Raw genomic sequence first — 114713 nt, forward strand, 5'->3', positions numbered from 1 at the left:
GGCATGATGCCCGTCTCCCAGATCCAGTCCATCGCCGGCACGCTCACCCGGACACAGCCGTGTGACGCCGGGTAGTCGGGCACGTGGTTGGACCCGTGGACGGCGATCCCGCCGGTGAAGTACTTCGGCCGGTAGATCTCACCGAGGTCGCCTTCCCACCAGCCTTCGGCACGCTCGCGGTACACGTCGTGGAGCCCGTTGCGGGTGACCGAGTCGCCCCGCTGGATCTCGCCGGGCGTGTTCTGGTCGGGCTCCTCGTACGGGATCTCGCTGCCGCTCGACGCGTTGAGGATCCACTCGGTCTTGCCGTCGATCACGAACATCAGCAGCTGCAAGCCCTTGTCGATCTCGACCAGGGTGCCGGCGTCGGCACGACCGTGCGGACGCTCGGTGACCGCGGTCAGCGCGGCCGCGGTCTCGTCGCCGAGCACGCCGTCGGTGGCGAGACCGTAGAACTTCTGGAATGCCATGACCGCTTGCGAGGTCGTGAGGTTGTAGTCGCCGTCGGCGGCGTCGAGCCAGAAGCCGAGTTCGAGGAGTCGTTCCTCGGCGCGGCGGGTCTCGTCGCCGTCGCTCTGGCCGACACCCACGATCGGCGGGTCGGCCGGCGGCACCGCGATCTTGTTGACCGGGATCGTCGTGGTGGTCTCGACCGGCACGGTCGTGGTCGGAGCGGGCCGGGTGGTGGCGGGTTCGGTCGTCTCCGGCGCCGGGAGTGTGACCACCGCGGTCGTGGTGGTCGCCGGTTCGGTGGTGGCCGGCACGACACGGACCGGAGCCGGTGCGGTGCTCGCGATCGACGTGGACGCGCACGCAGGGAGCAGGACGACGGCCGCAACAGCGGCGAGGTACCCCGATCTCACCTGCATGATGTGACCCAAACTTAGCGAGCCTCGGGGAACTCCCGCGGGCGGTTCCGCCGGTTTCTCCGCGAAATCGCTCAGAAATTCTGTCATAACAGTGTTCCTCAACCCGCCTCGACCGGGCGCTGTTCCCCCCGGGCGGCACCGCTGTCACCCGGTCAGGTCACGAGCGTGGCCAGCATGGTCGGTCCGCGCTCCAGCGCCGAGGGGTCGTAGCGGTCGAGCAGCTCGCCGACGGTCACCCGCTCGTCCGACGCCGCCAGGCCCAGCGAACGCCCGAGTGTGCCGAGCACCGCCTCGGCCGACCACCCCTCGGCGGCGAGATCAGCGAGCGTGACCGCGCCATGACGCTTGGCGAGCCGCCGGCCATCGGCGCCGAGCACCAGGGGGACGTGGAGATACTCGGGCACCTCTCCGCCGAGCAGTCGGTACAGCAGCACCTGGCGAGGGGTCGACGACAGCAGATCGTCGCCGCGCACGACCTGGGTGACCCCCTGGGCGATGTCGTCGACCACGACCGCGAGGTTGTAGGCGGGCACACCGTCGGCACGGGCGAGCACCACGTCGTCGACCGCACCGACGAACTCGCCCGCCAGCACGTCGTGCACCGTGATCGACTCGCCCTCGGTCCGCAACCGAAGCGCCGGCGTCCGCCCCGAGGCCCGACGAGCCCGACGTTCGTCGTCGGTCAGGTCACGACAGGTACCGGGATACGCGCCGTCGGGCAGATGGGTGTGCGGGGCACTCGCCGCCGCCTCGATCTCCGCCCGGATCTCTCGCCGCGTGCAGAAGCATTCGTACACGCGCCCGTCGGCACGAAGTCGCCCGATCTCGGCGCGGTACCGGTCGAACCGGTCGCTCTGCCGCACGACCTCGCCGTCCCAGTCGAGGCCGAGCGCGGCGAGGTCGGCGAGCTGACGATGTTCGTGTTCGACCGACGACGTGACCCGGTCGAGATCCTCCATCCGCACGAGGAACGCGAGACCGGCCGAGCGTGCCGCGAGCCACGCCACCAGCGCGGTGCGCAGGTTGCCCAGGTGGAGATCGCCGGTGGGCGAGGGTGCGAAACGGCCGGCCACCGCGCCATTCTGGTGGCTGTGGTCGGTCGTCGCGATCCCGAGCGTCAGTCGAACCGCCGCGAGCGGATGGAACGCATCCTCGAGCGCGACGGTGACGAGTGCGTCTGGTGTCGACGTCCGCTCGACGTCGGCCTGGTCGCCGCGACGACCGAGCACCTGATCCCGCGCATCAAGGGCGGACCGAGCTGGATCGAGAACGAGCTCGCTGCCTGCCGTCGCTGCAACGGCGAACGCGGCCATCGCACGCCGGGCGACTGGTTCGACGAGTGCGAACGACGCGGCTGGCAACCGAACCTCGCCACCATCGTGCGCGCGCTCCATGCCCTCGACGAGGCGATCGCACGTCGCGGCGGTCAACGGCGGGCGCGCCCGTACCTGGCCGCGCAACTCCGCCGCCTCGACCCCGGTGCCCGACGGGCGTCCGGTTCGTGACGTCTGGATGTCGACTCGACGAAACGCCCGGACGTCGGCGCGCCCGGCCCCTAACATGCGTCGCCATGGAGTGCCCCACCTGCGGACGCAGCGTCGAATCGGGTGACCGGTTCTGCAATGGATGCGGCACATCGCTCGAGGGCGTCACCGACACGACCCAGATCGTCGCCATCGTCGATGACGTCGATGAGGGTGGCACCACGGCCGACGTCGATGCCGACACCCCGCCCGCCGGGCTGCCGCCGGTCATCGTCGACGCGTCCGACGACGTCGACCTCGCCCCGACCGAACTCGTCACCATCGACACCGGCGACGATGAACTCGTCGACGAACCGGCGTGGGCCGCGACCGGCTCGCTCCCGGTGACGACCCCCGACGAGGCGGCGACCGTCACCGGTGACCTGCCGGCAACCGAGCCGATCACCGAGGTCTGGATGGAGCAGGTCGCCGACGAGCCTGCCGCCACCACCCCGTACGACTTCACCGAACGAGAACCGGTCGCGATCACCGGTGAGATCGAGAGCCAGGTCGATGCCACCGCGACGATGCCGGTCGTCCCGGCCGCTGCACCGGCGCCGCCACCACGATTCGGTTTCAACCTGATCCTGCTGATCTCGCTCGCGACCGGCATCGTGGCACTCGTCGCGCTGTTCGGGAACATCCTCACCATCACGAGCGACACCCGCCTCGTGCAGACCGACGACACCCCCGCCGGTTTCCGCACCGGCACGTGGATCCTCGACGACCTCGCCGACAACCTGTCGATCGCCGGATTGATCGCCGTCGTCGCGATGGTCGCCGGCGGTGTCGCCTCCGGCTTCCGATGGCGATGGGGTTCCGGTCTCGCCGGCGGTGCCGGACTGGCGATGGCCGGCCTCGCTGCAGTCGCCGTCGGGCTCGCCCAGTTCCCGATCGACACGGCCCACGCGTTCGCCCGGGTGCCGGCCGACGACCCGTTCGTCCTCACGATCACCCGAGATCTCGGCTACTGGCTCCTGCTCGCCGTCGGCGCCCTCGGGATCGTGCTGTTCTTCGCCTCGGTCAACGACGCGTTCGGCGATCGCCGCGCCGGACTCAATCCGTGGATCGCCGCGCTCGGCGCACTGGCGATCGTCGTCGCAGCCGCCGGCCCCCTGCTCCCCGAGAACCAGGCGATCTTCAGCGACAACTGGTACCTGATCGAAGGCGTCGGCGAAGCGTCCGCCCTCCTGCTCGTGGGCCGCCTCGTCCAACTCGGACTCTTCGTGATCGGCGGTGTCGTCGGCTTCCTGTCCGTGCGCCGATGGGGGCTGGGACTCGCGGTCGGCGCATCGCTCCCGGGTCTGTGGCTCGTGATCAGCACGCTGCTCGACGTCGGCGACCGCCCCGTCGGGCTCGGGTTCCGGAACCCTGGCGCGGTCGACATGCACGTCCACGGCGTCACGATCATCGGCACGAGCGCCGTCATCGCCATGATCGTCCTGGCCCTGATCGGCGCCTACGATCAGGGCGTCCGCGAGCGTCGCTGACCCGGCGCCGCCCCTCGGGGCCGCCACCTCGTGCGCGAGACTGCGACGGTGACACAGATCGAGTTCCGGAGTGACAACGCGGCCGGGGTCGCCCCCGAGATCGTGCAGGCCGTCGCCGACGCCAACGTCGGTTCCGCGATCGCCTACGGCGACGACGACGTCACCGCTCGTCTCCACGACGTCGTCCGCGAGGTGTTCGAACACGACACCGCACGCGTGTTCCCGGTCACCAGCGGCACGGCCGCCAACGCGCTCGCGCTGACGGCGATGTGCCCACCATGGGGCGCCGTGCTGTGTCACGAGACCGCCCACATCCTCAACAGCGAGGGCGGTGCGACGTCGATGCTCGGCGGGGGCGCCGTCATGCGTGCCGTCGGTGGCGGCGACTATCGCGTCCGGCCCGACGAACTGCGGGCGACGCTCGCCGGCGTCCGCTGGGGAGACCCGCACCATTCCCAGCCGGCGGTGCTGTCGCTGACCTCGCCGACCGACATGGGCACGATCTACGCGGTCGACGAGATCGCCGAACTCGCCGAGATCGCCGGGGGCCATGGGCTCAAGATGCACCTCGACGGTGCTCGGATCGCCAACGCCCTCGTCGCGCTCGGGTGCACACCGGCCGAACTGACCTGGAAGGCCGGCATCGACGCGGTGTCGCTCGGATGCACCAAGAACGGGGCGCTCTCGTCCGAGGCGATCGTCGTGTTCGACGACGCGATCGCCGACGAACTCGTCTATCGGACCAAACGATCCGGCCACGTCACGTCGAAGATGCGGTTCCAGTCGGCGCAGGTGATCGCCTACCTCACCGACGACCTGTGGCTCCGCCTCGCCGGCAACTCCAACGCCCGGATGAAGCGATTGGCCGCCGGCCTCGAGCCGCTGGGGGTCCGGTTCGTCAACCGACCCGACGTCAACATGCTGTTCGCCGACGTCGGCGACGAAGCCGCTCGGGCGATGGCTGACGCCGGGATGCTCTTCTACGAGGCGAGCGGTGGCGTGATCCGGCTCGTGACGAGTTGGCAGACCACCGACGACGACATCGACCGGGCGCTCGACATCGCCGCGACCGCGTTGTCGGGCTGACCGTCACGATGCGCAGTCGCGGTGGGCGTCGTCTCCGCCGACGAGCTGCCCACCACGACGATCCCGCATTCCCTGGTTCCCATGCGGGATCGTCGCGCGATCTCCGCCGCCCGTCCACCGATTTTCTCCGGAGGACGCCACGGAGCCATCGGAAGGTCCGGCGACCTACGGTGGCGGCCATGACCATCGGCCCGCTCTACGGCGCAGGCGCTCGCGCGATCCAGGACCAGTTCGACTCGCGGCGGCTCGCCGACCGACTGCACGACCTGACGGTCCACACCGAACTGACCGACGACGACACGGCGCTGATCGGCGCGCAGTCGACGGCGTGGGTGTCGACCGTCGACTCCGACGGGTGGCCCGACGTGTCGTACAAGGGCGGCGACGTCGGCTTCGTGCGGGTCGTGTCGCCGACCGAGTTGCGGATCCCCGCCTACGACGGCAACGGGATGATGCGCACCCTGGGCAACATCGTCGACACCGGTCGGGTCGCCCTGCTGTTCGTCGACCATGACCGGCCGTGGCGACTCCGCCTCCACGGCGAGGCGACCGTGTCGACGACGGAGGTCGACGTCGGCGCATTCCACGGCGCCTTCGCGGTGATCACCGTGAGCGTCGCACGCGTCTTCCCCAACTGCGGGCGCTACATCCATCGCGACGAGGTGTCGGCGAACGTGCCGCGGGTCGGCCACGAACCTCCGGTGCCCGACTGGAAGACCTACGACGTCATCAACGACGCACTCCCGGCGCACGACCCGGCGCGCCGCGCCGCCGGCGACCGCTGATGCGTCGACGTTTGCGAACCCCGATCCGGGGCACCATCGGCGCATGGGAACGCTTTTCGTCATCCTGCTGGTCGTCGTCGGCATCGTGCTGCTGTTCGCGCTGATCGAGCTGATCTTCTGGCTCGCCGTGATCGCGATCGTCGCGATCGCCGCGCTGGTGGCATGGCGCCGCTGGGGCCGACCGTTCGTCGACCGCGCCGCCACCTGACCGGACCGATCACCGATCGGACGCTCCTGCGTGGGTAGTCTCCAGCAGATGAAGTCGCTCGGCGTGCACCACGTGTCGATCAACGTGTCGAACCCCGATCGGAGTATCGCGTTCTACACCGACGTACTCGGCGGGACGGTCCGCACCGACCGGCCGGACTTCGAGATCGGAGGCGCATGGATCGACTTCGGCGCCGCTCAGGTCCACCTCATCGAAACCGACGTTCCCCCGAACATGGGTCAACACTTCGCGATCCTGGTCGACGATGTCGATGCCGTCGTTCGCGAGCTGCGGGCGAAGGGGTACCAGGTCGAGGATGCACGGGTGGTCGGACCCGACCGCCAGACCTTCATCGACGACCCGGACGGCAACCTGATCGAACTCCACCAGATCGGAACAGCGACGTCGTGACCTCTCGGTTCGCGAGCGCCGAGCCCTGGACCGCGACGTCCGATGTCGCGGCAGCCGAGAACGCCGGCTGCTGACCGCTGATCACTTCCAGGGTGACCTGCTGTGGGCAGGTGTGCTCACGGCGGTCCCGACACGCCGAGCGCGATCGCGACCTGGAACGGGAGAGCGACGCTGACACCGACCGCGACCAGCCCGAGCATCGCCCAGCGCGGCGGCGACACCCCCCGCCGGGTGGAGTTGTCGATCAGTGCAACGGCCGGCAGCACGAACAGCGTCGCCGCGTGCAGGATCCCGAGCGCCAGCAGCAGACCGGCGATCCGGAACGACGCCTCGGCGAGCTGACCCGACAATCGTTCCGCGATCAGTTCGGGCCCGAACTCGAACTGAGCAGTGAGCAGGACGTATCCGGTGCCGACGAGATAGAACGCGAGGTCCATCAAACGGAGCAACGCTCGCGGGACGGCTGAACCACGCGGCCACAGATCGTCGACGTAGCCGCGTCCGAATCGACGGATCGCCGGGCCCAGCGCCAGCAGCAGCACGACGAGCACCACCCACTCCAGGAGTTCCATCGTCGCCCGGTGGACGTAACCCTGACGCGGTCCCGGACTGTCCTGCATCGCCACGACCCCGGCGACGACGACCGCGGCGAAGGTGACCACGGCGGCGACGGCGGACGCCACGACCCGGCGCCGATGGCGTCGATCCTCCTCGATCGAGTGCACCACTCGGGTGAAGAGGTCGGGGGTGGGTTCGGGGCGAGCCGACGTCTGGAACACCTCGATCAGGCGCTGTTCGACGTTCATCGATCGTCCTCCAAGACGCGCTCGAGCGCAGCGAGCGCCCGGCGACAGTGGGTCTTCACGGAGCTCTTCGAGATGCCGAGCGTGTCGGCCGTCTCGGATTCGGAGTACTGCAGGTAGTAGCGAAGGACGACGCACGCCCGTTGCCGTTCGGGCAGGAGGCGAACCGACGTGAGCACCGCCCGACCTGCCGCCACGTCGAGCGCCTCGTCTTCGAGACCTGTCTCGACGCCGGACCGATGCGTCGTCGCTCGGTGGCGCAGCGACATCAGACCCCGTCGGTTGTGATCGCGAGCCAAATTGATCACGATCGACCGGAGGAAGGCGGGGGCCCGACCGAGGTCGCGGATCGATCCGGCCGAACGATGGAGCCGGATGAACGCCTCCTGCACGAGGTCCTCGGCGGCCGCCTGATCGTCGCAGAACATTCGTGCGAGGTGGACGAGTGACCGGGCTTCGGTGGCGAACAGGTCGGCGACGAGCGCATCGGCGTCGACCTGCGTGACGGTGGAGGTCGCCACCGTCAGTTCGGCGTTCACGACCCGCCACCGGGGTCGCTGCAGGGGGAGGCGATCGCTCGCCACCCCCTGCCGCTCGCCACCGTGTTCATGACAGGTCGACGCATGCCAATCGGATCGACGTGTTCGCCGGGTGGTGGATCACGACCGACTGCGCTTCGGGGCGAGCCCGGAACGCGTGGAACGCCCTGCCCGAGCCGCGACCTCTGTCGTCGGTGGTGACGGTCGGCCACATTTCGTTGGTCGCGTCGACCGGCCCGGACACCGTGTTCTGGTAGTGCCCGCCTCCCGGCGGCGTCGACGAACACGGCTGATTGTGGACATGGGTCGGGTAGGTCGTGTCCGGTGCGAGCCCCTTGACCTCGACGTACACGGCGGTGGCATCGGCGAAGCGGAACATGATCGCCCCGCCCTTCACCTCGTCGTGGACGCCGTCGGCGTCATGGGGCAGGGTCTGGAAGCGGCCGTTGGTGACCTCGAGCGACCTCCCGTTGTGAGCGTCGACCGGCGCAGCGGAGGCTGCGAGGCCGGTCGCCGTCAGGATGATGAGCGTGAGCACCTTCTTCACGGGCGACTCCTTTCGTGTGGGTGGCTCCGAGGAGCCGGATCCCGGTGTCGGACCGGTGCCGTGGCGAGCGTGCGACCGATTCGTGCGCGGCGGACGCCGCGCGGGGTGTGTCAGGCGGCGCGCGGGCCGGCGACCTCGTCGTCGAGACGTTTGTTGAGCGTGAACACCCGACCGATGATCGGCAGGCTGAGGACGTTGAGGCCGTGGAGCAGTCCCATCAGGAGGACCATGCCGCCGAGGCGGGCGACGGAGCCCTGGATCTGCTGAGCATTGACGGTGTCGGCCCAACCCGTATCCGGCTCCCACTTGATGACGAACAGGATGTAGGCGCCGAAGATCATGTAGTAGGCGAAGTCCATGAGCACGAGGTAGCTCTTACCCGTGCGCGGGTTCGCCTGGAACACGTCGGCCGCGTACGCCTTGCCGAACCGCTTGATCAGCGGACCGAGCACCCCGATCACCACGAACATCGCGGCCACGAAGACCAGTTCCAGAATCCACCAGTCCATGTCGTCTCCTCTCGATCCGCCACGCATGGCGCAGCACGGACACTTGGACAGACGAGCGCCGAGCCGATTCGGGTGACAGGAACCGTTCGACGCCGAAGCGCGCCCCACCCATCAGGTTCCTCCGACACGCCGGCCGGGTCAACGTCGGCTCAGCGTTCGAGGACGCGCAGGGCCTCGCGCGCCAACACCACACCGATTCGCGTTCCGGGGGTCGGTACCGACGACGCACCGTCGTTCGACAGCACCACCTCGAGCTCCTGACCGTCGACCGCGACACGAACGTGCGTGGTCGAACCGACGAACGCCACGTCGTCCACCACCCCGAGGACACGATCCGCGGACGGGTCGGCGATGGGGTCGGTCAACGCCAGTCGCTCCGGGCGGGCGAACACGGTGCAGACGCCACGAACGCTTCCGGTACTCGCCGGCAACGTGCGGCCGAGCACCTCGACCTCGCCGTTGCTCGTCACGACACCGGGCAGCAGATTCGCGAGACCGAGGAAGTCGGCCACGTAGGTGGAGTTGGGTACGTCGTAGACCTCCTGCGGTGGACCGACCTGTTCGATCGTGCCCTCGCGCATCACCGCGAGGCGATCGCTCATGGTGAGCGCCTCCTCCTGATCGTGCGTCACGTACACGAACGTGATGCCGACCTCGCGATGCAACTCTTTCAACTCGAACTGCAGGGCACGACGCAGCTTGGCGTCGAGTGCGCCCAGCGGCTCGTCGAGCAGGAGTACCCGCGGTCGTAACACGAGGGCGCGGGCGAGCGCCACGCGCTGCTGCTGGCCGCCGGAGAGTTGATGCGGTCGACGACCACCGAAGTCGGAGAGCCGGACGAGTTCGAGCGCCTCGCCGACCCGGCGGCGACGCTCGTCCTTCGAGCAGTTCTGGAACCGGAGCCCGAAGCCGACGTTGTCGGCGACCGTCATGTGCGGGAACAGTGCGTAGTTCTGGAACACCGTGTTGACGGGCCGCCGCTCTGGAGCGACGCCGGCGATGTCGACCCCGTCGATCAGCACCGCGCCCGCCTCGTTCTCCTCGAACCCGCCGATCAGTCGCAGCGTGGTGGTCTTGCCGCACCCCGAGGGTCCGAGCAACGAGAAGAACTCACCAGCCTCGACCGTGAGGTCGATGCCTTTGAGCACCCGCTGCGAGCCGTAGGACTTCATCAGCGAGACGAGTTCGACCCGCCCACCGACCCGTGCCCGGGGTTCGGTCACATCGTGCGTCATCGGCATCGCGTGTGTTCTAGCGCATCCACCGAAGGCCTCGATCACCGACCGCCCCTCGGCCGCTCGGGTGCGTCACGTGACGGCACCGACGTCGAACAGCTCCGACGCTCGCTCCGACGTCGCGCCGAGGAGCTCGCCGAGCCTCCGGGTGTTCTCGACCAGGCGGGCGCCGTCGTCGGGCGTGTGCGCGACCGACAACGTCCACGACTCGCTCTTCGCCCACGGCGCCAGGAACACGCCGCCGTTGTGCTGGACGAGATAGTTGAGGTGACTGACCGCCGTGTCGATCGCCAGGAACTCGCGGTAGTTCGTGGCCGGGCGGTCGTGGACGACGACCGAGCCCTTGAAGCCGTGCACGATGCCGTACGAGGGCAACCCGTGCGCGGCCAGTACCTCGGTGCAACCGTCGAACATCTCGCGCCCGAGCGTCTCGGCCCGCTCGTACGTGTCGGGCGTCAGCACCTCGGTGAGCACCGCCCGTGCCGCAGCCATCGTGAGCGGGTTGCCGTTGAACGTGCCCACTTGGGCGTACCGGCCGTCTCCGATCGCGCTCATCACGTCGTCGGTCCCTCCGACCGCTCCGCACGGCACACCACCGCCGAGCGCCTTCGCCAGACAGATGATGTCGGGGGTGACGCCGAACAGTTCGGTCGCTCCGCCGTAGGCGACGACCATGCCGGTCTTGACTTCGTCGAACGTCAGCAGCGCGCCGTGCCGGTGGACGAGATCGCGAAGCCCCTCGAGGTATCCGGCCACCGGTGGGATGATCCCGGCGTTCATCATCATCGGCTCGATGATCATGCCGGCGACCCGATCGGGATGGTCGGCGAACACGCGCTCGACCGCGGCGAGGTCGTTGAAGGGCACGATGCGCACGAGGTCGGCGATCACCTTCGGGATGCCGGGTCCCGGCTCGCGGAGCGGATCGTCGAGGGGGCCCAGTTCGCCCAGCGATCCCCACAGCGACACGTTCACGAGGTCGTGGTGTCCGTGGTACGAACCCTCGACCTTGATGATCAGGTCGCGTCCGGTGATCGCCCGCATGAGGTGGATCGCGTCCATCGTCGATTCGGTGCCGGAGTTGTTGAAGCGCCACTGCGGCAACCCGAACCGATCGGCGAGCGCCTCGGCGACCACGATCGCGTCCTCGACCGGCTGTGCGAAGTGGGTCCCCATCGTGACCCGCCGCTGGACCGCTTCGACCACGGCCGGGTTGGCGTGGCCCACCACGTTGACGCCGTAGCCCGCGTGGTAGTCGACGTACTCGTTGCCGTCGACGTCCCACACATGGCTGCCCTCGCCGCGTTCGACCCACATGGGGATCGGGCGAGTGCTCGACCAACTCGACGTCACACCGCCCGGCATCGAGTGGAGCGCCCGGTCGTACAGCTCGGCTGACCGTCGGTTGCGGTCGACGAACCGAGCCTCTTCTTCGCGGATTCGGTCGTCGATCGTCGTCGTCTCGGTACTCATGGCGATGCGGACCTCGGGGCCGCTCTTGTCCTGACTGACCAGTCAGTCTAGAATCTGATCACTCAGGCGACAAGGGCGACGCATGCACACCACCCACCACCTCCACGACGACGTCCCGCCGCAGCAGGGCCTCGCCCCCACCCTGACGTCTGCCGACTACTGCGACCCGGCGATCTTCGAACTCGAGCGGCGGAACATCTTCCACGCCGGGTGGATGTTCGTGTGCCACGCCGACGGACTCCCGGCCGGCACGCGGCGTGTGTTCGATCTCGCCGGCGAGTCCGTGATCGTCACCCGCGACCGCGACGGAGCGATCCACGCCTTCGCCAACGTCTGCCGTCATCGGGGATCCGAACTCTGCGCCGCCGGCAACGTGCCGGCCACCGGCAACATCCGCTGCGGGTACCACGCGTGGACCTACTCGCTCGACGGAACACTCGTCGCGACCCCTCGCGTCGACGACGAGTTCGACCGCGCCGAGTACGGGCTGTGGACCCATCACGCCGACGTCTGGAACGGGTTGGTCTTCGTGTCGGTCGCCGAACATCCGCCGTCGCTCGCCTCGTGGCTCGATCGATGGTCGCCCGGCATCGACGACTTCGCCCACGTCCCGGTCGCCGACTACCGGATCGGGCACCGCACCGAGGCCGTCGTCGCCGCGAACTGGAAGATCTTGATCGAGAACTACAACGAGTGTCTCCACTGCGCGGTCGTCCACCCCGAACTGGTCGACGTCATCCCGCTCTACCGCTCCGGCCACGTCGTCGACCCGGCGCGCGACGACGACATCGTCGACCTCCGGCCGGGCGCACGGGCGCTGACCGCCGACGGCCAGACGACGTTGTCGCCACTCCCCGGGATCGCACCCAACGCCGAGTACAGCGGTCTCGTGTTCTTCCCGAACCTCGAGTTCGACCTCACGCCGACCAACCTCGCGGTGACGGCGCTCTTCCCGGTCTCCGCCGAGCGGACCGTGGTGGTCGCCGAGTACCTGTTCGCCGCCGACGACGTCGACCGCGACGACTTCGATCCCTCGCCCGAGGTCGATCTGAACGAACTCGTCGGCGCCCAGGACTTCGCGGTCTGCGAGATGGTCCAGCGCGGCGTGTCGTCGCGCTCGTTCGCCGGCGGGGGCCTGACCGCAAAGGACTCGTACGTCACCGAGTTCGTGCACCGGTACCTCGACATCCGGAGCCAGGGCGCACACGATTGAATCGAGACCTGGCACCGCCGGGTCACAACTGAAAATTGGGGGAACGGATGGTTACGACCCGACGGGAGTTCATCGGCCACGCGGCCGGGTTCGGCGTCATGCTCGGAGCCGGCGTCCCGCTGCTCCAGGCATGCGGTGGTGACGACGACACGGGTGGCGGCGCTGTCACCGACGCCATCGACGACGGGCTCGAACCCGAGGCCGGTCCACTGCGCGTGTACAACTACGCCGACTACGTCAACCCCGACACGGTCGCCGCCTTCGAAGCGCAGTACGGCGTCACGGTCGAGATCACGACCTTCGACGTCGACGCCGAGGCGATCACCAAACTCGCCAACGGTTCGGTCGACGTCGACGTGCACAACTCGGCGGCACCGAACACGCTCGACCGCCTCATCGCGGGCGGTCTGCTGCAGCCGCTCAACAAGTCGTACCTCACGAACTTCTCCAACGTGCTGCCGTCGTTCACCAGCCCGTGGTACGACGAGGGTTCGACCTACACCGTGCCGTACACCGTGTTCTCGTCGGGGATCGCCTACCGGAGCGACCGCATCGACCCGGCGAAGGTCGAGGAGATGGGGTGGGACATCCTCTGGGACCCGGCCCACCAGGGCGTCACGTCGATCCTCGACGACTACCGCGAGGGCATCTCCATGGCGCTCCTGCGTCGGGGCATCACCGACGTGAACACCACCGACACCGCGCAGATCGAGCAGGCCGGAGCCGACCTCGCCGAACTCGTCGACCTGATGAACATCAAGGTCAACATCGAGGCGTACAAGGACATCCCCGAAGGCGCGACCGACCTGGCGCACACCTGGAGCGGCGACATGCTGGCAGGGGTCTGGTACATGCCGGAGGGCACCGATGCGTCGGTGCTCGGCTGGTGGTACCCGCCCGACGGTGTCGGCGTCGTCAACAACGACTGCATGGCCGTCACCGCCTCCGCCAAGAACCCGGTGCTCGCGCACCTGTGGATCAACTTCCTGCTCGACGCCGCCAACGCCGAGGAGAACTTCGGCTGGAACGGCTACCTGCCGCCGATCCAAGGCCTCGACGCCGACTACCTGATCGAGAACGAGTACGCGCCGGAGAATCTCCGGTCGGCGGTGCTCACCGACGACATCATCGGCAAGGGGCTCCGATTCGAGCCGCTCGACACCGACACCGACCGCGTCTGGGAAGAGACCTGGTCGAGGTTCACCGCCGGCTGATCGGTGGGTGGCGCACTCGACTACCCGCCGAGGACCGGGCCGCCATCCGCGCGCGTCCGCGCTGGGTTCTGGGCCGCGCTGGCGACGCCGGGCACGCTCTGGTTGGTCGCGCTGTTCGTGATCCCGTCGTATGCGATCTTGGCGGTCGCGTTCGGGGGGATCGACCCGATCCTGCGCACCACCGACCCCGAGTGGAACCCATTGGCGTGGGAGTTCGACACGATGCGCCACGTCCTCGACCGGGTGTTCACCGACGACCTCCGTCGCGTGTTCGCCCGCACCGGGCTGTTCGTCCTGGCGTCGCTGGCCGGCTGCTGTCTGATCGGCTACCCCGTCGCGTACTACGTCGCCAGGTCAGCGCACCGCTCACGCGGACTCCTGCTCGCGCTGCTGGTGCTGCCGTTCTGGATCAGCTACCTGATGCGGATGCTGGCCTGGGTCAACCTGCTCCAGACCGACGGCTACATCAACCGTGTGCTCGGCTGGCTCCAACTCGGATCGTCGCGAAACTGGCTCGACGGTGACTGGCCGACCGTCGTGTTCGGCCTGATCTACGGCTACATCCCGTTCTTCATCCTGCCGCTGTACGCCGCGCTCGAACGGCTCGACGGCAAGCTGATCGAGGCGTCGCGCGACCTCGGCGCATCGGCATCCTGGACGTTCCTGCGGGTCACGCTGCCGCTCTCGATTCCCGGGCTGATGGCGGCATCGGTGATCGTCGTGCTGCCGATGTGCGGTGACTACTACACCAACACCTACCTCACCGGCGGGTCGCCGCGCACCGAGATGGTCGGCAACCAGATCGAGTTCTTCCTGCGGGGATCGAGCCAGCCGCAGACCGGTGCATCACTCGTGATCGTGCTGATGGTGCTGCTGATGGTGTTGATGGCGTACTACCTCGTGACGATCGCCCGCTCGCAGCGCGAGGCGGCAGCCGCATGAAGCGCCGTCGGTTCGGGGCCCTCGCCGCAATCACGTGGCTCTACGTGCTGTGGTCGCTCGTGCCGGTGTTGATCGCCGTGCGGATCTCGTTCAACTCGGGCAAGAGCCGGTCCACGTTCCAGGCGATGTCTATGCGGTGGTACACCGACGACCCGGCCTCGGTCTGGCAGAGCAACGAGCTCCAGACCGCTTTGCTCAACACGCTGAAACTGGCCGGCCTGACGATGCTGATCGCGACCCCGCTCGGCGTCGCGATGGCGATCGGCCTGCAACGGTGGCGCGGCAAGATCTCACGCGGCGCGAACAATCTGATGCTGCTGCCGCTCGTGACGCCCGAGATCGTCGTCGGTGTCTCCCTGTTCCTCGTGTTCACCCAGATCTACACCGGCGTGCCGCGTGGGTTCACCACGCAGTTGCTCGGCCACGTCACGTTCACGATGTCGTACGTCGTGATCATCGTCCGCGGCCGACTGCTGTCGATCGGCATCCAGTTCGAGGAGGCCGCGCGCGACCTGGGCGCATCGCGCACGCAGGCGCTCCGGATGGTGCTCCTGCCGCAACTCGGGCCGGCGATCTTCGCCAGCCTGATGGTCGTGTTCGCCACGTCGGTCGACGACTTCGTGATCTCGTCGTTCCTGTCGACGGGAGCATCGACCGAGACGGTGCCGATCAAGATCTACTCGTCGGCGCGGGCCGCGGCGACCCCGAACGTGAACGCGCTCGCGACCGTGATGCTCGTGATCACGCTCCTCGCCGTCGTCATCGCCTGGCTGGTGATGCGTCTGTTCCGCCGAGGCGGCGTCGACGGTGACGCCAGCCTCACCAGCATGAGCATCTGAGGTGGGCTCGGCGTTGCGGTCAGATGGCCGCCGTCCCCGGTGATTCCACCGAGACCACATGGGCGGGGGCGTCGAACACCATCGTTCCGTCGGCAGTCACGAACCTGGCCAGGAGTTCCTCGGCCTCGGCCAGGATCTGCTCGATTCCCGATTCGTCGAGCTGCACGCCCATCACGGGCAGCCACCCGCGCAGATCGGCTTCGACCATCGACCTCACGCTCGGGAATCGGGCCGTCCCGTGCTGCGTGTCGATCGCGACGCGAGCGACGCCCGCCTCCTCGAACAACGACCGGAGTTCGTCGGTGTCGCCGAGCACGAACGGAGCCCGGAGCGCGTCGGCGGCCGCGTCGCCCGCTCGGCGACGAAGCAGGTCGACGGTGAGCGGGTACACCTCGGAACGATCGAGCGTCTCCCATACCGCCACCGCGACCCGGCCTCCCGGCCGCACACACCTCAGCATCTCGCGGATGGCCTGGACCCGGTCGGGGAAGAACATCAGTCCGAACTGGCAGACGACCGCGTCGAATTCGTCGTCGTCGAACGGGAGCGCGCCGGCATCGCCTTCGACCCATCGGACGCGGGGTTCGAGCTCCTCGGCGACCGCGAGCATCCCGGGTCCGATGTCGAGACCGTTCACCGCCCCGTCGGGGCCGACCGCTGACACGGCGGCTCGGGCCAGCACACCGGTGCCGCAGGCGACGTCGAGGACGCGGTCACCGGTCGAGACGGCCGCGGCGTCGAGCACCGGGGTGGTCCACTGACGGAAGAGCGCCTCGACGTGCAGGCCTTCGTAGGCCCACGCTGCCTCGACCGCTGCCGATTCGTCCGGTGCATCGTCTGCGCTCATCACGCCTCCTCGGATCCTGGTGGTTCACGGTACCGAACGCTGCCGGGCGCGTACAGCGAGTTTCTCCTTCACCCCGAGAGCTCAACCCCGAGGGCTCAGCCACCAGCCGGCAGTCCGGGCGGCGACATGACGAGCGTCAGCCGTGACGGCCGGCGGCGGCGATCTCTGCTGCCGCGCGGCGACCCGACATGTACGCGCCGTGCACCGTGCCGAAGTGACGCGGCACGGTGTGCTCACCGGCGAAGAACAGGCGGTCGGACCCGGGCCGGGCGAGCTGCGCCATGTCGGCGGGGCCGCCGCCGACCGGGACGTAGCTGTACGAGCCCGAGGCGAACGGGTCGTTGGTCCAGTCGGTCATGTGGACCGCGATCGGGTCGGGCGCGTCGGGGATCATCGTGCGCAGCACGTCGAGCGCCTTGGCCACTCGTTCGTCGAGGGAGCGGTCCGCTAGACCGGGGGTGGCGAGCGGGTTGTAGAACGCGATCAGGGTCGGCGCGCCGGCGTGGTACGACGTGTCGATCCAGGTCGGGAATCGGTGGTCGTCGGACACGAACGTCATCCGACGGGCCGAGGCCGGCCAGAACCGTTCGTCGAAGCGGAACACCGCCTTCTCGAGGTTCGCCATCGCGAGCCGGTCGGCTGCGGCTTCGTGCTCGGGGACCGCCGGAGTGAAGGCGACTCGACGTTGCTGGAGCACGGTCAGCGGCACGGTGACGACGACCCGGTCACCGTCGTACCGAGACGTCGCAGTCGTGACGACACAGCCGTCGGTGCCGTGGTCGACCGCCAGCACGGTTTCGCCGAGCCGGATGTCGAGTCCGGCCGCGAGATGTTCGACGAGCCGGGCGTAGCCGCCGGTGATCATCACGTTGCCGCCGGCATGGTCGACGTAGCCCGCGGTGCCGGGCACCGACACCCGGTCGGGCAGGCCGGCGATGTTCAGCGTCGCCTCGAGCCACTCGATCCCGAATCTGACGACGTCGGCCTGGTCGCCGGTGAGCCGCCGGTCTTGCACGTACCACTCGGCTGCGTCGTGGTACGTCGCCGACGGGCCGAGCGCGGCCGCCGCCTCGGCCGGGTCGAAGTCGGCCTGGCTCGCGACCAGCGTCGCTGCCACGTGCGCGGGCGCCCACCCCTCGCCGTCGACGAAGACGGTGAGGCCCATCCCCCACAGCCCGTCGTTCGCCCAGGTCAGGCCTGCCGAGCGGACCTCGTCGGCGAGCGGGTTGTCGATCGGCCCATGGATCCACGAACCGCCGAGGTCGATCGCTGCACCGCCGACGTCGGCCGTCCAGGTCCGGCCGCCGACGCGGTCGCGGGCGTCGAGCACCGTCACATCGGCGCCGTGCCGCGCGAGGTCGCGAGCCGCGGTCAGCCCCGACACGCCCGCGCCCACGACGATCACCCGCATCCGACGACCCACTAGCTGTGATGACCGGGAACGTTGTCCCTGGCGGGATGGGATTGTTGGTCCGCTGAATAGGTGAGCCCTCCGAGCGAGGCTGTGTGTCTTCGACAACGCACACCACTCGCAAGGAGAGCTCGATGGGACACGCTAGAACCCAACACCCGAACGCGTCACTGACACCGCTCGGTCGCCGCAAGATGATTGCCTGTGTGATCGATCGGGGCTGGACGATCGAAGCCACTGCGGAACGGTTCCAGGTCGACGCGAAGACAGTTCGGAAGTGGCGGGACCGGTTCGTCGCCGAAGGGTCGTCGGGTTTGTTGGATCGTTCGTCGCGGCCGCACCGTTCTCCGAGCGCAACACCTGATGATTGTCGGCGGCGGATCATCGAGCTGCGTCAACAGCATCGGTGGGGTGCTGCCCACATCGGGTTCGAGGTTGGTCGGGCCAGTTCCACGGTGCAGAAGATCCTCATCGCCGAGGGTCTTGGCCGGCTCGACTCCGGTGATCGTGCCACCAAGGACTCGGTCGTGCGCTATCAGCGCGATCGGCCCGGTGAGCTGGTCCACGTCGACGTCAAGAAACTCGCTGGCATCCCCGACGGTGGCGGTTGGCGAATCCACGGCAAAGGCAACGCCCCCACGGCGAAACGGTCAACTACCGGTTACAGGTTCCTGCACTCGGCGCTCGATGACCGCACCCGCCTCGTCTACTCCGAGATCCACGCCAACGAACAAGCCGTCACCGCCGTCGCCTTCTGGCACCGAGCGAACACCTGGTTCAACGCTCACGGCATCACCGTCGAACGAGTGCTGACCGACAACGGGTCCTGCTACAAGAGTCACCTGTGGCGAGACACGCTGCTCGCTGCCGGGATCACCCCGAAACGGACACGACCGTTCCGACCCCAGACCAACGGCAAGATCGAACGCTTTCACCCGAATCCTGCTCGAGGAATGGGCCTACATCCGCGACTGGCACAGCGACGACGAACGCTCAGTCGAGTACGACCACTTCGTGCACTTCTACAATCACCACCGAGCACACGGCGCACTCGGATGGTCAACACCAATCGACACGCTCAAGGACAACGTCCCCGTCATGCACAACTAGCTGTACACCTGGCCGGCGAGGTCGGCGAGGATCCGCTGGCTGGCGAGCTTGCCGGGGCCACCGCTGACGCAGCCACCGGGATGGGTGCCCGAGCCGCACTGGTAGTAGCCGTCGATCGGGGTGCGGTACTGGCTCCAGCCCGGTGCCGGCCGGAAGAAGTACATCTGTGGTGCGAGGAACTCACCGTGGAAGATGTTGCCCTCGGGCAGCCCGGCGACGGTCTCGATGTCGAGCGGCGTCACGATCTCACGCTGCAGCACGAGGTCGCCGAAGCCGGGGAAGAACGACTCGAGCGTGTCCTGCACGTTGTCGGCCATCTGCTCACGCTCGGTCGTCCAGTCGCTGCCCCTGAGTTCGTAGGGGGTGTAGTGGACGAAGCACGACATCACGTGCTTGCCGGGCGGCGCCATGTCGGGGTCGATCGTCGACTGGATCGCACCGTCGATGTAGGGGCGTGTCGAGTACCAGCCGTACTTCGCTTCGTCGAAAGCCCGTTCGAGGTACTCCATCGACGGCCCGATGTTGGTGAATCCGCGGAACATGTCGCCGCGCTCGCCGAGCGACGGGTACTTCGGGAGCCCGTCGAGCGCGAAGTTCACCTTCGACGATGTGCCCTGGTAGCGGTAGCGACGGAGGCTGTCGACGAGGTCGGTCGGCAGCTCGCGCTGGTCGACGAACTTCGTGAACGTGCGTCGCGGGTCGGCGGCCGACACGACCACCTTCGCTCGGAGTTCGGTGCCGTCGGTCAGTGCCACGCCCAGCGCCTTGCCGTTGGACGTGATCACCTGTTCGACCTCGGCGCCGAGCCGGATGTCGGCACCGAACCCCTCAGCGGCGCGGGCGAGCACCTGGGTGAAGCCACCGTTGCCGCCCTTGTGGAACGCCCACGAGCCGTAGTGGCCGTCGTGTTCGCCCATCCCGTGGAACAGCAGCACGAGCCCGGAGCCCTGCGACATCGGACCGACCTTGGTGCCGATGATGCCCGACGACGCGAGGTAGCCCTTGATGATGTCGCTCTCGAAGTAGTCGTCGAGGAAATCGGCCGCGCTCCCGGTGAGGAGACGCACCAGGTTGTGGAGCACGGTCGGCTCGATGCCGCGCATGTGTTTGGCGAGGTCGGCGAGTTCCGCCAGGCCCTCGGGTGACGTCGCGAAGATGTCGGGTGGCGCCTTGTCGAAGAGCGGCTTGACCGCCCGTACGACCATCTCGATGTCGTGGCTGTACTGGTCGTACGCATCGGCATCGTGTTGCGAGTGGCGGGCGATCTCGATGATGTTCTCGTTGCGGTCCTGACCCATCACGAGCGCGTCGCCGTTCTCCATCGGGCAGAACGACGACGGCATCAACAGTGGCATGAAGCCGTGCTCGACCAGGTCGAGGTCGTGGATGATGTCGGGACGCAGCAGGCTGAGCGCATATGAGAAGGTGGTGAACTGGAACCCCGGTCGCAGCTCCTCGGTGATCGCCGCGCCACCGACGACGTGACGACGCTCGAGGATCAGCGTGCGCAGCCCCGCCTTGGCCAGGTAGGCGCCGTTGACGAGACCGTTGTGGCCGCCCCCGATGACGATCGCGTCGTACTCGGTGCTCGCGCTCATGATGCTGCTCCTGGGCTGGTCGACGTGGACGGGACGTCGGTCTTGCGTGGCGGGTTGAACAGGGGCGTGCGGGCGACCTCGGCGCCGACCTGCACGTACCGGTGGTTGATCGTGAACTCGAGGTTGACGCGGGTGCCCGTCTTGGCGAGGTCGGGCCGGATCCGGGCGAGCGCGATGTGGCGCTGCAGCATCGGTGAGTACATGAAGCTGGTCGCGTACCCGACGCGCTGTGCGGCGTCGTCGTAGACCATCATGTCCTCGTGGACCGGTGTGTGGTCCTTGGGCGGCACCATGTCGGCCGCGGTGTACTTGGCGGCGTGGTCGTACGGGTCGACCAGGAGGCCCATCATCTTCCAGCGCGACGTGCCGTCGGCCCGCTCGCGCCGGATCGCGTTGCGGCCGACGAACGGGCGGGTGTCGTCGTCGATGCCCTTGAGCATCCAACCGAGACCGAGTTCGTCGGGGGTCGAGCGGTGCTCGTCGTTCTCGGCCAGGCGGCTCGCCTCGAAGTCGACGTTGACGAGCAGCAGACCGGCTTCGATGCGAGCCATCAGCAACGCCGTCTGCCCGAACGGCAGCAATCCGTACGGGAGACCGGCCTCGGTGACCGCGTCCCACACGGCGTTGGCGTCGGCGGCGTCGCAGAAGATCTCGTAGCCGAGGTCGCCGGTGAAACCGGTCCGCGAGATGTTGACCGCGACGTCGCCGAGCTCGGCCGGCACGTGATCGAAGAAGGCGAGGTGCTCGACCTCGGGCGTGAGTTGCGACAGGATCGCCCGGCTGTTCGGCCCCTGGATCGCCAGGGTGGCATGGTCGTACGTGACCTCGGTGATCTCGACCGACAGCCCGCCGACCAGGTTCCGGAAGTAGGCGAGGTTCGGTTCGGCCGCCGTGAGCAGGAACTCGTCGGCGCCGTGTCGGAACACGACGCCGTCCTCGTTGACGTAGCCGCGGTCGTCACACCAGATCGTGTACTGGGCCTGGCCGGGCCGACACGTTCGGATGTCACGCGTCAGCACGCCGGCGAGGAAGCGCTCGGCGTCGCGCCCGACGATCCGGTACTTGTAGAGCGGCGACGAATCGAAGATGCCGGCCGCGTTGCGGATCGCGACGTACTCGAACTTCTCCGACATCTGGTACTTGTCGACGACCAGGTGACCCGACCAGTGGCTCCACAACGACGTCTGGTTGGCGGCCGCAACACGATCGTGGAACGGCGACTGTCGAATCATGGATGGACGGTACCGCGTTGTTGGACAAGCGCGCAATAGCTGTCTAGGGTGCCGAGCGATGGCCCGCCTCTCGCCCGACGACCGACGTCGCACGATCGTCGACGCAGCGCTCGCCGTCGCCCGCCGGCACGGGTTGGGGGCGACCACGGTGCGCGACGTCGGTGCCGAGATGGGCACGTCGAGCGGACTGATCCACCACTACTTCGCATCGATGGACGACGTGCTGGCGGCTGCGTTCGAGCAGGCGGCCGGCACCGATCTCGAACGAGCCCGAGCGGCGATCACCGCCGGCGCCGACGCCGGCCGGCAGCTCGACGCCTTCATCGAGACCTACGCACCCGCCCAGTCCGACTGGACGATGCAACTGTGGCTCGACGCGTGGTCGGAGGCAGCCCGGCGCCCGGCGCTGCAAGAGGTGTCACGACGTCTCAACCGTGAGTGGCAGAGCCTCGTGCGCGGCATCATCGAGCACGGCGTCGACACCGGCGAGTTCACGAGCGACGACCCCGACGCCGCTGCATGGCGGCTGCTCTCGGTGCTCGACGGACTCGCCCTCCAGGTCGTCGCCCACGATGCCCTGATCACCCGCGACGACGTGGTGGCCTGGACCCGTGCTGCGGCCGCACGCGAACTCGCCACCGCACCGATCGCCGGCTGAGGCTCGCGTCCCCCGGCGCTCGGTACGCTCGAGTCGCATGTCGACATCGGCCAGCGATCAACGGAGGACCGAGATCCTCGACGCCGTCGTGCGCGTGATCATCGACATCGGCTTCACCGACATGACCGTCGCCGACGTCGCGAAGGCGGCCGGTGTGTCGAACGCCCTCGTCCACTACCACTTCACGTCGAAACCCGAGTTGATCGAGGCGGCGGTGCAGGCCGCGAGCCTCGACGACCGCAACTTCCGCGAGGCGATCGCCCGCGGGCCCGGGACGGCGACGGCGCGACTGACCGACGTCCTCTGCGATTCGCTGCCGGGTGATGCGGCCGACGGCTCCTGGTTGTTGTGGGTCGAGACCTGGGGCGAGACGCGTCGCCACCCGGGCATCCGCTCGGTCATGTCCGAACTCGACGCGCACGAGGTCGGCACGATCGTCGAGCTCATCGCCGAGGGCGAGGCCGCTGGCGAGTTCACATGCGACGACCACCACGACACCGCGACGAGGCTCACCGCACTGCGCGACGGGCTGGCGGTCGACCGCACCCTGTTCCACGACGACGTCCCGGCCGAACGGACGCGCACGCAGCTGCAGCGGTCACTCCAACGCAACCTCGGTCTGAGCGATGTCGAGTACCGGGCGCTCCTGGCGCCCCCGGCCACCTGACGACGGGTCAGGCGCAGGCGACGTCGACGACCGCCTGGCGGCGCTCGGTCTGCACGACGCGGAGCGCTGCTTCGAGCACCGGGCGCAGCTGCGAGCGGTCGGTGACCTGCGCGCCGAACCCGCCCGACGCCACGGCGTACATCTGCAGGTCGGGCATCGGTGACAGATCGGACATGATCGTCGAGTTGGTCCGAGCGGCGTCGCCATCGGGGTACACCATCCGGGTCGACCCGTCGACGGCCGCCCACCGGGCGTTGTTCGCGACGATCGTGAGCACCGGGAGGTCGTGCTTGGCGGCAGCGTGGTGGCACACGGCCGGGTTGGCGAACATGTAGGCGCCGTCGCCGACACCGCAGATCACGGTCGCGTCGGGGCGGGCGTGCTGTACCCCGAGCGCGACCGGCAGCCCCCAGCCCAGCCCACCGGCGGTCGGCAGACCGAAGAACGTGCCGGGCAGCGTGCGGCGCAGGTGCGGCGGCTGCATCCAGTACTCGTTGACGAGGACCGCGTCGGTCGGCGCGAGCTCACCGAGCACCATCGAGAGGTACGACTTGGTGATCGCACCGTCGGCGGCAAGCTCGGCATCGGCCGCGCCGACGATGCGGTCACGGTGCGCGGCGGCGATCGCCGCGATCCGGTCGGCCCGGCCCTGGTCGATGTCGTCGGCGCGTCGGCTCAGCCCACGCTCGAGCGCACCGAGGAACGCGGCGGTGCCGGTGGTGATCGTGCTGTTGCTTCGGTGGGTGCGCATCGGGTAGCGGGCGAAGATCGGATCCGGCCCGGTCTGCACGACGTGCGCGTCGGGGCTCGGTGCACCGGCCGACTCCATCCACGGGACGTCGCAATCGAGGTACACGACGACATCGGCGTCGGCGTAGACCGCCTCGGGTCGACCGATCAGGTTCGGGTGACCGTCGGGCAGGTTGACGTATCGGCCGCCCACCTCGGCGACCGCGATCGCGTAGGTCTCACTGAGCGACGCGAGTGCAGCGACGGTCGAGTGGTCGGCACCCGATCGGGCGGTGACGATGACCGGGAGTCGGGCGGCGGCGATGCGATCGACCACGCTGTCGATCGCATCGCCGTCGGGAGCGGCCGGCGTGGGGGGCGACGCCGGCGCTCGGGACACGGGGGCGGAGGTGGTGGAGGCCAGCACCTCGCGCGGCAACGTGAGGTACACCGGGCCCTTCGGCTCGGTGTTGGCGATCGCGATGGCACGGTCGACGACGGCCTCGATCTGACGGCCGTCCTTGAGTTCGTACTCCCACTTGACCGCTTCTCGTAGCATCGACGACTGGTCGAACATCTCCTGGGCCCAGTGGATGGGCAGGTCGCGCGATCCGAGCACGTCCGACTCGAACACGGGTGTTCGGCCCGCGGTGACCAGCATCGGGATGTTGTCGCGCGCCGCGTTGATCACGGCGCACACCGCGTTGGCGGTGCCGACGCTGACGTGGAACATGACCGCCTGGGTCTCGCCGGTGGCGAGGTAGGCGCCGTGTGCCATGCCGGCGATCAGGTTCTCGTGACCGCCGAGGACCGGCACCGGGAACTGCTCGGCCGCATCGGGGTTGCCGGCGTACGCCTCGACCATCGGGGCGAAGTCGGTGCCCGCGTTGACGAACAACGACTCGATGCCGCGGTCCCGGAGCACCTCGAGGTAGCGCTCTGCCGTGGTCGGTGACGTGTCACTCATGCCTGTCTCCTGATCATCTCGCTGTGCTGATCACCATGCCGTCGTCGCCTCCGTCGGCGACGGGCAGGAGCAGCACCGGACACAGCGCTGGGGCGGTCAAACGTCGGCCGATCATGGAACCCCCTCAGATCCTGCGGGCGACACTCGCCTCGAGGGCCTACGGTACTGTATTCAATATCGCCATGCAAATGCTGGAGGTGGGCGGGTGCCGCCCGTGGCAGAGCCGTCAGTGATGGTCGGAATCGCCGAACGGCAGGCGACTCACCACGGCGACCACGAGCGCGCCGATGGCGAGGCCGAGCACCGCCGAGAGCGACGTGTTGACCAGCCACGCCAGCACGCCACCGATGCCGCCGACGTCGTGCACCGACTCCTCGAGGTCGTGCACCAACCCGTACGGGCCGTGCCAACCGAGCTCGTCGGCACCGACGAGGATGATGTGCCCGCCGACCCACAGCATCGCGGCCGTCCCGATGATCGACAGCCAGGTCAGCAGCTTCGGCATGCCGTTCACCAGCAGTCGGCCGACCCGCTGGGCGCCCGCCGATTCTCGTTGTGCGAGGGCGAGGCCGACGTCGTCCATCTTCACGATGAGGGCCACGAGGCCGTAGACGATCAACGTGATCACGATCGCGACGACCACGAGGATCACCGCTCGCTGGAAGACGGCCTCGTCGATCACCTCCTTCAGCGCGATGACCATGATCTCGGCGGAGAGGATGAAGTCGGTGCGGATCGCGCCCGCGATCGTGGCCTTCTCGGCCTCGGGGCCCTTCATCACCGCCGGGACGTCGCGGTCGTGACCGTTGTGGCGGAGCTTGTGCCAGACCTTCTCGGCACCCTCGAAGCAGAGGTAGGCGCCACCGAAGATGAGGATGACCTCGACCACCTTCGGGGCGACCTCGCTGAGGAGCAGCGCCACGGGGAGGATGAAGAGCAGCTTGTTGCGGAACGACCCGGTGGCGATCCGCTTGATGATCGGGAGTTCGCGATCGGCAGCGAGACCGTGGACGTACGCCGGCGTGACGGCCGTGTCGTCGATGACCACACCGGCGGCCTTGGTGCTCGCCCTGCCGGCTGCGGCCCCGACGTCGTCGATCGAGGCGGCGGCGAGCTTCGCCAGCGCCGCCACGTCGTCGAGAAGTCCCGTCAATCCACCTGCCACGTTTGCTCCTGCTCCACCGGGTCGAGAACTGCGCCGAGGCTACTGGCACCGGGTTCCGACGCGACGAGGCCCCGGCCAGTTGCCGGGGCCTCGTCGATGGTGCGCGAGGGGGGACTTGAACCCCCACGCCCTTGCGGACACCAGCACCTGAAGCTGGCGCGTCTGCCATTCCGCCACTCGCGCAACGTGGACTGCGAAGCGTAACCGTCCGACCGAACGACCCGCAACGCCGTTCGGCGTCACGAAACCGGCCCCTACGAGCCCGGCTCCTGGCGAAGGAAGCGGCTGAACGGGTTGTTCAGCTGGGCGAAACCCCAGGCGAACACCATGCCGGCAGCCAGCAGCAACACCAGCGGCAACGCGAGGGCCCGAACGGTCCGGAACAACTCGACGCGGATCCACTCGTCGTCCGACACCAACTCGTCGGTCACCGCGGCCACTTCGGCGGCGAGTTCGTCGATCCGATCGTCGACCGCAGCCGGCACCTCACCATCTCCATCGTCGCCACCACCGGCACCGGCAGACCCGTCGCCGTCGCCGTCACCGTCATCGGCCACCGCCGGGTCGGTCGTGCAGTCGAACGGACGGTCACCCGCGACCACGCCCGTCATCTCGCCCGACCCGAGCGCCTGCGCCGCCCGGCACACGGCGGCGGTCGCCGTCAGCTCGTGACCCAACTCGTTCGGGTGCATGCTCCCGGGGATCCACGTCGCGGGCGAGTACCGGCCCAGCGGGTCACCGGCCGGCGGCACCAGTTTCAGGTGGTTCGCTCCGGCCGCCTCGCCGCACAACTGCGCACCGTCGAACGCGTCGACGCCCGCGGCGACGAACACGAAGCCTGCCCGCCCGGCCGCGTCGGCGATCGTCAGGTCGAGCTTCTGGATGAAGTCGACGACGAACTCGCGCTCCTCCTGCGACAGCCCCAGGTCGCAGCTCGTGCGCCGCTCGGCGTTGACCAGCATCGGGTACGGCATCACCAACACCTCGGCCGAAGGGAACGCGCCGCGCACCTCGCCGTACACCTCGTCGAGCTGCGGGCCGAGGAGATCGATCGCGTCCAACCAGATCTCGCGCCGCTCCTCACACCCCTTCGGCAGCAGACACGCCTTCACGATCGACGAGAACCCGACGTCGTTGCCGCCGATGCTCAACAGCACCACCTCGGCCTCGGCGGTCGCACCTCGATCGAGCGCCGAGACCAACTGCGGCAGTGCACCGGGCGGCTCGTCGACGTCGGCCGCCAGTGCGTCGGCCCACACCCCCACCAGCGGGTTCGGCGCATCGGGGTCCGCGACCAGGTCGGCGTCGCCCGAGAGGTCGCCGTCGCCGTCCGGTTCGGGGCGCGCTCGGCAGCGGCGGCCGTCCGGCCACATCTGGCCGCACGAGGTCAGGTCGGCGATCTTGGCGCCAGAACACGCGAGCGACAGCACGTTCGTGCCGAGCGCGCGCGCGATCAGGAACGGGTGCGCCGTCGGCGCCCGCCGGCACTGGTTGCCGCCCGCCTCGTTCGTCCCATCGAAGAACTCGAGCGCACCCTCGCCGGAGATGAACGAATCGCCGAGCGCCACGATCTGCACCGGCTTGCCGGTCACGGTCGGCACGGTCTCGGCGATCGTGACCGACCGGTCGACGAGCCCCCAGGCGATCACGTAGCCGGCGAGCATCAGCAGCACGATGCCCTCGCCGCGCAGCACGAAGAACCCACCCGTCAGCGCGATCATCAGCCCGAGCACGAACGCGAGCCCCGGGTTCTGCATGACGTACGCCATCCAGCCCCACACGATCGTCATCCCGACCAACGCCAGCCCCATCGCCCACCACGCCTTCCGGGCGGGGCAGTCGAGCTGCAGGGCGCCGACGCCGAGCATCGACATCGACGCCGCCACCACCGACAGGCCAACGAGCAACATGATCGAGTTCGACGTGAACGCTCCGGCGAACATCACGAACAACCCGAGCAGCGTGACGTCGACGAGGATCCGCACCGTGCGCCCCAGCGCGTCGCCACGAGACTCGAGGTAGGAGATCGAGCCGATCTTGATCGTGACCAGCCCGGCGAGCCACGCGACCGAACCGACCACCGAAGCGGTGCCGTCGGAGATCAGGAACAGCCCGATCCCGACCGCCATCGCCTCGAAGCCGTACCACGCCGCGCTCCCCACACCGATCGACGGCACCGCCGCCGCGCTGCCCGCCGTGTCGCCGACCTCGCCGACCTCGCCGACCTCGCCGACCTCGCCGACAGCATCGTCGCGCCCGATCCACAGGAACAGTCCGATGATGCCGAGCGTCAGCAGCACCATCCCCGCGATCGCCACGATCGGGTACGACTGCTTCGCGATCGAGAACGCGACCACCCCGAGCCCGAACGCGGCCATGCCGCCGAACGCCCACGGCCACCACGACGACGCTCCCGCCCGGAGACGGCGCGCCAGTGCGTCGTTGATCTGGAGCAGCAGCAACGACAGGCAGGTCATGCCGATCATGAAGAACACGAGGATCCACCAGATCCGGTCGAGCTGCGTCGACACCCCCATCGCCACCGCGCCGGCGACGATCAACAGGATCATCACCGACCGTCTGGCCTGCGTCCGAACCCCCATCTGCCTCACCCCCGTCGTGAACCCGTGCCTGCACAGAGCACTCGGAGGCCGTTCAGATACGCGCCCCCGCATCGTTCACGGAACCGGCGACAACCGTTAGCCTTGCTCCGACCATGGGCATGCAAGGACTCGAAGGTCGCCTGGAGCGTATGGTCGAGGGCGTGTTCCGTCGTTCGCGCAACTCCATCCGTCCGATCGAGCTCGGTCGACGCCTCATCCGCGAAATGGACGACCATCGTTCGGTCGACGTCAAAGGGCAGCGAATCGTGCCGAACGACTTCGCCGTGATGCTGTCCGCATCCGACCACGCCGGCTTCGCCGACATCGAGGACGCCCTGCGTACCGAGCTCGTCGAGGCGATCCGCGAGTACGCCCGCGAGGAGGGCTACCACTTCATGGGCCCCGTCGCCGTCGAGCTGCGGGTCGACAACTCGCTGCGCGCCGGGCACTTCGGCATCTCGTCGCAGCTCAAGCAGTCCGAACCCGGCAAACGACCCGGCACGATCGTCATGCCGTCCGGCGACCGCATCGAACTCACCAACGACGTCAACCTGATCGGCCGCCTCGCCGACTGCGTCGTCATCATCTCCGACGGCAACACCAGCCGCCACCACGCCCAGATCACACGATCCGGCAGCGGGTTCGTGATCGCCGACCTCGGCTCGACCAACGGCACGTCGGTCAACGGCGAACGCCTCGTGGCCGACCATCGCCTCGCCGACGGCGACATCATCACCGTCGGCTCCGTCAGCATCCGCTTCGAAGCCTCGTGACCCGGCACCCCTCGCGACTCCCATGACCGATCAGGTACTCGACGTCCTCAAACTGGTGCTCCTGGCACTGCTGTACCTGTTCTTCGCCCGCGTGCTGTGGGCGGTGTGGAGCGAGGTCCGCCAACCGATCAACGCCCGCCACGCCGGTGAACCGGTGCCGCAACCGTCGCCGACGCCGGCCGGCGGTGTGCCGGCGCCGACCGGTCGCCGCCCGTCCAAGCCGGCCAAGGGTCGCCGCGGCACCCCGGCCCGTCTCGTCACCCTCGAACCGAAAGAGCGCCGGGGCACCGCGTTCGCGCTCGGTGCCACCGTGTCGATCGGCCGTGAATCCGACAACACCGTCGTGATCACCGACGATGCCTACATCTCCTCGCACCACGCGACGATCTCGATGGCCGACGGCCACGTCGTCGTCGACGACCTCGGGTCGCGCAACGGCACCTACCTCAACGGGGCCAAGTTGACCCAGCGGCACACCCTCAACACCGGCGACCGCATCCAGGTCGGATACACCGTGCTGGAGGCCCAGTAGTGGCCATCCTGCGCTGGGGCAGCGCCAGCCACGAAGGCCAGCTGCGAGCCCAGAACGAAGACCACGCCCACGCGGGTGAAGGCCTGTTCGTCGTCGCCGACGGCATGGGCGGTCATCTGGCCGGCGAGATCGCGAGCGAGATGGCGGTCGAGCGACTCGACCAACGTCTGCCGATGACCTCGGCCAACACGCTCGACGACGTCGTTGCCGCGATCGGCGAGGCCAACACCGAGATCTACCAGGGCTCCATCGACGATCCCGACCGCGCCGGGATGGGCACCACCGTCACCGCGCTCGCCGTGGTCAGCGACCCGCACGACGGTGAGGCGTTCGCCGTCGCCAACGTCGGCGACTCGCGCAGCTACGTGCTGCGACACGGTCGGCTCCGTCAGCTCACGATCGATCACAGCTTCGTGCAGGAACTCGTCGCCGAAGGTGCGATCACCCGCGACGAAGCCCGCACCCACCCCCGCCGCAACATCGTCACCCGGGCGCTCGGCATCGAACCGTACGTGCGGGTCGACTCGTGGACGATGCCGATCATCCGCGGCGACCGGTTCGTGCTGTGCAGCGACGGGCTCGTCGACGAGATCACCGACGACGCGATCACCGATGTCCTCCGACAGCACGCCGACGACCCGGAGGCCGCCGCACAGGCCCTGGTCGACGCCGCCAACGACGCCGGTGGTCGCGACAACATCACCGTGGTCATCGTCGACGTCATCGAGGGCGACGACCCGCCCGACCCGACCGAGGAATTCGACGTCGTCCCGGTCTGGCACGACGGCGACCTCGACTCGACCGGTGAGACCGAGATCGTCGCCGACCCACCCGACGACGACGAAGACGGCGACGACCAGGCGGAGGACGACGGCGACGACGAGGGCCGTGACGCCACGGCGCTGTACGACGGGGGCGACGACGTCACTCCGGCGCCCGGTGTCGCCGTGCCGATCCTCGACCCGGACACCGACGCGACCCCGACCGATGCGACCAAACCGAAGCGCAAGCGGCTCGCCCGCCTCGCCCGCTTCATGCTCGCCGTCGGCGTCGCCGCCGTCCTGATCCTCGGATTCGCGATCTTCGCGGCGTGGGCACGTTCCGGCTACTTCGTCGCCTTCGACGACGACGGCCAGGTCGTCATCTACCAGGGGCGCGAAGACAGCGTGCTGTGGTTCGACCCGACACGAGAGGCGTTCGGACCGTTCCGCGACGAACTCGACGACGACAAGATCGCGCTCGTCGAGGAGCAACCGAACTTCGAGTCGCAGGCGAGCGCCGAGCGGTTCGTCTCGGAGCGCCTGACGCCGACGACGACGGAGCCCGACGAGTGACGTCGCGGCCGGCACGTCGCCGTCGACGGGTGGACTGATGTCGTCCACCGGGGCCTCGCCGGCACGCACGCTCGTGCGCCGACGTCGATCCACCGAGCTGATGCTCGTCGTGATGGCGGGACTCATCACGGCGGTCGCGTACACGCTCGCATCGCTCGGCGCGAACGCCCAGATCCCTGCCCGGATCGGCCCGTTCCTCGGCCTGCTGCTCCTGCTGGTCGGTGTGGCCCACGTCGCCGTCCGGCTCCTCGCCCGTGGCGCCGACGGCACGCTGCTCCCCGTCGCCGTCCTGCTCCACGGCATCGGCTACGTGATGATCACCCGGCTCGACGACGAACTCGCCGCGCTCCAGACCCTCTGGAGCTTCGTCGCGATCCTCGCCTTCGTCGCGACCCTGTTCCTCGTCCAGCGGACCGCGGACCTCGCTCGGTACAAGTGGACACTGTTCTTCGGTGGTGCGTTCCTGCTGCTGCTGCCGATGGTGCCCGGTCTCGGCGTCAACATCAACGGCGCCCGGATCTGGGTCCGACTCGGTCCGATGAGCTTCCAACCCGGCGAGTTCGCCAAGATCGCGCTCGCCGTCTTCTTCGCCGCCTACCTCGCCGAGCGGCGCGAGCTGATCGCCGCGTCGACGTGGAAGATCGGCCCGCTGCGGCTCCCCGAACTCCAGTACATCGCACCGATCCTGGTCGCGTGGGGTTTCTCGGTGATGGTGATGGTCGGCCAACGCGACCTCGGTTCGTCGCTCCTGTTCTTCACCCTGTTCGTCGTGATGATGTGGGTCGCGACCGAGCGCGTCAGCTACCTCGTGATCGGGTTCGTGCTCTTCGGCGCCGCCGCCTTCATGTCGTGGAAGATGTTCGGACACGTCCAGACCCGCGTCGACATCTGGCTCGACCCGTGGGAGGACGAGTACGGCAAGGGATTCCAGATCGTCCAGGCGCTCTACGGGATCGGTGACGGCGGCATCGTCGGTACCGGCCTCGGCCGCGGCAGCCCCGACAAGGTGCCCGAGGCACAGAACGACTTCATCTTCGCCGCGATCGGCGAGGAGATGGGCCTCGTCGGCGCCACGACCGTGCTGATGGCCTACCTGCTGCTGATCGGCGCCGGCCTCCGCATCGCGCTGCGTACCGACCGCACGTTCGACAAGCTGCTCGCCACCGGCCTCACCACGATCATCGGCGTGCAGGCGTTCATCATCATCGGCGGCGTGATCAAGGTCGTGCCGCTGACCGGCATCACCCTGCCGTTCGTCAGCTACGGCGGTTCGTCGCTGCTGTCGAACTACATCGTGCTGGCGATCCTGCTCCGCCTGAGCGACGCCAGCGCCCGCCGCCTCGGCGAACTCCCCGACGACCCCACGCCCCGTGAGCGGTGGGCCGCCTGGAACCTGCGTCGGCGATCGCGCCGCGCCGGCCTGACCGACACCGAGATGCACGAGGTCGTCTCGTGAATCGCGAGTTGTGCCAGGGCGCGCGATGAACCGCAAGATCCGGCAGCTCGCCGGCGCCCTCATCGCCATGTACATCGTGCTGTTCGCCGCGCTCAACTACTGGCAGGTGAACCGCACCGAAGAACTCGCCTCCGAGCCCGGCAACACGCGAGCCCTCATCCGCCAGTTCGACACGCCGCGCGGGCCGATCGTCACCGCCGACGGCGTGGTCGCCGCCCGCAGCGTGCAAGCGCCCGGCGACAGCGACGTCAAGTTCATCCGCACCTATCCCACCGGCGATCTCCTGGCGCACATCACCGGCTACTACACGTTCGGTCTCGGCGCTTCCCAGCTCGAACAGACCAAGTCGGGCGTGCTGACCGGCGACACGTTCACCCAGCAGGTCAGGGCCCTCGAGGACATCTTCAGCCCGACCAACGACAACTCCGGCGAACTCCGCCTGACCGTGCGCGAAGACATGCAGGCGGTCGCCAAGTTCCTGCTCGGACCGCGGGAGGGTTCGGTCGTGCTGATGGAGGTCGAGACCGGCGCGGTCACGGCCATGTGGAGCTACCCGAGCTTCGACCCCAACCTCGTCGCCGACCCCGACTACGACGCCGCGTTCGAGTACGTGACCGAACTCCAGGCCGACGACCGTGATCCGCTGCTCGCGAACGCCTACCAGCAGCGCTACATGCCGGGCTCCACGTTCAAGGTCCTCACCACCGGTGCCGCCCTCGACGCCGGCGTGATCACGCTGGAGTCGTTCTGGGAACCCGCCCGCGAGTTCCTGCCGCCACAGACCAGCGACCCGATCGAGAACTACGGCGGATCGCTGTGCGGCGGCGACCTCGCCGAGGTCTTCCGCCGGTCGTGCAACATCCCGTTCGCCGAGACCGCCCTCGCGCTCGGCGCCGAGGGATTCCAGGACGGCATCGCCCGCTGGGGCGTCGGCGAGGAGATCCCGATCGACCTCCCGCGACCGGCGGCGAGTACGATCGGCGACTTCGACGACATCGACCAGCAACTCCCGCTGCTCGCCATCCGGGGGTTCGGTCAGAACGACGACCAGATGGTGCCGATCCACATGGCGATGGTCGCCGCAGCGGTCGCCAACGACGGCGAGATGATGGCGCCGTTCGTCGTCGACGCCGAACTCGACCACGACGGCCGCATCATCAGCCGCACCCAGCCCGAGGTGTGGCAGCGCCCGATCAGCCGTCAGACCGCCGGCATCCTCCAGGACCTCATGGTCGGCGTCGCCGAGAACGGCACCGCCAGCTGCTGCATCGCCCTCGACAACGGCATCAGCGTCGCCGCGAAGACCGGCACCGCGCAGCTCAACGGCCCGGGCGAGCCCGAACGTTCCCATGCCTGGATCGTCGCCTTCGCCCCGGTCGAACAGCCAAAGTACGCGGTCGCCGTCATGCTGAAGGGCACCAACGCCGAGATCTCCGCCGGCACCGGCGGCCGCCTCGCCGGCCCGATCGCCAAGGCGATGCTCGACGCCGTGTTCGCCGTCGATCCCCCGCTGCCCGCCGAGACGGCCCCCGAGACGAGCGACGGCTGATGGGCCCCTGCGACCTCCGTGACGACGGCATGAACGTATTCGGGGCCGATGGGTCGATAGCCTCGTGCAACGTTCGCTCCGCCCACCGAGGGCGCTGTGGACAGAGGCAAACATGAGCAACAGCGGTGACGCCACGGTCATCAACGACCGCTACGAGATCCACAAGCGCGTGGGGCGCGGCGGGATGGCCGACGTCTTCTTGGCGCGCGACCTGTTGCTCGATCGCCAGGTGGCGATGAAGATCCTCTTCCCCGAGTTCGCGATCGACCCGAACTTCGTCGAGCGCTTCCGGCGCGAAGCCCAGGCCGCCGCCAACCTCAGCCACCCGAACATCGTCAACGTGTACGACTGGGGCAAGTACGAGGGCACGTACTTCATCGCGATGGAGTACGTGCAGGGCCGCAACCTCGCCGAGATCCTGAAGACCAACAAGCAGCTGACCCCGAAGCAGGCGGCCGAGATCGCCTCCGAGGTCGCCGCCGCACTGGGGTTCGCCCACGAGGCCGGGCTCGCCCACCGCGACATCAAGCCCGCGAACGTCATGATCGGCTCGAACGGGCAGGTCAAGGTCGCCGACTTCGGCATCGCCCGGGCGATGAACTCGGCCACCGAGTCCAACCTCACCCAGGCCGGCTCGGTCATGGGCACCGCGAGCTACTTCAGCCCCGAACAGGCCCAGGGCGCCCAGCCCGACCCCCGCAGCGACCTGTACTCGCTCGGCATCGTGATGTACGAGATGGTGGCCGGTCGGCCACCGTTCACCGGCGAGAACCCCGTGAGCATCGCCTACAAGCAGGTGCACGACAAGCCGCAGCCGCTCAATCAGATCGTCGACGGCGTGCCGCGCCCGTTCGAGGCGATCATCGCCAAGCTGCTCGCCAAGGATCCGAAGCTGCGCTACCCGTCGGCGCACGCGCTGCGCGACGACCTGCGTCGGTTCCGCAACGGCGAACAGGTCCAGGCGCTCGTGGCTGCGGCCGCCCGACCGGGCACCCCGGCCGCCGGCGTCACGCGGCCGACCCCGACGGCGGGAGCGACCCAACCGATCGGCACCACGCCCACCGTGTCGGAGCCGTACTCCGGCCTGCAACCGACGGCCCATCCCCAGATCGCCGGGGCCCCCACCGGCGTCATGCCGCAGCAGCCCGGCCCCGAACTCGGCCAGTACCCGCCGGGAGCATCGGCCGAGGCCCGCTACTACCAGGACTCCAACTCACGAACCGGCTGGTACGCGCTGGCAGCGTTCATCGCGCTGATCGCGCTGGTCGCCGGTGGTGTGCTGCTCTACCAGGGCCTGACCAAGGAGAACAACGAGTCGACGGCCCTCGAGCTCGCCAACTACGTCAACCAACCGCTCGAACGGGTGACGGGCGCGCTCGACGCGCTCAACCTGCCGTACATCGTGATCCCCGAGGACAACCCGCAGTTCGCGCCGCAGTTCGTGCACCGCACCGATCCCGTCGCCGGCACGATCGTCCCGGAGGGCCGGGTCATCGAGCTCTACTACAACCCGACCGACGCGCTGGTCGCCGTGCCGAACGTCGAGGGACGCACCCTCGAGCAGGCGGCGGCCATTCTCGGCACCGCCGGATTCAGCTTCCGTGAGGAACGTGAACTCAGCGACGTCGCCGAGGGCCTCGTCATCCGCACCGACCCGACGGCCGACACCCGGGTCGAACAGGAACGCGAGATCGTGGTGTACGTCTCCGGTGGCCCCGAGCAGGTGTCGATCCCCGCCACGGTCATCGGCGATGAACTCGAGGTCGCACGGTCACTGCTCGAGTCCGATGCCTACGGTCTGGTCGTCACCACGGTCGAACGGGTCGACGACGTGATCCCCGCCGGTGTCGTGATCGACACGAACCCGCCACCGAACACGCTGATCCAGCGCGGCGCGAGCATCGAACTCGTGATCAGTTCCGGGCCCGGTCAGGTGCGGGTGCCGCCCCTCGAGGGCCTCACCGAGGGCCAGGCTCGCAATTCGCTCGACGAACAGGGTCTCGCGGTCGACGTCAGCTACCAGGAACTCGAACCCGGCGATGCGCGCGACGGCACCGTGCTCGAACAGAGCATCCCGCCGACGCAAGAGGTCGACAAGGGCACGACGATCTCGATCGTGATCGGCCAGGCGCGGGTGGCCGAGACGACCACCACGACGAGCACGACGACGACCACGACGACCGTGCCGCCGACCACCACCACACCGCCGACCACCACCACGACGCCGGCGACCACGACCACCAACGCCGCCACCACGACCACGGCCCCCTGATCAGGGCCCGCCGGTTCAGGCGGCGCGTGCCAGGAAGTTCTTCAAGAGGTCGTGCCCGCACCCGGTGAGGATGCTCTCGGGGTGGAACTGCACACCCTCGACGTCGACCTCACGGTGGCGCACGCCCATGACGATGCCGTCGGCGGAACGGGCGGTGACCTCGAGCACGTCGGGCACCGTGGCCGGGTCGAGCACCAGCGAGTGATACCGGGTCGCGGTGAGCGGCGACGGGAGGCCGGCGAAGACACCGGCGCCGTCGTGGTCGATCGGCGAGGTCTTGCCGTGCATCAGCTCGGGGGCGCGCACGACCTCGGCGCCGTACACATGGCCGATCGCCTGATGGCCGAGGCACACGCCGAGCACCGGTGTGCCGGCCGCGGCGAACGCCGTCACCGCGTCGCAGATGATGCCCGACGTCTCGGGGCGACCCGGACCGGGCGACAGCAGCACCCCGTCGGGGGCGAGCCCGATCGCCTCGTCGACGGTGATCCGATCGTTGCGGTGCACGATCGGGTCGGCACCCAGCTCACCCAGGTACTGCACGAGGTTGTACACGAAGCTGTCGTACGAGTCGATCACGAGAATGCGAGGCATCGACGCTCACGTTACCGACGCGGCCGCCGCCGGTCGGCACGGGTTGGGACCGCCGAGCGAAGCGTCGTGTGAGCCGCCAGCGGCGACCCGTCGCCGTGGAAGTCCCCGAGTGGCTCTAGACTCGATGCTCGTGGCACCTCCAAAGCGCAAGACAGGCGGCGGTCGAACGACCCCCAAGGGCACGCGGCCCGGCGAGCAGCGGATCGCCAACCCGACCGAGAACGAGCGGGGCGTGCACGCCTCGACCCGCTACACCCCTCCGGTCACGAGCGAGATGCGGGCACCGCAGCCCTGGATCCCGGTGCTGATGGTCGCGCTGTTCATCATCGGCATGATCGTGATCATCCTCCGCAACCTGGTGTTCCAGGGCAACAACTGGCTCACCCTGGTGGGTCTGGGAGCGATCCTCGGCGGCCTCTACACCGCCACCAAGTGGCGCTAGCCGCCCGCCCGACCGCGCTCCGCGCGCACCGTCCGGCACGCCGGTTGTCCACAATCGGCGAACTCACACCAGTGTAGTTTCCCCCACACTTATCCACAGGTTGGTGGATAACGCTCGCGAACTCAGTCGTAGAGTGGCGCGACGACCACCATTTCCTCCAAACAGTGCTTCGGAGGCGGCGGATCGGCATCGGGGGCCAACGTCAACTTCAACTCCACCCCGCAGACATCACAGCGATACCGCATGTTCACCTTGCGGAGTTCGCCGGGTTCCGGCGGGGGTGCCGGGGGTGCCGACAGCGCGTGCAGCATCGTCATTCCGGTCCGCCACAGGACCACCATCAGCACGAGGCCCAGCAGGAACCACAGCACACTGCCCACAGATGCGGCGAGAATCACGACCTCAACGCTACCGGTTATCCCCAGGGCCTGTGGGCAGCCGATCGGCCGCCGAATCGACCGTCACCCGAGCCGCTCGATGATGGTCGCATTGGCCATCCCGCCGCCCTCGCAGATGGTCTGCAGCCCGTACCGGCCGCCGCTTCGCTCGAGTTCGTTGACCAGCGTCGCCATCAGTCGGGCACCCGAGCAGCCGAGCGGGTGACCGAGGGCGATCGCTCCCCCGTTGACGTTGACCCGCTCGGGGTCGGCGTGATGTTCGCGCTGCCAGGCGAGCACCACCGTCGCGAATGCCTCGTTGATCTCGATCAGGTCGATCTCGTCGAGCCGCATCCCTGCCCGGTCGAGCACCTTGCTCGTCGCCGGGATCGGCGCCGTGAGCATCAGACGCGGGTCGGCGCCGGCGAGGGCGAAGTCGACGAACCGAGCCCGCGGCGTCAGGCCGAGATCGAGTGCCCGTGCCTCGCTCATGATCAGCAGCGCGGCGGCACCGTCGGTGATCTGCGACGAGTTCCCGGCGGTCACGCGACCACCGTCGGCCTCCGCGAGGAATGCCGGTTTCAACTTGGCGAGCGTCTCGACCGTGGTGCTCCGGACCCCCTCGTCGTGGCAGACGGGTGATCCGTCGACGCCGGCGACCGGGATGATCTCGCGGTCGAATCGTCCTTCGGTGACCGCTCGGTGGGCTCGCTGCTGCGACCGAGCGCCGTACTCGTCCATCTCCTCGCGCGAGATGTCCCATCGGTCGGCGATCAGTTCGGCCGAGATCCCCTGGGGGACCAGTCCACCCTGGTCGGCGTAGCGGGCACCGATGCGCGGGCCGAACGGGTAGCCGTACTTGCCGTCGGCCATCGACGACCCCATCGGCACGCGGGTCATCACCTCGACGCCGCCGGCGACGACGATGTCGTAGGCGCCGGCGATGACGCCCTGCGCCGCGAAGTGAGCGGCCTGCTGACTCGACCCGCACTGCCGGTCGACGGTCGTGCCCGGCACGTGTTCGGGCCAACCGGCAGCGAGCACGGCGTTGCGAGCGACGTTGGCGGTCTGCTCGCCGACCTGCATCACGCACCCGAACACGACGTCATCGACCATCGCGGGATCGAGATCGTTGCGGTCCACGAGTGCGGTCAGGGTCTCGGCCGCCAGGTCGACGGGGTGCCAGTGCTGCAGCTTTCCGTTGCGTTTCCCCAGCGGAGTCCGCACGGCGTCGACGATGACGGCGGTGGTCATGCGACGAGTTTGCCCGCGGCTGTGTCCGGTGTCACAACCGGAGCGGACGCCGGTCGGATCACGCCTGATGGCCCGGAGCGACCGCGCGCAACACCAGTTCGACGATCTCGTCGATCTCGCCCGGCCGGAACCCCGACCGATCGTGCATGACGCGAGCGATCATCGGACCCTCGAGCAGCGCCGACACCGTCTCGATGTCGATGGTGGGATCGATCAGGCCGGCGGCGATGCCGCGCTGGATCACGAGCCGGAGCGGCGCCTTGCGCTCGGCGATGTGCCGCAGCCGCAGCCGGTTGAACTCGTCGTCGGTGGCCGCTCGCAGCATCACCGCCGTCATGATCTGCCGCAGGTCGGGCCGGGTGCCGACCTCGGCGAACATGCGCATGAGTTCCACGAGGTCGGAGCGGACATCACCGGTGTCGATGTCGGGCACGTCGCCGACGATCTCGGAGAGCGCGGCGAGCAGCAACTCGTCCGACGACGGGAAGTGGCGGTAGATCGTGGTCTTGGCGACACCGGACGCCGCCGCCACCGCCTCGACGGTGAACGCCTCCAGTCCGCGGTCGCGCACGAGGTCCTGCGTGGCACGCAGCATCTTGGCCCGCGCGGCGGAACTGAGTCGTCCGGACATATTGCTACGCGACCGTAGCGACAGGAGCGCACGCTGCCACCATCGAGCAGGCAAATAATCCCGCAGCGTCTGTGACATGTGCAACATTCCGCTACGAAACCGTTGCGGCAACCCCCTTCGACCAGATAGACAAGCCGGGCTGCGATCCGTGTCGCACTCGATCCTGAGGAGAGCCCGATGTACCAAACCCTCGCCCGGTGGTGCTACCACCACCGCTGGACCGTCATCGGCGTCTGGATCGCATTGATCGTCGGGCTGAACGCCGCCGGCGGCATCGTCGGCGCCGCCTTCGACGCCGAGTTCACCTCGACCGGCTCGGAGAGCAACACCGGGTTCGAAGTGCTCGAGGAGTACTTCCCCGGCGCCGGAAGCGCCTTCGGTGGCCAGATCGTCTTCCAGAGCGATGCGGGCATCGACGACCCGGAGATCCAAGCGGCGATGACCACACTGTTCGGAGAGGTCGCCGAGATCGAGGGCGTCACGCTCGTCAGCCCGTACACCCCGTTCGGCGCCGAGCAGATCAACGACGACGGCACCATCGCGTTCGCGCAGGTCAACCTGGCGAACGACATCAACGAATCGGAGTCGGTCGTCATCGGTCAGACGATCGACGAGGCGATCCCCGAGATCGACGGCCTCCGCGTCGAACTCGGCGGAGCCGCGCTCGGCGAGTTCGAGCCGCCGGAGTCCGAGCTGATCGGTCTCGCGTTCGCCATCGTCGTGCTGGTCCTGTCGTTCGGTTCGGTGCTCGCGATGGGCCTGCCGATCGGCATCGCCATCGCCGGTGTCGGCGCCGGCGGCTTCGGCCTCGTGTCGCTCCTCACCCACGCGTTCCAGATCCCCGAGTTCGCACCGCTGATCGGCATCATGATCGGACTCGGCGTCGGCATCGACTACGCGCTGTTCATCATCACCAGGTACCGCGAGTTGACGAGAGCGGGCGCGACACCGGAGCAGGCGACCGTCGGGGCGATGGACACCGCCGGTCGTGCGGTCGTGTTCGCCGGCATCACCGTCGTGGTGTCGCTGCTCGGCATGTTGCTGATCGGACTGCCGTTCATCGCCGGGTTGGGCATCGCCGCCGCGGCGACGGTGGCCGTCACCCTGCTCGCGTCGATCACGCTGCTGCCGGCGCTCCTCGCACTGGCCCACGACCGACTCGAAGTGACCCGCTGGCGCGGTCTGATCATGGCCGGATTCGCCTCGATCGCACTGCTCGGCCTGGGTCTCAGCCTCCCGGTGCTCGCACTGTTCGGTGGCGTGCTGTTCGTCGGCACGCTGCTCGCGAGCTTCGGCTTCGCCCCGCTTCGGGGCATCGTGCCGGCCAGGACCCAGAAGCCGATCCGCGAGACCTGGGCGTACCGGTGGAGCCATCTCATCCAGAACCGTCCCTGGACGTTCCTGCTCGTCGGCACCGGCGTCCTGCTCCTGCTGGCCGCGCCGGTGCTCGGCCTCCGTCTCGGGTTCTCCGACGAAGGCAACTTCCCCGAGGAGACCACCACCCGGCAGGCGTACGACCTGGTCGCCGAAGGGTTCGGTCCCGGCTTCAACGGTCCGTTCCTGCTCGCGGCCGAGATCGACGGTCCCGACGACGTTCCCACCGTGCAACAGCTGGCGGCCGCGATCTCCGCCGACCCGGGCGTGCAGAGCGTCTCCGAGCCGTTCCCGAACAACGCCGACCCGGCGACCGGTGAGGTCGACCTCACCGCCACCGAGGCGTTCGTCGTGCGCATCGTCCCCACCACCTCGCCGCAGGACGAGGTGACCGAACAGACCGTCTCGCGACTGCGCGACGACGTGATCGCACCGATCGTCGCCGACACCGGCGTCGCAGCCAGCCTCACCGGAGCGGTGCCGGCCAACATCGACTTCTCCGACTATCTCGCCGGCCGCATCCTGATCTTCTTCGGGGCCGTACTCGCCGTGTCGTTCTTCCTGCTGATGATGGTGTTCCGGTCGTTGCTCGTGCCGCTCAAGGCCGTGATCGTGAACGTCCTGTCGATCGCCGCGTCGTACGGCGTGGTCGTCGCGATCTTCCAGTGGGGCTGGCTCGGCGGGTTGACCGGCATCGAGCCGGCGCCGATCGAACCGTTCGTGCCGATGATGCTGTTCGCGATCGTGTTCGGTCTGTCGATGGACTACGAGGTCTTCCTGCTGTCGCGGGTCAAGGAGGAGTACGACCGCACCGGTGACGCCAAGAACTCCGTCGCCGACGGACTCGCCGCCACGGCCCGGGTCATCACCGCCGCCGCCGCGATCATGGTCGTCGTGTTCGGTGCATTCCTGCTCGAGGACAACCGGATCATCAAGCTCTTCGGCACCGGTCTCGCGCTCGCCGTGTTCCTCGACGCCACGCTCGTGCGCATGCTGCTCGTACCGGCCACGATGGAGCTGCTCGGTAGCCGCAACTGGTGGTTCCCGAAGTGGCTCGACCGGATCGTCCCGACGCTCAACGTCGAGGGGCACGAACTCGAGAAGATGCACGCCAACCTCGGTGCGGGCGTCGACCCCACATCGAGCACCGACCCCGAGACGGAGCCCGTCACCGTCGACGTGTAGGCGGGCGCTTCGAGCTCGCCGCCCTCGCGGTCAGGACTCGTCGTCGGCCGGGTCGACCAGACCGGTGACGTCACGGATCGCGGCGATCTGATCGTCGTCGAGTCGGCCGGCGAACCGTGCCTGCACCGACCGCCGGTACGTCACGCTCATCTCGCGCCACAGGGTGCGACCCCGCGGGGTGAGCTCGATGTCGACGGCGCGGTGATCGTCGGGGTCGACCTGACGGTGGCGGGCGATCCAGCCCTCCTCCTCGAGGCGGTCGAACCGACGGCTGAGGCTGGACGCCGGGATCCTCATCCGGTTCGCGACGTCCTGCGGTCGAGCCCGACCGTCGAGTTGCCGCAGTGCGGCCAGGACGTCGAACCAACCGAGCGGAACGGCCCACTCGAGGCGCAGGTCCTCGTCGATCCCGCGTGTGATGTCGGTGACGACCGACTGGAGTTCACGCCACGTCTCGAGCCGAGTGGTGTCGAGGCGCGGCATCGCGTCAGACGGTGGCCTTCAGCGCGTTGGAGAACGCGCCGACCGCCTCGTCGATCTCGGCAGCGGTCACGACCAGCGGTGGCATCCAGCGCACGATGTTGCCGTCGGTGCCGGCGCTCATCAGGATCACTCGACCTTCACGACGGCAGTGCTCGAGCACCGCCGGCACGACGGAGGCGTCTTCGAAGCTCGAACCCACCATCAGGCCGGGTCCGCGCACCTGACGTAGGATCGGGTAGTGCTCCTTGAGCTCGCTGAGCGCGTCGCGCAGCTGGGTGCCGCGGGTGCGGACGTTGTCGAGGAAGCCGGGTTCGCTCATGACCTCGATCGTGGCGAGCGCGGCCGCACAACCGATCGGGTTGCCGCCGTACGTGCCGCCGTGGCTGCCCGTCGGCCACTGGTCGTCGAGTTCGCGTCGGGTGCCCAGCGCCGCGAACGGGAACCCGCTCGCGATGCCCTTGGCCATGCAGACGATGTCGGGCTCGATGTCGAACTGGTCGACGGCGAACCAGTTGCCGGTACGACCGAAGCCGCTCTGCACCTCGTCGGCGATGAACATGATGCCGTGCTCGCGGCACCGCTCGACGATGCCCTCGATGAAGGCCCGGGGAGCGGGGACGTACCCACCCTCGCCGAGTACCGGTTCGAGGATGACCGCCGCGGTCTCACCCGGTGCGGTCTGCTGCTGGAGGAGCCGGTCGAATCCACGCAGCGACGCGTTGATGGTCGCCTCCTGATCGGAGGCGAGCGGATCCGGGAACGGTGCCACGAACACCCCACCGGGCAGCGGTGCGTGTCCGGCGCGGTAGACGGTCTTCGACGTGGTCATCGCCATCGACAGATGGGTGCGTCCGTGGAACGAGCCCTGGAAGACGACCACGTTCGGTCGCTTGGTCACCTGCTTCGCGAGCTTGACCGCGGCCTCGGTGATCTCCGCGCCCGAGTTCGCGAAGAAGAACGTGTCGATGCCGGCCGGGGTGATCTCGTCGAGCTTCGATGCCAGCGGTTCGAGCAGATCGTGGGTGAACACGTTGGCCTGCGCATGCAGGAAGCGCTCGGCCTGGGCCGCGATCGCAGCGGTGACCTTGGGGTGGCAGTGGCCGGTCGAGTTCACGGCGATGCCCGCCGCGAAATCGAGGTACTCGTGACCGTCCACCGTGGTGACCCGACACCCCCGTCCCGAGGCGACCTCGAGGTCGGTGACCTTGAACCACACGTTCGACAAGTGCGACATTCCTGCAGCCTACGACGCGCGAGCGGACCCCGAACGCGCCCGGCAGCTCAGGGCGCTGCGGTGGCGATCTCGACCGCTTCGGCGAAGTCGATGCGGTCGAGCAGGTGTTTGCGGAACGGCATCACCGCTCGCGGCATGTTGAGGCCCAGGACACCTCGGAGGCGTCCCGCTCGGCCGTACAGGGCGGCGAACTGACGGTCGTCGACCGAACCGGCGACGACCACCACGTCGTCGTCGGGAGCGGCGCGTCCGAGGAACTGGATGCGACGGTCGTACTGCTCGCTCCAGAAGAACGGCACCGGTGCGTAGTCGGCCCGGGGCTGCCCGGCCGCCTCGGAGATCAGGTTGGTCGCCGCGTGTGCACCCTGTTCGGCAGCGTTGGTCCAGTGTTCGATGCGCATCTCCTCGTCGAACAGCGGGTTGTGCCATCGCACGACGTCACCGGCGCCGTACACGAGCGGGTGGCCGGCGTTGAGATCGGCGCCACACACGAGCCCGTCACGAATCTGCAGCCCGGACCCCTCGAGCCACCCGGTGGAGGGAGCGACACCGATCCCGACGACGACGACGTCGGCCGGTTCGTGCCAGCCGCCGTCGATCAGCACCGCACCGCTCGCGAGATCCTCGACCTGCACGCCACACCTGATCTCGACATCGTGGTCGGCGTGCACGGCCGCCACCGCCGTGCCCATCTCGGGGCCGAGTGCGCGCATCAGCGGCGCCGGGCCGCCCTCGAGCACGACGACGTCGTTGCCGAGTTGTCTCGCGGTCGCGGCCACCTCGAGACCGATGAAGCCCGCACCGATCACGACGACACGACGACCGCCGGGCGCCAGTCGCTCCCGGAGGTCGAGTGCGTCGTCGAGCCCTCGCAACACCGTGGCGTGCGCGTGTGCCTCCTGCCCGGGGAGCCGCCGGGCATTGGCGCCGGTCGCGACGATCAAGCCGTCGAACGTGACCTCGTCGCCGTCGGCCAGGGACACGACGTTGCGGTCGAGGTCGAGCCCGGTCGCGGCATCGCCGCGGCGCCACGTGACGTCGAGCGTTCCCATGTCGTCGGGCTTGCGGAGCACGATGCGATCGGGCTCCCACTCGCCGGCGAGGAGCCGTTTGGACAGCGGCGGTCGGTCGTACGGCAGGTGAGACTCGTCACCGATCAACGTGACGTTGCCGTCGAACCCGCCGGTACGGAGCGTTTCGACAGCTCGCAGCCCTGCGAGCGACGCCCCCACCACCACGACGTTGCGGATCATGGTTCGATGGTTAGCACGTCGTCTCCGTAGCGTGGCGACATGACCAGCAAGTTGGACATCGCGGAGATCAACGCGATGATCGTCGATCAGTTCCCCGGCACCGGTAACCGATGCATCGAACTCGGTGCCGATTACGCCGTCGCGGCGTACGACGTCACGCCGTCCGACATCCGTCCCGGCGGTTTCGTGTCGGGCCCGACACAGTTCGGGTTGGCCGACTGTGCGCTGTGGTTCCTCGCCTTCGTCGGCCTCGATCGGATCGAGCCGATGGCCCTCACGTCCGAGCTCTCGATCCGGTTCCTGCGGCCGGCGGTCGGCGAGCGCATCATCGGCCGTGCCGACCTCGAAACGGTCAGCCGCCGCAGCGTCGTCGGCACGGTGCACATCTGGGTCGACGGCACGCCCCACAAGATCACCGCCGTGGCGCAGGGCACCTACGCCGTGCCGCTGCCGCGGAGCTCGTCGTGACCTCGACGCCGCGACCGCGCTTCCATCTCGCGTTCCCGGTGCACGACCTCGCGGCCGCCCGCCACTTCTACGGCGATGTGCTCGGGTGTGCCGAGGGCCGGTCCGACGACCACTGGGTCGACTTCGACCTGTACGGCCACCAGATCGTGGCCCACCTGTCGGAACGGGCGGGCGAACGCATCGTCAACCCGGTCGACGGCGACGACGTCCCGGTCCCGCACTTCGGGTTGCTGCTCGAACCCGGGGCGTGGCGCACGCTCGCCGATCGGCTACGGGCGGCGGATGTCGAGTTCGTCATCGAGCCGCACACCCGGTTCGTCGGCGAGCCGGGTGAACAGTCGACGATGTTCGTGCTCGACCCGAGCGGCAACGCACTCGAGTTCAAGGCCTTCGAGCACGACGACCAGGTGTTCGCCCGCTGACGGGGCGGCGCCTGGCACCGACGCGTCAGACCGATCGAAAGGTGATGCTGAGTCGGGCGCCGCTCGTGGCGCGCATCTTCGGCACGGTGTGCTCCCATTCGTGCTGACACGCGCCGCCCATCACGAACAGGTCGCCGTGACCGAGCGGCCAGGCGAGCGACGCGCCACCACCGCGTGGTCGCAGCTTGAGCGGTCGAGCCGCGCCGACGCTCAGGATCGCGATGACCGGGTTGGTGACGACGTGCCGGTGACGGTCGCCGTGCCAGGCAACCGAGTCGGTGCCGTCGCGGTAGAGGTTGAAGCCGATCGAGTCGAACGGTTCGCCGTAGCGGTCGGCGAGCAGCAGCCGGATCTCGCGCAGGATCGGCATCGGTTCCGGCTGTCCGCTGGCGACGCTCCACCACGCCGACAGCCGGGGTTCGTCGACGATCTGGTCGTACATGCGGATGCCGGTGCGCTGCCGGAACGGCAGCCCGGCGGTGAGTTCGTCGAACAGTTGGTCGGAGCCGGTCAACCAGCCCGGGACGTGATCGACCCAGGTGCGACCGTCGAGATCGAGCCGCGTCAGTTCACGGAACGACGGGTCGTACTCTGGATCGAGCGACCCGAACAGCGATCGCTGCCCGATGATCGGCGAAGGGAACACGTGTTCGATTGTCGCGTACGGCGGCACGGATCACAAGTCACTGGCACACTGGTCGGATGGCCGAGCGGATCGACGACGCGACCGATCCCCGGCTCGTCGACTACCGCGAGCTCCGCGACATCTCGGCTCGCCGGGTCATCGAGGGCGACGAGTTCTTCATCGCCGAAGGACCGGTGGCGATCGAGCGGCTGATCGCGTCGGGGCACCGGATCCGGTCGGTCGTCGTGTCCGAACGCAAGCACGAACGGCTCCGTCATCTCCTCGACCCGCTCGATGCGCCCACGTTCGTCGTCGACCGTGACGTCCTGCACGACATCGTCGGTTTCGACCTGCATCGGGGCGCGATCGCCGCGGCCGACCGACGCCCGCTCCCGGCCCTGTCCGACCTTGCCGACCGGTGTGACCGGCTGGCGGTCCTCGAAGGGTTGAACGATCCCGAGAACCTGGGTGCGATCGCCCGCTCGGCGCGCGCGTTCGGCATCGACGGGCTGGTCCTCGACCCGACCTGCATCGACCCCTACACCCGCCGGACCGTCCGGGTCAGCATGGGCGAGATCCTCTTCCTGCCGTGCTGTCGGGTCGACGCCGGCGATTGGCCCGACGTGCTGCCGACGCTGCACCGGGCGGCGTTCGAGTCGTGGGCGCTGACGCCTGCGTCGGGCAGCGTCGACATCTGGGGCCTCCGGCCGCCAGAGCGGCTCGCGCTCGTCCTCGGCGCCGAGGGGCCGGGGATCACCGAGCGCACGATGGCGACCGCGACACACCGGGTCCGACTGCCGATCGACCACGACGTCGACTCCCTCAACGTCGGTGCTGCCGCCGCCGTCGCGTTCGCCGTCGCGGCGAGACCTCGATGAGGATGGGCCGATGATCACGCACCTCCCCGATCATCCGGATGCGACCGAACCCGAACCGTTCGCGGGGCCGAGCCATCCGATGCGGAAACTGACCCGGTCGATCGCGCTCGGCGAGCCGTGGACCGACGACGATGCCCGCCGCGTGGCGGCGATCTTCGACGGCCTGGCGCCCGAGTGGACCGAGCGGCAGGTCGACCCGGTCAAGGCCGCGGTCGTCGGTGACGCCCTCGACCGTGGCACACCGCCGCTCGACGGCCGTTGGCTCGAGCTGGGTTCCGGCACGGGCGCCGGCACGCGGCTCCTCCACCAGCGCGGGGTCGAGCAGGTCTCGGTCGATCTCTCCGCCGGCATGCTCGCCCACGCACCCGACGGACTCGCGCCGAAGGTGCGCGCTGACTCGTCGGCGCTCCCCTTCCCGGCCGACTCGTTCGACGCGATCCTGATGATCAACATGATCCTGTTCCCCGGTGAGGTCGATCGGGTGCTCCGCCCCGACGGTTCGATCGTCTGGGTCAACACCAAGGGCGACCAGACGCCGATCCACCTGCCGCCGGCGGACGTCGAACGCGCACTCCCGGGTAGCTGGCACGGCGTCACAGCTCGAGCGGGTACCGGCCTGTGGGCGGTGCTCCGTCGGGCGTGACCCCGGCGGGTGCGCGATGCTCGTGCGATGACCGAACGTGCGATCTCCCGCTTCGACGTCCCCGAGCTCGACGATCTGCCCGACGACATCCGCGAGCAGATCCTGGCCGTCCAGGAGAAGTCGGGGTTCGTCCCCAACGTGTTCCTCGCGTTCGCCCGCCGTCCGGCGGAGTTCCGGGCGTTCTTCGCGTTCCACGACGCATTGATGGACAGCAACGAGGGGCTCTCGAAAGCCGAACGGGAACTGATCGTGGTCGCCACGTCGGCCGCCAACGGCTGCCTGTACTGCGTGGTCGCGCACGGTGCGATCCTGCGGATACGCACCAAGAACCCATTGCTCGCCGACCAGGTCGCGACCAACCCGGCCAAGGCGGATCTGAGCGAACGCGAGCGGCACATCGTCGACTTCGCGCTCAAGGTCGCGACCGACTCGGCGAACGTCGGCGACGCCGATCTCGCAGCGATGCGGGCACTCGGATTCACCGACGACGAGATCTGGGACATCGGCGCGATCACGGCCCTGTTCGCGCTCTCGAACCGGTACGCCAACTTCACCGGCATGCGACCGAACGACGAGTTCTACGGGATGGCTCGCTGAGACTTCTCGACATCGGCGCGAACCGGATCGGCTTCGGCTCCGAACTGTTGGACGTGAACACCTTCCGAAGCTCTGCCCGAACTGCGATGACACTCGGCGCCGGCCTCGCGCTCACGCTCGCCGCATGTGGCGGCGGTGACGACGCCGCCGAGCCCGAGGATCCCGGGGCGACCACGAGCGTGGCCGACGGCGCGGACGACGTGCCGACGCAGCCGGCGACCATCACGGCCGAAGCGCAGGAAGGTGACGGCACGACCGTCGTCGTGGCCGGCGTCGATCTCCCGGCACCGGGCTTCATCGCGGTCCATGCGGACGGAGGCGGTTCTCCCGGTCCCGTCATCGGTGTGAGCGAACTGCTGCCCGAGGGCAGCAGCAGCGACGTCACGATCGCGCTCGACGAGCCGCTGGCGGCCGACGCGGTGGTCTATCCGATGGCGCACATCGACACGAACGCCAACGGCGTCTACGAGTTCGGGAGCGTCGACGGGGTCGACGGTCCGGCGGTGACCGCCGACGGCGACGTCGCCGTCGTCGCCGCGAACGTGGGGGTCGCCTCCTCCGATCCTGCGGACTCCGCGGACCCTGCCGACTCGGCCGATGCCTCCGACAGCGCGTCGGGGAACACGATCACGATCTCCGACTTCTCGTTCGACGGCGTCACCGAGGTGGCGGTCGGCACGACGGTCGTCGTGACCAACACCGATGCCGCTCCGCACACGTGGACGGCCGAGGACGGAACGTTCGACTCCGGCGCCCTGAGTCAGGACGAATCGTTCGAGTTCACGTTCACCGAACCGGGCGAGTTCGCATACTTCTGCAACTTCCACCCCTCGATGACGGGCACGATCGTCGTCACCGGCTGACCAGCAGTCGCTCGGCGGGGCCGGAGGCGGAATAGGTTTCGTCGGGGTCCGGTTGAGGAACTGTTACGCCTGATACCGGTTCGAACCGGGGGTGTGGCAGGAGGAACGTCCATGACCGACCAACGACGCACCGATCGTGCGTCACTGTTCGCCACCGGAGCCGTCGCAGTTGCGACACTCGCCCTGATCACCACCTTCGTGGTGGTCGTGCGGTCCGGCTCCGGCTCGGCGAGCCGTGCAGACGACGAGACGACCGAGGTCGTCGACCTCGACGACGGTGCCGTCGCCGACCCCGCCGTCGACCCGCGCGCGCTGATGCAGCGTTCCGCGACGGCGATGTCGGAGGTGACCAGCGTCGAGTTCCGACTCCAACGCTCCGGCGCTCCCGTCTTCATCGATCAGTTCGAAGAGATCGCGCTCGACGGACTGCGTGGCCAGTTCACGGTGCCGACCAAGGCGCAGGCCGAACTCACGGTGACCGTCAGCGGCAACCTGCCGACCAAGATCGGCGCCGTCGCGATCGACACCGAGGTCTGGATCTCCAACCCGGTCACCGGCGATTTCGAGACCCTTCCGGCCGGCTACGACATCGACCCCTCGCGCTTCTTCGATCCGGAAGACGGCTGGCAGCCGCTGATCGCCAACCTGCGCGACGTCGAACTCGTCGGCATCGACGACCGAGGCGGTGACCGCTACCGCGTGCGCGGGGTCGCCGACGCCGCCGACGTTCGCAACATCACCGTCGACCTCGTGCGCGATCAGGACGTGCCGGTCGACTTCTGGATCCACCCCACCACGGCGCTCGTGACCGCCGCCGAGTTCACCACGCAGATCGACGGCGCCGATGCCCGGTGGGAACTCGAACTCGCCGAGTACGGCGACAGCTTCACGATCGAACCGCCGGAGAACGTGCGTGACTGACACCACCGAGATCTCGATCGACTCCGGCCGACGCCGCCCCTCCCCGGGAGCGATCCTCGCGGTCGTCGGCTTCAGCGTCTTCGTCGCGGCCGACGACCTCACGGTCGTGTCGACGATGCTGCGACCGATCATCGGCGATCTCGGCCTCGTGCTGCCCGACGGGCTCGACGACGCGGCGTGGATCGTCAACGCGTACCTGATCGCGTTCGTCGCGATCATGCCGATCGCCGGTCGCATCAGCGACGTGCTCGGCCGACGACGGACCTTCGTCGGCGCGTACCTCCTGTTCCTCGTCGGCACGATCCTGATCCCGCTGTCGGTCGAGTTCGACTCGGCGTTCGGATGGTTCCTGACCGGTCGGGTGATGACGGCGATCGGCGGTGGGGCCATGGTGCCCGTCGCGCTCGCTGTCGTCGGCGACGTCTACCCGGAGGGAAAGCGTGCCCGTGCCCTCGGCACGCTCGGTGCGATCGAGACGATGGGCTGGGTCTGGGGTCCGCTGTACGGCGCCATGCTCGTCCGCTTCCTCTCGTGGCAGTGGCAGTTCTGGCTGAACATCCCGTTCGCGATCGCCGGCCTGGCCGCGTCGTGGTGGGCGCTCGAGGGTCACGACCGCCCCGAGCATCGGCAACGGATCGACTGGCTCGGTGCCGTCCTCCTGACGGTCACGTTGGTCAGCCTCAACGTCGCGCTCCTGGGATCGGCCGAGATCCAGAGCGTGAACGGCCTCTCCGAACTGACGGGTGAGGGCACCGACTGGCGGTTCCTCTACCTCGTCGCACTGGGTGCCGGGGTGGCGTTCGTGTGGCAGCAGCGGCGGAGCGACCACCCGCTGTTCGACCGACGCCTCTTCCGCGGCCGCAACCTCCTGATCGCGCTGTTCGTGAACTTCGTCGTCGGTGCTGCGCTCGTGATCGCGATGGTCGACGTGCCGTTGTTCATCAACTCCGTCGAGCTCGATCTCGAGCGCTCGGCGGTGGTCGCCGGATCGATCCTGTCGGCGCTGACCGCGGCGATGGCGGTCATGTCGTACGTCGGGGGCCGCGCGACCGAACGATGGTGGTACCGACCTCCGGTGCTCGCCGGCCTCGCCATGTCGACCGGCGCCTACGCGTGGATGGGTGCCACCTGGACGTCCGACACGTCGTACCCGGTGTTCGCGATCCAGCTCGCACTGCTCGGTGGCGGTTTCGGCCTCACGGTCGCTCCGACCACCAGCGCCGTCGTCGACGCCGCGCCGTCCGATCAGCGTGGCGCCGCAGCTTCGGTCGTGATGGTCGTCCGGTTGATGGGCTTCAGCGTCGGACTGTCGGCGCTGACGGCATGGGGCCTCGCCCGCTTCAACGACCTGCGATCGACGATCGACCTCCCCAGCATCACCGACCCCGGCTTCGAGGCCGCCGTCACCGAAGCCCAAGAGACCTTGACCGCGCAGGCCATCGCCGAGACGTTCACCGCCGCTGCGGTCGTCATCGGCGCCGGCCTGCTCGCGACCGCCGCCATGAAGCGGCGAAACGGAGACACGAACATGGATACCGAACGCACCCCCGACGAGGTCGACGCACCGATCGAATCGCACGACGATGCGCCGATCGATTCGCACGACGTGGCCGAGCCGGTTCCGATCGGCGAGGCGGAGCCGGTGTCGTCGGCGACCCGGTCCGAGATCGACGCGCTCGCGACCCGCATGAACGTGCTGATCGGGCTGCTCGCCGTGCTGCTGGTCGGTGCGTTCGTCGTGATCGCCCTGATGATGTCGCGCGTCGCGGACGCACAGGACGACGCCGCCGCCGCCCGGTCCGCGCTGGAGTCGACCGAGCAGGACCTCGCGACCACCCAGGCCGACCTCGAACGGGTCGAAGCGGGCGCCGCGCTGTACGCGTCACAGATCACCGGCTTCCAGGAGCAGCTCGTCGCTCTCGAACCGCAGGTGTCCGCCGGCGTCGAGGAAGCGATCGCCGGGCTGCGCGAATTCGGCGACTCGACCATCGCGTTCGACGTGGAGATCGACGAGGTGATCCCGGTCAAGACCGACATCCTCCTCGACCGTGTGGTCCAGGTGCCGATCAAGACGACGATCCCGATCAACGAGTCGTTCGACACCACGATCACGATCGACACACCGTTCGGTGGGATCCCGCTCGACGTGAACGTGCCCGTCGACGTCGACGTGCCGGTCGACCTCGTGGTCGACATCCCGATCAACGAGACCGTCGAACTCGACGAGGAGTTCCCGGTGCAGCTCGACGTGCCGATCGCGATCGAGGTGCGCGACACCGAACTCGCGAGTCTGACCGACTCGCTCGCAGCCGGCCTCGAAGCCCTCCAGGACGTCCTCACCGGCCTCGGCTGACACGGCGCGATCGGTCCCTGAACGCGCAAACGCACCCGGGACCGCCGAGCGGCGCGACCGGGTGCGTGGGTGTCGGTGACTCGGCGCCATCCACGGTGGCACCGGGTTGGTGGATCAGCGCAGGCTGGACTGCAGCGACGACTGCATGTTCGACCGAGCGGACTCGAGCGACTTGCGGGCGGCACCGAGGTCGGCGAAGGTGCCGGACGAGCGGGCGTCTTCCCGCCGGCGCCACGCCGACAGGAGGTGCTGGAAAGCGTGGTTCTGGAGAGCGTTCATGTCCACAACGCTATGACCGACGCCGCATCCGGCCAATTTCGGAACCATCGTTGTTCTGTTTGAATTCCGTCAATTGCCTTGGATTTCATTGTCATTTGCCTGATCACATGCGAAAGTCACTGCATGTCAGCAATCGACCTGGATGACATCAACATCGAGCTGCTCGATCTGCTGCAACTCGACGGTCGCATGTCGTACCGCGAACTCGGTGAACGGGTCGGTCTGAGCGCCCCGGCGGTGACCGAACGGGTTCGCCGACTCGAGGAGCTCGGCGTCATCAAGGGGTACCGGGCGGTCGTCGACTACGAGCAGCTCGGCTTCCCGTTGCTGTGCGTGATCCGTCTCAACGCCCGCCCGGGTGTCGACGACGTGATCGAGGCCATGCCCGAGGTCATCGAGTCCAACCGCGTCACCGGCTCCGAGTCGCACGTCGTCCGCCTCCGGGCCCGGAGCACCGGTCACCTCGAGGCGTTGCTGCAGCACCTGTGGGAGTACGGCGACTCGACCACCAACATCGTCACGAGTTCGCCGGTGCCGCGCCGACCGATGCATCTCCGACGAGCGCTGTCGGCCCGGACCTGAACCGACCTGGGACGCGAAACCGCCGGGCCGGTTGCCCGGCCCGACGGCATCGATGTTGGTGTTGGTGACCGACCCGAGGGTCAGTTGCCGCCCTCGTTCAAGGTGACCTCGATCGCCGTGAAACCGGAACCGGTCGTGTCGTCACCGGTCTGGATGTGGGTCCACGCCTCCTCGACGATCTCGTTGGTGTACGCACCCTCGGTCGGCGGCGCGGTGAGCACCGTGGCGCCTTCGAGGTTCGGCGTGCCCTGGGCGATCTCGACCGTGCGATCCCAGGCGGCCGGGTCGATGTAGCCGATGCCGTTCTCGGACGGCCAGATCAGCTTGTTGACCTCGTTGGTCTGCCACAGCTGGTGGCTGGCACCGAGCGTCGGGCCGGCGGCGAGCACGATGTCGGCGCACTCCTGCACGTTGTCGCGGCAGTACATCCAACCCTCCATCGAGGCGGCGACGAACGACACGGCGAGCGACCGATAGTCCTCGTCGTTGGCGAGCTTGTCGGCATCGGCCCAGATCGCGTCCTGGAGCATGCCCACGCCGACGTCTTCGTAGCTGATCACGTTGAAGTCGTCTGGCGTGTAGAGCTCACCGGTGTCGGGGTTGATCGCTTCGAGGACCTGGGCGTACTCGTTGTACGTCATGGCCTCGGCGGCGTCGATGTCGCCTTCGAGCAGCGCGACCATGTCGAAGTTCTGGCCGACCAACTCGACGTCGGAGGCCGGGTCGAGACCCTCGGCGCCGAGTGCGGCGAAGACCTCGTACTCGTTGCCGAAACCCCAGTTGCCGATCTTCTTGCCGGCGAAGTCGGCGGGCGACGTGATGCCGGCGTCGGCGAACGACACCTGCAGGGTGCCGGAGCGCTGGAAGATCTGGGCGATGTTCACGATGTTCGCCCCGGCTTCACGGCTGGCCAGCGCCTTCGGCACCCACGCGAGCGCGAAGTCGACGTCACCGTTGGCGAGCTGCGTCTGCGGCACGATGTCGAGACCGCCTTCGACGATCGTGACGTCGAGGCAATGGTTCTCGTAGAAGCCCTGGTCGACGGCGGCGTAGTAGCCGGCGAACTGAGCCTGCGTGAACCACTGGAGCTGCAGGCTCGCCTCGCGCGGCGTCTCGCACTCCATCGCCATGTCGTCGCTCATGTCATCGGACATGTCGTCGCTCATGTCGTCGCTCATGTCGTCGGAGGTGTCCTCCGCCGGCGGGTCGGTGGCCGCTGGTGTGGCGTCGTCGTCGTCACCCCCGCAGGCGGTCGCGACGAGGGCCAGCGCCGCGAGTGCGCCGACCGCCCTGGTGATCGTTCGAGTGTTCCTTCGTGTGTTCATGCTGTTGCTCCCCCGGGGACGGATCCCCGTCTGTGTGTGGTGATGGCCTCCAAGGCGATGGAGACGAGATAGAACGCCAGGCCGAGCAGGCACGCACCGATCACGTATGCCCAGGCAACGGCCGTCTTGGAGTTCGCGAAGTTGGACGGGATGAAGTAGCCGAGACCGTTCTGGCGGCCGCCGAAGTATTCCGAGACGAAGGCGGTGATCACGGCGGTCGGCGCCGCGATCTTGAGGGCCGTGAACAGGTACGGCAGCGCATTCGGGATACGCGTCTTCAGGAGGATCATGGTCGGCGAGGCAGCATACGACCGCATCAACTCCAAGTGCGTCGCGTGCACCTGGCGCAGTCCCTTGGCGACGTTGGTCAACACGATGAAGAACACGATCAACGTCACCATCAGGCGGCGCGGGATCTCACTCGTGCTCGCGTACATGTTCTGGAACACGGCGACCAGGACGACGATCGGGATCGCGTTGAGCGCCACTGCGAGCGGCGACACGAGTTCGTTGAGCAGGTTGAACCGCATCAGCAGGAAGCTGGCAGCGACGCCCAACAGCGTGCCGGCGACCAACCCGACCAGGGCGTTGGACCCCGACACGAACGCGGCGCTGCGGATCAACCCCGGGTTGTCGACGAACGCATCCCAGATCGCCGATGGTGCCGGCAGGAAGTACGGCTTCAGGTCGAACCCCTTCACGGTCGCTTCCCACGCGACGACGAAGAGCACGCCGAACATCGCCGGCGGCACGACGGTGACGAGCAGGCGACGAACACTCATCGGTCGTCGACCCCGCCCCGTACCGCCTCGCCGCTGCGCAACGCCTCGCGCACTGCCGTGATCGACGAGTAGAAGTGGTCGTCCTCGCGGGTGTCCTCGTCGCGGCTCGGGCCCAGCCCGATGTCGACGATGTCGGTGATGCGACCGGGCCGCGGCGACATCACGACGACCCGATCCGACAGATAGACGGCCTCGGGAATCGAGTGCGTCACGAACACGACCGTCGTCTTGGTCGCCGCACAGATGCGGAGCAACTCCGCCTGCATGTGTTCACGGGTCATCTCGTCGAGCGCGCCGAACGGTTCGTCCATCAGCAGCAACTGCGGATGGGCGGCGAGCGCCCGAGCGATCGCGATCCGTTGCTGCATACCCCCCGAGAGTTGCCACGGCATGTGTCGGGAGAATTCCGGGAGCTTGACGAGTTCGAGCATCTCGTGTGCGCGCGCCCGGCGTTTCGCCTTGTCCCAGCCCTTCAACTCGAGCGGCAGCTCGATGTTCTTCTCGACCGACCGCCACTCGAACAGACCGGACTGCTGGAACGCCATGCCGTAGTCCTGGTCGAGTCGCGCCTGTGCCGCCGACTTGCCGTTGACCAACACGTCGCCGACCGTCGGCTCGATGAGGTTGGCGATCAGCCGCAACAGCGTCGACTTGCCGCAACCGGACGGGCCGATCAGCGACACGAACTCACCCGGCTCGACCGTCAGCGTGACGTCGACGAGCGCGTCGACCTGATTCGCCTGCCCCTCGTTGAACGCCTTCGACACGCTGTTGACGACGACACCACTCATGCACGTTCCTCCATGGGTACGAACTCCATCACGACGCTTCCTCACGGGGTCGGTTCCGCATCACCAGGATCTCGACGGCGACGACCGCCCCGAACAGGACCATGCCGAGCGCCGCGGCTCCGAACACGGCCGAGTACAACTTCTCCGGGTCGCCCGTCGACGCCTGCAGGTACGACAGCACCGCCCGGCCGATGCCGCCGCGGATGCCGGTGGAGATCTCCGAGACGATCACGCCGACCACCGACAGCGTCGCCGCCAACTTGAGCGCCGGCACCATGTGCGGCACCGCGGCGGGGAAGCGGAGCTTCAGCGTGGTGCGCCACCAGCCGGCGGCGTAGCTGTCCATCAGTTCGAGCGCTGCGGACGGCGCCGACTGCAGACCGCGCAGCGTGCCGACCGCGACCGGGAAGAACGCCAGGAACGCCGCCAGCAGGCAGACCGAGGCCCACCGCGGCCACTCCCACCCGAACAGGTCGAGGCGACCGCTCCAGCTCACCACCTGTGGGGCGAGGGCGATCAGCGGCACGGTCTGCGACATGATCACCCACGGGAGCAGGCCCCGCTCGACGATCCGGAACCGGGCCATCAGCACCGCGAGGAACACACCGATCACGCCGCCGAGCACGAGCCCGACGAACGCCAACCGGAACGTGTACCAGGAGTAGCCGAGCACCGTCCGCCAGATCGGTTCGGTGCCGGCGCTGGTTTCTGGCTCGGTCAGACGAGTGACGATGTCCCAGGTGTGCGGCATCGCACGGTTGGACGCCTTGGGGATGACCCGCACGCCGAAGACCGATCCCCCGTCGTCGGGTCCGACGACCTTGTACAGCTCCCAGAGGGAGGCGACCAGGAACAGGGCGACGCAGAACAGTGCGGCTCGGCGCGCAGCTCGTCGGATCACGGACGAAGACTACGACTTGGCGAGCGTGTGCTCGTCGAGCTGCGGGATGATGTGCTCGCCGTACTCGAGCAGCGTGTGGTCCTTGCCGTCGTGCTGGAGGTAGATCGCGAACTGATCGACACCGAGATCACGGAGCTCTTCGAGACGACGCAGGTGCTCGTCGGGCGGGCCGAGGATGCAGAAGCGGTCGACGATCTCGTCGGGCACGAAGTCGGCGTGCGTGTTGCCGGCCTGGCCGTGCTGGTTGTAGTCGTAGCCCTCGCGGCCCTTGATGTAGTCGGTCAGCGCCTGCGGGATACCGTCGGCCCGGTCGCCGTAGCGGGCCACCATGTCGGCCACGTGGTTGCCGACCATGCCGCCGAACCAGCGGACCTGGTCGCGCATGTACGCCATCGACGCATCGTCGGCGTTGCCCACGTACGCCGGCGCGGCGACCACGATCGTCAGGGCGTCGGGGTCGCGACCGGCGTCGGACGCCGCGGTCCGCACGCTCTCGATGGTCCAGGCGGCGATCTGCGGGTCGGCGAGTTGGAGCACGAACCCGTCGCACGTCTCACCGATCGTCTTCAACGCCTTCGGCCCGTAGCCGGCGCCGAGCACCTCGAGACGCGACTTCGCCGCCCAGGGCAGCGTGATCGTCGAACCGTTGTACTCGACGCTGCGGCCGTTGGCCAGCTCGCGGATCACGTGGATCGACTCGGCCATCGTGGCGAGCGTCGTCGGCTTCCCGTTGGTGACCCGAACCGCCGAGTCGCCACGCCCCATCGAGCAGATCGTGCGGTTGCCGTACATCTCGTTGAGCGTGGCGTAGGTGCTCGCCGTGACCGTCCAGTCGCGAGTGGCCGGATTGGTGACCATCGGGCCGACGATCACGTTGCGGGTCTCGGCCAGGATCTGGCTGTAGATGACGTACGGCTCCTCCCACAGGATGTGGGAGTCGAAGGTCCAGACGTGCGAGAAACCGAGCGACTCCGCCCGTTTCGCCAACTCCACCACCCGCAACGCAGGAGGGGTCGTTTGGAGCACGATGCCGACGTCCATGCCGAGACACTACCGATGCGTTTGACAGGACGTAAAGGTCCCGGGTCGTCGTCACAGGCTGTTCACACGCCGAGCGACACCGGCCGGGGCGCACGGGGCGGCCGGGGCGCACGGGGCGGCCGGACCGGACGCTGGCTAGCCTGGGCAGCGAGTCACCACGACTCACCGACGAGGGGCGCACCGTACCGGCCGGACAAGACGGGCGCAGGAGATCATCGATGAACTGGCTCATCCTCGCCGTCGCCGGACTGTTCGAAGTCGCCTGGGCGTCGCTGCTCCCGGAGACGAAGGGATTCACCCGTCCGGGTCCGACCGCGGGCTTCTTCGTCACCCTGGGCATCAGCATGTACCTGCTGAGCGTGGCGACGCGCACGATCCCGATCGGCACGGGGTACGCCGTCTGGGTCGGCATCGGCGCCGTCGGCGCATTCGTCGTGTCAACCGTGTTCCGACAGCAGCCGACGAGTGCCGCCCAAGTCGTCGCGATCGGCGCGCTGATCACCGCGATCGTCGCGGTCAAGCTGACCGCGACGCACTGAGGCAACGCGCCGAACGCGGGTCAGCGGGTCTCGGGGAAGCCGAGGTCGACCGAGCTGGATGCGGGATCGGGCCAACGACTCGTGACCACCTTGCCGCGGGTGTAGAAGTTGATGCCCTCCGGGCCGTACATGTGGGTGTCGCCGAACAGGCTCGCCTTCCAGCCGCCGAAGCTGTAATAGCTGACCGGCACCGGGATCGGGACGTTGATGCCGACCATGCCGACCTCGATCTCGAACTGGAACTCGCGAGCGGCACCGCCGTCGCGGGTGAAGATCGCCGTGCCGTTGGCGAACGGGCTGGCGTTGATCATCTCGACGCCCTCCTCGTAGCCGCTGACCCGTGTCACCGACAGCACCGGCCCGAAGATCTCGTCGTCGTAGCACTTCATGCCGGGCGTGACGTTGTCGATCAGTGTGGGGTTGACGAAGTAGCCGCCGTCATTCGACTCGGGCCGACCGTCGACGACGATCGTCGCGCCTTCGGCGGGCGCGTTCTCGATGTAGCCCGTCACCCGGTCGCGCGACTCGGCGGTGATCAGCGGGCCCATCTCGCTGTCGGGTTCCATGCCGTTGCCGACCTTGACCTGCGGGATCCGCTCGGCGATCTTGGCGACGAGGTCGTCGGCGATCGCATCGGCCGCGAGCACGACGCTGATCGCCATGCAGCGTTCGCCGGCCGAACCGTACGCCGCGCCGATCGCGGCGTCGGCCGCCATGTCGAGGTCGGCATCGGCCAACACGAGCATGTGGTTCTTGGCGCCGCCGAGGGCCTGGACGCGCTTGCCGTTGCGCGTGCCGGTCTCGTAGATGTACTTCGCGATCGGGGTCGAGCCGACGAAGCTCACGGCCGCGACATCGTCGTGTTCGAGGAGGCGATCGACCGCGACCTTGTCACCCTGCACGATGTTGAAGCAGCCATCGGGCAGGCCGGCCTGCTTCAACAGGTCAGCGATGAACATCGTCACCGACGGATCCTTCTCGCTCGGCTTGAGCACGAACGTGTTGCCGCACGCGAGCGCGTTGGCGAACATCCACATCGGGACCATCGCCGGGAAGTTGAACGGCGTGATGCCGGCCACCACACCGAGCGGCTGACGGATCGAGTACACGTCGACCCCCGTCGACGCCTGCTCGGAGAAGCCGCCCTTGAGCAGGTGCGGCACGCCGCACGCGAACTCGATGTTCTCGAGGCCGCGAGCGACCTCGCCCAACGAGTCGGAGAGCACCTTGCCGTGCTCGGCGGTGAGCAGCGACGCGATCTCCTTGCGGTTCGCGTCGACGAGTTCACGCATGCGGAACAGGATCTCGGCCCGCTTCGACAGGCTCGTCGCCCTCCAGCCGGGCGCCGCGGCCTTGGCCGCCGCGACCGCAGCGTCGACCTCGTCGACCGACGCGAGCGCGACCACGCCCGACTGCTCGCCGAGAGCAGGGTTGTAGACCGGTGCCGTACGTCCCGACGTGGATGCGACGACCTTGCCGTCGATCCAATGCTGAATTTCGTTCATGCTGTTCCCCTTCGAGTCGGAGCCATGGATTGGAGCGCTCTACCCCTGACGCTCACTGTACGCCGGACCGAGTCCGACCGTCAGCCTGCGCGAGCCATCCAAGCAGATGCACCCAGCCGTGTCGACGGGCGACGCCGCCCGGACGCGGAACGTCCCGGCCGGCGGACCGACCGGGACGTTCCGGGTATCAGGCGCTGATGGTGTCCGGAGACTCAGTTCGGGACACCGCCGCACAGCACGGGGGCCGTCAGCTCGAGCGGGGCACCGGCCACGATCGACGACTCCATCGATGCGAACGCGTCGTCGTCGTTGATGGCGTACTCGCCGTTGCCGTCGAAGTCGATACCGTGCACCACGACCTGGGCCGTGCCGGCGATCTCACCGAGCGTCATCGTGTCGTCCTCGGCGAGCGGGGTGTCGGCCGGGAACATGGCCGAGTACGAGATCGTGCCGTCGGCGTCGGCGATCTGGGTGTCGAGTCCCAGCTGGATGCCGCCGTAGACCGGGGCACCGTCCAGGACCGTCACCACGTCGTCGGCCGTCCCTGATGGACAGTCGCTGGGCGCGTCGCCCAGGACGTCGTGGAGATGCATCAGGTGCGGGAGGTTCGGTGCCAGGCCCGATGCCTCGACCTGCACCTTGACCTTGCCGTTCGGCAGCGTCGTGATCTTGGTCCATCCGGTGGCCTGGGAGTTGGGGATGCTCGCATCCTGCACCGGATTCAGATCGTACGTGTACTTCGCGACCTTCGAGCTGGGCACGCCGTCGTGAGCGGCGAGTGCGGTGCCGCCGACGCCGAGGCCGGCGACGAGGGCCGCGGTGGCGGCGATCATGGTCTTCTTCATCAGTGGTCCTTTCGTGTCGGCGGGTCGAACCCCGAGGTCGGAGTTCTTCGCTGTCGGTTCCGCCGATCACCACTGGTTCGGAACACGAGAGGAACTGGATGGGAAATCGTCAAGATTTCTTCTGGTGACCCGATCGACCCTCGTCAGATCGGGCCGCGCTCGGCCGGATCGGGCTCAGTGCAGGTAGTTGCTGAGGCCGCGCTTGACGTACTGACCGTGGCCGACCTTGCCGGTGAACGTGTCGTTCTCCATCACGACCATGCCGCGGCTCATCACGGTGTCGACCTTGCCGTCGATCTCGAAACCCTCCCAGGCCGAGTGGTCCATGTTCATGTGGTGCTTGTCGTTGATGCCGAGCTTGGTGTGCCCGTTCGGGTCCCATACGAGGATGTCGGCGTCGAGGCCCGGCGCGATCGCGCCCTTCTTGTCGAGGCCGAACATGCGCGCCGGTGTGGTGCAGCAGGTCTCGACCCACCGCTCGAGCGTGATCTCTCCGGTGACGACGCCCTGATACAGCAGCTCCATCCGGTGTTCGACCGAGCCGATGCCGTTGGGGATCGCCGAGAAGTTGCCGAGGCCGAGCTCTTTCTGGTCCTTCATGCAGAACGGGCAGTGGTCGGTCGAGACGACCGCCAGCTCGTTCATCCGGAGACCCTTCCAGAGGTCGCTCTGGTGGTGCTCGTGCTTGGTGCGCAGCGGCGTGGAGCACACCCACTTGGCACCCTCGAAACCGGGCTGCATCAACTGGTCTTCGAGCGACAGGTACAGGTACTGCGGGCAGGTCTCGGCGAACACGTTGAGGCCGGCGTGCTGCGCGGCGGCGACCTCTTCGAGCGCCTCGCTGGCCGACATGTGCACGATGTAGAGCGGCACGTTGCCGGCGACCTTCGAGAGTTCGATCGCCCGGTGCGTGGCTTCGGCCTCGAGCTCGACCGGCCGGGTGAGCGAGTGGTACATCGGATCGGTTTGGCCCTTGGCCAGCGCCTGCGCGACCAGCACGTCGATCGCGATGCCGTTCTCGGCGTGCATCATGATCATCGCCCCGGACTCGCCGGCGTTCTGCATCGCCCGCAGGATCTGTCCGTCGTCGGAGTAGAACACGCCCGGGTAGGCCATGAACAGCTTGAAGCTGGTGATGCCCTCGTGGTCGACGAGGTACGTCATCGCCTTGAGCGACTGCTCGTCGACACCGCCGATGATCTGGTGGAACGCGTAGTCGATCGCACAGTTGCCGGCGGCCTTCTCGTGCCAGGTGGCGAGGCCCTCCTGCACGTCGTTGCCGGCGGTCTGCACGGCGAAGTCGACGATCGTGGTGATGCCACCCCACGCGGCGGCGATCGTGCCGGTCTCGAACGTGTCGGACGCGGCGGTGCCGCCGAACGGCAGCTCCATGTGCGTGTGGGCGTCGATGCCGCCGGGGACGACGTACTTGCCCGTGGCGTCGATCGTGCGGTCGGCGGTGATGCCGAGTCCTGCGGCCTGACCGGGGGCCAGGACACCGACGATCGTCTCGCCGTCGATCAGGACGTCGCCGGCCTGACGACCGGTGGCGGACACGATCGTGCCGTTCTGGATGAGTGTGCGTGCCATGTGGCCCTCACTTTCGGTAGGAGCGGACGGATCACGAGTTGTGCCTGGCACAACTCGTGATCAGCGGGCGGTGATCTCGTCGTAGGCGTCGGGGCGGCGGTCGCGGTAGAACTGCCAGCCGTCGCGGACCTCGCGGATCAGGCCGAGGTCGAGGTCGCGCACGATCAACTCCGGGTTGTGGGGGTCACCCTTGTCGCCGACGTACTGACCGCGGGGGTTCACGAAGTAGCTCTGCCCGTAGAAGTCGTTCTCGCCGAGCGGCTCGATGCCGACCCGATTGATCGCACCGACGTAGTACATGTTGGCGCAGGCGGCGGCCGGCTGCTCGATGCTCCAGAGGTACTCGGACAACCCTCGGTGCGTCGCCGACGGGTTGAACACGATCTCGGCGCCGTTGAGACCGAGGCAGCGCCACCCCTCGGGGAAGTGCCGGTCGTAGCAGATGTACACACCGACCTTGCCGACCGCGGTGTCGAAGACCGGGTACCCGTCGGTGCCGGGGGTGAAATAGAACTTCTCCCAGAAGCCCTTCACCTGCGGGATGTGCTGCTTGCGGTACTTGCCGAGGTACGTACCGTCGGCGTCGATCACCGCCGCGGTGTTGAAGTAGAGCCCGGCCTGCACGATCTCGTACATCGGCAGCACCATCACCATGCCGAGCTCCTTGGCGAGGCTCTGGAACCGCTTCGTGGTCGGCCCGTTCGGGATCTCCTCGGTGTAGTCGTAGTACTGCGCGTCCTGCACCTGACAGAAGTACGGCCCGTAGAACAGCTCCTGGAAGCACATGACCTGAGCACCCTGGGCAGCGGCAGCACGAGCCTGCTCCTCGTGCTTGTCGATCATGGACTCCTTGTCGCCGGTCCAGTCGGTTTGCAGCAGTGCTGCCTTCACGATGTTCGCCATGCCCCGGACAGTATCGCCGCGTTGACGAACCGTAAAGGGATGCCGGCCCCATTCATGGAGCGTTCACGGCGGGTCGGAGGGCGCGCCCGTCCGTAGCCTGGGGTGGTGCCCGAGCCCACGACGCGTCCACCCCTCGCGGTCTGCTTCGGCGGTGGCGGTGCCTTCGGGTTCGGGTTCGACATGGGCGTCGCCGACGGACTGCGCGAGCGCGGGTTCGACCTGCGGCAGCCCGCGTTGCTCGGCACGTCGGCCGGCTCCCACACCGCCGCCGCGATCGACAGCGGACTCACGTTCGACGACGTCGCGACGCTCTGGGCCCGCTACATCGACGGCGCGTCGAACCATCGCCGGTCGAGCGGCATCGACCTGGCCGGGCCGATCTACGGCGAGCGCGGCGGGACCGCCGTCGGTGCCGTCGCGGTGCGCTTACTGACATTGCGTCGACACGTGCTGTCGTCCGACGACCACCCGCTCGCCGACATCGTCGCCGCGAGCTCGTCGGTGCCGTTGCTCGTGCGGCCCCATCGGATCGACGGCAAGCGCTACATCGACGGCGGGGCGGTCAGCATTGCATCGATCGACCTCGCACCGGCCGCCGATCTGCTGCTCGCGATCACGCCGTTCGCGGTGAAGAGCCTCGGCATCGGCGGGCGGATCGGCGCCCTGCAGGCCCGGCGCGAGATCCGCTCGTGGACGAAACAGCACGGAGGTTCGGTGCTCCAGGTGGTCCCGTCGCCGTCGATGACCGCGCTCGGCGGGCGACGGCTGCGCGACCTCGGCGACATGCGGATCGGGCGGGCCGTGTACCCGGAAGCGGTCGAGCTCGGTCGCCACGTCGGCGACATCATCCACCGTGATCACCCGAGCGTCGCCGCTCGCGCGAGCGCGCCGACCTGATCGGCAGGCGTCAGTCGGCGGATTCTGGCGGCCGGTAGAACACGGCGAGCAGTCCGACGGCGGCAGCGAGGCCGCCTCCCGCCGCGATCAGGAGACCGACGTAGCCGTCGAGGTCGTCGTCGATCCCGAGGGCATGGTCGATCGACCATTCGCCGGGGCCGAGCATCGCGACCGTGACCGCGACGACGGCGAGCACCATGACGTACTCCCACCCCTGTTTGATGATGAAGAACCCCTTGTCGCGGTGATCGGTCCAGCCGGCGACCGTCATCAGCCCGACGAAACCGAGGCCGGCGAACGTGGTGAGCAGACCGGCTGCGAGGCACAGTCCGGCCGCGATCTCGCCGAATGCGGCGAAGCGAGCGTGCAACCAACCCGGTCGCATACCCATGCCGTCGAACCACCGGGCGACGCCGTCGAGGCCGCCGCGGATCTTCTGCAGGCCGTGCAGCGCGAGCGTCACGCCGACGACGACACGCACGAGCAGCAGCGCGAGATTCGCCTCGTCCATGGTCAGCCCCGCGCCTCGGCTCGGACGCGCAGCTGCTCGAGCGCAGTCGCGAGCTGCTGGGCGGGCTGTTTCCAGATCAGGCGCATCAGCCAACCGAATCCCGGTCGCCCGGCGAGGCCCTGGCGATACGTCACCCGGGTGCCGCTGTCGATCGGCTCGAGCCGCACCGACTCCGCCAGGGCGTGGAGGATCGGCAGCTTGCTGTCGGTCACCGCGAACGCGAAGTGTCGGTCGACGTCCCAGGCCGTGAAGACCTCGTCGATCGGTCGCTTCCTGACGAAGATCCGGCGTCCACCGCCCACACCGGTCGGAGCGCCGAGCAGCTCCACCCGCTCGATGGGTGCGAACCATTCGGGCCACGATTCGTGATCGGCGATCTGCGCCCACACGTCGGACGGCGGGGCCGAGATGTCGATCGTCTCGGTCACCGTGATCGGTGCGCCGTCGATCCACTCGGGCGGCTGCAGTTCGTGTGTCGCCATGGCGTCCCAACCTAGATGGCGCACCCGTCCGCTGCCACGATCGGCGTCCGACCGGTCCCGCTGCTCAGCGCGCCGGCGGGAGGGCGGCGACCGTGAACTCGGCGCGGACGACACTGGCGTCGCGTCCGACGTGCACGGGGTCGAAGAACCAGTCGGGGTGCACTTCGCTGAGCGTGTACCAGTCGATCAGGTGCAGGTCGGGGTCGGACGCCGCCCGTTCGGCGACCACCGCGTTGAAGGTGGCGGTCGCGGCGACGAAGTCGAAACTCGTCCTCGGATCACGGTGGTAGTTCACGTTGACCCACCACACCGACGCTCCCGGTGTGACTGCACCGAGCATCTCGTCGATCATCTCGCCCGCGGCGGTGCGGTCACCGCCGCCGTACACGAGATCGTTGGAGCCGAGCGCGACCATCCAGCAGTCGGCCTCCCCGAACGAGGCCCGCACCGACCTGGCCGCCTTCACGCCGCTGTACGGCGCCCGAACCCGCTCGGGGATCCTGCGGCTGGGCTGCGCATCGACCACGTGGTCGTAGCCGGCCGATCGCAGCTCGGACCGGAGCCACGGCACGGAGTTGTCGGTGAGCGAGTCGCCGATCACGACGACCCGTGCGCAACCGGGAGGTGGGGCGAGGGTGTCGGTGGATCGGAAGGCAGCACCCCGAGTGGGCGGCTCCGACACGTCGGCCGCCTCGTGGATGCCCGCCGAGAGCGCGAGCACGGCGGCGCCGCCCGTCAACGCGACGACGCACGCGACCACGATGGCGCGAAGGTCGGCGCGGATCGTCACGTTCGGATCGTACGCGAGTGCCGGTCACGCAGAGTCTTCGGCAAACCGGTAGAACTGATGGGGTGCTGATCGTCGTCTCGCCCGCCAAAGCCCTCGACTTCGAATCGCCCCTCGCGACCAAGAAGTACACCGTCCCCACGATGATGGACGAGGCACGACAACTGGTGTCGATCATGTCGCGGCAGACGCCCGACGATCTGTCGGCGCTGATGTCCATCTCGCCGGCGCTGGCCGAACTCAACTTCGAACGCTTCCAGGAGTGGGAGCCGCCCACCACGCCGAACCCGGCCCGACCGGCGGTCCTCGCGTTCAACGGCGACACCTACATCGGCCTGGACGCCCCCAACTCGTTCGACGAGCGCGATTTCACGCAGGCTCAGAAGGTGCTCCGGATCCTGTCGGGTCTGCACGGCGTGCTGCGGCCACTCGACCTGATCCAGCCGTACCGCCTGGAGATGGGCTCCAAGGTGCAGCACGGACGTGGCGGCGATCTGTACAGCTTCTGGGGCGACAAGGTCACCGACCAGCTCAACCGTGATCTCGCGAAGAGCCCCGGTACCCCGGCGCTCGTGAACCTGGCGTCCAACGAGTACTTCGGCGCCGTCCAGCCCGATCGGGTCGACGGGCGTGTGGTCACCCCGAAGTTCCTCGACGCACAGGGCGGCGGCGACTACAAGGTGATCAGCTTCTTCGCCAAACGGGCCCGTGGCGCGATGGCCGGGTGGATCGTGCGCGAGCGCATCACCACGATCTCGGCGCTCACCGACTTCTCGAGCGACGGCTACGAGTTCGCGCCCGAGCAGTCGACACCCGACGCTCCGGTGTTCACCCGCCGCACCGACTGACGCCCGACGCGACGAGGCCACCCGACGAATCGTCGGATGGCCTCGCTGCCGATCAGAAATGTGGTGACGTCGACGTCAGCCGTCGTCGTCGGTTTCTCCATCGGTTTCGCTGTCGATCTCTTCCTCGATGTTCTCGGCACCGTCGTCGATCTGATCGTCGACGCCGTCGACGGGGTTGTCGATGTCGTCGTCGTTGCCGTCGTCATCGCTGCACGCCGTGGCGCCCAGCGAGAGTCCGACGACCGCGAGGCCGGCGAGCATGGGGCGGATCATGGTTCGCTGTGTTGTCATGAGCGGGCGCGTACCCCCGGCACCACCCCGGTAAACCGCGCCCCGGTCATCGGGGGTCATCGCAGGCGGTCGCGTCGCACGCGGCGCGACTCGCACGCATCACCCGACCGGGTGACCGCGTACGTTTGGCGCTCTCGCGCTACGGGGATGCTCCCGCCATGAGCGCTTCTCTCGATGACCTGCAGCCGCTGACCGACGCCGAAGGCCCGTTCCTGACGTTGCTCCTCCCGGCCCCGAGTCGCCACGCCGACGCCGCCGAACGCTTCGCCGTTCGCTGCAAGAACGCGCTGAAGGACGTGAGCGACGACTGGCCGAGCGACGACCTCGCTCGATTCGAGCAGGAACTCGCCGCGCTGCCGCACAACGCCGGCGCCTCGGTGATCGTCGTCCACGCCACCGGCGGACCGACCCACGTCGAGTTCATCGACGACGCGGTCGAACCCCGTGTGTTCGAAGGCCCGTTGCCTCGGCTCGCTCCGCTGATCGAGTCACGCCAGCGCACGGTCGCGCACGTGGTCGTCGACGCCGACAAGGCCGGGGCGAGCCTCACGGCACTCGACGGTGGTCGGCTGCTCGACAGCGAGATCGTCGAGGGCGACACCGAGCACATCCATCGCGGTCACCCCGGTGGATGGTCGCAGCGTCGCTTCCAGCAGCGAGCCGAGAACACGTGGGACGAGAACGCCGACGACATCGCCGAGGCGGCCGACGAGTTGGCCCGCCGCGTCGATGCCCGTCTCGTCGCCGTGGCCGGGCCCGCCCGCGCCAGGTCGATGGTCGTCGAGTCGATCGAGGGACTCGTGAACAACCGTGAGTACTCGGTCGAATCGATCGAGCAGGGCGACGTCGACGGCATCGCCGACGCGGTGACCCGATTGACCGCCGACGTCGCCGCTTCCGACGCCGTGGCAGCGATCGAACGAGCGAAGCAGTCGATGGCGACCGCCGACGATTTCGACGGCGACGTCCTCGCCGCACTCGAAGCCGGCCGAGTCGACACCCTCCTCGTGCACGACGATGCCGACACGACGTCGAACGACCGCCTCATCGACCGCTGCATCAGCCGCGCACTGGCCACCGGCGCCGACATCGTCGTCGTCCCGTCGGTCGCGGTCCTCGACGACGGCGTCGCCGTCGTCCTCCGCTGGTGACGCCGGCCTGACGCCGAGTCAGTGCTGCTCGAACGCAGCAGCCAGATCCGCGATGGCTGCCTCGGGCAGCGTCGACTCGATCAGCTCGGCACCGGGGAACCGACGGGCCTCACGCTCCAGCGCGTGCACGTCGACCTGCTCGGCGAGGATGATCACGGCCGACGTGCCGGGTTGCACCGCCTGCTTGAACCAGTCGACCCACGCATCGGGGATGCCGAGGTCGATGACCTTGGCGGTGACAGCGCCGGCTCCGGCGCCGATCCCGATCCCGGCGATCCAGCCGACGGGCCCACCGACGAAGAGACCGAGCAAGCCGGTCCACATCGCACCGTTCAGCGCGCTTCGCCCGGGTGTCGGGTCGATGGTCTCGGTGACCTTGACGTCACCGTTGTCGTGCTTCTCGACGATGACCGCGTCCTTCAGCTGGAGCGACCCCTCGGTCCGAAGCCTGCTCATGGCCATCAGGTACTCCTGCGCCATCAGCCGCTGCTGGAACGCGACACCGACGAGGACCGGCGAGTCGGGATCGGAGAGGTCGCTGACCTCGCGTGCGATCGGTTCGGCATGCGTCGTGGGCGGCGGTAGCGACCCCCCGGGTTGCACGACCGGCGAGCCGTCGGGCGACGGGCCGTCCGCTCCGAGCGACTCGACGCCGCCGGTGTTCTCCGTACTCATGTTCACAGTGTGCCGCAACCGGAGCCGACAACACGTTCACGGACGGCGACGGTGCCGGATCTCGTCGACCAGCGACCGGTCGTGTTCACCGAGCGCCGGGATCGAGGTCGACGGATCGGGCAGACCCGAGATGTTGAACGGCGGGAGCAGCATCGCCGCCGTTCCGGTCGGGTGCTCGACCTCGAACCGTCGATCTCGGGCGGCGAGTTGCTCGTGGTTCCAGACCTCGATCGGGTCGCGCACCTGTGACCAGGCGATACGACCCTCGGTGAGCCGCCGGGCGGCGGCGTCGCGATCGAGCGTGCCGAAGACCCGCTCGATCTCCAGCTCGAGCGCCTCGACGTTGGCGATCCGGTCCTCGTTGTCGACGAAGCGCGGGTCGTCGACCAGCGCCGGGTCGCCGAGCACCGTCGTCGCGAACGACGCCCATTCCGGATTCGACTGCACCGCGACCAGCACGGAACCGCCGTCGCCGAGTTCGTACAACCCGTAGGGGGCGATCAACGCGTGTCGGTGCCCTGCACGTTCGGGCACGACCCCGGTGTGTGCAGCCGAGTACACCGCCGGTGCCGTCCACTCCGTCAGGCACTCCAACATCGACAGCGAGATCGCCGCTCCCTCACCCGTCACGCTGCGCCGGTACAGCGCGGCGAGAATCGAACTCAGCGCGTACATCGCGGCGGAGATGTCCGCCGCGGAGAACCCGACCTTCGAGAGTTGGTCGGCCGAGCCGGTGAGCGCCATCGCTCCCGCCTCGGCCTGGATCGCGAGGTCGTAGGCCTTGTCGTCGGTACGCGGGCCGCCGCGCCCGTAGCCGGTGATCTCGCACGCGATCAGGTGCGGATGGAGCGCATGCAGGCCCACGGCGTCGACGGCTGCCCGCACGCCCGCCGCGGCCGAGAGGTTCTGGACGAACACGTCGGCACCGGCGACGAGCGCGTCGAACGTCGCACGGTCGGCGGGCACCTTGAGGTCGAGTTCGATGCTCTGCTTGCCGCGGTTGGCCCACACGAAGAACGTCGACTCGCCGTTCATCTTCGTGTCGTAGCTGCGGGAGAAGTCACCGACGCCGGGTCGCTCGACCTTCAACACGGTCGCGCCCAGGTCGGCGAGGTGACGCGTGGCCAGCGGCGCGGCGACCGCCTGTTCGAGCGCGACGACGATCACCCCGTCGAGTGGTGCGCTCATCAGTAGCTCTTGGGGAGGCCGAGGCACTGCTGGGCGACGAAGGCGAGGACGAGATTGTTGTTGATCGGCGCGACTTGGTAGAGCCGGGTCTCGCGCAACTTGCGCTCGATGTCGTACTCGACCGCGAACCCGAAGCCGCCGTGTGTGTCAAGCGCTGCGTTGCCGGCCTCCCACGACGCGTTCGAGGCGAGCATCTTGGCCATGTTGGCCTCGGCGCCGCACGGCTCGCCGGCATCGAACAGTTCGGCGGCCCTCCACCGCATGAGGTCGGCGGCACGCAGATTGGCGTACGCCTTGGCGAGCGGGAACGCGACGCCCTGGTTGGATCCGATCGGGCGACCGAACACCTCACGGGTGCGCGCGTACTCGCTCGCCCGGTCGAGGAAGAACGTGCCGTCGCCGATGCACTCGGCGGCGATCAGGATCCGCTCGGCGTTCATCCCGTCGAGGATGTGCCGGAACCCTCGGCCCTCGGTGCCGACCAGCGAGTCGGCCGGGATCTCGAGGTCGTCGAAGAACACCTCGGTCGTGCTGTGGTTCATCATCGTCGGGATCGGGTTGATCGTGACGCCGGGCACCAGTTCGCCGTCGGCGCCCCGGAGTTCGAACAGGAACACCGAGAGCCCGCCGAGACGGTCGTCGTCGTCGGCAGGGCCGGTGCGGGCGAGGAGGATCATCAGGTCGGAGTACAGCGCCCGCGAGGTCCAGATCTTCTGACCGTTGATGCGCCAGACGTCACCGTCGCGTTCGGCGCGCGTGCGGATCTTCGTGGTCTCCGAGCCGGCCTCGGGTTCGGTCACGCCGAACGCCTGCAGCCGCTGCTCACCGCTCGCGATCTTCGGCAGGTAGCGCTGCTTCTGCTCGTCGGAGCCGTGCCGGAGCAGCGTGCCCATCACGTACATCTGCGCATGGCAGGCGCTGGGGTTGCCACCGCTCGCCGCGATCTCCTCGAGGATCACCGAGGCGCCCGACAGGCTCAGCCCACCCCCGCCGTACTCCTCGGGGATCAGCGCGGCGAGCCACCCCTGCGCGGTCAGCTCGGTGACGAACTCCTCGGGGTACCGGTCCGGCTCGAGACCGCGCCAGTACTCGTTGCCGTACTTGTCGCACAGCCGACGGACCTCGGCCCGGATCACATCGAAATCGTCGGGGGTGGCACTCACACGGTTCAGCCTTTCAGATCGGACGCGGCCCGACCGCAGCGACGAGGGCTCAGTCCGCGGGCGGCCCGGCCCACGCGCGTCCGCCTTCGCCGGAGGGGTCGAGGCGGCGGTCGATCTCTTCGTTCATGATCCGACACTCGTCGAGGGGATGATCGAACCGGCAGAGGAGCGCACCGTCCAGGAGTCGCCTGGCGTGCTGCAGCCGCGCGATCTCCTCGTCGAGCAGCACCATCCGTTCGTCGGCGATCGCCTTCCACGAGGCGTTGTCGTCGGCGTCGAGGATCGCCTGGATCTCGTCGAGCGACAGCCCGGCGTCCTGCAGCATCTGGACGAACACGACACGGCGGACGGTGGCCGGTTCGTACCGCCGCCGTCCCGACTCCCGCGAGTCCGCGACCACCAGGCCGCGGCGCTCGTAGTACCGGAGCGTCGAGGTTGCGACGCGGGTCAACGCGGCGACGGCGCCGATCGGCAGCGGACTCGTCGATGGATCGGCCTCGGCACTTTTCTGCATGGCACCACTTGACGTGAAGCCGGGTTCAACTGTCAAGGTGGCATCCATGGCTGCGAACACGTCCGACCGACCGGTGCCCAACCACCACGCCTCGCACGGAGGATTCTCCGGGGTGAGCGGCCTGCTGGCCGCATTCCGGTTCCTCTCGGGCCGAGACGAAGCCGCTCGGCTGGCGATCGAGCTCGCCGAACTCGCGCCCGGCGACCGTCTCGTCGACATCGGCTGCGGGCCCGGCACGGCCGTGCACGCGGCGGACGAACTCGGCGCCGAGGTGGTCGGCGTCGATCCGGCGAGCGTGATGCTGCGTGTCGCACGGCTTCGCTGGCTGCGCGACGGGAGCACGTCGTGGCGTGTCGGCACGGCCGAGTCGGTACCGGTCGCCGACGGGTGGGCGAACGCCGTGTGGTCGTTGGCGACCGTGCACCACTGGGTCGACCTCGAGGCCGGCATCCGCGAGGTTCACCGGGTGCTCGCACCCCGTGGCCGGTTCGTGGCGATGGAACGGCGGATCGACGACCCCGACGCCGACGGTGTAGCGAGCCACGGCTGGACGGTCGAGCAGGCCGAGTCGTTCAGCGAGCACCTGCGTCGCCACGGGTTCGTCGACCTCGCGACGGGCACCCACGACGGGACCCCCGAACTCGTCCACGTCGTCGCACGACGCGCCTGATGTCCGGTCCGACCGAACTCGGCGGGGCCGACTCCGCCCGCGTAGGTTCACCGGGATGACCGAACGCATGCCCGCCCTCTCGATCGCCGCCGTGCCCGGCCGGCGCGCCCAGATCCTCGAACTCGCCGCCGACATCGAACGGCGCGGATTCTCCGGCATCTACTGTCCCAGCTTCGGCGATGCGATGGGTCTGTGTCTCTCGATCGCGCACGTGACGAACACGATCGAGTTCGGCACGTCGATCCAGCCGATCTACCTGCAGCACCCGGCCGCGCTCGCCACCTCGGCGAGCTACCTCCACGAGATCGCCGAGGGCCGCTTCCGGCTCGGCGTCGGGGTGACCCACGGACCGGTGGTCAAACGGCTCGGCGTCGAGACCGGCAAGCCGCTCACCGACATGCGCGAGTACGTCGGCACGATGCAGGTCGCCGCCGAGCAGATGGGCGGGTTGCCTCCCGTCGTGCTCGCCACCCTGCGCGACAAGATGGTCGGGCTCGCCGCGGAGATCGCCGACGGTGCGGTCTGGGCCAACGGGTCGCGGAGCCGGATGGAGCACTCCCTCGGGTTGATCCCCGATGGCCGCGACCTCTGGATCGGCAACATGATCCCCACCGTCATCGACGACGACATCGAGGCCGCGCGGGCTCGCAACCGCAAGACCCTCCGGGGCTACGTCGGACTCCCGAACTACCGCAACTACTGGATCGAGGCCGGCTACGAGGAGGAGATGACCGCGGTGACAGCCGGTCTCGAAGCCCGTGACCACGATGCGGTCCTCGCCGCGATGAGCGACCGTTGGCTCGACGACTGCACGCTGTCCGGTTCGGTTTCGCAGGTGCGCGAAGGTGTGGAGGCGTGGTTCGACGCCGGGGTCACCGCGCCGGTCGTGGTTCCCTCGTCGACCTCGGGCGGCCAGGCCAAGGCGTTCGCCGAAGTCTTCGACGCATTCGCCTGACCCGGCGGACCGACCGACGATGAGCTTCAACCTGGCAACCGCGTGGGAGACCACCGCCGATCACCGTGGCGAGGCACTCGCACTGCACTGCGGCGGTGTGTCGCGCACGTGGACCGAGTTCGAGACACGAGCCGCACGGCTCGCGGGAGCCTTCGCCCGCGTCGGGGTCGGCCCGGGCGACAACGTCGCGCTTGCGCTCTACAACGGCAACGAGTACCTCGAAGCCGAGTTCGCTGCCTTCAAGGTCCGCGCCGCCCCGTGCAACGTGAACTACCGATACGTCGAGGCCGAACTCGAGTACCTGGTCGACAACAGCGACGCCAAGGCGGTCGTGTTCGACGTCGCGCTGGCCGACCGTTTCGCCAACGTCCGCGACCGGTTGCCCGACGTGCAGTTGTGGGTCCAGGTCGGCGGCGATCCGGCCGAGGTCGCCCCGTGGGCGGTCGTGTACGACGACCTGATCGCGTCGTCGGAACCGGCAGCGCGGGTGGACCGTTCCGCCGACGACCTCTGGATCCTCTACACCGGCGGGACCACCGGACATCCAAAGGGCGTCATGTGGCCACACCGCAGCGTGGTGGCGGTCAGTGCCCGGGTGTTCGCCGCTGCGGGCGCACCGGTGCCCGAGTCGCTCGCCGACCTGCCCGGCATCATCGACGCCATCGACGCGAACGGCTCGTCGCCCCGCCAGTTCGCTGCATCACCCCTGATGCACGGCACCGCCGGGATCGGTGCGTTGATGACGCTGCTCGCCGGGGGCTCGGTGGTCACGACACCGAACCGACGTCTCGACGTCGGCGACCTCTGGCGCACGGTCGAGTCACAGCACTGCACCGCCGTGACGATCGTCGGCGACGTGTTCTGCGCGCCGATGGTCGACGAACTCGACCGCCGCCGCGCCGCCGGCGACCAGGTCGACCTCACGTCGGTCCGGTCGGTGACGTCATCGGGCGTCATGTGGAGCCAGCCGGTGAAAGACCGACTCCTCGCCCATGCGAAGGCGCAGGGATCCCCGCTGAGCTGCTACGACTCGCTCGGGTCGAGCGAGGGGGTCGGTTTCGCTGCCAAGCAGTCGGACGCCGGTGGCACCGACACGGAGACGGCGACGTTCACGCTCGGCCCGAACGCCGCCGTGTTCACCACCGATGGTCGCCGGGTCGAGCCGGGATCCGGCGAGCAGGGTCTGCTCGCCGTCGGCGGTCCGATCCCGCTCGGCTACTACGGCGACCCGGCCAAGTCGGCCGAGACGTTCCGTGAGATCGACGGGCGGCGTTGGTCGATCCCCGGTGACTGGGCAACGGTGGCGGCCGACGGCACGGTCACGCTGCTCGGACGCGGTTCGGTCTCGATCAACACCGGCGGTGAGAAGGTGTACCCCGAGGAGATCGAGGAAGCCCTGAAGCTGCTCGACGCCGTGGCCGACGCGAACGTGGTGGGCGTGCCCGACCCGAAGTGGGGCTCGGCCGTCACTGCGGTCGTCGAGCTCGCCGCCGGTGTCGACGTGTCCGACACCGACCTGGTCGACGCCTTGCGGGGTCGTCTGTCGGCGTACAAGCTGCCCAAGCACGTGGTCCGAGTCGACACGCTCTACCGGAGCCCGAACGGCAAGGCCGACTACAAGTGGGCGGTTCGCACCGCCCGCGAGTCGCTCGGCATCGAGTAGCACCCGACCGGGCCGGTGGGTTCCGGGCCGACGGACGTGCGGTACGGTCCGGCGATGCCTCCCCACGCACTCTCCCTCGCCACACGGACGGAGCTGAGCGAGCAACCACCGGATCTGGTGGTCATCCCGGTCGGTGCGCTCGAACAGCACGGCCCGCACCTGCCCGTCGGGACCGACACGTTCCAGGTCGAGTCCATCGCACACCTCGCGGCCGAGCGCGCCGACGGGCATCGCGTCGTGGTGGCACCGCCGGTCGCGTTCGGATGCTCCGATCATCACCTTCCGTTCGGTGGGACCCTGTCGCTCTCCACGTCGACCTTGCTCGCCGTGCTGCGCGACCTGATCCGCACCGCGAGCGCCTCGGGGTTCGAGCGGGTGTTCATCCTCAACGGCCATGGCGGCAACCAGGAGGTGGTCGTGCTCGCGGCCCGCGACGGCGCGCAGGAGTTCGGCATCGCCGTCGGTGCCGGCTCGTGGTGGGAGATCGCCAGGGCGGCGCTCGTCGACGCCGGCGCGGCCGATGGTGCCCTGATGCCCGGCCACGCCGGTGGCTTCGAGACCGCGATGATGACGAACATCCTCGACCGGTCGTTCGACCGATTGCCGCCGCCGTCGGTGGCGTTCGGCGCGACCGACCCGCGCAGCCCGGCCGCCGCGTACCGCACCGAGCGCCCGACCGGATGGAGTGACACCGACGGCTACACCGACGATCCGGCGGTGTTCGACGGCGCCGACGGTGCACGCTTCCTCGACATCGCGGCAACGGTGGTCGGCGAGTCGTTGGTGCGCTTCGTACGCGACACCCCGACCGCCACGACCGACGACTGACGCGTCGCGGGCACCATCGCTCCCGGGCCCGGGCGGCCTGTCTGCCGCCGATCCGAACGGCCCGCCGGTTCGGTAGGTTCCGGACATGGCCCCTTCGTCGACCGTGAACGCCGACACAGCGCTCGAGACCCGCCGATCGTTCATCGGCGCTGAGTACGTCCCGTCCACGAGCGGCGAGACTTTCGAGACCCGGCATCCGGGGACCAACCGTGTCATCTGCGACGTCGAACAGGCCGGCGAGCGCGAGGTCGAACTCGCCGTCGAGTCGGCCGCGGCCGGGTTCGCCGTGTGGTCGGCGATGCCGGCGATCGAACGCAGCCGGATCCTGCGCCGCGCCGTCGACATCATCCGCGACCGCAACGACGAACTCGCGGCACTCGACACGCTCGACGCCGGCCGCCCGATCGGCGAGACCTCCACCGAGGACGTGCCGACCGGTGCCGACGTCATCGAGTTCTACGCCGGCCTGGTCCCGGCGATCCACGGCGAAACGGTCGACTTCCCCGGCGGCTTCGCCCGGATGCGGCGTGAGCCGCTCGGCGTGTGCGTCGGCATCGGCGCATGGAACTACCCGATCCAGATCGCGATGTGGAAGTCGGGGCTGGCGTTGGCATGCGGCAACGCGATGATCTTCAAGCCGGCCGAGGTCACCCCGATCTCGGCTGGGTTCCTGGCCGAGATCTACCTCGAGGCCGGCCTGCCGCCCGGTGTGTTCAACGTCGTCCAGGGAGATGCGCGCGTCGGCCAGATGCTCGTCCGCCACCCCGGCGTCGCCAAGGTCTCGCTCACCGGCGAGGCGGGCACCGGCAAGATCGTGATGTCCGACGCGGCCGGGTCGCTCAAGCAGGTCACGCTCGAACTCGGCGGCAAGTCGCCGATCGTCGTGTTCGACGACGCCGACGTCGACAGCGCCCGCAACGCGGCGCTCACCAACAACTTCTACTCGACCGGCCAGGTCTGTTCACACGGCACGCGCGTGTTCGTGCAGCGCGGCGTCTACGACGAGTTCCTCGACGGTCTCGCCGAGCGGGTCGCCGGGTGGTCGGTCGGTGATCCGTTCGATCCCGACACGATGATCGGTCCGCTCGTCAGCGCCGAGCACCGCGACAAGGTGATGGGATACATGCAGGCCGCGCTCGACTCGGGCGCACGCCATGTCGTCGGCGGGGTCGTGCCGGACGACCCGGCGCTTGCCGGTGGCAACTACGTGACGCCGGCCGTGTTCGCCGACTGCACCGACGACATGGCGTTCGTCACCGACGAGGTGTTCGGCCCGCTGATGTCGGTGCTGCCGTTCGACGACGAGGACGAAGTGCTCGCCCGCGCCAACGGCACCGACTACGGCCTCGCCGGCGCCGTGTTCACCCGCGACATTTCACGGGCCAACCGCGTCGCCAACGCGATCCAGGCCGGGTTCGTGTGGATCAACGACTACGGCACGATGCCGGCATCCATCCCGTTCGGGGGGTACAAGCACTCGGGCATCGGTCGCGAGAACGGCGAGCAGGCGATCGAGCACTACACGCAGATCAAGACCGTCTACACCAACCTCGAACCGGTCGAGCGCTACCTCTGAGTCTGCGAACGGAGCGAACCAGGTTCGCTCCGTTCGGGGTCCGGGTCGATCAGAACGACGTGGCGATGTACTGGGTCTCGCAGAACTCGTAGATGCCCTCGCTCGCGCCTTCGCGGCCGAGTCCCGATTGCTTCATGCCACCGAACGGCGCCGCCGGGTCGGAGACCGAACCGCGATTCAGGCCGATCATCCCGGCCTGGATGCGCTCGCTGACCGCGAGACCGCGGGCCAGGTCGCTGGTGAACACGTAACCGATGAGCCCCATCTCGGTGTCGTTCGCCTGACGGATCATCTCGTCGGTGTCGGTGAACGTGATGATCGGTGCGACCGGCCCGAAGATCTCCTCGCGGGTGATCGGGGAATCCGGCGCGACGTTGGCGAGCACGGTGGGCGCGTAGAAGCTCCCCGGGCGATCGAGGCGGGCGCCGCCCAGTTCGATCGTGGCGCCGGCAGCGACCGCTTCGTCGACCAGGCCGGCGACCTTGTCGACGGCCTCGTCGTGGATCAACGGACCGCACTCCACACCATCGGTGAACCCGTCACCGACGGTGATCTCACCCATCGCCGCCGCGAACTTGCGGGTGAACTCATCGGCGACGTCGGCGTGCACGAAGAACCGGTTCGCCGCCGTGCACGTCTCGGCCGAGTGCCGCATCTTGGCGACCATCGCACCCTCGACCGCGGCGTCGATGTCGGCGTCGTCGAACACGATGAAGGGTGCGTTGCCGCCCAGTTCCATGACCGACTTGAGGACCCGGTCGGCCGCCCGCTTCAGGAGCTTCTGTCCGGTCGGCGTCGAACCGGTGAACGACACCATGCGAGTCGCCGGGTGATCGACGGCGGCATCGAACCAGGCGCCCGAACTCTCGGCCACGGTCACGTTGACGAGGCCGCCGGGTACCCCGGCCTCGGTCAGCAACTCCGCGATCCGCAGGGCGGTGAGCGGCGTCTCCGTCGGCGGCTTGATGACCACTCCGTTGCCGGCCGCGAGTGCGGGAGCGAGTTTGCGGGTGATCATCGCCGCCGGGAAGTTCCACGGCGTGACGATCACCACCACACCGACCGGCGGATGGTGCACGATGATCCGGTTCGCACCCGACGGGGCGGTCGTCAGCGACCCCCGGATCCGCACTGCTTCCTCGGAGTTCCAGCGGAAGAACTCGGCGGCGTACGCGACCTCGCCGCGGGCGTCGGCGAGCGGCTTGCCCTGCTCGGTGACGATCAGGCCGGCGAGTTCCTCCTGGTGCTCCATCATGAGCTCCCAGCAGCGCCGGAGGATCTCGGCTCTCTCGCGCGGCGCGACCGTGGCCCATGCCTGCTGCGCGACGTGGGCGGCCTCGCAGGCCGCGGCGGCGTCGTCGGTCGTCGCCGCGGCGACGTCGGCGATGTGCTCCCCCGTCGCCGGGTTGGTCACGGCGACCGTTGCGCCGGACGAACCGTCGCGCCACTCCCCACCGATGAACAGCTGTGTCTGCATGCGGTACTCCTACTCCTTCGATCAGGCGAAGTCGAGCGTAACGACACCGAGGTCGCCGAAGTCGGCCTCGATGTGATCGCCGGCGCGGCAATCGACCGGCCGCGTGAACGAACCCGCGAGGATCGTCTCGCCGGCTTCGAGTGTGACGCCGATGCCGTGGAGGCGGTCGGCGAGCCAGACGATGCCCATCACCGGGTCGTTCAGGACACCCGCGCCGAGGCCGGTCTCCTCGACCACCCCGTTGCGCGAGCAGATCGCACCCGACCACCGCAGCCGGCCCTCCCTGGCGTCGGCCACCGACACCGGTCGATCCCCGACGGCGATGCCCGCATCGGCCGCGTTGTCGGAGATCGTGTCGCGCACCGTCCGCGGGCGACCGTCGACCGGATGGATCCGGTGGGAGCGCGCATCGATCAGTTCGAGCGCCGGCACGATGTGCGACGTCGCGGCGTACACGTCGTCGACCGTGAACCGGCCGGTGACCTCGTGGGCGACGAGTGCGCGGTCGAGCACGAACGCGAACTCCACCTCGATCTTGGGGTCGAGATAATCGGCGGCCGACAGCGTGGCGCCGTTCGCCAGGAACATGTGATCGAGCAGCGCACCGAAATCGGGTTCGTCGATCTGCATCGCCATCTGCATCGCGCGGCTGGTGAGACCGATCTTGTGGCCGCGAACGGTCGCACCGTCGGCGACCTGCAGGTCGATCCAGGCCGACTGGATCGCATACGCGTCGTCGAGCGTCATGTCGGGATGCCGTCGGGTCACCGGGTCGATGGGTGTGACGGTGCGTCGTGCCCGTTCGTGATCGGCCGCGATCGACGCGATCTGGTCGGGCGAGAGGGTGACGGCCATCAGATCTTCCCCAGTTTCGGGATCGCGTGCGTGCCGTACGCGACCGAGATGTTCTTGGTCTCGGTGTAGAACTCGAACGAGTGCTCCGGTCCACCGTCGCGACCGATGCCGCTGGCCTTGGTACCGCCGAACGGTGTCGGCAGATGACGGACGTTCTGACTGTTGACCCAGATCATTCCCGCCTCGAGGTCGCGCGCAACTCGATGGGCGCGCCCGGTGTCGCCGGTCCACAGGTAGCCGGCGAGGCCGTAGTCGACGTCGTTGGCGATCGCGACCGCCTCGGCCTCGTCACCGAACGGGATCACCGTGAGCGCCGGTCCGAAGATCTCCTCCTGGGCGATGCGCATCTCGTTGGTCGCGTTCGTGAAGAGCATCGGGTTGACGTAGTTGCCGGCCGGATCGATCGGATCGCCGCCGCCCACGAGCACCGTGGCACCGTCTTCCACGGCCTTGGTCGGGTAACTCCGGACCTTCTCGCAGTGCCGGGGATGGATCAACGGGCCGATCTCGGTCGTCGGGTCGAGCGGGTGACCGACCCGCAGGGCCCGGACACGCTCGCTCAGGGCCGCCACGAACTCGTCGTGGATCGACGACTGCACGAGCAGCCGACTCGACGACGTGCAGCGCTCGCCGTTGAGGCTGTAGATCATGAACACGACGGCATCGAGCGCCCGCTCGAGATCGGCGTCGTCGAACACGATCACCGGGTTCTTGCCGCCGAGTTCGAAATGGACCCGTTTGAGCGTTGGGGCACCCTGCGCCTGGATCATCGAGCCGGTGACGGACTCGCCGACGAACGCGATCGCTCGGATCAGCGGGTGTTCGGTGAGCGCCTTGCCGGCGGTCTCGCCGAACCCGTGGACGGTGTTGAGCACACCGGCGGGGAGACCGGCCTCGTGGGCGATCTCGGACAACATCGCTGCCGTGTAGGGGCTCCACTCGGCGGGTTTGTGCACGACGGTGCAACCGGCCGCCAACGCCGGTGCGATCTTCCAGGTCGACAGCATGAACGGCGTGTTCCATGGCGTGATGACGCCGACGGGGCCGATCGGCGTCCGCGTGGAGAAGTTGACGTGGTGCTCGTCGGGCATCGACCGGCCGTTGCCCGCGTCGGGCGCGTGGTCGGCGAAGAAGCGGAAGTTCTCGGCACCGCGGATCGCGGCGGCCGACATGAACCGGATGGTCTGGCCGGTGTCGACGCACTCGACCGCGGCGATCGCGTCGGCGCGCTCCTCGATCAGGTCGGCGACCCGGTGAAGGATCCGCTTGCGCTCCTTGCCCGGGCGACCCGACCAGTCGGCGAACGCCGACTGTGCCGCCTGCGCCGCGGCGTCGATGTCGGTGGCATCGCCGGACGCGACCGAGCCGAGCGTCGACGAATCGACGGGCGAGAGGTTGTCGAAGGTGTCGCCCGACGCACTGGCGAGGTGGGTTCCGCCGACGAAGTGCAGCAACGTGGCGGATCGGAATCGTTCGAGTTCGTCACGAGCGATCGCGGTGTACTCGTCGAAGGTCTTCGTGACGGCCATCAGGGCTCCTCGGTCGCGGTCGGGTCGTTCGTGGTGCGCTCACGAACCAGCTCGCGGAGGTGGTTCCGGTTGATCCGGCGCTCCGGGTCGATCTCCTGGTACTCGACGCTCAGCATCATCGTGCGGCCGGCGGCACCGACGGTGTCATCGAGCGCCGTCATCAGCACATCGAGCAACCGCTGTTGGTCGTCGGCGCTGCGGCCCGCCCCCAGGCGAGCGGTGACGGCGATGAAGGCGTTGTCGGGGTGTCGGTCGGCGATCGCGTAGTGGTCGCGGCGCACGGCACGGGTGCGGAGCGCATCGAGCGCGGCGATCCCCGTGCCGAGCGCGGCGTCGTGCAACGCATCGACCAGCGCGTCGATGGACACGTGGTCGGTGACGTTGGCCGAGTACTCGATCGTCAGATGCGGCATTGCGTTCCATTATCTAACATGTTAAGTATGGACGCAACATGCGATTGCTGAGCTACTCCCACGAAGGTCGAGCGGCGTACGGGGCCCTCCTCGCCGGCGGCGTCGTCGACCTGACGCACCGCATCGACGGCGTCCGCGACCTGTCGGATCTGCTGCGTCAGGAGCGGCTCGACGAGGCGCGCGCCGCGGTCGCCCACGCCACACCCGACGTGGCGCTCGACGACATCTCCTACGAGCGGACACTCCCGTCACCCGGCAAGATCTTCTGCATCGGCGTGAACTACGGCGGCCGCAACGCCGAGTACCGCGACGGGCAGGAAGCACCCGACAAGCCGAGCGTGTTCGTGCGCTTCCCGGCGTCGTTCACGGGTCACGAGCACGATCTCGTGCGGCCGCCCGAGAGCGAGCAACTCGACTACGAGGGCGAGATCGTCGCTGTGATCGGGTGCGGCGGTCGGCGCATCCCGCGGGAGCGCGCCCGCGAACACATCGCCGGGCTGACGCTCGGCAACGAGGGCACGATCCGCGACTGGGTCAGGCACGCGAAGTTCAACGTCACGCAGGGCAAGAACTGGGAGTCGTCCGGCGCGATCGGGCCGTGGATGGTCACGCTCGACGAGATCGGGGCATTCGATGACCTCCACCTCACCACGCACGTCAACGGTGAGCTCCGTCAGGACGACTCCCCCGCCACGATGGCGTACCCGATCGAGTACCAGATCGAGTACCTCTCCACGTTCTGCAGCCTCGAGCCGGGCGACCTGATCTTCACGGGCACCCCCACCGGCGCCGGCGCTCGCTTCGACCCGCCCCGGTTCCTCGCGCCGGGCGACGTCGTCGAGGTGACGGTGCCCGAACTCGGCACCCTCCGCAACGGCGTCCGTGATGAATGATCCCGGCGACGCCACCGCGCCGCTCGCGGAGACCGGACTGCGCAGCTTCGACGAGTCGCTCCCGATGGCGCTGTTGCGTGCCCGCGAATCGATCATGCGGCAATTCCGCCCGATCCTCGGCGCTCACGACGTCACCGAACAGCAGTGGCGCGTGCTGCGCGCGCTCGACGACGCCGACGAACCCGTCACCGTCGGCGAGCTCGTCGACCGGACCTTCCTCCTCGGGCCGAGCCTGTCGCGCATGCTGGTGACGCTCGACGATCGTGGGCTGATCACCCGGTCGACCGATCGCGGTGATGCACGTCGATCGCAGGTCGCGATCAGCGGTGCCGGACGCCGACTCGTCGCCGCGATCGCCCCGCACAGCGAAACCGTCTACGCCGAGATCGGTTCGCAGCTCGGTCGGGCCGACCTCGACCAGCTGTACGACCTCCTCCGCCGCACCGCCGACATCGGAGCCGGATCATGACGTCGTCGAACACGTACCACCGGGCGCCCGATTCGATCGCCGCCGCCCCGACCGGATGCCCGATGAACCGCGAGTGGTCGCCGCTCGACGCCGACTACCTCGCAGATCCGTACCCGATCGCCAACGCACTACGCGACGAGCATCCGATCTTCTACTCCGAACGGCTCGGACACGTCGTCGTGACTCGGATGGCCGACATCGAGCACGTGTTCCTCCACCCCGACGTCTACGCCTCGGCCAACGTGCAGGACCCGGTGTTCCCCCTCGCACCCGAGGCGGTGGCGGTGCTCGACGCCCCCGACTACGACCCGATCGCCGTCATGTCGAACCGCCCGGAACCCGATCACGCACGCATCCGGGTCTACACCCGGGGCGGCTTCTCCAACCGTCGACTGAAGTCGCTCGAGTCGTACATGCGCGAACGTGCGTCGGCCCTGCTCGACGAGATGCTGGCATCGGGCGACCGGGCCGAGTACGTGGCCGCGCTCGCGTTCCCGCTGCCCGCCGAGATCGTCTTCCGCTTCATCGGCTTCCCGCAGGACGACGACGCCATGATCAAGCAGTGGTGCGTCAACCGACGGGCGTTCAGTTGGGGTCGACCGTCCGCCGACGAACAGGTCGCGATCGCCGAGGGCATGGTCGACTACTGGCGGTACTGCCGGGAGTTCGTGGCCGCTCGCCGCGACGACCGACGCGACGACTTCACCTCCGAACTCCTCGACGCGCACGATGCCGACCCCGACCCGTCGAACGGCACCGGAATCTCCTACCGCGAGGTCGAGTCGGTGGTCTACGGCATCTCGTTCGCCGGCCACGACCCGGTCACCGCGCTCCTGTGCAACACGCTCCGCTGCCTCCTCCCGCGGCGGGAGCAGTGGGACGCCCTGTGCGAGGACCCCTCGCTCGCTGCGGCCGCCGTCGAGGAGACGCTCCGGTTCGAGTCGAGCCAGGTGTCGTGGCGGCGGATCACGACCCGACCGACGACACTCGGCGGGGTCGACCTGCCGGCCGGCACGCGCCTCCTGCTGAACTTCGCGTCGGCCAACCACGAGCCCGAGGTGTTCGTCGATCCCGACGAGTTCGACATCCACCGGGCGCACGCCAACCGCCACATCTCGTTCGGCAAGGGCATCCACTTCTGCCTCGGCGCCGGACTCGCACGCATGGAGGCCCGGATCGCGCTCGAACTGCTCAGTCAACGTGTGCCGTCGCTCCGGCTCGCCGCCGACCAGGAGCTGACCTACTTCCCCAACATCACCTTCCGTGGGCCCGAACGGCTCGAACTCGAGTGGGACGGCGTCGCGCCGTGAGCCTGTATGCGACCCAGAAGTTCCTGTACGAACTCAACCGGTCCGAGACGCTGCAGGCGGCCTACCGGGACGACCCCAGAGCCGTACTCGAACCGTACGAACTCACCGACGACGAGGCCGCGGCACTGGTCGAACCCGACATCGGTCGGCTGTTCCACCTCGGCGTCAACGGTCAGATCCTCATGCACTTCGCCGCACTCCACAAGATCGAGTGGCAGGACTACCTCCAACGGATGCGCGACGGGATCGCGCAGCACGGTCCGGTCCGCGAGGGGGTCTACGCGATGACCACCGGCGTCGACGAGGTCGTCGCGCCCGTCCACGAACACGACGGGCCCGACGACCAGGAAGGAGCGCGCTGATGCCGCTCGTCTTCGCGGGGGTCTGCTCGCATGCGCCCGGCATCACCGGACGCGCCGACCAGGCCGACCCCGATGTCCGCGACCGCTTCTCCGCCGCGTTCGACGGCATGCGCGCCGACCTCGAAGCGGCGCGACCCGACGCGATCGTGATCGTCGCGGCCGAGCACTTCGCCAACTTCTTCATGAACAACATGCCGTCGTTCGCGATCGGGATGGCCAATCACTACGACGGACCCATCGAGGATCCGGAATGGCTCGGCATCGAGCGCCGCCGTGTGCCCGGCGATCGCGAGCTGTCCGAGCGGTTCATCACCCGGGTGATGCAGACGTCCGACGTCAGCTACGCGGAGGAATGGAAGTTCGACCACGGGATCATGGTGCCGCTGCACTTCCTCACCCCGCGCTACGACGTCGCGGTGATCCCCGTGAACGTCAACTGCCAGGGGCCGCCGCTGACGCCGCTGCATCGGGCATGGGCGTTCGGCGAGTCGATCCGAGCGGCCTGTGACGAGCTCCCCGAACGGATCGCCGTCATCGGCACCGGCGGCATCTCGCACTGGCCGGCCACCCCCGACTCGGGGAAGATCAACGTCGAGTGGGACCTCGACTTCATGGACCGCTGGTGCCGCAACGATCGCGCGGCCCTCCTCGACTACGACGACCTGACCGTCTACACCGACGCCGGGCAGGGCGGATTCGAGATCCGCACGTTCATCACGGTCGCCGCCGCGGCCGGGGGTGCCACCGGAACCGTGCACTTCTGCGAACCGATCCCGATCTTCGCCGTCAGCTGCACCGTCGCCACCTACGACCTCGGCTGAACGGTCATCCACAGCGGCTACGTCGCGATGGCGACGTCGGCGTCGGGCACCTCGTCGCCGTCGTCGTCCGGACACTTCCGGGCCGCGGCGATGGCGGCGGTGACCGACGCCGTGAGCGGCACCGAGACGATCGCACCCAGGATCCCACCGATCGCGCTGCCGACGGCGAGCGCGAGCAGCACCACCACCGGGTGGAGAGCGACCTGGCGATACATGACGATCGGCAGCAGCACGTCACCTTCGACCTGCTGGACGACGAGCACCACGACCGCCACGATGAGGGCGGTCTGCGGTCCTTGCGTCGCGAGCGCCACCGCTGCGGCCAGCGCGCCGGCGAGCGTGGCGCCGACGATCGGGAAGAACGCGGCGAAGAACGTGATGACGGCGAGCGGGAGCGCGGCGTCGACACCGAGGACGAACAGGGCGATGCCGATCAGGAGTCCGTCGACGGCGCCGGTGATCGCCACCCCACGAATCCAGCCCTGCAGGGCACCGAACGCCGCCACACCCCCACGGTCGAGCACCGTGCGACGCCTGGGGTGGATCCGGTCGACGGCCCACTGCCACATCGACGACCCGTCCTTCGTGAAGAAGAAGGTGAGCACGATCGTCAGGAAGAACCCGCCGGCCACCTCCGCGGCCATGCGAGCACTGCCGGAGCTGCTGCTGAACAAGCCGTTCCGGAACTGTCGACCCGCCGTGTTGACCCGATCGACGAGCGAATCGACCTGGCTCTGGTCGAGCCCGAGCGGGCCGGTGCGCAACCAGTCCTCGATCTCGGCACGAGCGGAGTCCCACGAGTTGGAGAGCTCGTCGATCGCATCGCGCACGGGCGCCTGCAGCACGTAGATCAACAGGGTCAGTCCGGCCACGACCGCCAGCAGGACCACCCAGACGGCGAGCAGCCGTGGCATCCAGCGGTCGAGGAGATCGACGGCCGGTTGGAGCAGTGCAGCGAGGATGAGCGCCACGAACACGGGGATCAGGACCACACGGAGCTGCACGAGGAGCCAACCGGTCGTCAGCACCGCCGCCACGACCACCAGGAACCTCCACCCCCAGGCCGAACCGACTTCGAGCAGGCGCGGCACCGCAGCGCGACCGACGTCGCGGTCATCCGATTCGGTCACGGTTCCACTCACCTCGGCAACGTACCCAGCCGGCCGCGCCGTGAATCCTCGTCGTCGATCTCGCGCAGCCACCGGACGAGGATGACGATGCCCACCACGGTCAGGATCAGGCCGGACGGTACCCACATCACCACGCCGGCGAGCTGCTGGTCGGCCAACGGGTCGAGGCCCCAGCCGGGCGCCGGGGTCGAGTACGGCTCGTACCAGGGGGTCGTGGCGAACGTGATCAGGGTGGCCAGCAACACGCTCTGGAGCCCGAGCAGGAACACCATGACCACCGCCCGACCACGGTCGACCCGGACCCGGCGTGGGCCGACGATGACCGACCACAGGGCCAGACCGGCCCCGAGGAAACTGGCGTGTTCGAGCGCGTGAACCCAGTCCGACTCGACCGCGGCGCCGTACAGCACCGAGGCGTGCCAGAGCCAGAAGGAGCCGACGAACACGAGCCACCGTGCGGTGGGACCCCGCAGCAGGCGGAGCGCACCGAGCCCGAGACCGAGGCGCGACGGCGCCGATGCCGCCACACGGCGGATCGCTCCCGGCATCCCGCGCACGAGGGCCGCCCCCGGTGCCGAGGCTGCGAGCAGCGGAGCCGCGACGGCCACCAGGAGAACGTGCTGCACCATGTGGGCGCTGATCAGCACGCCGGCCAGCGCGTCGAGTGGTGAGACGAGTGCGAGTACGAGCGCGACCCAACCGACCCACCAGGACCATGCCCTGGCTGCGCCGTCGGCCGGGCGCCAGCCACGCCAGTGCAGCGCCGCGACGGCGACCAGACCGACGACGACGAACGGATCGAACTGCCATGCCGACCACAGGTCGTGCGGGCGCAACGGTGCGCCACTGTGCGCGACGAGGCTCAACACGGCCCGAGCACCAGCACCGGGAGCCCGACGGCGAGGATCGTCGCCGCCGACCCGACCGACATGATCGCGCCCACCTTCGCCAACATGCGGCTGCCGATCGAACGCCAGCCGATCCATGCGGCCACCAGTGCCGCCAGGGCACCGACGGCGGTCGCGGCGACGACGGTCCACTCCAGCCCAGCGGTCGAGACGAATCGCATTCCGCCGGTCCGGTCGGCCTCGCACACGGCTTCGGCAGCCAGGTACACGAACCAGAAATGAGCCATCACGAGGATCGGCCCGGCGAGTGCCACCGCCCACATCCCGATCGTCCCGGGCGTCTCGACCAGCGGCTCGTGCGGCTCGCGGAGCGTGTCGGTCGGTGGACGGTTCACGATGACCTCACGACGTCAACACCGGGGCCCCGTAGAGCACCACGAGCGAGACGATCGCGATCACGCCGGTCGCGATCCAGAAACGGGTGACGTTGTCGACCGGTGAGAATCTCCGCGCCGAATAGTGACCCCGGACGGCGTACACCAGGGTCGAGACCGACATGACGAGCGCGATGAACGTGACGACGACGACGTATCCCCCGAGCGTGTGGAAGATCGAACCGTACGAGTGATCGGACGACGCGAACGGCGTCGCTGCCAGGTCGCGTACCAGGACACCACCGCCGGCGAGGAGGAGGACGGTCGCAGCAGCGAAGCCGACACGGAGCCCACGCTGGTCCCCGACGAGCAGCCGCCGTCGCGCGACCCACATCGCGGCCACGCCGGTCACGTACAGCACCGCCGCCACGACCGCCACCGCCACCGACGGCCGTTCGACGCCGGCTGGCGGCCAGACCGGGTTCTCGATCCGGAGATAGAAGTAGCTGAGCAGGAAGCTGCTGAACGCGATCGACAGGAACAGGATCGCGATGCCCATCCCCCACCGGGCCACGATCAGGCTGCCCGACGCTCGCACGGGCACCCCGTGCTCCGCCTCGAACGCGAGTTCCTCCTCCTCGGTCATCGGCGGTTCCGACGGACGGTTCCACATGAGCGCGGCACCGACGACGACCGCCGCGCTCACCAGCGCTCCCACCCGCATCTTGAGCAGTTCGCTCGCGAAGATGCCCACCGTGCCGAGCGCCGTGACGAACGGCCAGATCGACGTGTTCGCTACCCGGAAGATCTCCTCCGGCTCGCCGTCGGCGGTCCCGACGACGAGCACCGCTCGCCAGCGCAGCGGCCATTGACCGATCGACCGCACGAGTCGCTCGTGGCGCGGTTCGCCGGTGTGGAGATCGTCCTGGTCCCAGAGCGGGTGACGGCTCCGCACGATCGGGTACTCGGTCCAACCCTGCTGCGGCGGCGGTGACGGCAGCGCCCACTCGAGGCTGTCGCCACCCCATGGGTTCGGTCCGGCCGGACGGCCGCGGAAGTAGCTGTACACGAGGTTCACGACGAAGCACGCGAGACCGGGGATGATCAACAGCAGCCCGAGCGACGACACGAGGTTGTAGGGTCCCCATCCGGTCTCGGCGGCGTACGTGGAGATCCGGCGGGGCATGCCGAGCAGGCCGACGATGTGCATCGGTCCGAACGTCACGTGCACGCCGACGAACAGCAACCAGAAGTTCCACCGTCCGAGCCGCTCGTTCATCATGCGACCCGTGAACTTCGGGAGCCAGTAGTACACACCGGCGAACATCGGGAACGCGACGCCGCCGATCAGGACGTAGTGGAGATGTCCGACGACGAAGTACGAGTCGTGCGCCTGCTGATCGAACGGCACGGCCGCGACCATCACGCCGGTGATGCCGCCGAGCACGAACGTGACCAGGAACCCGATGACGAACAGGAACGGGGTGTTCCAGCGGACGCGGCCGTCCCAGATCGTCCCGATCCAGGAGAAGATCTGCACCCCCGCAGGGATCGCGATCATCATGCTGGCCGCGGCGAAGAATGCCAGGACGATCGCCGGCAGACCGACCGTGAACATGTGGTGCGCCCAGAGGCCGAACGACAGGAACCCGATGCCGATCATGGCGGCGACCATCCAGAAATAGCCGGAGATCTTCCGACCGACCATGACCGGCAGCACCATCGAGACGATGCCGGTCGCCGGCAGGAACTGGATGTAGACCTCCGGGTGACCGAAGATCCAGAACAGGTGCTGCCACAGCAGCGAACTCCCCCCGCGGTCCGGATCGAAGAACCTCATCCCGAAGCCGCGTTCGAGTTCGAGCAGCAGGCTGCCGACGATCAGCGGCGTGAACGCGAAGAGGATCATGAACGCGGTCACCAGCATCGACCAGGCGTACAGCGGGAGCTTCGTGAGCGACATGCCAGGCGCTCGGAGCTTGAGCACGGCGATGATGATCTCGACGGCACCGGCGATCGCTCCGACCTCGGCGACGCCGAGCCCGAGCACCCAGAAGTCGATGTTCAGGTCGGGCGAGAAGAGCGGGCCGCTCAGCGGTGTGTACGCGAACCAACCGGCGTCGGGCACCGCTTGGAACAGTGTCGAGCTGTAGTAGAGCAACCCGCCCATCAGGAAGGTCCAGTAGGCGAAGGCGCCGAGCCGTGGGAACGGCATCTCACGCGATCCGAGGATCATGGGGAGCACGAGGATCGCGAAGCCCTCGAAGATCGGCAGGATGACGAGGAACATCGTCACCGAGCCGTGGTTGGTGAACAGTTCGTTGTAGAGCTGCGGCCCGATCAGGTCGCTCTCGGGGCGCGCCAGCTGCAGTCGCATCACGAACGAGTCGACGCTGCCGCCGAGCAGCAGGAAGAAGAAGCCGGTGAGCACCATCCGCACGCCGATCGCGTCGTTCTGGACGGCGGTGAGCTTGCCCCAGATGCCGGGACGGTCGTCCCACAGCCGGTCGAGTTCTCGGGTGGTGTCGGGCGACGCCGCGACCGGCGTCGAGGAATCGGTCAGCGGCTCACCGTCGGGACCCGGCCGGAACTCGTGTCGACCCGTGTCGCCGAGCCCGGCGTCGTCGGTCATCGGAGCGCTCCCACGTACGCGACGAGGGCGTCGAGCTCGTCGGGGTCGAGCTGGACCGCCGGCATGAGGACGCCGTCCTTGATCGCGTGCGGGTCGAGGATCCACTCACGCAGGTTGGGCAGCGTGTTGTCCAGCGTCCCCGCGGCGATCGCCGCGCGGGAGGCGACGTGCGTCAGGTCGGGTCCGTCGTCGCCGGCGGCGTCGGTGCCGCCGACGCGATGGCAACCGGCGCAGCCACGATCGACGAACACGTGCTCGCCCCGGGTCTCGAGTTCGCCGGTGGGCTCGACGGCGGGCTGTCGCTGCGCATCGAGCCAGCCGGCGAAACCGGGTTCGTCGTGGGCGACCACGACGAGCTGCATGTTGGCGTGCTGGATGCCGCAGAACTCTGCGCACACGCCCTCGTACCGGCCGGGACGATCGGCGTCGATCACCAGCGTGTTGGAGCGCTCCGGGAGCAGGTCCATCTTGCCGGCCAGCGCCGGGACCCAGAAGCTGTGGATCACGTCGGCCGAGCGCAGTTCGAGCACGACGTCGCGTCCCGCCGGGATGTGGACCTCGTTCGCGGTCACCACCCCGTCGTCCGGGTAGCGGACCTCCCACCACCACTGGTGGCCGGTCACCTCGATCCTGACCGCATCGTCCGTGGGATCGCTCGACACGGCTCGCATCGACGCGACGGTCGCGACCAACACGACCACGATCAGCACGGTCGGCAGCACCACCCCGCCGCCGATCAGCCACCTTCCGGCCGCCGGTCGAGCCACGTCACCGTCGTCGGCCGGGCGTCGGAGGAGTCCGATCCCGAGACCGACTGCGACGACCACGAAGGCGACCGCACCGAGTCCGACCAGGAGCCACCACAGTTCGGCGATCTCCCGGGCGGCGGAACCGCTGGGGTCGAGCGTGGCGGGGAGTGTGCGTGTCATGGTCCGTTCGGGACGAGCACCTGGCGAAATCCGCGCAGCTGCACCCCCGGTGCAACACGCCCCGTCGGACCTCTACCCCGCCCGACCGCGGTTCAATCGTCGACCGCCACGATCGGTGCGACGCGTCGCGCCGAGTCGACGTCAGGGATCGACGACGGCGACGCGATACGAGAACTCGTGGGCGCCGGCGGCGAGGCGATACCGCTCGAGCACCTCGGGTCCGCAGCTCGCGGTGCCGAGCCCGCGGTGAGCCACGTCGAGGTGCACGACCAGTTCGGGTGACGGCGAGAGATCGAACGAACTCGCACCGGCGGTCAGGTCGGCTGCGTGGTACCTGGTTGCCGACACCTGGAGCGGACGATCGATCGCGTCGACGCGCACGATGCGTCCGGTCGACGATTCGATCAGGTCGACCCAGCGACACTCGGTGCGCAAGCCGAACTCCTGCGGTACCAGGTACGGCAACTCGTCGGGCGCCCCCTCCCAGATGCCGAGCATCGCGCTCCGGTTGCGGTCGGCGTAGTTCTCGTGCGGTCCCCGCCCGTACCACCGAACCCGGTCGAAGGTCTCGGGTAGGCCGAACACGACGCCGACCCGTGGCAGATCGGCGAGGTCGTCCGGCACCTCGACGACGTGGCGGTAGACGGTGCCCGCCTCCGTCTCGGTCACCGAGACCCGGTGCTCGACGAGTTCCTCCGCGTCGCGCACGTCGACGTCGGCGTCCTGCCACGAACCCAGCGCCTGCCCGCCGACCCGGAGTCGGCGTGCCAGGTCGGGCATCAACTTGAAGCCGTCGTTGTCGACCGGGGCCCGCCACAGGTGCAGTCGAGGATCGACCAGGTCGCCGGGCGCCCGACCCGACGCGGACCGCGTCGATCCGCCCGACGGTTCGGCGATCACGACCTCGTCCCAGGCGACGAGGTGGCCCTTCGGCGCGAACCAGGTGTCGGCCCGCGTGCGCCACTCGACGCGCATCAGATCGGTGCCGTCGGGGACGTCCGGCAGCGCGACGTCGACCGACGTGTGCGGCGCCAACTTCGGTGCCGACCAACGGGGCCGCCCGACCACTTCGCCGTCGCGGAGCGCCACGAAGGTCGGTCGCAAGTCGCGGAGATCGCTGAACGAGCGCCGGTTCTCCACCCGGACACCACCGTCGACGGACGTGACGGTGATCGGGCGATACACCCAGGCCAGCTCACGTGCGGCCGGGTGCGGCACCAGTTCCGACGACATCAGGCCGTCGGCCACGAAGTTGCAGTCGTGCGGCACGTCGCCGAACTGTCCGCCGTAGGCGAGCCGGGTCGTGCCGTCGTCGAGGTGCTGCCGGAGCGAATGGTCCTTCCACTCCCACAGGAATCCGCCCTGCAGGCCGTCGGTGCCGGTGATGGCATCCCAGTAGTCGGCCAGCGAGCCGTTGCTGTTCCCCATGGCGTGGCTGTACTCGCACAGGATCAGCGGCCGGTCGCCGACGCCACGTTCGCCGTACGAACGGATCTCGTCGATCGTCGGGTACATCGGGCACACGAGGTCGGTCGCCGGACGTCCGCCGTCGTCCCACCCCTCGATCCGGATCGCGTCCTCGTAGTGGAGCGGGCGGGTCGGGTCGGCCCGGCGGATCCACCCGGCGAGCGCGTCGTGGTTGACGCCGTAGCCGGCCTCGTTGCCGAGGCTCCAGATGATGATCGACGGGTGGTTGCGGTCGCGCTGCACCATCCGAGCACCGCGATCGAGCCACGCGGCCCGGTAGCGCGGATCGTCGCAGACGCTCCGGTTGTAGCCATGCGACTCGATGTTGGCTTCGTCGATCACGTAGAACCCGAGTTCGTCACAGAGGTCGTAGAACTCGTCGCGGTTCGGATAATGCGACGTGCGGATCGCCGTGATGTTGTGCTTGCGCATCGCCACCAGATCGGCGCGCAGGTCGTCGACGGTGACCGCCTTGCCCCGGTCGGGGTGATGGTCGTGTCGGTTGACGCCGAAGATCCAGACCGGCCGGCCGTTGACGAGGAGTCGCCGGTCGCGCACCTCGACCGAGCGCACACCGACGAGCGCGGTCTCGGTGTGGCGGACCCGATCGCGAGGGTCGAGCAATTCGACGGTGACCGTGTACCGATCGGGCCGTTCGGCGCTCCACGGTCGGGCCCGTCGCAGTTCGAACCGCGCGTCGACCACGAAGCCGGCGAACTCGTACGGACGCGCGTGCTCGTGGGGTACGACGCCGACCTGCGGACGACCGACCTGCTTGCCGTTCGGGTCGGTCAGCGTGGTGCGCGCCGACCAGCCCGACTCGGGTGCGGCGCCGAACGACACCATCGCGGACACCGCGACCGCACCGGCACCGGTGGCCGGATCGAACGTCGTCGTGACCGGGATGTCGGCGAGGTGGGTCGCCGGCCGCGGCTCGATCCACACCGGGCGGTGCAGGCCGCCCATCCACCACTGGTCCTGGTCTTCGACGTAGCTGTGGGCGCTGAACTTGACGACGACGATCGCGATCTCGTTGTCGCCGCTGTGGACGTGGGCGCTGACGTCGTACTCACTCGGGAGGCGGCTGTCGGTGCCGTAGCCGACGAACTCGCCGTTGACGTACACCGCGTGCACGCTCTCGGCACCCTCGACGCCGAGCACCACGCGAGTGCGCGCCCAGCCCTTCGGGACCCGGAAGGTCCTGCGGTAGACCCCGGTCGGGTTGCGGTCGGGCAGCGCGGGCGGGGGGCCCTCGAACGGCATCTGGATGTTGGTGTACTGCGGCAGGTCGACAAAACCGCCGAGATCCTGCATCGTCCAGTTGCCGGGAACGGCCACCTCGACCGCTCGCGCGCGAGACCCGGCGATCGCCGTGGCGGGGACGACGTCGGGCGTCTCGAACATCTCGAGCTGCCACGGCCCGTCGAGCGACTGTCGCCGGAAACCTGCGAGCGGCGTGTGGGCGGGGAGGCGGCCGAGTTGCAGCAGTGTGGAGTCGGTCCACGGGGCGAGGGTTCCGATCACGGGCAGCATCGCGTCACCGTCCCTCGTCGATCGATCGGAGCTGTTCGGCCACCGCTTCGGGGATCACCGGGTTGAAGTACTCCTCGCTCGCGACCTCGGCGGCGGCGATGAACCGCTGCACGCCGGCCGATCGCCACGGGGACACGATCTCGATGTTGAACCATGCGTCGTCGTGACCGTCGGTCACCGTCGGCCGCTGGTTGAGCCACATCATGTACGGCACCGGGGCGTCGTACAGCCGGTCGAGGCGACCGAGCACGTCGACCAGCACGTGGGCGAGCCGGTCGCGGTCGGTGTCGGACATCGACGGGAGGTCGGCCACCCGATGACCGGGCGCGACCTCGATCGACAGCGGGAACGTCGGCGCATACGGCACCCACGCCGACCAACCGTCGCGCTCGACGACGAGCCGGTCGCCCGGGTCCGGGTCGGGTCGCCAGCCGGCGCCGAGACGCCGCGCCTGACGCGCGGGCACGTGGTCGTATGCGTAGATCTGACCGTGCGGGTGGGCGATCGTGGCGCCGACGTCGGCACCTCGGTTCTCGAACACCAGCACGTAGTCGACGTCGTCGCGGGCGCCGAGCGCTGCGGTGCGGTCGGCCCAGAGGTCGATGACCTTGCGAGCGCCCTCGGCGCCCAGCGACCAGAAGGTCGCGTCGTGTTCGGATGTGTAGAGCACCACGTCGCATCGGTCGCCCTCCATCGCCGGCCAGCGATTGGGGAACCATCGGACGTCGTAGGGATCCGGCACCTCGAGCCCACCGACGCAGAACGGACAGCCCGACGACGGCAGGTTCGGCCGCTTCTGGCGGGTGCCGACGATGTGGACGACGGTGCCCAGGTGCGGGTCGGTTCGCTGTTCACCCATCAGGCCGGCTGCTTCCGGAAGGATTCGGACGGATGCGCGAGCTCGATGGTGGAGATCGCGATCCGCACGGCTGCGGCGATCCGTTTCGTTGTCTGCACGTTGCGCTCCTGGTTCCTCGGGGGTGCGGCGATGCCTCACCCTCCGGGCGGTGTCGGACGGTGCCGGGCGGGATCCCGGCCGGACGTTCGTGGTCGACGTCATTCGGCGATGATGACGTCGACCCCCTTCGATCTGATGGCGTCGACCGTGTCGGCGTCGGCGCCCCGGTCGGTGATCACGACGTCGACGTCGTCGATCGCACAGACCGACGCCAGCGCACGGCTCCCGAGTTTGTTGCTGTCGGCGACGACGACGCAGCGTGCGGCGGCGCCGATCATGCTGCGCTTCACCGCTGCTTCGGGCAGGTTGATGTTGGTGACACCGCCGTCGGCATCGACCCCGTTGCATCCGATGAACACCGTGTCGACCCGCAGCGAGTCGAGCATCGGCGCCGCGAGCGGCTCGACGAGGCTGTGCTGCTTGGGTCGCAGGGTCCCGCCCGTGACGACGATCGCGAACCGCGGGTGGGCGGCCTCGAGCGCCAGCGCGATCTTGAGCCCGTTCGTGAAGACGGTGAGATCGGCGAGGTCACGGCGGGCGACGAGCTCGTCGGCCAACGCCGCCGTCGTGGTGCCCACGTCGAGCAGCAACGACTCACCCGATGTGATCAGATCGGCAGCGGCGCGCGCGATGGCCGCCTTCTGGTCGGCCTGGACGGTCATGACCTCTTCGAAGCTGCGCTCGATGCGTGAGCCGGCCGCCGGCATGGCGCCGCCGTGCACCCGCCGCGCGAGCTGGCGCTCCTCGAGTTGCTGGAGGTCGTGGCGGATCGTGACCGTGCTGACCCCGAATCGGTCGGACAGGTCGCGAACCCGGGCGAATCCGTGCCGGACGAGCAATTCGTGCTCCGCGCGCAGGCGCAGCTCGACCGGCAGTGGCTCGCTGCCGTCGTCGGCGCTGCCATCGAACCGCGGGTCTGCCCCCATCTGGCCGTCCCGAGTTTCACTCACTTTCGATATTCTTGCTGTTGCTTTCCTTTGCTGTCAATATCGACAACACTGTCGATCGAGACTTCGGTCGACACGAGCACCGGAACCGATCGGACGCTGCTCCGATCACGACGAAACGAGGAACCCAGTGGAGTACCGCCGACTCGGCCGCACGGCCGTCCGAGTGAGCCCGATCGCACTCGGCACGATGAACTTCGGGCCGCACACCCCGGCCGCCGATGCCCATCGCATCCTCGACCACGCGGTCGACGCCGGCATCAACTTCATCGACACCGCCAATCAGTACGGCGGCCGGATGGGCGTCGGCACGACCGAGACCATCGTCGGCGAGTGGCTCGCCGGACGCTCCGACCGCGACCGGCTCGTCATCGCCACCAAGGTGCACGAGCCGATGGGCGACGGCCCCAACGAGCGTGGCCTGTCGGCATTCCACATCCGGCGGGCGTGCGAGGCGAGCCTGCGACGCCTCCAGACCGACCACATCGACCTGTACCAGCTCCACCACCTCGACCGGGCCGCGTCGTGGGACGAGGTCTACACCGCCACCGACCGGCTCGTCGCCGAGGGCAAGATCACCTATCTCGGTACCAGCAACTTCCCCGGCTGGTCGCTCGCGTCCGGCATGGAACGCGCCGCCGCGCGATCCACGCTCGGCCCCGTGTCGGAGCAGAGTCTGTACAACCTCGCCACCCGCGCGATCGAGATGGAGGTCATCCCCGCGGCGCAGCACTACGGCATCGGGATCGTGCCGTGGAGCCCCCTCGGCGGCGGTCTGCTCGCCGGCGCCCCCGACGCCGAGTCGCAGCGACGCCAGAGCGCCCGCGCCGAGGCAGCCGGTGTCGGCGAACAACTCGCGGCGTGGGAAGCCCTGTGCGCCGAGATCGGGCACGCTCCTGCGATCGTCGCCACCGCGTGGCTGCGCGACCGGCCGGGCGTCGTCGCGCCGATCATCGGCGTGCGCACCGATGCGCAGCTCGACGATGCGCTGCAGTCGCTCGATCTCACCCTCGACGACGACGTGCTGGCGCGCCTCGACGAGATCTTCCCCGGGCCCGGTCCGGCACCCGAGGCCTACGCCTGGTGACGCCCGGCCGGTGAGGTTCAGGCGGCCGGCGAGCTGTTCGCGTCGAGGAACGGCACCACGACGTCGGCGAAGCCGACGAGGTTCTCACGTCGGATGTTGTGGCCGGCGTCGGCCACCGAGCCGACCGTCACCCGCTCGTTGCGAGCGCTGATCTGCGCCGCGAGCTCGGGCGTGGCGATCGCATCGAGTTCGGGGTCACCGAGCACGACAAGGATCGGGACCTCGATCGACGACACGAGCGCTTCCCACTCGATCGGGGCCAGGTGCTCGATCGCCCGGGGGCCGAGCCCGTGCTTGGCCGGCGCCCACGAGTCGAACTCCTCCTCGGGCCACGTCGGGTGCTGTTCGCGGCCGAGCCGTCGGAGGTCGTCGTCCGACCGGCCTGCCAGCGAGTCGATCCACGCTCGCGCACCGTCGAGGCGCGCCCGGTCGACCGACGATCGATCGGGGCGCCACGGCGGGTCTTCGAGCACGACCGACCCGACGAGTTCGGGGAAGGTCGCGGCCAGCACCGTGACGGTGGTGGCACCGATCGAGTGACCGACGAGGATCGGTCGGCTCAGGCCGAGCTCGCGGATGACCGACGCCAGGTCGGCAGCCAGGATCGAGGGGTCGGCCGGGCCGCGGCCCGAACGCCCGTGGTTGCGGGCATCGACCGCGACGACGTCGAACCGCTCGGCGATCAGCTCGGCGAACCGACTCCAGCACCGCCCGTCGTCGCTGAAGCCGTGGGCGAAGACGACCGCCGGCGCGCCGGACACCCCACCGCGGTGCACGTGGATGTCGACGCCGTCGACGTCGATGTCGAGTTCGTTCCAGTTCATGACGTGCGGAACGGCATGTAGGAGCGGAACGACAGGCTGGTGTCGAGTTCTTCCGAGCTGTCCTGGACGACGTGCTGCGTGATGTGCTGGGCGTGGGGTGACAACGTCTTGAAGTCCTCGTAGGTGATGCCGGGGATCGTCGGCTCGCGGAACCACGGTGCGTAGAACTCGATGTTCGGGATCGCTCGCACCTCGTCGGACAGGTTCGGGGTGCCGCCGTGCCACGCGCGCACGTCGCGAATCTGGATCGATCCGGCGGGTGCCGGGCACACCGTGCTGAGCCGCATCCACTCGGGTTCCTCCTCGAGCGACGGCGGGGCGACGCGAGCGTGCTGCGTGCCGGGGATCTGACGGGTCGGGCCGTTGAGCGTGGTCTGGTCGAACGGGAGGAAGTTGACACACACGTACGGTGCCGGCAGGTCACGGGTGGTGAGGAACTTGCGTCGGTCGATGAACGAGCTGATCGGGGTGCTCTCGGCATCGACGTAGTCGCGCATGTCGGAGTGCAGCGGCTGGTAGTTGACCGCGCCCGGCAGGCAGAAGTCGCCGCTGCCGGACCGCACCGAGTAGTTCGGCGAGCCGAAGATCGCGGTGAGCAGGGGTGTGACGGTCGGCAGGTCGAGCAGCATCCGCCACTCGGGCCGGTGGAGCATGCTCCGGGTGACGCTGGTGCCGCCGAACGAGTATCGATGCGAGCCGCGGTTGCCGTCGCGTGTGTCGTCGAGCGAGACGATGTCGTCGACGACCTCGAGGACGCCGTTGGCGAGGAACTCGGTCTGCTCGGGGGTCAGCGCATCGCGGACGACGACGAAACCGTCCCGATCGAACAGTTGGACGGCACGTTCGATCTCCGTCGGCTCGAGGACGTCGAGACCGCGGATGCCGTTGTTGGCCTCGAGGTGGTCGCGCAGGGCGACGACCTCGGGGTCGGTGCGGGACGGTCCGGCCCATCCGATGTCGTGGGTCGGTGCACTCGTTGAGGGGTTCATCTCGGTCTTTCTGGGTTGTGCAGACGGGTCCGGCGCAGAGCCGGGCCCTTACTGACATTGTGTCAATAAGCCTCGGGGGTGCAAGGTAACCGACGGCGAAGGCCCAGGCAAGGCGAAGGCGCGCGCATGGTTCCGCCCGCGCTCCCGTGGCGGCCGCCGGCCTCGTTCCCCGGCCGGATGCGGCACGATGCGGGGTCCGTTCGCCAGACTGACGGCGTGATCCATCTGCAGGGTTCGTCCTTCGACGTCGTCGTCGATCTCGACCACGGTGCGCCGGTCGTCGCGCACTGGGGCCCGCCGATCGGCGACCCGAGCGCGCTCGCGAACGTCGACGACCGGCCGCTGGTGCACGGCACGCCCGACGCGGTCGCCCCGCTCTCCGTCGTGCCCGAGCACGGTGCCGGATTCACCGGCCGACCCGGACTCCGCGGCCACCGGCGGCGTGGTCGCCACTGGGCGCCCCGGTTCGAGCCGCGCGAGCACACGCTCGACGGTGGCCGTTTGACCGTCGTGGCGGAGGACCCCGTCGCCGAACTCCGACTCGTCACGACGATCGAGGTCGGCGAGTGCCTCGTGGTCGCCACCGAACTTTCCAACCTGAGTAAGCACGAGCGCTACCTGCTCGACGGGTTGTCGATCACGCTCCCGGTCCCGCAGCACCTCGACGAACTCGGCAGCTTCACCGGTCGCTGGACGCGAGAGTTCCAGCAGGTGCGGTTGCCGTGGCCGCACGGCGCCCACACGGCGGAGAACCGTCGCGGCCGTACCTCGCACGAGACCCCGCCGCTGCTGTTCGCCGGCACCGCCGGTTTCGGCGAGTGGGACGGCGAGGTGCTGGGTGCACATCTCGCATGGAGCGGCAACCATGCGTGGTTTGCCGACCGGCTCGCCGACGGCCGCCGCTACCTCCAGATGGGCGAGTTGCTGCACCCCGGCGAGGTCTCACTCGAGCCCGGCGAGAGTTACCGCACCCCCGACCTCGTCGCGGTGTGGTCGGACACCGGGCTCACCGCGGCGACCCAACGCTTCCACCGTCGCCTCCGCGCCCGCCCCGAGCACCCGGCCCGGCCGCGGCCGGTACTGATCAACACGTGGGAGGCGGTGTACTTCGACCACGACCTCGACACCCTGCGCGATCTCGCCGACCGTGCCGCCAGGGTCGGCGTGGAGCGGTTCGTCCTCGACGACGGGTGGTTCGGATCGCGGCGCGACGACACGTCGGGCCTCGGCGACTGGGTCGTGTCGGCCGACGCGTATCCCGACGGGCTCGCACCACTGATCGGGCACGTCACCGGGCTCGGGATGGAGTTCGGGATCTGGGTCGAGCCGGAGATGGTCAACCCCGACAGCGACCTCTTCCGAGCGCACCCGGAGTGGGTGCTGACGACCGACGGGTACGAACCCCCGCTCGGTCGGAGCCAGCTCGTGCTCGACCTGGCGCAGCCGGGCGCATTCGCCCACGTGCTCGGCCAGCTCGATGCGCTGCTGACCGATCACGACATCGCCTACGTGAAGTGGGACATGAATCGCGACCACATCGCCGCCAGCGGCGCCGACGGGGCGGCGGGGACTCGTGCCCAGACGCTCGCGCTGTACCGGCTGCTCGACGAGTTGCGTTCACGCCACCCGAGCGTGGAGATCGAGTCGTGCAGTTCGGGCGGTGCCAGGATCGACCACGAGATCCTCGCCCGCACCGACCGCGTGTGGACCAGCGACTGCAACGACGCGCTCGAGCGCCAACTGATCCAGCGCGGCGCGTCGATGCTGATCCCGCCCGAGCTGATGGGGGCGCACATCGGCCCGCCCCGCTCGCACACGACCGGTCGCCGCCACGGGCTCGCGTTCCGTGCCGCGACCGCGCTGTTCGGCCACCTCGGGATCGAGTGGAACCTGCGCGATCTCGGCGACGCCGAGCTCGACGCGCTCGCCGAGGTCGTGGCGCTGCACCAGCGTTTCCGGCCGCTGCTGCACGGCGGTGACGTCGTGCGGTTCGACACCGAGGCCGAGTTCGTCGCGCACGGCGTGTACCGGCCCGACCGTGGCGAGGCCCTGGTCAGCGTGGCCCGGATCGCCACGTCAGCGAGCCTCGTGCCGCCGCCGCTCCGTCTGCCGGGGCTCGCCGTCGACCGCCGCTACCGGGTCGGGCATGTTTCGCTGCCGCACGAGCCGACGGGTCCGAACCGCACGCTGCCGGCGTGGTGGAACGACGGTGTGACGATGACCGGCCGCGATCTCGCCAGGGTCGGCGTCCAACTTCCGGCGACCCACCCCGAGACCGCAACGCTCATCCACCTGACCGCGACGGACTGAAGCAGTCCGGCGAGGGGCTACGTGCCGTTGGTCGACTCCCGCACGACGACGAGTCGATCCCGGGGTCGATCGCCGGGTCGAACGAGGGACCGTTGCACCGCGGCGGACGCTTGCCGGTGCGATCAGACCTGGTGGAGACGATGGGAATCGAACCCACGACCTTCTGCTTGCAAATCTGGATTTTGGGCATATCGGGCTGGGCCGTGTCCTGTCGGCTCGTGTCAGAATGTGTCATCCACCAGGCGCGATCCGTGGACATGTCAACACGGCCCGAACGGGCTGACACAGAGCGGTGCTCACCGGATTGATACATCTCTGATACATCGACCCGGCGGACACCTCCTGCACGAGCGGATCGCGGTGGCGTCAGCAAGCGGGAATCGCCACGTCTATGCTTGGTTTTCGATTGATATCGCTTGAAATCCAAGCAATAATGAACATGCCGGCGACCGCACCTCCCCTCCTACCGGTCTTCCGCTCGCAGCTCCAAGGCGAGCTGCTCGCGCTCGTCCTGGTCGACACTGCTCGGCAGTGGACGATCGACGAGTTGGCTGATCGGACGGGTGAGCCCTACCAGACGGTCGCGACCGAGGTTCGCCGGCTGCAGGAGGCCGAGCTGCTCGTCGCGACGACGATCGGGCGGACGAAGCTGTTGTCGGCGAACGCGGCGAACCCGTACCTGCGGCCGCTCAGCCAGCTGGCGATCATGGCGTTCGGCCCACCACTCGTCATCGGAGAGGAGTTCTCGTCGGTCGATCGAATCGAGGCGGTCTACATCTACGGGTCATGGGCGGCGCGCTACCAGGGTGAGCCGGGCGCTGCGCCGAACGACATCGACGTGCTCGTCCTCGGTCGACCGGATCGCGACGCCGTCTACGAGGCCGCCCAACGGGCCCAGCAACGCCTCGGTCGCGAGGTGAACGTCACGCAGCGGACACGCAAGCAATGGGAGACCGCAAGCGACGGGTTCACGCAGCAGGTTCGCGCCTCACCGATGGTCGAAGTTCCGTATCCTGCAGGCCACACCGCGGTGGAACAACGGGAAGTGAGGTCATAGGGCAACTCGTCGGAGCACCGATCGCTCAGGACATTTGGCTGGGCTGCCACGATGCATTGTGGGGCACTCGGTTGCCTCAGAGTTCCATAGACCGTCGCATCGGGGCTATTCCAGAAACGTGCTTCCGTCACGAAGGCGACGATAGATGGGCCTCGTCTTCTTGCCGTTGATGAGTGCGTGAGCCGGATTGTCGTCCGTCTCGTCCGACACACAGTCCAGACCGAGCCCGACCGCAAGTTCAACTGAGAACTCTGCGACACCGACGCCGTCCTTCCTGGTGTACTGATGGTCCTCACCCATCGCCTCCACTATGCGCCGACGATCGACGGACAGCGAGGGGTCCTTGAACGCAGCGGTCGAGACCTTCATCCGTCCCGAATCGTCCGGGACGTATTGCTTCGGATGGACCCGACGCCAGACCAGCTCGTCGGGGTCAAGTGGCTCTGGCTGCGAAGGCGGCAACGCTCAGGCGATGCGGTCCGCAAGCAGCGAGTTCAGTTGAGCCACACCTCGCCCGTCGTTGGGCTGGCCTGCAACCTTCCATTCAATGTCGATCTCATCATCGTCGGAATAGGCGTTGCCAACAGCGGGGCCCTCCGGTGGCACTTCGACCTCGACAGACAAATCTGGACGATGCCACTCGAGTTGCACAGCGCCGGACGACAGGGGCACGACGTGGGGCCGAGAAATGGTCGGTGGCATACGGTTCAGAATGTCCACGGCTCGCTTGACACTCGACGCGTGAATCGAGCGCTCGCCGCAGCCGTTCCAGTTCGCCTTCAGGGCAACCACATCCCGCAGGTCGTCCAGTAAGTCATCCAGCCAGGCCGCCTCACGCAGCGTGGGCTCGATGTACAGAGTGATTGTCGCAGTTAAGGGCAGCCAGTCGTCCGAGAACGCCGAGCTACGAACGTCCTCGTCTGTCGTAACGTCCTCCACGCTCCAGTGCGATTCGTTGCCGATCGCTGAGCTCTTGGCTAGTACAGCAGTCATTGGATTCGCTCCCAGTGTGTGTGCATCTCGTTCGTGGTTAGCGCGGTGAACGTTCTCACGATTGCTTCGTGTCCTATGTCTAGGAACCGCAAAGCGCCCTGGAATGTTTCGTTCTCAGCATTCCCTCGTGCGACAAGAGTCAGCATCAGCGCTGCACGCCCCGTCTCGTTGTTCATTGCTGGTTGGACTGTAGCCCTCAAACCTCCATCGGTTCCTGGCAATGTGAACTGAAGGTTCAAGGCGGCCGTCTTAAGTTCAGCATGTAGTTCATCATTGAGGTCACCGCTCCAGGGCTTGAATACAGCACCAAGCTCACTCGGCTGCTCCCAGATTCCCGGCGTTGCTTCGATGGGATTCACGTACGTGACCTCAGCCACATCAGGACGAGGCTCCTCGTATCCGAACTCGCCGAGGTGCTGCACCAGCAAGGTCCACGCCTTCTCAAGCCGAGGCTTGATGGTGTCGTACCGGGGGTACGGGTCGTTCCCTTGCCGGCGCCAGTTCACGGCAATTCGGTCTCGCTGTAACTGAACGAGGTGCGACTCGTCTTGAGAGAGAAACCAGTAGCGAGGAACCGGCGGCGTGCTCGAGAACTCGAACTCGACGGTCCGTTCGAGGTCGGTCGTCATTCGTCCGAGAGGCGGCATGTCACGAACGATCGGGTAGTCAGGCTCGAGCAGCGACCGGATGCTCGCAAGGTCGGCCGAGCTCAATGGACGGTCCGTCTCGAACTGCACCGCCAGCGCGACCTCGTAGACGGGAGGCTTTCCGTAGGACGGAAGCGACATCGTCATCGTGCGTCTCGTTCGATCATCGCCTGCAACGATGTCACCATAACGTCTGCCGTGCCGAATCCGTAGGCACCGTCGGCTGCTCCAAACCCGGGTTTGCATCTGTGTGGCCGACGAGAGCCGCGACATTCAGTCCCGCGGGCCAATCTCGTAGGCGTCTGCAGGGTCTATCAGCGGGGCCTCCGTAACGGAGGTACCTCGTTCGGTGCTTTCAGTGGGTGATGAGCTCCGTCGGCGACGTTGCCGCGCCGCACACCTGTGCTGCGCCGGATCTGCTGACGCCTCGCGAGGCGATGGCGGTTCTTCGTATCGGGCGCACCACGCTCTACGCCGAGGCTCGTCGCTTCGGCGAGTCCGACGGAGCTGTCGGGATTCCGAACGTCGAGGTCGGCGGACAACGCCGGTTCCCACGTGTCGCTCTCGAGACGATGATCGGCTGCCCGATCACATGGCCGCCGTTCGACCTCGACACAGCCGCCACTTCGCCGCCGGCTGACACCACGTCGCACTCCGCTCCCTCGCAGCGCGCTCGTCGCTCGTCCGACTCTCAGCGGCTTCGACGCGTCTGAGGTCCGCCATGAACGCTCACCGCACCGACCCCTCGCGACAAATCAAGAACAGACAGGTGCCCGGCCGGAGGTGTGAGGGATGTTGAGGGTCTCCACCATCTACGCAGCGAGCGCCACCGCCACGGCGACCTACTACACGCAGTACCTCACAGACACTCCCGGCGAGCAGCCGGGCGACTGGCATGGCCGCCAGGCTGCGCTCCTTGGGCTCGGCGGTGACGTCACCACGGACGCGCTCGAACTGCTCCTCACCGGCCATGACCCAAGCCTTGGGACACCGCTCGGTCGGCCATTCGTCGACACCTTCCGCTCCGACGGCACCGTCATCCGCTCCGTCGCCGGGTTCGACGCGACGTTCTCCGCGCCGAAGTCGCTGTCGGTGCTCTGGGCACTCACCAGCGACGACGGGCTCGCCCGTTGTCATGACGTCGCGGTCAGCGCTGCGATCGACTATCTCGAACGTCACGGAGCGACGACTCGCGTCCGATCCAACGGCGGCCGGCAACATCTCGACACCCACGGACTCATCACCGCCGCGTTCCGCCAAACCACCTCACGCGCCGACGATCCGCAACTGCACACCCACGTCGTCATCTCGAACAAGGTGCAGACCCACGATGGGCGATGGCTCGCGCTCGACGGCCGCGTCCTCAAGCAGCATCAGCGCGCGCTCGGCGGGCTGTACCAGTCGGTGCTCCGAGCCGAACTCGCCGCTCGCTACGGCGTGACATTCGACGAGATCGTGAACGGACAGGCCGAGATCGCGGGCGTGCCCGAGAAACTGCTCGAACAATTCTCGAAGCGCACCGCCGAGATCGGCATCGCGATGCGGGACAAGCTGACCGGCTTCTACGCACGCGAGGGTCGCGACCCGACCCGGTTCGAGCGAGCAGCGCTCGAACGAGAGGCCGCCGCCGACACCCGAAGCCGCAAGACGGGCGCGGCCGTCACCGATCTGCGCACACGTTGGCTCGACGAAGCAGCGCAGGTCGGCGTCACGCCGAGTCAACTGATCACCGAGATCCAAGCGGCGGCACGCGCCAACCCCGACCCAGACGAGAAGCTCTCGGTGAGCGAGGTGCTCTCTCAGCTGGCCGATCGGCGGTCGACGTGGCATCGGATGGACGTGCTGCGCACGATCTGTGACGCGACATCACCGCAGCCTGGCATCGACGACGCGACGTGGGTGGCCAAGCTCGACCGGGCAGTCGACGAGGTCCTGGCGCAGTGCGTCGCGCTCGACCCGCCGGCAGATGGCGCTCGTCGGCGGACCTCGGATGGGCGGTCGGTCTGGCTCCCGCCGGTGACGTCACACATGACGAGCGAGCAGGTGATCCTCGAAGAAGACGTCATCATCACGTGGGCCATCGAATACAGCACCGTTCCGCCGTCGCCTTCGCAGACGATCGAGGTCGGCCAACTCGACATGCTCCAAGCCGAAGCAGCGGCCGACGTTGCCGGGCAGGACCCGCTCGCCATGGTCGTCGGCCCGGCAGGTGCCGGCAAGACCACGATGCTGCGCGCCGCCGTCGATGACCTCGATCGCCAAGCCCGACCCGTCTACGGGCTCGCCCCGACGGCGAAGGCGGCGCGGGTGCTCCAGGAAGGCACGGCGATGGAGTGCGACACCGTCGCCAAGCTCCTCTACGAATGGCGGCAGCCCGACCGTCCACCCAGATCCGAATGGCGACTCGCGCCCGGCACGACGGTGATCGTCGACGAGGCCGGCATGCTCAACACCGCCGACCTCCGGCATCTCATCGAACTCAGCCGCGAACAGCGATGGCGGATCGCGCTCGTCGGTGATCCGCACCAGCTGCAGGCCGTGGGTCGGGGTGGCATGTTCGCCGAGCTGTGCGACATGGGTCGTGTTGTCGAACTCGAGCGCCTGCATCGCTTCGACCACGCGTGGGAGGCCGCCGCCTCGCTGCGCATCCGCCATGGCGATCCATCCGGCCTCGACATGTACGAGAGCAGCGGACGCATCGTCGCCGGGTGGTTCGACGAGCACTTGGACACGATCGCCGACTATTGGCAGCGCCACAGCCCGCACGGCCGAGTCGCCATCACCACGATGTCGAACGATCATGTTGCGGCCCTCAACGACCGGATCCAGCAGACGCGAATCGAAGTCGGTCAGCTCGGCGCTCGGTCAGGCGAGATCGCCGATAGTCGACACGCCCACGTCGGCGACACGGTCGTCACTCGCCGCAACTGTCGCAGCCTCGTGACCACCGGCGGCGACCACGTCCGCAATCGTGACTACTGGACCGTCACTCACATCGGCGACAACGGCGATCTCACCGCGTCCCGCATCGACGGACACGGGAGCGTCACGCTGCCGGCCGACTACGTCCACGAGTTCGTCCAACTCGGATACGCAGCCACGGAACCCGGTAACCAATCCGACGACGCTCACCGGGCCATCACCCTCGTCTCGCCGGCCACGACGTGCCGCGGCCTGTACGTCGCGATCACACGAGGGCAGGCTGAGAACATGATGCTCGTCGTCACCGACACCCACGACGTCGCCGACGCGAGAGAGGTACTCGACCGCGTGCTCGTCAACGACCGCGCCGACCTCCCCGCCATTCGGCAACGACGAGAACTCGCCGAGCTGCAGCCATGTCGACGACACGTTGCGCCGACGCCACGCTGCCAGATCCCCGCCTGGTTCGACGAGGCTCGCACTCGCGTCGTCGATCGCGTCAGCGGCCTGCAAGTCCGACTGGATGAACTCGACTCGCACCGCAAGCAGGCAGAGCAGGACCTCGCAACCGCCGCGCACCATGTCGCTCAGGCTGACGAACGCCTCGCTGGCTACGACCAACACGTCGCGGAACTGCGTCACGGCGTCGACCGCTTGACAGCTGAGATCACCGCCGCTGCATACCGGGTGAACGGCTCGGGCGTACTCGCTGGCCGACGTGCTCGCGCCCGTCGCGATGAGCTGACAGCGAATCGGTCCGAGCTTCAGGCCGCACTCGAACAGTCAGCCAAGAACGCCGCCCCGCTCAAGGCCGAGCAGCGAGCGACATGGGTCCAGCGTCAGCACGCCGCCGAGACAGCCGATCGGCTGGAGACCGCCGGAGCGGAACTCACCCTCGAACTGACCGAAGCAATCGGAGAGCACACATCCCTCACCACGTGGAACGAATGGGCACTCGGAAAGCCGGTCGAGGCCGGAGCTCTCGTAGGCGCCATCCACTCGCTCACCCAGTCAGCCGAACTCGACCACCGAAACCTGGCTGGGCCGCTCGCGGACTGGTGCGAGGCCAACGGCGTCGTGGTAGCGACGGCGGTATCCCACCCAATGTCAGGCCAGCGGCAAGCGGGGGCCGCTCCCGCGGAGCCGACCATCCAGCTTGGGATCGACCTCTGACAGATGAGCCGCAGACAATCGCGGGCACGGATCTCCATACCACCCGCCGGCAGCGGCGAGGCGCCCATTCCCAGTCCCATAGGGCCACGCATCACCGAGACGCAGTGATGTGCGTCGGCCCGTTGCGGTCCACACCTCTTGGGTGAGATGATCGACGAATGCGGGAACCGGCGGCGAGTTCAGCCGTTCCACGACGCGGCGGGATGGTGGTTTCCATACTCGTCTGCCTCGCCGCAATGCTGAGCGCATGCGGTCCAGACGATGTTGTCGGCGAGTCCCCGAGTAGCTCGCCGTCATCGCCGCCGTCGGTGCTGCCAGCGACCACCGTCACCGTCGGAACGACAGCCGTGTCTGTCGATCGGCCGCCGGCCGCGACACCGGCCGAGCTGACCCAACGCACCGAACGGATGCCGTGGCCCACCGACCACGGCTTGTCACCCGAACTTGCCGAGCTACTCGCAGCGTTCGAGCTTGGTGAAGACTGGACCGGCACCCTCGCCGGAATCGCCTTCCTGGACGTTGGCGCCGATGAATGGCTCATGTGCTGGACGATCGACGAATCGCTCCCCGTCGGATGCGGTTCGGGTATCGCTCTCAGTAGCGCGCCCCCTGTGTACCTCGCCTCGCCGGAACGGTTCGAAACCCAAACCTCTGATTCCAGCGACGAACCAGCGGTCATCATCAGCACGTCGATCGTCAGCGTGCACGGCAAGTTCTTCGCAGACGCAGCAGTGTTCGTCCCATCGCACCCGGAACCGACCACGGGATCCGACATGAACACACCAACGGTCGCGCCCGGAACGCCCGACGATGCTGAGGACGTGCCCGAAGACTGGATCCCGACACCACCGCTCAGCCAAGAGAGCCTCGATGACAACCCCCTCGTTCGAGACATGTTGGGGGTCTCGGAGATGCTGGAGTACCCCGAGTTCGCTCCTTACGTAGCCGCGATCGGCGTGTCTCGCTACGTCATCGCTGACGCCAACGGTGACCCGATCAAGACCGACGATGAGGTCTACAACGAACGGTCCATTGAAATCACCGCCTACCACGGCCGAGAACAGCCAATCGTCTACCTGCTCAACGCCTCAGCCTCCTACGACGACCCCAACTACGGATACCAAACAGACGACCGCGGCGCCCTCGGCGTACTCGTCAAGGAACCCGGAACGAACCGATACAGCTTTCTCGCCGGGGCCGATCCAAAGATCTTCGGGGACCGTACGGCCTACGGCGACAACGACCGTCCTCGAGACGAGGTCACGCTCATCCCGTTCCTCACCCGCAAGTTCACGATCGACATCCAAGCCGACCGGTCCTTGATCGTCACCGACGAACTCGGCGAGATCACACGGCTCGCATGGGTCGAAATCCAGCCATAGCAGTATTCGTACCGAACGCGAGGTGACTTCCCGCGCCATTGACTGAGACTGGTTCGGCGAATCCCGTAGCCAGATCCAGATGGCCGTACCTGCGCAGCCACTCACTTCTAATCGGGAATTATCTCGTGTCACGGTTGGGTAGATATGTCGGTGATCCACCCGCCTGCTTGTTCCGTCGGTGACGATGGTGCAGCGGGCGTGATCGGAGGATCACATGAAGCCCATTTCGTTTCCGAAGCTGACGCTTCCTGACCCGGGTTCGCGCGTCGCCCCGACCCTCGGCCACCGGCTCGTCGACGACTATCTCGAGTCGGTGCATGCGCGGCTTCGACCGAACTCGACGTTGGCGGTTGTCTACGACTTGAAGGTGTTCTTCACCGTCATCGACGTCGACCCGCTCGACGTCCGACGCCGTCACGTGCTCGAGTTCATCCGCGTGCAGCGGACCGGTTCGGCCCATGCGACGGTGGTCCCGATGGACCAGTCCGACGGGTTGGCGTTGTCGACGATCCGACGTCGCCTGTCGACGCTCGCGGGGTTCTATGCGCACCTCGTCGCACTCGGAGAACTCGACCACAACCCGGTGCAGCGCGGCATGCCAGTGCGTGCCCCCGTGACCCGCGACCGACGTGTGATCCCACTGGTCCGACCGATCCGACACCTGCCACAGATCCTCGATCACGACGACGTGAACAAGTTGGTCGGAGCGCTCCGGAAGGAGCGGGATCGGGCGATGATCGACGCGATGCTGCTCGCCGGTCTGCGGCGTTGCGAAGTGCTCGGCCTGCGACTCCAGGACATTCGTTGGGGTGAACGCCGCTTGTTCATCGCTGACGGCAAGGGCGGCCATCAACGCATCGTGCCGATCTCGCCGCGCTTCTTCGACACGCTCCGCCGCTATCTGGACAACGAGCGACCGGCGGACGCGGAGACGCCGTTCGTGTTCGTCGTGTTGAAAGGACCCAACCGTGGCCGCCCGCTCACGGCGAAGGGGCTCGATGAGATCATGTTGGGTGCGCGCACGCGTGCCGGGCTCGAGCATGCGACGTGTCACGAGCTGCGCCACACCTGTTTCACCCGGCTCCGCGAGGCCGGCATGGCACTCGAAGCACTCCAAGCCCAAGCCGGTCACCGCTCGATCTCAGCAACGCAGATCTACCTGCACCTCGCCAACGATTGGCTCGCCGGCGAGTACATACGTGCAGCTCAAGCCGTTGATGCCCAGGCTGCACTCGGCCGCCAGGTCGTGGCGTCATGACCATGCTCGCGATCGAACACGAGCCCGTCGACGAGCGCTGGGCACGCATCGGCGCACACGCTCCGGTCCTCGCTGCGACTGCCCGCAGCTACATGGATCAGATTTCGGTGACCGCTCGACCGGGCACGATCAACTCGGTCGATGTCGCCTTGCGATTGTTCGCCAGCTGGATCATCGACCACGACCCCGCCGTCGTGTCGCTGCGACAGGTCAACCGTCGACACATCGAGCACTACAAGCTCTGGCTCGCCACCCGTGAGAACCAGCACGGCCAGCCGCTCAAGAAGTCGACGATCAATCTTCGGTTGTCGATGCTGCGCGTTGTCATCGAGCGGCTCATCGAATGGGACCATCCCGACACACCGACGAGGAACCCGATCATGTGGACCGACCTTCCCAAGATGGACGAGCCGCTTCCGAAGTTCCTCGACGACGACCAGGCCGCCAAGTTCATGGCCGCCGCAGTCCGACTTGATCCACAACGACGACTCATCGTCGAGATGCTGGCCCGCACCGGACTGCGCGTCACCGAGTTCTGTGAGCTCACCGACGACGCCATCGTGAAGATGAACGAGACGAACTGGCTGCGGGTGCCGGTCGGCAAACTCCACACCGATCGCTACGTCCCGCTGCATCCCTCGCTGATCGAGTTGCACCGGGACTGGCTGGCCTGGAACGGCCCGAACGACACCGGCCAGCTCATCTCGAACAAGGGCAGGCCACTGTCCGTCGACGTCGTTCGTCGCGTCGTGAAAGCCTGCGCCCGGATCGCCGGGATCGGCCACGTCCATCCCCACCAATTGCGTCACACGCTCGCGACGCAGTCGATCAACAACGGCATGAGCCTCGAAGCTGTGTCCGCGATGTTGGGGCACCGATCGATGCGCATGACCCTCGTCTACGCCCGCATCGCAGACCGCACCGTCGCCGACGAATACTTCGCCGCCGCCGACAAAGTCGACCAGCTCTACCAGACCCACTTGACAACATCACCGGCATAAGGGCCGTTCTGTGACGCGGCTTGCTCGACGGCGGTCGTGACTACCGGGCGCCGATATCGGGTGGCCCTGAACGAGGTCTCGAGCAGCAACCCGGCCCGCAGTTTCTGAGTGAAGCCCCGCGTGTCACACACCGGCCTGACGAGCGATCATGTCCGGCAGGTCGCGGATCTGCTTGACCCGCTTTAACTTGATCACATGGTCGAGCACTGCGTCAGGCATCCCCGCCTCGCGCATGAAGCGATGCGCAACAGTTTGCTGTCTGATCGCCGATGGCGGAGTATGTGAGCTGGTGATCGGATGGGCGGTGTCGAGGGGGATCGAACCGAGGCGAATGGCCGAGTCAACATCGATGCTCGGCTGTGACGCAGTATCGACCCGGGTGGATCGGGGGTCCGATGTCGGTGAGAGATCTGTTTGGCCGTGCCGTCGGTCTCGATTGACACCTGCGGTCGAGATCTTCGTCTTACCGCGTGACACATTTGAGGCCTCACCGCCCTTTCTTCGGTGATGGGAGCTGGCCCCGATACCGCGATCGAGAACGTCATCGGCTTCGACGCGTTCGTCGCGGATGCAGAACCTCGACTGCGACGGGCGCTCGTCGCCCGGCACGGCGCCGAGCGTGGTCGCGAGGCGACGATTGATGCGCTCACGTACAGCTGGCAGCACTGGGATCGTGTGCGCAATATGGCGAACCCGGTCGGGTATCTGTATCGGGTGGGCGCGAACGCCGTTCGCGCTGAGCCGGTCGTTGTGCCGTTGACCGGTCAGGAACCGGCCACCGAACGCGCACCGTGGATCGAGCCCGATTTGGAGCGTGGACTCGATCTGCTCACTGAACACCAGCGGGTCGTCGTGGTCCTCCGCCACAGCTTCGACTGGACCTACGGCGAGATCGCCGACTTGCTGGAGATCTCCGTGAGTTCCGTCCGCAATCACCTGCGGCGGGGTCTCGAAAAGCTCCGTGACGCATTGGAGGTGTCCCACAATGACTGATGTCGAAGAACTCTTGCGGGCGTACGGTCGACTCGTCGACGATCGCGTCGAACCGGTCGATCGCGACGAGATGCATGGGCGAGCTCCGATTGCGCCGCCGATCGAGCGGCGCCCTCGGTCGATGCGTTGGATCGGCCCATTGGCGGGCGGACTCGTTGCGGCGTCGGTGGTTACGCTTGTCGTGGTGGCGGTCGGCGCGCTGGCTCGCGACGACGCCGATTCCGTCACCGACGTCCCCGGATCGATCGAACGCGATCCGCCACTGGCGGAATTGCCGAAACCTGACCAAGTCGTCGTCACCGACTCGAGCGTGGGTTTGATCACGTGGAGTCGAGTGATCGGCACCCGCACCGATCTGCCCGAACTGATCTCGGGCGTTGACGAGGACGGCGTGCTGGTGGGGCGCGACCGGGACACCTCGGTGACGTGGCGGTCGGTCGACGGCGGGCAATCGTGGGAACGAAACGTCAGTGACGGCGTCCGTCGGGTGATCGACGGAGTGGAGTGGGTTGCCCGTGACGACGCGTTCGACCACGAGCCGGCGGTGCTCACCTACGACACCGGGACTGGCGAGCAGTTGCTCGAGCTGCCCGAGTTCCGCGTCGGCGTCGAGGCACCGTTCGAGCTGACGAGCAGCATCGGAGGCGACGAGCTTGGCCTCC

The 114713-nt window shown here is 68.2% G+C and carries 110 protein-coding genes, 1 tRNA gene and 1 pseudogene (2 of these 112 cut by a window edge); 52 read left to right on the top strand and 60 right to left on the bottom strand.

The genetic code is table 11. The annotated features are described in order from the left end of the window. Positions 1-869, bottom strand: the 5' portion of a protein-coding gene (locus R8G01_14125) for a L,D-transpeptidase family protein (GenBank protein MDW3215135.1). Its footprint begins 43 nt before the window's first position; only the first 869 of its 912 coding nucleotides appear in the window; the start codon lies at positions 867-869; its stop codon lies beyond the left edge, outside the window. 152 nt (positions 870-1021) lie between these two features. Continuing rightward, complete coding sequence (gene gluQRS, locus R8G01_14130; protein ID MDW3215136.1) at positions 1022-1942, bottom strand: tRNA glutamyl-Q(34) synthetase GluQRS; 921 nt, start codon at positions 1940-1942, stop codon at positions 1022-1024. A 66-nt stretch (positions 1943-2008) separates the two neighbouring features. Here gluQRS and R8G01_14135 point away from each other — a divergent pair, with 66 nt between their 5' ends. The 6 genes from R8G01_14135 to R8G01_14160 all read left to right on the top strand — a co-directional run bounded on the left by R8G01_14135 (position 2009) and on the right by R8G01_14160 (position 6372). Next, entirely contained in the window at positions 2009-2374 is a 366-nt protein-coding gene (locus R8G01_14135) for an HNH endonuclease (GenBank protein MDW3215137.1), read from the top strand. A gap of 65 nt (positions 2375-2439) precedes the next feature. Then, complete coding sequence (locus R8G01_14140; GenBank protein ID MDW3215138.1) at positions 2440-3882, top strand: zinc ribbon domain-containing protein; 1443 nt, start codon at positions 2440-2442, stop codon at positions 3880-3882. A 48-nt stretch (positions 3883-3930) separates the two neighbouring features. Beyond that, on the top strand, positions 3931-4968 hold the full coding sequence (locus R8G01_14145; GenBank protein MDW3215139.1) for a beta-eliminating lyase-related protein: 1038 nt from the start codon (positions 3931-3933) through the stop codon (positions 4966-4968). Between the two features lie 179 nt (positions 4969-5147). Continuing rightward, a complete protein-coding gene (locus tag R8G01_14150) occupies positions 5148-5753 on the top strand; it encodes a pyridoxamine 5'-phosphate oxidase family protein (GenBank protein MDW3215140.1) in 606 nt (201 codons plus the stop codon). Between the two features lie 43 nt (positions 5754-5796). Beyond that, on the top strand, positions 5797-5961 hold the full coding sequence (locus R8G01_14155) for a hypothetical protein (GenBank protein MDW3215141.1): 165 nt from the start codon (positions 5797-5799) through the stop codon (positions 5959-5961). A 48-nt stretch (positions 5962-6009) separates the two neighbouring features. Further along, positions 6010-6372: a VOC family protein gene (locus R8G01_14160; protein ID MDW3215142.1), complete on the top strand. Its 363-nt coding sequence runs from the start codon at positions 6010-6012 to the stop codon at positions 6370-6372. Between the two features lie 116 nt (positions 6373-6488). On the opposite strand, the gene R8G01_14165 is transcribed toward R8G01_14160, so the two are convergent. The 6 genes from R8G01_14165 to R8G01_14190 form a co-directional block, all read right to left on the bottom strand. Continuing rightward, complete coding sequence (locus R8G01_14165) at positions 6489-7178, bottom strand: hypothetical protein (GenBank protein MDW3215143.1); 690 nt, start codon at positions 7176-7178, stop codon at positions 6489-6491. Next, complete coding sequence (locus R8G01_14170; GenBank protein MDW3215144.1) at positions 7175-7714, bottom strand: sigma-70 family RNA polymerase sigma factor; 540 nt, start codon at positions 7712-7714, stop codon at positions 7175-7177. Before R8G01_14170 ends, R8G01_14165 begins: the two co-directional genes overlap by 4 nt. A gap of 67 nt (positions 7715-7781) precedes the next feature. Beyond that, positions 7782-8261 carry a hypothetical protein gene (locus R8G01_14175; protein ID MDW3215145.1) on the bottom strand — a complete coding sequence of 160 codons (480 nt, stop codon included), beginning with the start codon at positions 8259-8261 and terminating at the stop codon, positions 7782-7784. Positions 8262-8371: 110 nt separating this feature from the next. Beyond that, the gene (locus R8G01_14180; protein MDW3215146.1) at positions 8372-8770 is read right to left on the bottom strand and encodes a hypothetical protein; all 399 of its coding nucleotides are present in this window, start codon (positions 8768-8770) and stop codon (positions 8372-8374) included. A gap of 149 nt (positions 8771-8919) precedes the next feature. Then, complete coding sequence (locus tag R8G01_14185; GenBank protein ID MDW3215147.1) at positions 8920-10011, bottom strand: ABC transporter ATP-binding protein; 1092 nt, start codon at positions 10009-10011, stop codon at positions 8920-8922. 66 nt (positions 10012-10077) lie between these two features. Next, positions 10078-11478 carry an aspartate aminotransferase family protein gene (locus R8G01_14190; GenBank protein ID MDW3215148.1) on the bottom strand — a complete coding sequence of 467 codons (1401 nt, stop codon included), beginning with the start codon at positions 11476-11478 and terminating at the stop codon, positions 10078-10080. Positions 11479-11560: 82 nt separating this feature from the next. Here R8G01_14190 and R8G01_14195 point away from each other — a divergent pair, with 82 nt between their 5' ends. The 4 genes from R8G01_14195 to R8G01_14210 are packed head-to-tail and all read left to right on the top strand — an operon-like array spanning position 11561 to position 15686. After that, complete coding sequence (locus R8G01_14195; protein MDW3215149.1) at positions 11561-12691, top strand: aromatic ring-hydroxylating dioxygenase subunit alpha; 1131 nt, start codon at positions 11561-11563, stop codon at positions 12689-12691. A 47-nt stretch (positions 12692-12738) separates the two neighbouring features. Next, on the top strand, positions 12739-13905 hold the full coding sequence (locus tag R8G01_14200; protein MDW3215150.1) for a spermidine/putrescine ABC transporter substrate-binding protein: 1167 nt from the start codon (positions 12739-12741) through the stop codon (positions 13903-13905). Positions 13906-13908: 3 nt separating this feature from the next. After that, entirely contained in the window at positions 13909-14847 is a 939-nt protein-coding gene (locus R8G01_14205; protein ID MDW3215151.1) for an ABC transporter permease, read from the top strand. Next, entirely contained in the window at positions 14844-15686 is an 843-nt protein-coding gene (locus R8G01_14210; protein MDW3215152.1) for an ABC transporter permease, read from the top strand. Before R8G01_14205 ends, R8G01_14210 begins: the two co-directional genes overlap by 4 nt. A 19-nt stretch (positions 15687-15705) precedes the next feature. Here the strand turns inward: R8G01_14210 and R8G01_14215 are convergent, their stop codons facing one another. Both R8G01_14215 and R8G01_14220 read right to left on the bottom strand, forming a co-directional pair. Next, the gene (locus R8G01_14215; protein ID MDW3215153.1) at positions 15706-16533 is read right to left on the bottom strand and encodes a class I SAM-dependent methyltransferase; all 828 of its coding nucleotides are present in this window, start codon (positions 16531-16533) and stop codon (positions 15706-15708) included. Positions 16534-16669: 136 nt separating this feature from the next. Next, entirely contained in the window at positions 16670-17944 is a 1275-nt protein-coding gene (locus R8G01_14220) for an NAD(P)/FAD-dependent oxidoreductase (GenBank protein ID MDW3215154.1), read from the bottom strand. A 134-nt stretch (positions 17945-18078) separates the two neighbouring features. Here R8G01_14220 and R8G01_14225 point away from each other — a divergent pair. Further along, positions 18079-19054 (top strand): annotated as a pseudogene (locus R8G01_14225) (IS481 family transposase). On the opposite strand, the gene R8G01_14230 reads toward R8G01_14225, so the two are convergent. Continuing rightward, positions 19051-20652, bottom strand: coding sequence for an NAD(P)/FAD-dependent oxidoreductase (locus tag R8G01_14230; protein MDW3215155.1), 1602 nt, complete (start codon positions 20650-20652; stop codon positions 19051-19053). The pseudogene R8G01_14225 and the gene R8G01_14230 sit on opposite strands and share 4 nt — an antisense overlap. Then, positions 20649-21884 carry an aminomethyltransferase family protein gene (locus tag R8G01_14235; protein ID MDW3215156.1) on the bottom strand — a complete coding sequence of 412 codons (1236 nt, stop codon included), beginning with the start codon at positions 21882-21884 and terminating at the stop codon, positions 20649-20651. The genes R8G01_14230 and R8G01_14235 overlap by 4 nt, the downstream gene beginning before the upstream one ends. A 58-nt stretch (positions 21885-21942) precedes the next feature. Here R8G01_14235 and R8G01_14240 point away from each other — a divergent pair, with 58 nt between their 5' ends. Both R8G01_14240 and R8G01_14245 read left to right on the top strand, forming a co-directional pair. Then, on the top strand, positions 21943-22542 hold the full coding sequence (locus R8G01_14240) for a TetR family transcriptional regulator C-terminal domain-containing protein (GenBank protein ID MDW3215157.1): 600 nt from the start codon (positions 21943-21945) through the stop codon (positions 22540-22542). 37 nt (positions 22543-22579) lie between these two features. Next, on the top strand, positions 22580-23209 hold the full coding sequence (locus R8G01_14245; protein ID MDW3215158.1) for a TetR/AcrR family transcriptional regulator: 630 nt from the start codon (positions 22580-22582) through the stop codon (positions 23207-23209). Between the two features lie 7 nt (positions 23210-23216). On the opposite strand, the gene R8G01_14250 is transcribed toward R8G01_14245, so the two are convergent. The 4 genes from R8G01_14250 to R8G01_14265 form a co-directional block, all read right to left on the bottom strand. Then, positions 23217-24905, bottom strand: a complete 1689-nt coding sequence (locus R8G01_14250; GenBank protein MDW3215159.1) for a thiamine pyrophosphate-requiring protein — start codon at positions 24903-24905, stop codon at positions 23217-23219. Between the two features lie 226 nt (positions 24906-25131). Then, positions 25132-26070 (bottom strand): DUF808 domain-containing protein, encoded by a 939-nt coding sequence (locus R8G01_14255; protein MDW3215160.1) that lies wholly within the window; start codon positions 26068-26070, stop codon positions 25132-25134. Positions 26071-26167: 97 nt separating this feature from the next. Continuing rightward, positions 26168-26253: transfer RNA gene (locus tag R8G01_14260), tRNA-Leu, on the bottom strand. A 71-nt stretch (positions 26254-26324) separates the two neighbouring features. Further along, positions 26325-28640, bottom strand: coding sequence for an SGNH/GDSL hydrolase family protein (locus tag R8G01_14265; GenBank protein ID MDW3215161.1), 2316 nt, complete (start codon positions 28638-28640; stop codon positions 26325-26327). Between the two features lie 146 nt (positions 28641-28786). Here R8G01_14265 and R8G01_14270 point away from each other — a divergent pair, with 146 nt between their 5' ends. The 6 genes from R8G01_14270 to pknB all read left to right on the top strand — a co-directional run bounded on the left by R8G01_14270 (position 28787) and on the right by pknB (position 36589). Next, a complete protein-coding gene (locus R8G01_14270; protein ID MDW3215162.1) occupies positions 28787-29446 on the top strand; it encodes a DUF3662 and FHA domain-containing protein in 660 nt (219 codons plus the stop codon). A gap of 22 nt (positions 29447-29468) precedes the next feature. Further along, entirely contained in the window at positions 29469-29978 is a 510-nt protein-coding gene (locus tag R8G01_14275; GenBank protein MDW3215163.1) for an FHA domain-containing protein, read from the top strand. Further along, positions 29978-31312, top strand: a complete 1335-nt coding sequence (locus R8G01_14280) for a Stp1/IreP family PP2C-type Ser/Thr phosphatase (GenBank protein ID MDW3215164.1) — start codon at positions 29978-29980, stop codon at positions 31310-31312. Before R8G01_14275 ends, R8G01_14280 begins: the two co-directional genes overlap by 1 nt. A gap of 37 nt (positions 31313-31349) precedes the next feature. Further along, positions 31350-32768, top strand: a complete 1419-nt coding sequence (locus tag R8G01_14285; GenBank protein MDW3215165.1) for an FtsW/RodA/SpoVE family cell cycle protein — start codon at positions 31350-31352, stop codon at positions 32766-32768. A 25-nt stretch (positions 32769-32793) separates the two neighbouring features. Beyond that, entirely contained in the window at positions 32794-34317 is a 1524-nt protein-coding gene (locus R8G01_14290; protein ID MDW3215166.1) for a penicillin-binding transpeptidase domain-containing protein, read from the top strand. Between the two features lie 112 nt (positions 34318-34429). Next, positions 34430-36589, top strand: a complete 2160-nt coding sequence (pknB, locus tag R8G01_14295) for a Stk1 family PASTA domain-containing Ser/Thr kinase (protein ID MDW3215167.1) — start codon at positions 34430-34432, stop codon at positions 36587-36589. Positions 36590-36604: 15 nt separating this feature from the next. Here the strand turns inward: pknB and R8G01_14300 are convergent, their stop codons facing one another. Further along, positions 36605-37183: an aminodeoxychorismate/anthranilate synthase component II gene (locus R8G01_14300; GenBank protein MDW3215168.1), complete on the bottom strand. Its 579-nt coding sequence runs from the start codon at positions 37181-37183 to the stop codon at positions 36605-36607. Between the two features lie 130 nt (positions 37184-37313). Here R8G01_14300 and R8G01_14305 point away from each other — a divergent pair, with 130 nt between their 5' ends. Continuing rightward, positions 37314-37625, top strand: coding sequence for a cell division protein CrgA (locus tag R8G01_14305; protein MDW3215169.1), 312 nt, complete (start codon positions 37314-37316; stop codon positions 37623-37625). Positions 37626-37747: 122 nt separating this feature from the next. On the opposite strand, the gene R8G01_14310 is transcribed toward R8G01_14305, so the two are convergent. The 3 genes from R8G01_14310 to R8G01_14320 form a co-directional block, all read right to left on the bottom strand. Continuing rightward, a complete protein-coding gene (locus R8G01_14310) occupies positions 37748-38023 on the bottom strand; it encodes a hypothetical protein (protein ID MDW3215170.1) in 276 nt (91 codons plus the stop codon). Positions 38024-38086: 63 nt separating this feature from the next. Further along, positions 38087-39256, bottom strand: coding sequence for an acetyl-CoA C-acyltransferase (locus R8G01_14315; GenBank protein MDW3215171.1), 1170 nt, complete (start codon positions 39254-39256; stop codon positions 38087-38089). A 58-nt stretch (positions 39257-39314) separates the two neighbouring features. Continuing rightward, the gene (locus R8G01_14320; GenBank protein ID MDW3215172.1) at positions 39315-39887 is read right to left on the bottom strand and encodes a TetR/AcrR family transcriptional regulator; all 573 of its coding nucleotides are present in this window, start codon (positions 39885-39887) and stop codon (positions 39315-39317) included. A gap of 177 nt (positions 39888-40064) precedes the next feature. On the opposite strand from R8G01_14320, the gene R8G01_14325 reads away from it, so the two are divergent. Next, positions 40065-42446 (top strand): MMPL family transporter, encoded by a 2382-nt coding sequence (locus tag R8G01_14325; protein MDW3215173.1) that lies wholly within the window; start codon positions 40065-40067, stop codon positions 42444-42446. A 30-nt stretch (positions 42447-42476) separates the two neighbouring features. Here the strand turns inward: R8G01_14325 and R8G01_14330 are convergent, their stop codons facing one another. Genes R8G01_14330 through R8G01_14340 form a run of 3 tightly spaced genes read right to left on the bottom strand, consistent with a single transcriptional unit; the run spans position 42477 to position 45416 of the window. Next, the gene (locus R8G01_14330) at positions 42477-42929 is read right to left on the bottom strand and encodes a MarR family transcriptional regulator (protein ID MDW3215174.1); all 453 of its coding nucleotides are present in this window, start codon (positions 42927-42929) and stop codon (positions 42477-42479) included. A gap of 4 nt (positions 42930-42933) precedes the next feature. Further along, on the bottom strand, positions 42934-44163 hold the full coding sequence (locus tag R8G01_14335) for an aminotransferase class III-fold pyridoxal phosphate-dependent enzyme (protein MDW3215175.1): 1230 nt from the start codon (positions 44161-44163) through the stop codon (positions 42934-42936). 47 nt (positions 44164-44210) lie between these two features. Beyond that, positions 44211-45416, bottom strand: a complete 1206-nt coding sequence (locus R8G01_14340) for an FAD-dependent oxidoreductase (protein MDW3215176.1) — start codon at positions 45414-45416, stop codon at positions 44211-44213. Positions 45417-45455: 39 nt separating this feature from the next. On the opposite strand from R8G01_14340, the gene R8G01_14345 reads away from it, so the two are divergent. Further along, positions 45456-45884, top strand: coding sequence for a PaaI family thioesterase (locus tag R8G01_14345; GenBank protein MDW3215177.1), 429 nt, complete (start codon positions 45456-45458; stop codon positions 45882-45884). After that, a complete protein-coding gene (locus tag R8G01_14350; GenBank protein MDW3215178.1) occupies positions 45881-46306 on the top strand; it encodes a VOC family protein in 426 nt (141 codons plus the stop codon). The genes R8G01_14345 and R8G01_14350 overlap by 4 nt, the downstream gene beginning before the upstream one ends. A 25-nt stretch (positions 46307-46331) precedes the next feature. Here the strand turns inward: R8G01_14350 and R8G01_14355 are convergent, their stop codons facing one another. Next, complete coding sequence (locus tag R8G01_14355) at positions 46332-46952, bottom strand: alpha-ketoglutarate-dependent dioxygenase AlkB (GenBank protein MDW3215179.1); 621 nt, start codon at positions 46950-46952, stop codon at positions 46332-46334. Positions 46953-47008: 56 nt separating this feature from the next. Between R8G01_14355 and R8G01_14360 the strand changes: the two genes are divergently transcribed. The 6 genes from R8G01_14360 (at position 47009) to R8G01_14385 (ending at position 53186) form a co-directional block, all read left to right on the top strand. Further along, on the top strand, positions 47009-47809 hold the full coding sequence (locus tag R8G01_14360) for an RNA methyltransferase (GenBank protein MDW3215180.1): 801 nt from the start codon (positions 47009-47011) through the stop codon (positions 47807-47809). A 10-nt stretch (positions 47810-47819) separates the two neighbouring features. Continuing rightward, a complete protein-coding gene (locus tag R8G01_14365) occupies positions 47820-48452 on the top strand; it encodes a class I SAM-dependent methyltransferase (GenBank protein MDW3215181.1) in 633 nt (210 codons plus the stop codon). 27 nt (positions 48453-48479) lie between these two features. Continuing rightward, the gene (locus R8G01_14370; protein ID MDW3215182.1) at positions 48480-49049 is read left to right on the top strand and encodes a peroxidase-related enzyme; all 570 of its coding nucleotides are present in this window, start codon (positions 48480-48482) and stop codon (positions 49047-49049) included. 53 nt (positions 49050-49102) lie between these two features. Then, a complete protein-coding gene (locus R8G01_14375; GenBank protein MDW3215183.1) occupies positions 49103-49912 on the top strand; it encodes a cupredoxin domain-containing protein in 810 nt (269 codons plus the stop codon). A gap of 111 nt (positions 49913-50023) precedes the next feature. After that, positions 50024-50833 carry an LppX_LprAFG lipoprotein gene (locus tag R8G01_14380; GenBank protein MDW3215184.1) on the top strand — a complete coding sequence of 270 codons (810 nt, stop codon included), beginning with the start codon at positions 50024-50026 and terminating at the stop codon, positions 50831-50833. After that, positions 50826-53186 (top strand): MFS transporter, encoded by a 2361-nt coding sequence (locus R8G01_14385; protein ID MDW3215185.1) that lies wholly within the window; start codon positions 50826-50828, stop codon positions 53184-53186. The genes R8G01_14380 and R8G01_14385 overlap by 8 nt, the downstream gene beginning before the upstream one ends. 114 nt (positions 53187-53300) lie before the next feature. On the opposite strand, the gene R8G01_14390 is transcribed toward R8G01_14385, so the two are convergent. Continuing rightward, positions 53301-53465, bottom strand: coding sequence for a hypothetical protein (locus R8G01_14390; GenBank protein MDW3215186.1), 165 nt, complete (start codon positions 53463-53465; stop codon positions 53301-53303). Between the two features lie 123 nt (positions 53466-53588). Between R8G01_14390 and R8G01_14395 the strand changes: the two genes are divergently transcribed. After that, positions 53589-54047 (top strand): Lrp/AsnC family transcriptional regulator, encoded by a 459-nt coding sequence (locus R8G01_14395; protein ID MDW3215187.1) that lies wholly within the window; start codon positions 53589-53591, stop codon positions 54045-54047. An 80-nt stretch (positions 54048-54127) separates the two neighbouring features. On the opposite strand, the gene R8G01_14400 is transcribed toward R8G01_14395, so the two are convergent. Genes R8G01_14400 through R8G01_14420 form a run of 5 tightly spaced genes read right to left on the bottom strand, consistent with a single transcriptional unit; the run spans position 54128 to position 58887 of the window. Beyond that, positions 54128-55372, bottom strand: a complete 1245-nt coding sequence (locus R8G01_14400; GenBank protein MDW3215188.1) for an ABC transporter substrate-binding protein — start codon at positions 55370-55372, stop codon at positions 54128-54130. Beyond that, entirely contained in the window at positions 55369-56154 is a 786-nt protein-coding gene (locus R8G01_14405) for an ABC transporter permease (protein MDW3215189.1), read from the bottom strand. The genes R8G01_14400 and R8G01_14405 overlap by 4 nt, the downstream gene beginning before the upstream one ends. Continuing rightward, on the bottom strand, positions 56151-56945 hold the full coding sequence (locus tag R8G01_14410; protein ID MDW3215190.1) for an ABC transporter ATP-binding protein: 795 nt from the start codon (positions 56943-56945) through the stop codon (positions 56151-56153). The genes R8G01_14405 and R8G01_14410 overlap by 4 nt, the downstream gene beginning before the upstream one ends. Positions 56946-56973: 28 nt before the next feature. Next, complete coding sequence (locus R8G01_14415; GenBank protein ID MDW3215191.1) at positions 56974-57846, bottom strand: ABC transporter permease subunit; 873 nt, start codon at positions 57844-57846, stop codon at positions 56974-56976. A gap of 9 nt (positions 57847-57855) precedes the next feature. After that, positions 57856-58887 (bottom strand): TIGR03842 family LLM class F420-dependent oxidoreductase, encoded by a 1032-nt coding sequence (locus R8G01_14420; GenBank protein ID MDW3215192.1) that lies wholly within the window; start codon positions 58885-58887, stop codon positions 57856-57858. Positions 58888-59105: 218 nt separating this feature from the next. Between R8G01_14420 and R8G01_14425 the strand changes: the two genes are divergently transcribed. After that, complete coding sequence (locus R8G01_14425; protein MDW3215193.1) at positions 59106-59426, top strand: multidrug efflux SMR transporter; 321 nt, start codon at positions 59106-59108, stop codon at positions 59424-59426. A gap of 20 nt (positions 59427-59446) precedes the next feature. Here R8G01_14425 and R8G01_14430 read toward each other — a convergent pair whose 3' ends face one another. The 4 genes from R8G01_14430 to R8G01_14445 form a co-directional block, all read right to left on the bottom strand. After that, complete coding sequence (locus R8G01_14430; GenBank protein MDW3215194.1) at positions 59447-60931, bottom strand: CoA-acylating methylmalonate-semialdehyde dehydrogenase; 1485 nt, start codon at positions 60929-60931, stop codon at positions 59447-59449. 212 nt (positions 60932-61143) lie between these two features. After that, on the bottom strand, positions 61144-61776 hold the full coding sequence (locus R8G01_14435; protein MDW3215195.1) for a hypothetical protein: 633 nt from the start codon (positions 61774-61776) through the stop codon (positions 61144-61146). Between the two features lie 174 nt (positions 61777-61950). Next, on the bottom strand, positions 61951-63366 hold the full coding sequence (gene hydA, locus R8G01_14440; protein MDW3215196.1) for a dihydropyrimidinase: 1416 nt from the start codon (positions 63364-63366) through the stop codon (positions 61951-61953). 60 nt (positions 63367-63426) lie between these two features. Beyond that, the gene (locus tag R8G01_14445) at positions 63427-64269 is read right to left on the bottom strand and encodes a nitrilase-related carbon-nitrogen hydrolase (GenBank protein MDW3215197.1); all 843 of its coding nucleotides are present in this window, start codon (positions 64267-64269) and stop codon (positions 63427-63429) included. A 105-nt stretch (positions 64270-64374) separates the two neighbouring features. On the opposite strand from R8G01_14445, the gene R8G01_14450 reads away from it, so the two are divergent. Then, on the top strand, positions 64375-65166 hold the full coding sequence (locus R8G01_14450) for a patatin-like phospholipase family protein (GenBank protein MDW3215198.1): 792 nt from the start codon (positions 64375-64377) through the stop codon (positions 65164-65166). 10 nt (positions 65167-65176) lie between these two features. On the opposite strand, the gene R8G01_14455 is transcribed toward R8G01_14450, so the two are convergent. The 3 genes from R8G01_14455 to R8G01_14465 all read right to left on the bottom strand — a co-directional run bounded on the left by R8G01_14455 (position 65177) and on the right by R8G01_14465 (position 66949). Next, the gene (locus tag R8G01_14455) at positions 65177-65677 is read right to left on the bottom strand and encodes a DoxX family protein (GenBank protein MDW3215199.1); all 501 of its coding nucleotides are present in this window, start codon (positions 65675-65677) and stop codon (positions 65177-65179) included. Positions 65678-65679: 2 nt separating this feature from the next. Continuing rightward, positions 65680-66159 (bottom strand): SRPBCC family protein, encoded by a 480-nt coding sequence (locus R8G01_14460; GenBank protein ID MDW3215200.1) that lies wholly within the window; start codon positions 66157-66159, stop codon positions 65680-65682. 64 nt (positions 66160-66223) lie between these two features. Next, positions 66224-66949, bottom strand: a complete 726-nt coding sequence (locus R8G01_14465; protein ID MDW3215201.1) for a hypothetical protein — start codon at positions 66947-66949, stop codon at positions 66224-66226. Between the two features lie 62 nt (positions 66950-67011). Here R8G01_14465 and yaaA point away from each other — a divergent pair, with 62 nt between their 5' ends. Next, positions 67012-67794 carry a peroxide stress protein YaaA gene (gene yaaA / locus R8G01_14470; GenBank protein MDW3215202.1) on the top strand — a complete coding sequence of 261 codons (783 nt, stop codon included), beginning with the start codon at positions 67012-67014 and terminating at the stop codon, positions 67792-67794. A 75-nt stretch (positions 67795-67869) separates the two neighbouring features. Here yaaA and R8G01_14475 read toward each other — a convergent pair whose 3' ends face one another. Continuing rightward, the gene (locus R8G01_14475) at positions 67870-68067 is read right to left on the bottom strand and encodes a hypothetical protein (GenBank protein ID MDW3215203.1); all 198 of its coding nucleotides are present in this window, start codon (positions 68065-68067) and stop codon (positions 67870-67872) included. Between the two features lie 176 nt (positions 68068-68243). Between R8G01_14475 and R8G01_14480 the strand changes: the two genes are divergently transcribed. After that, positions 68244-69236, top strand: coding sequence for a Vms1/Ankzf1 family peptidyl-tRNA hydrolase (locus tag R8G01_14480; GenBank protein MDW3215204.1), 993 nt, complete (start codon positions 68244-68246; stop codon positions 69234-69236). An 18-nt stretch (positions 69237-69254) separates the two neighbouring features. On the opposite strand, the gene R8G01_14485 is transcribed toward R8G01_14480, so the two are convergent. Genes R8G01_14485 through R8G01_14500 form a run of 4 tightly spaced genes read right to left on the bottom strand, consistent with a single transcriptional unit; the run spans position 69255 to position 72776 of the window. Beyond that, positions 69255-69911 (bottom strand): DUF1269 domain-containing protein, encoded by a 657-nt coding sequence (locus R8G01_14485; protein ID MDW3215205.1) that lies wholly within the window; start codon positions 69909-69911, stop codon positions 69255-69257. Positions 69912-69947: 36 nt separating this feature from the next. After that, complete coding sequence (locus R8G01_14490) at positions 69948-71099, bottom strand: CaiB/BaiF CoA-transferase family protein (GenBank protein MDW3215206.1); 1152 nt, start codon at positions 71097-71099, stop codon at positions 69948-69950. Further along, positions 71099-72262, bottom strand: coding sequence for an acyl-CoA dehydrogenase family protein (locus tag R8G01_14495; GenBank protein ID MDW3215207.1), 1164 nt, complete (start codon positions 72260-72262; stop codon positions 71099-71101). Before R8G01_14495 ends, R8G01_14490 begins: the two co-directional genes overlap by 1 nt. A gap of 49 nt (positions 72263-72311) precedes the next feature. Beyond that, positions 72312-72776, bottom strand: coding sequence for a MerR family transcriptional regulator (locus R8G01_14500; protein ID MDW3215208.1), 465 nt, complete (start codon positions 72774-72776; stop codon positions 72312-72314). A 46-nt stretch (positions 72777-72822) separates the two neighbouring features. On the opposite strand from R8G01_14500, the gene R8G01_14505 reads away from it, so the two are divergent. From R8G01_14505 to betB, 5 genes are all read left to right on the top strand, one after another. Beyond that, a complete protein-coding gene (locus R8G01_14505; GenBank protein MDW3215209.1) occupies positions 72823-73446 on the top strand; it encodes a class I SAM-dependent methyltransferase in 624 nt (207 codons plus the stop codon). Between the two features lie 55 nt (positions 73447-73501). Beyond that, a complete protein-coding gene (locus R8G01_14510) occupies positions 73502-74401 on the top strand; it encodes an LLM class flavin-dependent oxidoreductase (GenBank protein ID MDW3215210.1) in 900 nt (299 codons plus the stop codon). Between the two features lie 19 nt (positions 74402-74420). Continuing rightward, positions 74421-76064, top strand: a complete 1644-nt coding sequence (locus R8G01_14515; GenBank protein ID MDW3215211.1) for an AMP-binding protein — start codon at positions 74421-74423, stop codon at positions 76062-76064. Between the two features lie 54 nt (positions 76065-76118). Next, positions 76119-76892 (top strand): creatininase family protein, encoded by a 774-nt coding sequence (locus tag R8G01_14520; GenBank protein MDW3215212.1) that lies wholly within the window; start codon positions 76119-76121, stop codon positions 76890-76892. Between the two features lie 85 nt (positions 76893-76977). Next, a complete protein-coding gene (gene betB, locus R8G01_14525) occupies positions 76978-78468 on the top strand; it encodes a betaine-aldehyde dehydrogenase (GenBank protein ID MDW3215213.1) in 1491 nt (496 codons plus the stop codon). 49 nt (positions 78469-78517) lie between these two features. Here the strand turns inward: betB and R8G01_14530 are convergent, their stop codons facing one another. The 4 genes from R8G01_14530 to R8G01_14545 are packed head-to-tail and all read right to left on the bottom strand — an operon-like array spanning position 78518 to position 82742. Further along, complete coding sequence (locus R8G01_14530) at positions 78518-79945, bottom strand: NAD-dependent succinate-semialdehyde dehydrogenase (GenBank protein MDW3215214.1); 1428 nt, start codon at positions 79943-79945, stop codon at positions 78518-78520. Between the two features lie 21 nt (positions 79946-79966). Next, complete coding sequence (locus R8G01_14535) at positions 79967-80800, bottom strand: hypothetical protein (protein ID MDW3215215.1); 834 nt, start codon at positions 80798-80800, stop codon at positions 79967-79969. Continuing rightward, complete coding sequence (gene hpaE, locus R8G01_14540; GenBank protein ID MDW3215216.1) at positions 80800-82329, bottom strand: 5-carboxymethyl-2-hydroxymuconate semialdehyde dehydrogenase; 1530 nt, start codon at positions 82327-82329, stop codon at positions 80800-80802. The genes R8G01_14535 and hpaE overlap by 1 nt, the downstream gene beginning before the upstream one ends. Next, positions 82329-82742: a 5-carboxymethyl-2-hydroxymuconate Delta-isomerase gene (locus R8G01_14545; GenBank protein MDW3215217.1), complete on the bottom strand. Its 414-nt coding sequence runs from the start codon at positions 82740-82742 to the stop codon at positions 82329-82331. Before R8G01_14545 ends, hpaE begins: the two co-directional genes overlap by 1 nt. 38 nt (positions 82743-82780) lie before the next feature. Between R8G01_14545 and R8G01_14550 the strand changes: the two genes are divergently transcribed. From R8G01_14550 to R8G01_14570, 5 genes are read left to right on the top strand one after another with little or no spacing between them, the layout of a single operon-like run. Next, positions 82781-83635: a fumarylacetoacetate hydrolase family protein gene (locus tag R8G01_14550; protein ID MDW3215218.1), complete on the top strand. Its 855-nt coding sequence runs from the start codon at positions 82781-82783 to the stop codon at positions 83633-83635. Next, positions 83628-84104 carry a homoprotocatechuate degradation operon regulator HpaR gene (gene hpaR / locus R8G01_14555; protein ID MDW3215219.1) on the top strand — a complete coding sequence of 159 codons (477 nt, stop codon included), beginning with the start codon at positions 83628-83630 and terminating at the stop codon, positions 84102-84104. The genes R8G01_14550 and hpaR overlap by 8 nt, the downstream gene beginning before the upstream one ends. Next, positions 84101-85414, top strand: a complete 1314-nt coding sequence (locus R8G01_14560; GenBank protein ID MDW3215220.1) for a cytochrome P450 — start codon at positions 84101-84103, stop codon at positions 85412-85414. The genes hpaR and R8G01_14560 overlap by 4 nt, the downstream gene beginning before the upstream one ends. Next, entirely contained in the window at positions 85411-85776 is a 366-nt protein-coding gene (locus tag R8G01_14565; protein MDW3215221.1) for a hypothetical protein, read from the top strand. Before R8G01_14560 ends, R8G01_14565 begins: the two co-directional genes overlap by 4 nt. Continuing rightward, positions 85776-86597, top strand: a complete 822-nt coding sequence (locus tag R8G01_14570; GenBank protein MDW3215222.1) for a hypothetical protein — start codon at positions 85776-85778, stop codon at positions 86595-86597. The genes R8G01_14565 and R8G01_14570 overlap by 1 nt, the downstream gene beginning before the upstream one ends. 17 nt (positions 86598-86614) lie before the next feature. On the opposite strand, the gene R8G01_14575 is transcribed toward R8G01_14570, so the two are convergent. The 8 genes from R8G01_14575 to R8G01_14610 form a co-directional block, all read right to left on the bottom strand. Further along, positions 86615-87739: an AI-2E family transporter gene (locus tag R8G01_14575; GenBank protein MDW3215223.1), complete on the bottom strand. Its 1125-nt coding sequence runs from the start codon at positions 87737-87739 to the stop codon at positions 86615-86617. After that, complete coding sequence (locus R8G01_14580; GenBank protein MDW3215224.1) at positions 87736-88596, bottom strand: cytochrome c oxidase assembly protein; 861 nt, start codon at positions 88594-88596, stop codon at positions 87736-87738. The genes R8G01_14575 and R8G01_14580 overlap by 4 nt, the downstream gene beginning before the upstream one ends. Then, positions 88590-88970 (bottom strand): hypothetical protein, encoded by a 381-nt coding sequence (locus tag R8G01_14585; GenBank protein ID MDW3215225.1) that lies wholly within the window; start codon positions 88968-88970, stop codon positions 88590-88592. Before R8G01_14585 ends, R8G01_14580 begins: the two co-directional genes overlap by 7 nt. A gap of 7 nt (positions 88971-88977) precedes the next feature. After that, positions 88978-91581 carry a cbb3-type cytochrome c oxidase subunit I gene (locus tag R8G01_14590; protein MDW3215226.1) on the bottom strand — a complete coding sequence of 868 codons (2604 nt, stop codon included), beginning with the start codon at positions 91579-91581 and terminating at the stop codon, positions 88978-88980. Further along, the gene (gene coxB, locus R8G01_14595; GenBank protein ID MDW3215227.1) at positions 91578-92510 is read right to left on the bottom strand and encodes a cytochrome c oxidase subunit II; all 933 of its coding nucleotides are present in this window, start codon (positions 92508-92510) and stop codon (positions 91578-91580) included. The genes R8G01_14590 and coxB overlap by 4 nt, the downstream gene beginning before the upstream one ends. Before the next feature lie 141 nt (positions 92511-92651). Then, a complete protein-coding gene (locus tag R8G01_14600) occupies positions 92652-95510 on the bottom strand; it encodes a glycoside hydrolase family 2 TIM barrel-domain containing protein (GenBank protein ID MDW3215228.1) in 2859 nt (952 codons plus the stop codon). 4 nt (positions 95511-95514) lie between these two features. Further along, the gene (locus R8G01_14605; protein MDW3215229.1) at positions 95515-96369 is read right to left on the bottom strand and encodes a hypothetical protein; all 855 of its coding nucleotides are present in this window, start codon (positions 96367-96369) and stop codon (positions 95515-95517) included. Positions 96370-96566: 197 nt separating this feature from the next. Next, positions 96567-97418 (bottom strand): DeoR/GlpR family DNA-binding transcription regulator, encoded by an 852-nt coding sequence (locus R8G01_14610; protein MDW3215230.1) that lies wholly within the window; start codon positions 97416-97418, stop codon positions 96567-96569. Positions 97419-97545: 127 nt separating this feature from the next. Between R8G01_14610 and R8G01_14615 the strand changes: the two genes are divergently transcribed. Next, positions 97546-98502: an aldo/keto reductase gene (locus R8G01_14615; GenBank protein MDW3215231.1), complete on the top strand. Its 957-nt coding sequence runs from the start codon at positions 97546-97548 to the stop codon at positions 98500-98502. A gap of 17 nt (positions 98503-98519) precedes the next feature. Here R8G01_14615 and R8G01_14620 read toward each other — a convergent pair whose 3' ends face one another. Together R8G01_14620 and R8G01_14625 are read right to left on the bottom strand one after the other, a co-directional pair. Then, positions 98520-99326: an alpha/beta hydrolase gene (locus R8G01_14620; GenBank protein ID MDW3215232.1), complete on the bottom strand. Its 807-nt coding sequence runs from the start codon at positions 99324-99326 to the stop codon at positions 98520-98522. Further along, a complete protein-coding gene (locus tag R8G01_14625; GenBank protein MDW3215233.1) occupies positions 99323-100315 on the bottom strand; it encodes a phytanoyl-CoA dioxygenase family protein in 993 nt (330 codons plus the stop codon). Before R8G01_14625 ends, R8G01_14620 begins: the two co-directional genes overlap by 4 nt. Positions 100316-100531: 216 nt before the next feature. On the opposite strand from R8G01_14625, the gene R8G01_14630 reads away from it, so the two are divergent. Both R8G01_14630 and R8G01_14635 read left to right on the top strand, forming a co-directional pair. Beyond that, positions 100532-102625 (top strand): alpha-galactosidase, encoded by a 2094-nt coding sequence (locus tag R8G01_14630; GenBank protein MDW3215234.1) that lies wholly within the window; start codon positions 100532-100534, stop codon positions 102623-102625. A gap of 439 nt (positions 102626-103064) precedes the next feature. Beyond that, positions 103065-103682: a hypothetical protein gene (locus R8G01_14635; protein MDW3215235.1), complete on the top strand. Its 618-nt coding sequence runs from the start codon at positions 103065-103067 to the stop codon at positions 103680-103682. 105 nt (positions 103683-103787) lie between these two features. Here the strand turns inward: R8G01_14635 and R8G01_14640 are convergent, their stop codons facing one another. From R8G01_14640 to R8G01_14650, 3 genes are all read right to left on the bottom strand, one after another. Further along, on the bottom strand, positions 103788-104051 hold the full coding sequence (locus R8G01_14640) for a hypothetical protein (GenBank protein ID MDW3215236.1): 264 nt from the start codon (positions 104049-104051) through the stop codon (positions 103788-103790). Positions 104052-104147: 96 nt separating this feature from the next. Next, positions 104148-104675 carry a hypothetical protein gene (locus R8G01_14645; GenBank protein MDW3215237.1) on the bottom strand — a complete coding sequence of 176 codons (528 nt, stop codon included), beginning with the start codon at positions 104673-104675 and terminating at the stop codon, positions 104148-104150. Beyond that, the gene (locus tag R8G01_14650; protein MDW3215238.1) at positions 104672-105469 is read right to left on the bottom strand and encodes a TIGR04255 family protein; all 798 of its coding nucleotides are present in this window, start codon (positions 105467-105469) and stop codon (positions 104672-104674) included. The genes R8G01_14645 and R8G01_14650 overlap by 4 nt, the downstream gene beginning before the upstream one ends. A gap of 645 nt (positions 105470-106114) precedes the next feature. Here R8G01_14650 and mobF point away from each other — a divergent pair. From mobF to R8G01_14670, 4 genes are all read left to right on the top strand, one after another. After that, entirely contained in the window at positions 106115-109417 is a 3303-nt protein-coding gene (mobF, locus tag R8G01_14655) for a MobF family relaxase (protein ID MDW3215239.1), read from the top strand. Between the two features lie 347 nt (positions 109418-109764). Further along, positions 109765-110799: a hypothetical protein gene (locus R8G01_14660; GenBank protein MDW3215240.1), complete on the top strand. Its 1035-nt coding sequence runs from the start codon at positions 109765-109767 to the stop codon at positions 110797-110799. 214 nt (positions 110800-111013) lie between these two features. Then, a complete protein-coding gene (locus R8G01_14665) occupies positions 111014-112057 on the top strand; it encodes a tyrosine-type recombinase/integrase (protein MDW3215241.1) in 1044 nt (347 codons plus the stop codon). Continuing rightward, entirely contained in the window at positions 112054-113058 is a 1005-nt protein-coding gene (locus tag R8G01_14670; protein MDW3215242.1) for a tyrosine-type recombinase/integrase, read from the top strand. The genes R8G01_14665 and R8G01_14670 overlap by 4 nt, the downstream gene beginning before the upstream one ends. Positions 113059-113181: 123 nt before the next feature. Here the strand turns inward: R8G01_14670 and R8G01_14675 are convergent, their stop codons facing one another. Further along, positions 113182-113925, bottom strand: coding sequence for a hypothetical protein (locus R8G01_14675; protein MDW3215243.1), 744 nt, complete (start codon positions 113923-113925; stop codon positions 113182-113184). A gap of 310 nt (positions 113926-114235) precedes the next feature. On the opposite strand from R8G01_14675, the gene R8G01_14680 reads away from it, so the two are divergent. Beyond that, positions 114236-114713, top strand: partial view of a hypothetical protein gene (locus tag R8G01_14680; protein MDW3215244.1) — the start only. It continues 860 nt past the right edge of the window; the window shows 478 of its 1338 coding nt (coding positions 1-478); it begins with the start codon at positions 114236-114238; its stop codon lies beyond the right edge, outside the window.

The organism is Ilumatobacteraceae bacterium (assembly GCA_033344875.1).
In the GTDB taxonomy this organism is placed as follows: domain Bacteria; phylum Actinomycetota; class Acidimicrobiia; order Acidimicrobiales; family Ilumatobacteraceae; genus Ilumatobacter.

What these genes read in the sequence shown, in the direction of transcription:
- R8G01_14135 (MDW3215137.1), top strand. Translation starts at nt 2,009, where the DNA reads ATGGAACGCATCCTCGAGCGCGACGGTGACGAGTGCGTCTGGTGTCGA.
- R8G01_14140 (MDW3215138.1), top strand. Translation starts at nt 2,440, where the DNA reads ATGGAGTGCCCCACCTGCGGACGCAGCGTCGAATCGGGTGACCGGTTC.
- R8G01_14150 (MDW3215140.1), top strand. Translation starts at nt 5,148, where the DNA reads ATGACCATCGGCCCGCTCTACGGCGCAGGCGCTCGCGCGATCCAGGAC.
- R8G01_14155 (MDW3215141.1), top strand. Translation starts at nt 5,797, where the DNA reads ATGGGAACGCTTTTCGTCATCCTGCTGGTCGTCGTCGGCATCGTGCTG.
- R8G01_14160 (MDW3215142.1), top strand. Translation starts at nt 6,010, where the DNA reads ATGAAGTCGCTCGGCGTGCACCACGTGTCGATCAACGTGTCGAACCCC.
- R8G01_14165 (MDW3215143.1), bottom strand. Translation starts at nt 7,178, where the DNA reads ATGAACGTCGAACAGCGCCTGATCGAGGTGTTCCAGACGTCGGCTCGC.
- R8G01_14180 (MDW3215146.1), bottom strand. Translation starts at nt 8,770, where the DNA reads ATGGACTGGTGGATTCTGGAACTGGTCTTCGTGGCCGCGATGTTCGTG.
- R8G01_14185 (MDW3215147.1), bottom strand. Translation starts at nt 10,011, where the DNA reads ATGCCGATGACGCACGATGTGACCGAACCCCGGGCACGGGTCGGTGGG.
- R8G01_14190 (MDW3215148.1), bottom strand. Translation starts at nt 11,478, where the DNA reads ATGAGTACCGAGACGACGACGATCGACGACCGAATCCGCGAAGAAGAG.
- R8G01_14195 (MDW3215149.1), top strand. Translation starts at nt 11,561, where the DNA reads ATGCACACCACCCACCACCTCCACGACGACGTCCCGCCGCAGCAGGGC.
- R8G01_14200 (MDW3215150.1), top strand. Translation starts at nt 12,739, where the DNA reads ATGGTTACGACCCGACGGGAGTTCATCGGCCACGCGGCCGGGTTCGGC.
- R8G01_14210 (MDW3215152.1), top strand. Translation starts at nt 14,844, where the DNA reads ATGAAGCGCCGTCGGTTCGGGGCCCTCGCCGCAATCACGTGGCTCTAC.
- R8G01_14215 (MDW3215153.1), bottom strand. Translation starts at nt 16,533, where the DNA reads ATGAGCGCAGACGATGCACCGGACGAATCGGCAGCGGTCGAGGCAGCG.
- R8G01_14220 (MDW3215154.1), bottom strand. Translation starts at nt 17,944, where the DNA reads ATGCGGGTGATCGTCGTGGGCGCGGGCGTGTCGGGGCTGACCGCGGCT.
- R8G01_14230 (MDW3215155.1), bottom strand. Translation starts at nt 20,652, where the DNA reads ATGAGCGCGAGCACCGAGTACGACGCGATCGTCATCGGGGGCGGCCAC.
- R8G01_14235 (MDW3215156.1), bottom strand. Translation starts at nt 21,884, where the DNA reads ATGATTCGACAGTCGCCGTTCCACGATCGTGTTGCGGCCGCCAACCAG.
- R8G01_14240 (MDW3215157.1), top strand. Translation starts at nt 21,943, where the DNA reads ATGGCCCGCCTCTCGCCCGACGACCGACGTCGCACGATCGTCGACGCA.
- R8G01_14245 (MDW3215158.1), top strand. Translation starts at nt 22,580, where the DNA reads ATGTCGACATCGGCCAGCGATCAACGGAGGACCGAGATCCTCGACGCC.
- R8G01_14250 (MDW3215159.1), bottom strand. Translation starts at nt 24,905, where the DNA reads ATGAGTGACACGTCACCGACCACGGCAGAGCGCTACCTCGAGGTGCTC.
- R8G01_14265 (MDW3215161.1), bottom strand. Translation starts at nt 28,640, where the DNA reads ATGATCCTGTTGATCGTCGCCGGCGCGGTGGCGATGGGGGTGTCGACG.
- R8G01_14270 (MDW3215162.1), top strand. Translation starts at nt 28,787, where the DNA reads ATGGGCATGCAAGGACTCGAAGGTCGCCTGGAGCGTATGGTCGAGGGC.
- R8G01_14275 (MDW3215163.1), top strand. Translation starts at nt 29,469, where the DNA reads ATGACCGATCAGGTACTCGACGTCCTCAAACTGGTGCTCCTGGCACTG.
- R8G01_14285 (MDW3215165.1), top strand. Translation starts at nt 31,350, where the DNA reads ATGTCGTCCACCGGGGCCTCGCCGGCACGCACGCTCGTGCGCCGACGT.
- R8G01_14290 (MDW3215166.1), top strand. Translation starts at nt 32,794, where the DNA reads ATGAACCGCAAGATCCGGCAGCTCGCCGGCGCCCTCATCGCCATGTAC.
- pknB (MDW3215167.1), top strand. Translation starts at nt 34,430, where the DNA reads ATGAGCAACAGCGGTGACGCCACGGTCATCAACGACCGCTACGAGATC.
- R8G01_14300 (MDW3215168.1), bottom strand. Translation starts at nt 37,183, where the DNA reads ATGCCTCGCATTCTCGTGATCGACTCGTACGACAGCTTCGTGTACAAC.
- R8G01_14315 (MDW3215171.1), bottom strand. Translation starts at nt 39,256, where the DNA reads ATGACCACCGCCGTCATCGTCGACGCCGTGCGGACTCCGCTGGGGAAA.
- R8G01_14320 (MDW3215172.1), bottom strand. Translation starts at nt 39,887, where the DNA reads ATGTCCGGACGACTCAGTTCCGCCGCGCGGGCCAAGATGCTGCGTGCC.
- R8G01_14325 (MDW3215173.1), top strand. Translation starts at nt 40,065, where the DNA reads ATGTACCAAACCCTCGCCCGGTGGTGCTACCACCACCGCTGGACCGTC.
- R8G01_14330 (MDW3215174.1), bottom strand. Translation starts at nt 42,929, where the DNA reads ATGCCGCGCCTCGACACCACTCGGCTCGAGACGTGGCGTGAACTCCAG.
- R8G01_14335 (MDW3215175.1), bottom strand. Translation starts at nt 44,163, where the DNA reads ATGTCGCACTTGTCGAACGTGTGGTTCAAGGTCACCGACCTCGAGGTC.
- R8G01_14340 (MDW3215176.1), bottom strand. Translation starts at nt 45,416, where the DNA reads ATGATCCGCAACGTCGTGGTGGTGGGGGCGTCGCTCGCAGGGCTGCGA.
- R8G01_14345 (MDW3215177.1), top strand. Translation starts at nt 45,456, where the DNA reads ATGACCAGCAAGTTGGACATCGCGGAGATCAACGCGATGATCGTCGAT.
- R8G01_14360 (MDW3215180.1), top strand. Translation starts at nt 47,009, where the DNA reads ATGGCCGAGCGGATCGACGACGCGACCGATCCCCGGCTCGTCGACTAC.
- R8G01_14365 (MDW3215181.1), top strand. Translation starts at nt 47,820, where the DNA reads ATGATCACGCACCTCCCCGATCATCCGGATGCGACCGAACCCGAACCG.
- R8G01_14370 (MDW3215182.1), top strand. Translation starts at nt 48,480, where the DNA reads ATGACCGAACGTGCGATCTCCCGCTTCGACGTCCCCGAGCTCGACGAT.
- R8G01_14380 (MDW3215184.1), top strand. Translation starts at nt 50,024, where the DNA reads ATGACCGACCAACGACGCACCGATCGTGCGTCACTGTTCGCCACCGGA.
- R8G01_14390 (MDW3215186.1), bottom strand. Translation starts at nt 53,465, where the DNA reads ATGAACGCTCTCCAGAACCACGCTTTCCAGCACCTCCTGTCGGCGTGG.
- R8G01_14395 (MDW3215187.1), top strand. Translation starts at nt 53,589, where the DNA reads ATGTCAGCAATCGACCTGGATGACATCAACATCGAGCTGCTCGATCTG.
- R8G01_14400 (MDW3215188.1), bottom strand. Translation starts at nt 55,372, where the DNA reads ATGAACACACGAAGGAACACTCGAACGATCACCAGGGCGGTCGGCGCA.
- R8G01_14405 (MDW3215189.1), bottom strand. Translation starts at nt 56,154, where the DNA reads ATGAGTGTTCGTCGCCTGCTCGTCACCGTCGTGCCGCCGGCGATGTTC.
- R8G01_14410 (MDW3215190.1), bottom strand. Translation starts at nt 56,945, where the DNA reads ATGAGTGGTGTCGTCGTCAACAGCGTGTCGAAGGCGTTCAACGAGGGG.
- R8G01_14420 (MDW3215192.1), bottom strand. Translation starts at nt 58,887, where the DNA reads ATGGACGTCGGCATCGTGCTCCAAACGACCCCTCCTGCGTTGCGGGTG.
- R8G01_14425 (MDW3215193.1), top strand. Translation starts at nt 59,106, where the DNA reads ATGAACTGGCTCATCCTCGCCGTCGCCGGACTGTTCGAAGTCGCCTGG.
- R8G01_14430 (MDW3215194.1), bottom strand. Translation starts at nt 60,931, where the DNA reads ATGAACGAAATTCAGCATTGGATCGACGGCAAGGTCGTCGCATCCACG.
- R8G01_14435 (MDW3215195.1), bottom strand. Translation starts at nt 61,776, where the DNA reads ATGAAGAAGACCATGATCGCCGCCACCGCGGCCCTCGTCGCCGGCCTC.
- hydA (MDW3215196.1), bottom strand. Translation starts at nt 63,366, where the DNA reads ATGGCACGCACACTCATCCAGAACGGCACGATCGTGTCCGCCACCGGT.
- R8G01_14445 (MDW3215197.1), bottom strand. Translation starts at nt 64,269, where the DNA reads ATGGCGAACATCGTGAAGGCAGCACTGCTGCAAACCGACTGGACCGGC.
- R8G01_14455 (MDW3215199.1), bottom strand. Translation starts at nt 65,677, where the DNA reads ATGGACGAGGCGAATCTCGCGCTGCTGCTCGTGCGTGTCGTCGTCGGC.
- R8G01_14460 (MDW3215200.1), bottom strand. Translation starts at nt 66,159, where the DNA reads ATGGCGACACACGAACTGCAGCCGCCCGAGTGGATCGACGGCGCACCG.
- R8G01_14475 (MDW3215203.1), bottom strand. Translation starts at nt 68,067, where the DNA reads ATGATCCGCCCCATGCTCGCCGGCCTCGCGGTCGTCGGACTCTCGCTG.
- R8G01_14480 (MDW3215204.1), top strand. Translation starts at nt 68,244, where the DNA reads ATGAGCGCTTCTCTCGATGACCTGCAGCCGCTGACCGACGCCGAAGGC.
- R8G01_14485 (MDW3215205.1), bottom strand. Translation starts at nt 69,911, where the DNA reads ATGAGTACGGAGAACACCGGCGGCGTCGAGTCGCTCGGAGCGGACGGC.
- R8G01_14490 (MDW3215206.1), bottom strand. Translation starts at nt 71,099, where the DNA reads ATGAGCGCACCACTCGACGGGGTGATCGTCGTCGCGCTCGAACAGGCG.
- R8G01_14500 (MDW3215208.1), bottom strand. Translation starts at nt 72,776, where the DNA reads ATGCAGAAAAGTGCCGAGGCCGATCCATCGACGAGTCCGCTGCCGATC.
- R8G01_14505 (MDW3215209.1), top strand. Translation starts at nt 72,823, where the DNA reads ATGGCTGCGAACACGTCCGACCGACCGGTGCCCAACCACCACGCCTCG.
- R8G01_14510 (MDW3215210.1), top strand. Translation starts at nt 73,502, where the DNA reads ATGACCGAACGCATGCCCGCCCTCTCGATCGCCGCCGTGCCCGGCCGG.
- R8G01_14515 (MDW3215211.1), top strand. Translation starts at nt 74,421, where the DNA reads ATGAGCTTCAACCTGGCAACCGCGTGGGAGACCACCGCCGATCACCGT.
- R8G01_14520 (MDW3215212.1), top strand. Translation starts at nt 76,119, where the DNA reads ATGCCTCCCCACGCACTCTCCCTCGCCACACGGACGGAGCTGAGCGAG.
- betB (MDW3215213.1), top strand. Translation starts at nt 76,978, where the DNA reads ATGGCCCCTTCGTCGACCGTGAACGCCGACACAGCGCTCGAGACCCGC.
- R8G01_14530 (MDW3215214.1), bottom strand. Translation starts at nt 79,945, where the DNA reads ATGCAGACACAGCTGTTCATCGGTGGGGAGTGGCGCGACGGTTCGTCC.
- R8G01_14535 (MDW3215215.1), bottom strand. Translation starts at nt 80,800, where the DNA reads ATGGCCGTCACCCTCTCGCCCGACCAGATCGCGTCGATCGCGGCCGAT.
- hpaE (MDW3215216.1), bottom strand. Translation starts at nt 82,329, where the DNA reads ATGGCCGTCACGAAGACCTTCGACGAGTACACCGCGATCGCTCGTGAC.
- R8G01_14545 (MDW3215217.1), bottom strand. Translation starts at nt 82,742, where the DNA reads ATGCCGCATCTGACGATCGAGTACTCGGCCAACGTCACCGACCACGTG.
- R8G01_14550 (MDW3215218.1), top strand. Translation starts at nt 82,781, where the DNA reads ATGCGATTGCTGAGCTACTCCCACGAAGGTCGAGCGGCGTACGGGGCC.
- hpaR (MDW3215219.1), top strand. Translation starts at nt 83,628, where the DNA reads ATGAATGATCCCGGCGACGCCACCGCGCCGCTCGCGGAGACCGGACTG.
- R8G01_14560 (MDW3215220.1), top strand. Translation starts at nt 84,101, where the DNA reads ATGACGTCGTCGAACACGTACCACCGGGCGCCCGATTCGATCGCCGCC.
- R8G01_14570 (MDW3215222.1), top strand. Translation starts at nt 85,776, where the DNA reads ATGCCGCTCGTCTTCGCGGGGGTCTGCTCGCATGCGCCCGGCATCACC.
- R8G01_14590 (MDW3215226.1), bottom strand. Translation starts at nt 91,581, where the DNA reads ATGACCGACGACGCCGGGCTCGGCGACACGGGTCGACACGAGTTCCGG.
- coxB (MDW3215227.1), bottom strand. Translation starts at nt 92,510, where the DNA reads ATGACACGCACACTCCCCGCCACGCTCGACCCCAGCGGTTCCGCCGCC.
- R8G01_14600 (MDW3215228.1), bottom strand. Translation starts at nt 95,510, where the DNA reads ATGCTGCCCGTGATCGGAACCCTCGCCCCGTGGACCGACTCCACACTG.
- R8G01_14605 (MDW3215229.1), bottom strand. Translation starts at nt 96,369, where the DNA reads ATGGGTGAACAGCGAACCGACCCGCACCTGGGCACCGTCGTCCACATC.
- R8G01_14620 (MDW3215232.1), bottom strand. Translation starts at nt 99,326, where the DNA reads ATGAACTGGAACGAACTCGACATCGACGTCGACGGCGTCGACATCCAC.
- R8G01_14625 (MDW3215233.1), bottom strand. Translation starts at nt 100,315, where the DNA reads ATGAACCCCTCAACGAGTGCACCGACCCACGACATCGGATGGGCCGGA.
- R8G01_14635 (MDW3215235.1), top strand. Translation starts at nt 103,065, where the DNA reads ATGCCGGCGACCGCACCTCCCCTCCTACCGGTCTTCCGCTCGCAGCTC.
- R8G01_14640 (MDW3215236.1), bottom strand. Translation starts at nt 104,051, where the DNA reads ATGAAGGTCTCGACCGCTGCGTTCAAGGACCCCTCGCTGTCCGTCGAT.
- R8G01_14645 (MDW3215237.1), bottom strand. Translation starts at nt 104,675, where the DNA reads ATGACTGCTGTACTAGCCAAGAGCTCAGCGATCGGCAACGAATCGCAC.
- R8G01_14650 (MDW3215238.1), bottom strand. Translation starts at nt 105,469, where the DNA reads ATGACGATGTCGCTTCCGTCCTACGGAAAGCCTCCCGTCTACGAGGTC.
- mobF (MDW3215239.1), top strand. Translation starts at nt 106,115, where the DNA reads ATGTTGAGGGTCTCCACCATCTACGCAGCGAGCGCCACCGCCACGGCG.
- R8G01_14665 (MDW3215241.1), top strand. Translation starts at nt 111,014, where the DNA reads ATGAAGCCCATTTCGTTTCCGAAGCTGACGCTTCCTGACCCGGGTTCG.
- R8G01_14670 (MDW3215242.1), top strand. Translation starts at nt 112,054, where the DNA reads ATGACCATGCTCGCGATCGAACACGAGCCCGTCGACGAGCGCTGGGCA.